The sequence below is a fragment of the Aggregatibacter sp. 2125159857 genome (assembly GCF_017798005.1).
Taxonomy (GTDB): Bacteria; Pseudomonadota; Gammaproteobacteria; order Enterobacterales; family Pasteurellaceae; genus Aggregatibacter.
Genome location: NZ_CP072548.1, coordinates 747,165 through 862,507, shown reverse-complemented (window position 1 = coordinate 862,507; position 115,343 = coordinate 747,165). Strand labels below are relative to the sequence as shown.

Here is a 115,343-nt window from a genome sequence, read left to right as displayed (position 1 = left end):
TTGAGCAAGGACGTGAAGCGGTGCAAGCAGAGCTTGATGCTAGCCAAGCGGCAGCTGACGCGCGTAAAAACTCTCGTGAAATCCACCGCACTTGTGTGGCGGAACGTTTGGCAAACCTGCCGAAAAATGCCGATCAACGTAAATCGCCATTTGCAGAACGGATTAAATTACAAAATGCGTGGTTAAATCTACCGTTGCTCCCAACCACCAATATTGGTTCCTTCCCGCAAACCACGGAAATTCGTCATGCCCGTGCCGCCTTCAAAAAAGGCGATCTCAGCTTGGCGGATTACGAAGCGGCAATGAAAAAAGAAATTGAATTCGTGGTGCGTGAGCAAGAAAAATTGGATTTAGACGTGTTAGTGCATGGCGAAGCGGAACGTAACGACATGGTGGAATACTTCGGTGAATTGCTGGATGGGTTTGCATTCACCAAATTCGGTTGGGTACAAAGTTACGGTTCCCGCTGCGTCAAACCACCGGTCATTTACGGCGATGTCACCCGTCCGGAACCAATGACCGTGCGTTGGTCACAATATGCCCAAAGCCTCACCAACAAAGTGATGAAAGGTATGTTGACCGGCCCGGTAACGATTTTACAATGGTCTTTCGTGCGTAACGACATTCCACGTTCCACGGTGTGTAAACAAATTGCGGTGGCGCTTTCTGATGAAGTGTTAGATTTAGAAAAAGCCGGCATCAAAGTGATCCAAATTGACGAACCGGCGATCCGTGAAGGTTTACCGCTTAAACGCGCCGATTGGGACGCTTACTTACAATGGGCAGGCGAAGCTTTCCGTTTAAGTTCAATGGGTTGTCAAGATGATACGCAAATTCACACACACATGTGTTATTCCGAATTTAACGACATTTTACCGGCTATTGCCGCCCTAGATGCCGACGTGATCACCATCGAAACCTCGCGCTCCGACATGGAATTGCTCACTGCCTTCGGTGATTTCAAATATCCGAACGACATCGGTCCGGGCGTGTACGACATCCACAGCCCACGTGTACCGACCGCAGAAGAAATCGAACATCTTCTTCGCAAAGCGTTACAAGTGGTACCAAAAGAACGCTTATGGGTCAACCCGGACTGTGGTCTAAAAACCCGCGGCTGGCCGGAAACTATCGCCGCATTAAAAGTGATGGTGGATGTCACGAAGAAATTACGTGCGGAATTCGCGTAATTTAACGAAAAAAGAAAAGCTGAATCTCGGAAGAGGTTCAGCTTTTTATCTTTCTATTGCTTCTCCTGTTTTAATCGCCACAGTTGATACAGATTTACAGCGACTAAAAAGATATTCAATAACGCAACCGGATAAGTCTGTTTAACGAGCCCATAAATGACGAATAAAATTGCGCCAATACAATTAACGGTTCTGAGGGAAACTATCGATTTGAACAAAAATGAGGCCGCGACAAAAAAGGTCGCGGTGTAACCTAACAGTTCAATAAAATCTATGCCAAACATAATCGTCTCAATTCTAGAAATAAAAGGGCGGCTATCATATTGTAAATTTGACAAAAAGCAAGCCTGACTTCGGCACTCGACTGAAAAGTGCGGTGATTTTTCAACACGTTTTAAGCATCTTGCCATTTCACGAAAATTCATTACGTCATTCCATGGTGTTCGCCTGCAACATAAAATGACGTGTATCTGTTCGCTTTCTCATCACCTTTTTCTGTATAAACCCTCACCTTGTGCTAGAATGGCGACCTAATTTTAATCATGATTTTATTTAGGAAACGTTATGTCCCAACATAAATCCGGACTCTCTTTTCTCTGGCTAAGTGCGGTCGCTTTTTTGCTTGATTTGCTGACAAAGTACATTGTGGTACAAAAATTTGATTTGTATGAAAGCGTGAATATTCTGCCGGTGTTTAATCTCACTTATGTGCGCAATTATGGCGCGGCATTCAGCTTTTTGGCAGATCACGATGGTTGGCAAAAATATTTCTTTATTCTGTTGGCTATAGGTATTTCCCTTATGCTGGCGTATTTCATGAAAAAAAATCGCGCCGATCAAACATTACAAAATGCCGCCTACGCGCTCATTATTGGTGGTGCACTTGCCAATATGGTCGATCGTGCCTACAACGGTTTTGTGGTGGATTTCTTTGATTTTTATTGGGATATTTATCATTATCCGGTGTTTAATGTGGCGGACATTGCCATTTGTATCGGCGCCGGTTTGCTGGCATTAGATGCCTTTAAAGGTGATAAGAACAAACAAAAGAGCGGTCAAAAATGAAGATAATTTTAGCCAATCCACGCGGTTTTTGTGCCGGCGTCGATCGTGCCATCAGTATTGTTGAACTGGCGTTGGAAATTCACGGTGCGCCGATTTATGTCCGTCATGAAGTGGTGCATAATCGCTTCGTGGTGAATGGGTTACGTGAACGCGGCGCCATTTTTGTCGAAGAACTGAGTGAAGTGCCGGACGGAGCGATAGTCATTTTCTCCGCCCACGGCGTATCTCAAGCAGTACGTCAAGAAGCCAAAGATCGTCGCTTGAAAGTCTTTGATGCCACTTGTCCGTTGGTGACCAAAGTACATATGCAGGTGGCGCGCGCCAGTAAAAAAGGCACGAAAGCGATTCTCATCGGGCATAAAGGTCACCCGGAAGTGGAAGGCACCATGGGGCAATATAGCAATCACGAAGGTGGCATTTATCTCATTGAAAGTATTGAGGATATTGCTAATCTCCCGGTGAGCCACAACGATGATTTAACCTTTATGACGCAAACCACGCTGTCTTTAGATGACACGGCGGAAACCATCAGTGCATTGAAAGAAAAATACCCTGCGATTCAAGGCCCCCATAAAAACGACATTTGTTATGCTACAACCAATCGTCAACAAGCGGTGCGCGAACTGGCAAAACAATCGGATTTAGTGGTCGTGGTCGGCTCCAAAAACTCCTCTAATTCTAACCGTTTGGCGGAGTTGGCTTCTCGAATGGGGGTGGTGTCTAAGTTAATTGATGATCCCAATGATATTCAGCTGGATTGGTTTAACGGCGTGCAAACCATTGGTGTTACCGCAGGGGCTTCTGCGCCGGAAGAATTAGTGCAATCGGTGATTGCGCGCATGAAAGCATTTGGCGTCACGGAAGTGGAGGAATTACAGGGGCTTGAAGAAAATATGTTCTTTGAAGTGCCAAAAGAATTGCGTGTCAAAGAAGTGAATTAATCCCTTTGTTCATTTAACCCATTAAGGCAACAAAAGATAGGCGATAACACCACGATTTCTTGGAAACCCACGATGCGATATTTGAAACACACTTCCATTTCTCTGCTCATGTTGACCGCACTTTCGTTTTCTGCGTTAGCGCATCAACATCCGCCTAAATCTACGCATAAATCGAATTTAGCTCAAACGCAAGCCCAATGGACAAAAGCACGAAATGCGGATGAACTTAAACGCATAACGCAACGCGCAACATTTTTACAGTTAGAAAATCTGTTAAAAAGTGCGGTGAAAAATAACACTGTTTCTGATAATGCCGAGTTATATCTCAAACTGATTGAATCGTTAAAAGACTATCCTTTGAAAATGGATGCGATGACTGCCTACTTTGACGCACGAATTAAAAGCGTCAATCAAACCACGCCGCCAGAAGAGGTCAACGCCTTAAAACAAGAAATCGAGCAAGCTATTGCACAAAACCCGACACATTTTTTGCGCACGCGATGGGAACAAAGCCTTTTTACCCTTTTCCAGAATGCTAACGATTTGGAGGGATTCGTTCATTATGCGCAACGCGTTAAGCCAAGTTCCTTGGAGATGCAAATAGCTGTATTAAACGCCGAACTTCAGCTTGAAGGCACAGAAAACACAACAGATAAAAAGCAAGATTCCAACGCAAATACCCATATTATTTCTCGTTATGAACAGCTTTGGTTAGCTAACAGCAAGCTACCTAACGATACTCAACTTTGGGCAGCGTGGTATGCTCACGGCGGCAGAACGGCAGCGAAAGTTTATCAAAAAGCGGAAACGCTCTTCGCCAAAAATGACGAAAACGGCTTAGCACAATTAGCCACAGAATTACATCGCATGACCGGCGAGAACGAAGACGAAAAGATGGCCGCCCAATTACAACTGTTGCAAACACTCACCAAAACACCGGCAAGTTTAGCTGAATTCTCCGCAAGATTATCGATGACGGAAAATAACACTGCCCTACTGAAATTCGCCGTGCTACAAAGCTTTCCCCGCTATTTGCGTACATTGCCCGAGAACATGAAAGATCCCAGCTTTGCGCCTTATGCACAATGGGCAAAAAACTGGCAACTGACTGATACAGAAATACGTGAATGGGAAATTGCGTTTTTAAATCGTTTTTTTGATAACGAAAGTCCATTGTTTCAACAATGGCGAGATACAGAACTTCTTAATTTAAACGCGGACAACCTCACCGAACGCCGTTTGCGCATGGCGATTTGGCAAAAAACCGATTTAACCCCGTGGCTCAATGCCCTCTCTGATGAAGGTCGGCAAAAACAAGAGTGGCGTTATTGGCTCGCCAAAACCATCGAGAAAAGCGATAGCCCAAAAACAACAGAAATATGGACCGCACTTTCTCATGAGCAAGGATTTTATCCAATGTTGGCGGCAGCCAAATTAGATCCCCAAACCCGTGGTAAGCGTTATCATTTCGGGCAACCTCAATTACTCGTTGCACCAAGTATTACGGATGAATCTTGGGCGGATGAATTTCAAAAAGTGAAGCCGGCATTGGAGGAAATCGCTGAGTTGCGCCAATTAGATCGCCTCGGTGCCGCGAAACAACGTTGGCGTTTCCTGTTAGAGAATCTTCCTGACGATCAGAAAAAAGAAAAACAAATTGCACTCAGCCAATATGCCAACCAACAAAACTGGTTTGATTTAGGCGTGGATGGCAGCATCATTGCCAAAGCCTTTGATCACATTCAATTACGCCTGCCTATTGCTTATAGTCATTATTACGATATTGCCCTTAAACCTCGCCGCCTCACCTTAAGCAAGCGCAAGCCGCAAGCGTCGCAAAATGCCACATCAATCAGCAAAACCTTTGCAATGGCGATTTCTCGTCAAGAAAGCGCATGGAATCCACAAGCACAATCTTCCGCCAATGCACGCGGATTAATGCAGCTTTTGCCAAGTACCGCCAAAGCAACTGCCAGTCATGCTAAATTGCCTTATACGGATGAAGCGGATTTATTTAAGCCGCTCAATAATATTTTGCTCGGCACGGCATATTTGGCAGAGTTAAATGCCAAATATCCGAATAACCGGATTCTCATTGCTTCAGCTTATAATGCCGGCGCACATCGTGTGGAAAAATGGTTGGCACGCGCCAATGGTAAGTTAGAAATGGACGAATTCGTCGCCTCCATTCCTTTTTATGAAACGCGCGGCTATGTGCAAAATGTCCTGACTTACGATTTTTACTATCAGCGATTGCAAAATAAAGAAGATCCACAAACTTTTAGCAATGAAGAATATGATCGGCTATACTAGGCGCACTAGTTTAATAGTATAGGATGTAGGATCGTTGATATGTACATTAGTCGCAATTTAGAACAATGGAACGCCTTTCTTGATATGCTAAAAACCGCATTCGAACAGGGCAAAGCACAAGATGTCTTAACCTTATTGCTCACCGCTGACGAACGGGATGCCGTAGGGTTACGCTTACAAATCATCGCGCAATTATTGGATAAAAACCTACCCCAGCGGGAAATTCAACAAAATCTCAATACCAGCGCAGCAACCATTACACGGGGTTCCAATATGCTAAAAACCATGGATCCCGAATTTATCGACTGGATAAGAAACCAACTGAATGCGTCACAAGAAGCTGACTAAGGTTATTTTGAACCGGTTAACGCCGTTTAACGTCAGATTGCGCCAATTTCACTTTTCCTACAAAAGTGCGGTGCGTTTTTTCATTCGTTTTTTTCTCGCCATCGTTGCCATCACATTTCTTTTTCGATTTATTCCCATCCCCTGCTCGGCGTATATGTTGCAACAAAAAATCGCCCATTTATTTGCCGGTGATATGAAATATACGACACGCTACCAATGGGTCAGTATTGACGATATTGCTTGGCCAATGCAATTAGCCGTGATTGCCGCCGAAGATCAAAATTTTCCGACACATTACGGGTTTGATTTCAATGCCATTGAAAAAGCCTTCAAGTATAATCAAAAAAGCCAACGCACGCGTGGCGCCTCAACGATTTCCCAACAAACGGCTAAAAATCTCTATTTATGGCATGGGCAAAGTTGGCTTCGGAAGGGAATTGAGGTGCCTACCACCCTGCTGTTAGAAACCCTCTGGTCTAAAAAACGCATTCTGGAAGTGTATTTAAACATTGCGGAATTTGGCGAAGGCATTTATGGCGTAGAAGCCGCCAGCCAATTTTATTTCAAAAAGTCAGCGAAAAATTTATCGCCAAATGAAGCCGCACTTTTAGCCGCCGTTTTGCCTAATCCGATCGTTTATCACGTTAATGCACCGGGCGCTTACACCAAACGCAGACAGTTGTGGATTCAACATCAAATGAATCAACTCGGCAAAGCCTATTTACAAAAATTAATGTAATGGCATGCGGCTTGCCAAAATAAATGAAATCACTTTAAAAATAAAAAATAATGCGAATAACATTAATCAATCCCGACTTTTCTTGAAAATATCATTCATTTCCTGTAACTTTCTTAACTTTCATATTTATTGCTTTGCCTTTCAGGCGTTATCTCAGGGAGTATTATTGTTTATGCAACGTATCCAAAAATTTTTCCAATCTGAAGCTAGCGGTGGCGTATTGCTGCTGATTTTTGCCTTGATGGCCATTGTGCTCGCCAACACGGCACTGAGCGAAAACTATTTTCACTTTTTAGACACCCCCGTCAGCGTACAATTTGGCGCATTTAGTATTGCCAAGCCTCTACTCATGTGGGTAAACGATGGTTTTATGGCCGTTTTCTTCGTATTAGTGGGCATGGAAGTCAAACGTGAAATGTTAGAAGGATCCCTTTCCAGCTATCAACAAGCTATTTTCCCTGCCATTGCGGCCATTGGTGGGATGATTGTTCCTGCTTTAATCTATTCCTTTATTGCACAAGACAGCCCGGAAATTCAATCAGGTTGGGCAATTCCGATGGCAACCGACATCGCTTTTGCTGTCGGCATTGTGGCACTTTTAGGCAAGCGCGTCCCTTTACCGCTCAAAGTCTTTTTATTGGCGCTTGCCATTATTGATGACCTTGGTGCCATTGTTGTTATTGCAATCTTCTACTCTCACGAACTCAGTACACAGGCTCTCATTTTAGCCGCTATCGCCATTGCCATGCTTGTTGTGATGAATCGCCTGAAAGTCAGTGCATTATGTGCTTACATGGTGGTCGGCTTAATTTTATGGGCTTCCGTACTCAAATCGGGCGTTCATGCCACCTTAGCAGGCGTAATCATCGGTTTTTGTATCCCAATGCAGGGACGTCAAGGTGAAAAACCCTTGCATCAATTCGAACACATTTTAGCGCCATGGTGTAGCTATTTAATTCTGCCGTTATTTGCGTTTTCTAACGCCGGTGTCTCCTTGGAAAACGTGGGATTCTCCAGCTTAAGCTCACCACTCACCTTGGGCATTATGCTCGGTTTAATCATCGGCAAACCGCTTGGCGTTTTCCTGTTCAGTTACTTATCGGTGAAATTACGCCTTGCAAAATTACCTGAAGGCATCCATTTCACGCAGATTTTTGCGATTGCCGTGCTCTGCGGTATCGGCTTTACCATGTCGATGTTCCTTGCCGGCCTTGCCTTCGGAGGAACCGGGCATGATAACTTTGACACCCTCTCTCGTCTCGGTATTTTATTAGGTTCCTGTGTGTCTGCCTTGTTAGGTTATGCGTTGTTAAGAAAAACAACGTCAGCGCACTAAAAGAAAATAAAAATAAGCAAACATTTTAAGTAACGATGAAAGAATCGTAGCGTGCAACTTGTTGCATGAAATCGTGAATGTCCGAAAAGGGTAAATAATGTTCCGTGCGTGGTTTGGTCGTGCATCAAGATGCACGCTACGCACGAAATCGTGAATGACGCATCAAGGTTAATCATTCATGCAACAAGTTGCACGCTACGCACGAAATCGTAAATTACGCATCAAGGTTAATCATTCGTGCAACAAGTTGCACGCTACGCACGAAATCGTGAATTACACATCGAGATTAATTATTCGTGCAACAAGATGCACGCGACGCATGAAATCGTGAATTACGCATTAAGGTTAATCATTCGTGCAACAAGTTGCACACTACGAAGGTACAGTTTTTTTTAGCTCTCCACTTTTATTTGGCGATTTTCAGATGTTGATATAAATAATGACGATAATCGTTCACCAAACTTTGTACTTCCGCATCTTCTAATTTTCCTTCGCTTAAGATCCGCATGGCAATATTCGCGCGCATAAAGTCATCTTCAACAGGCAATCCGGCAATCTCAAGCAATAATCCGCCAACAAAAGCCAAATCCAAAAACGTTTGCTGTTGCGTAAAACTTGACGGCATATTACTTCGAACCACCACTTGCGTCACATAATCCGGATTTGCATATTGTCCCAACTTTGGTGGTAAACAATTATCAAACGCCACTTGATGATCCCCAAAATACGCGAACACATAAGGCGTATTGCGTTGTTTTAAATAGTGGTGAAAGGTTTCTGTCGCTTGATTTAGCGCCACAATACGCTGCGTATAATCATTCAAACAGGCAATCGTTTTCTGGCTTAAGCCATCTTTAACCAAATTAAAATGATTCGGCGTATCCGTATGATATGGCCCGTGTTCCTTCATGGTTAAGACATAAACAAACATCGGTTGTTGAACATGCTGTAATAACGGATGTTGTTTTTGCAAAATCATCTCGACATATTTCAACATCTCATCGCTGCCAATGTGCCACAGGTTTTTCCCCAACGGCGCAGGATAGCCTAAATCCTGTGGCTGTAACATTAAATCAAAACCAAAATGATCATAGGCGGATTTTGCATTGTAATTCCCTTTTGTGAAAGGCGATAAGGCAACACAAAAATAGCCTTGCTCACGCAAATTTTTCACCAATCCGGAGGTTAAATGCGGAACAACAGAATAGAACACACCGTTTGCCAATGCGCCAAAATCGGTGGATGGCACCCCGGCCAAGAAAGCAAACTCCGATTTCCATGTCGCCCCGCCTAAGGTATGCACACGCAACGGGCTCATAAAAACGGTCTCTTCTTGTTTTTCAAACATAGAAAGTGGTGGAATCGTCTGCTGATCAAAATCAAATTGATGTGGATCCAGTGTGGACTCTTGTAAACACACCACAATATCCGGCTTTGTTTCCCCTTGAAAATTCGCCTTCTGGGCAAAAAGTGCGGTCATTTTTTCATGAAATTTTTGACCATCACCGGAAAAGTTCGGCACACTAAAAAAGACACCTCGGCATGACATTGGCAAATTTAAAAATACATCCCTGCCATCATCCGGCAAAGAGTCCAGCCAAACTTTCGTCGCGTGAGGGTGGCGAGAATAATGCCACATCAGTCCTAAAGCTACAGCACTCACGCCCCCTGCCAAAATCCGCCAAGACACCGGTAAGGCATCGGCATCCGCCCAACCAAAAATGGCATAAACCAACAAACCGATCAAACCGAAAATCGCCAAAATTGCGCCTTTATAATGCAAGAGCGTTTCCCAGTTACGCCAATCGGCGACCAGTAAAAAATCTGAAATCAATAAAGGCTGTTTGTAATAATGAATTTTTAATCGATGGAATAACATCAAGACGACAAACAGTATTGATGCAAAATTCACGCCTCTTTGCCACTGTCCGGAAAAGAAGGTCATCCCCCCGAAGAAAAAGAGAAATAACGCAATAGCAAAAAAATACGTCCAGCGATAGTGAGAATTAAAAATGAAAATAACGGCAGCCAAAAAAAACAAGGCTAAAAGAAGATAGGACATGGTGTAACTACCTAAAATATCAAACGTTAAATGCCATTAACGATGTTTGAAAAGTAATTGAAAATTAACGATTACCTGTAAAAAAGCCCTACCATAGGCAGGGCTTGCAAAACTCAGATTATTTTGTACCTGGGATTTTGAAACGGCTGTTAAAACGTTCAACACGACCACCGGTATCAACAACACGTTGTTTACCTGTGTAGAATGGGTGGCATTTACCGCACACATCAAGGTTGATGTCTTTGCCTAAAGTAGAACGTGTTTTGATCACGTTACCGCAAGAACAGGTTGCCGTAACTTCTTTATATTCAGGATGAATACCTTGTTTCATAGAAAACCTCAAAGTTGAAGCCATGCCGCTATCAAGCCAATCGCAAAAGCAATCCCTGACACCGCATGAGATTAATATTACGCCATTATAAATGGCACGCTTGTGTGTAAGGATGCGAATTTTACAGAAAAAGAAAATGACATTCAACCCATCCGCCCCTAAATAGACAACAATCCCCCAAAATGCTATATTCCGAGCCCATTTTATTTCACTTAATTTCCATTCATGCCATTTGCCCGAATCGCACTTCCGGTGCCGTTACATCGCTATTTTGACTATGTCCTCCCTGCGTCAATGAAGATTGTCGTTGGGGCGCGGGTGCTTGTGCCCTTTGGGACGCAGAAGCGGGTTGGCGTTGTCGTTGACGTGGTGGAACAGACCGACGTGCCTGAAGAACAGTTGAAGCCTGTGCTAGCCTGTCTTGATGATACTTCACTGTTTTCACCGGAAAGTTGGCAGTTCTTAAATTGGGCGACAAATTATTATCATGCCCCATTGGGAGAAGTGTTGTCGCAAGCCTTGCCGGTGAAGCTGCGCCAAGGGGAAAGTGCGGTGGAAAAACAAAAAGTTTTTTGGACACCGACCGCACTTGGCGAGCAAGCGTTGGCGCAAAGTTTGCTAAAACGTTCGAAAAAACAGCTTGAAGCATTGCAGGCGGCAAAGGATGGGCTGGAAAAAGGCAACAATCCCTTTGGCAGTGGCATTTGGTCGGCGTTGAAAGCCAAAGAATACATTACCGAAATCGCTCAAGAACCGGAAATTCAAACCTGGCAACAGCAATTAGTTGATAAACCTATCGTCAATAAAGCTGATCGATTAACGCTCAACAAGCAACAAGCATTGGTATTCAGTCAATTGAAATTTACTCAAGGATTTACGGCATGGTTGTTGGACGGCGTGACGGGTTCAGGCAAAACAGAAATCTATCTGCAATTTATTGAAGAGATTTTAAATCAAGGCAAACAAGTGTTGGTCTTGGTACCGGAAATTGGGCTGACACCACAAACGGTAAGTCGTTTCCAAGCCCGTTTTAACGTGGTGATTGATGTGTTGCATTCTAATTTAAATGACACGCAACGATTACACGTGTGGCAACGTGCACGCAGCGGGCAAAGTGCGGTCATTATTGGCACGCGATCAGCATTGTTTACGCAATTTGCCGATTTAGGCGCGATTATTATCGATGAAGAACATGACGCGTCTTTTAAGCAGCAAGACGGTTGGCGTTATCATGCCCGCGATTTGGCGGTGATGTATGCAAAACAACTGAATATTCCCGTTTTAATGGGGTCGGCAACTCCTTGTTTAGAAAGTTTGAATAACGTGCAGCAGGGAAAATATCAGCGGTTATGCCTATCAGAAAAAGCCAATCAGTCCACCGCACTTCAACAGCGGGTTATTGATTTAAAACATCAGTCAATGCGCAACGGTTTATCAGAAATCCTGTTAAAACGCATGCAGGCGCATTTAGAAAAAGGCAATCAGGTGTTGTTATTTCTGAATCGACGCGGTTTTGCACCGGTGTTGTTGTGCCATGAATGCGGCTGGATGGCGGAATGTCGCCATTGTGATAAACCTTATACCTATCACCAACAACACAATGTCTTGCGTTGTCATCATTGCAGTGCACAAAAACCGATTCCGCGCCAATGCGGTAATTGCGGTTCTACTCAATTAATCACCACGGGATTAGGCACGGAACAGCTAGAAGATGCCTTAAAAACGGTTTTCCCCAATTACGGCATTGCCCGTATTGACCGAGATACGACGGCGCGCAAAGGCAAATTGGAAGGTTATTTAGCGGATATTCAACAGGGCAAAAGCCAAATTCTTATCGGCACCCAAATGTTGGCGAAAGGGCACCACTTTCCTAATGTTACTTTGGTGGCGTTAGTCAATGTGGATAGTGCGTTGTTTTCATTGGATTTCCGTGCGGAAGAGCGGCTAGCCCAACTTTATATGCAGGTGGCAGGCCGTGCTGGGCGCGGTGCGCAACAAGGCGAAGTGCTTTTACAAACCCATTATCCGGAACACCCTTTGTTACAAAGCCTGTTGCAACAAGGCTACAACCAATTTGCCCACAATGCCCTCGCCTTGCGTAAAGCCATGGGATTGCCACCTTTTAGTTCACAAGCGTTGTTCAAAGCGCAAAGTCGCCATAGTGAAGACGCAGAGCATTTGTTGGCGCAGTTTGCGGCATATTTGCAGCAGGTGAAACGAAATATTGCACCGGAATTACAAATCCTCGGACCGATGCCGGCGCCATTCAGCAAAAAAGCAGGGCAATATCGTTGGCAGTTATTGTTGCAACATCCTTCGCGTGCCACCTTGCATCAGGTCTTGACGGCGTTTGAACGAGATCAGGCCGATCAAGCAACAAAAGTGCGGTGGATTTTAGATGTGGATCCATTGGATTTAAGCTAGTTTCGGCTTTGTGGTAGTCAATAAGGCAATTTTTCAGTAGAATTATGCGAATTTTTATTTCATCCCTTTAATGATTATCTTTTTAAATTGAACAGGTTTTATTGTGGCTCAACGTGATTACGCTGCGCGCAGCAGCATGAAGAAAAAGAAGAAACAAAATAAAAATAACAAATCCTTGCTATTAATGATTGCCGCCATGGTGGTTGTTGCTTTTGGACTTGGGCTTTATTTATTAAAAGAAAAAGCGCCGGAGCCTGTGGCTGAGTCTGCCACTACAGTGGAAAAAACACAGCCGAAAAGTGTCTTGCCGAATCGTCCAGAAGAAGTGTGGAGCTATATTCAAGCGCTAGAAACCCGCACCGTGCCAATTGATAATAATCCGAAATCGTTGGATAAAAATATGCGTTTAACGGAAGAACAACGTAAGATTTTAGCAGCGATGGAAGAAGAACAAAAACAAGCGGAACTGGCGCGCAGCAAAGCAGCTGAGGCTCAAGCTGCAACCGCACCACAAACAGCGCAAGCACCGGTTCAAGCCCCGGCACAAACGACACAACCTCCGGTGCAACCGCAAGCCAAACAGCAAGTGGTAGAAGCGAAAGAGGCGAAAAAAGTAACGCCGCCAAAAGAAGAGAAAAAAGCGGAACCAGTCGTGAAAACCGAGCCACCGAAAAAAACTGAGCCGGTGCCACAACCGCAATCGCCGTCACAACCTCAGCCACAACAACAAACGGCAAAACCGGCATCACCACAAACAGCTAGCACGGGTGAGCGCCGCTACGGGTTACAATGTGGCGCATTTAAAAATAAAGCGCAGGCTGATGCATTACAGGTTAAATTAAACGCACTCGGATTAAATGCAAGAGTCAATGAAAGTGCGGATTGGAATCGTGTTGTTGTCGGCCCTGCTGGTGATCGAAATGCGGCCGTTAAAATGCAGGAAAAAGCACAAAGCGTGATTAGCTGCGTGGTGATTGGAATGTAATCAACGATAAAAATGCAATAAAAAAGTGCGGTTATTTTTTAACCGCACTTTTTTCATAACACGGATGAGAAATTAAATTATCCGTTCATCAACACAACCGATGCCATTCTTCCCGTAACATGATCTCGGCGATAAGAAAAGAATTTGTCTGCTTCAAGATAAGTACAGTGTTCGCCGCCGCTGATTTGGGTAATACCAAGGGCGTTGAGGCGTTGCGTAGCAATTTGGTAAAGGTTGCCGAGGAATTTGTCTCTCGCTTTCGGATCAGCGATGAAGGCAGATCTAGCTTGGGGATCTTGGGCAACAAATTGATCGATAACTTCTTGACCTACTTGGAAAGCCGTTGGGCCAATAGCCGGTCCGAACCACGCTAAGATGTCTTCATGCGGACAGTGAAATTTGGCGACAGTTTGTTCTAATACACCATCGCATAATCCACGCCAACCGGCATGGGCAGCGGCCACTTCCGAGCCCTGTTTATTGGTAAATAACACGGGCAAACAATCGGCAGTCATCACCAAACACACTTGATTCGGTTGGTTGGTATAAACCGCATCGGCATTAATATCGTCTCCGTCATAAGGCAGGGTTAATACGCGCGTGCTATGAGTTTGGTTTAAGAACAACGGCATTTGTGGCAAATGGAATTTTTCTACCAATAAAGTGCGGTTGATTTTCACGGCGTTTTTATCGTCCCCTACATGATCACCCAAATTAAAACTTTCATAAGGCGCAAGGCTCACACCGCCATGGCGAAGCGTGGTGAACGCCTTCACGTTTTGAGGGGCTTTCCAGTTCGGTTTAATGGATTGCATATTAATAATCCAATTCGTCTTTGTGGAGAACATAATCCGCTTTTAAAGCAGTCACTAATTCCACAAAATCGTCCGGCAACGGTGCGTACCATTCCATCATTTCGCCGCTAATCGGGTGTTGTAAACGTAACATCACAGCATGTAGTGCCTGACGCTTAAAATTGCGTAGTACCTCCATGAGTTCTTCGCTGGCATTTTTTGGGGGACGCGGACGACCACCATAGGTTTGATCGCCTAATAACGGGTGGGCGATATGTGCCATGTGCACACGGATTTGGTGGGTGCGGCCAGTTTCTAAACGCAAACGCAAGCGCGTGTAATCGCGGAAACGTTCCATTATGCGATAGTGGGTAACGGCGGGTTTCCCCATCGGATGCACGGACATGTGGGTGCGTTTGGTAGGATGACGTGCCATGGGCTCATCCACGGTGCCGCCTTTGGTCATGATGCCACAGGCAACAGCTTCATATTCGCGGGTGATTTTGCGTTTTTGCAAATCACGCACCAACTGGGTTTGCGCAGGAATGGTTTTGGCAACGACCATCAAGCCTGTGGTGTCTTTATCTAAACGGTGTACAATGCCTGCACGTGGCACTTCGGCAATTTGTGGGTAATGGTAAAGTAGCGCATTGAGAACGGTGCCTTTCGGATTGCCTGCACCGGGGTGAACCACCAGATCTTTGGGTTTGTTGATAACGAGAATGTCCTCGTCTTCATAAACGATATTTAACGGAATAGCTTCCGGCTCAAAACGGGTTTCATCTTCAATTTCTACGGTAATTTCAATGTGTTCATCGCCGTAAACTTTGGTACGCGGCACATTTTGCACGACACCATTGACCAGCACCAAATCCTCTTCAATCCATGTTTTTAAGCGGGAACGGGAATAGTCGGGGAACAATTCCGCCAAGGTTTGGTCTAAGCGCTGTCCCATTTGTTGCGGTTGCACGGTGGCCGAGAGAGTAATTTGTGCCATAAATAAAAAATCCGTTAATCAAGTTTGCTTATTTAGCAATGTTCTATACAATATCGGGCAATTGTAACTCATTTCTCATTTTTCGTAAAAATAAGGATTCTATTTAATGCGTAAACTTAAATCCCTTGCACTTTTGGCTTTTGTTGCATTGGCGGTTACGGCGTGTTCCGGTTCTAAGCAAGATGTCGAGCAAGCACCGGAGCAAGAATTATACAGTACCGGGCAAACCTATTTGCAAAAAGGGGATTATAGTCAGGCAATCCGTTATTTAACGGCAGTGGACAATCGTTTTCCGGGTGGATCTTATAGTGAACAGGTGCAACTGAATTTGATTTATGCCTACTATAAATCACAGGATTACACCGAAATGTTAGTCACCGTTGATCGCTTTATTCAACGTTTTCCGCATAGCGATCATTTAGATTACGCCTTATATATGGCAGGATTAGCCAATTCCGCTTTGGGAGATAACTTCTTCCAAGATTTCTTTGGCGTCGATCGCGCAACGCGTGAGAATACCTCGATTAAAACGGCGTTTTCTAACTTCCAAAATTTAGTGCAACATTTCCCGAATAGCCCTTATGCACCAGATGCCTTAGCGCGTATGGCCTATATTAAAGCGAGCCTTGCACGCCACGAGTTAGCGATCGCGAAGTTTTATTTTAAACGCGATGCCTATGTGGCAACGGCCAACCGTGTCGTGTCTATGTTAAAGTTGTATCCGGACACTCAAGCCACGTTAGAGGCGCTGCCATTAATGAAAGAATCTTATGAAAGAATGAATTTAAAACAATTAGCGGATCAAACAGCGAAAATTATTGCTGCCAACGAAGGCAAAAAATTTGCCGAACCGGAAAAGCCAAAAGCGCCGGAATTGAAAGCGCCACAAAAATAAACAAAAACCTCCGAATTACCGGAGGTTTTGTTTTTTACCCGACCAAAATACGTTCCAACGGCATATCCCAGCTTTCAACAGGCAAGGTATCCACTTGCTGACATTGGTGTGCTAAACCAATCGGAATAAAATGTTTCTGTTGCCAATGTTGCAACGTGCGATCGTAAAATCCCCCCCCCATGCCAAGGCGATTGCCCTGCTTATCAAACGCGACCAAGGGCGTAAAAATCACGTCTAACTGCTCAAGCGGAATCACATTTTGCACGTTTAAGTGCGGTTCAAAAATTCCAAATTTATTGGCTTTCATAGGCGTATCAGGCAAATAACGCAAAAATAGCAGATGTCCTTGACAAAAGGGATGGAGCACCGGCAAATACACGTTTTTGCCCTGTTGCCATAACTGTTCAATAAGCGGTTGTGTCGCAATTTCGCCATCTACGGCAAGATATAAGGCAATGTGCTGTGCTTGATGTTGTTCAATGAACGAAAGCGCTTGTTGAGTAATACGTTGAGCGGCTTGTTGTTGCTGAAGTGCGGTCAAATTCCGGCGCGCTTTTCGAATATGTTGGCGTAGTTGCTGACGAAATTGTTGATGTTGTTGCTGAATGGTTAAAAGGCGTGTTTGCATAAATGTCGTATCAGAAAGGAACCCGAGGTGCCGTTGTAGGTGATCAGTCCTTGAACCCTACGGTTCAAGGGAATTAGTTGAAATCATTTTTAGGCTTCTTAGTCAAGCTAAGCCTGCACACCAATGACAGGAAACCAATTCATAAGATTAAAAGTATCGGCTCAGGGACATAACCCACTGGCGAACACCTCAGGAAATTCTTTGATATAATACTACTCGAAATTGCATTTTATGACTAGCAATAATTCATATCCTTACACTATTTTACATTGTGACCAGAGCAAAAAATTAGTTCATATTGAATTTTTGCGTAGAAAGATTATCCAGTGAATGATCGAGCGGTCGTAAGATTTTATTTTTCAAGACATCTTCAATTAAGTGCGTTTTCTGCTGCTCTTGCATCAGCTCGAAACTTAAATTTAATGCAACGATGGAAAGGACTTTTTCCACTTGCAAAATGCCGGTGCGTTCTTTCATTTCTGACACGCGTTGATCTAATTCACGGGCGGCATGGCGCAATGCGTCATGTTGTTCTTCCGGACAATTTAAGCGTAACAACTGCCCCAATACGGATAATTCAATACTTTTAGATGACATTTTTTGCCCCAAATTCGCTAATTAAAACTGTGCGCATTATGCCACAGGCGAAAAAACTTGCCAATTTCTAAACTGGTTACCTAAGGTGAAGAATGATAGACTAAGCGCAATTTCAACAAGGATAATTTCAATGACCACAATTTCTTATCAACACCTAAATCAACAGCTCCAACACGCCTCTATTCCCCTTTCTGCCGCCGAATTACACGGTTTTTTGAGTGGCTTAATTTGCGGCGGCGTTCAAGATCAGAGCTGGCAGCCATTACTTTATCAATTTACCAATGATAATCACGCCTACCCTACCGCACTTTTAACGCAAATTACCAACATTTATCAACAAATTCGTCACCAATTAGCCGATAATGAAGCCTTTAACTTTGCGCTTTGTTTGCCCGATACGGAAAATATTTTTGAATATGCCGACGGTTTGGCAGAATGGTCGAACCACTTTTTGCTCGGTTTAGGTTTGGCTCAACCGCATTTAGACAAAGAAAAAGGCGACATTGGCGAAGCGGTGGACGATTTACACGATATTTGCCAGTTAGGTTACGAAGAAGACGATGATCCGGAGGAACTGGCACAAGCGGTGGAAGAGATCGTGGAATATGTGCGCACTATTGCCACCTTGTTTTTTACCCATTTCACCAAACAAGAAGACAAACAACCGACGTTACATTAATAAGGATACAATATGGATCTCGCATACATGGCGGCGTTACCGATGGAAGAATTTGCTCAACGTCGTGCCAAGATTTTTGAACAAATGCAGGAAGATTCCCTGTTTTTAGTCTTTTCCGATATTGAACGCCGCCGCAATGACGGCTGTAATTATCCTTTCCGTCAGGACAGCTATTTCTGGTATTTAACCGGTTTTAATGAGCCTAATTCGGCATTGTTATTGCGTAAACAGCAAGGTGAACAGCAGGCGATCATGTTTGTACGCCCGTCCGATAAATTACTGGAAATTTGGAACGGACGCCGTCTTGGCGTGGACAATGCGCCACAAACCTTGTTGATGGATACGGCTTATGCCATCGATGAGTTTGTACCGCAATTTAAAAATTTAGCGCAAAAACAGACCGCACTTTATTATGCACCGAAGCAACAGCCTTGGGGCGATGCCTTGCTGGAACAAAGTGCGGTGGAATTTTTAAGTGTTTTTAATTGGAAGCCGATGCTTGGTGAGATGCGCCTGTTCAAATCGGAAAATGAAATTGCGCTCATGCAACAAGCGGGGCAAATCAGCGCGCTTGCCCACATTAAAGCCATGCAACAAACCCGCCCGAACCGTTTAGAATATGAAGTGGAAAGTGAGATTTTGCATGAATTTAACCGTTTCGGCGCGCGCTATCCTTCCTATAACAGCATTGTTGCCGGTGGTGAAAACGCCTGTATTTTGCATTATTCGGAAAATGATATGCCGTTGCGGGACGGCGATTTAGTGCTGATTGATGCAGGCTGCGAATTTGCCCTATATGCCGGCGATATTACACGTACTTTCCCGGTGAATGGTCAATTTACCGAAGCGCAAAAAGCGATCTATGAGATTGTCCTACAAGCGCAAAAACGCGCCATTGAATTGTTGGTGCCGGGCAGTTCCATTGCGAAAGCGAACGAAGAAGTCATTCGTATTAAAACCGAAGGTTTAGTGCGTTTAGGCATTCTGAAAGGCGATGTAGATGCATTAATCGAACAAAAAGCCTATCGTGAATTTTATATGCACGGTCTAGGGCATTGGCTTGGTTTGGATGTTCATGATGTGGGCGAATATGGTGAAAATCGCGGCCGCACTTTAGAACCCGGTATGGTGCTGACCGTAGAACCGGGGTTGTATTTATCTAAAGACGCGGATATTCCGGAGCAATACAAAGGCATTGGCATTCGGATTGAAGATAATTTGTTGATTACCGAATACGGCAACAAAAATCTGACGTCCGCGGCACCGAAAGAAATTGCTGATATTGAAAAAGTAATGGCAGAAGCCAACGCCTGTTTTAAACAAAATTAAGGAAAAATAATGAAAAAAATTGAAGCAATTATTAAACCCTTTAAATTAGATGATGTGCGAGAAGCCTTGTCCGATCTTGGTATTACCGGAATGACGGTAACCGAAGTGCGTGGCTTTGGCCGTCAAAAAGGGCATACGGAACTTTATCGTGGCGCAGAATATATGGTGGACTTCCTGCCAAAAGTCAAAATGGAAATTGTGGTGCCCGATGACTTATTGGAGCCTTGTTTAGATGCCATTATAGAGACGGCACAAACAGGCAAAATCGGAGACGGCAAAATCTTTGTTTATGAAGTCGAGCGGGTTGTCCGCATTCGTACAGGCGAAGAAAATGAGGATGCAATTTAAACATGGCGCAGCATTCTTCTCTCGTCAAAGCGCTGGTTGCCAGTGCATCAATTGTCATTGTTTTAGCCGGTATTAAAGCCGCCTCAGAAATTGTGGTGCCGTTTTTATTGGCATTGTTTATTGCGATTATCTGCTCGCCTTTGCTAGCATTTTTGACCAAAAGAAAAGTGCCTTATTGGCTGGCGATTACCACGTTATTATTGTTGATTTTCGTGATCTTTTTCTTTCTTTTCGGGCTTATTAACAGCACGATCCAAGAATTTAGCCAATCTATTCCGCAATATCGACAATTATTAGCAGAACGCGTTAATGATGTTTTAACACTCGCACAAAAATGGAAAATCCCGTTAGATATTTCGGAAAATAGCATTATGGAGAATTTCGATCCGAGTGCCATCATGAAATTTGTCCAACGTGTCTTTTTAAGCTTTTCCGGTGTTGTGACCAATATTTTTGTCTTATTACTTGTAGTGATTTTCATGTTGTTGGAAGCCCCTCAGGCGAAGCATAAATTTGCTGTCGCATTTAGCGATAATCCCAATGATATCGGGCAGCAAGAGCATTATTTAGATCGCATTTTAAACGGCATCATGAGCTATCTCGCCGTCAAAACCATGATGAGCGTGCTGACCGCCATTTGTGTTTGGGCGTTATTAGAAGTCGCCGGCGTGCAGTATGCGATCTTATGGGCAACGCTCAGTTTTCTGCTCAACTATATTCCCAATATCGGCTCTATCATCGCGGCAATCCCGATCATTGTACAAGCCTTGCTGTTGAATGGGTTCATTATCGGCTTGGGCGTATTGGTCGCGATTGTCATCATCAACGTCGTTATCGGCAGTGTGCTGGAGCCGCGCTTAATGGGGAAAAAACTGGGGCTTTCCACCTTGGTGGTGTTTTTATCTTTGCTGTTTTGGGGATGGTTGTTAGGCACCGTAGGGATGTTGCTTTCCGTGCCGTTAACCATGGCGTTGAAAATCGCTTTAGAAGCCGGTTCCTCAACGGCGAAATATGCCCTCTTGCTTGGTGACGGTCATTCTCAACAAGCAAAACGCTAAAAATAAAGTCGCAGACGCGACTTTATTTTTTTATCTTGTAACAATTTCCTTAACCAAATTCTCCACAAATTCTAACCGCACTTTGTAGTCCGTTAAATCTTTGGTAAAGCGAAATTTATGTGGGCCGTCAAAACGATAAACCGCCGGATTGCGTTGTATTAACTGTAAAAAAATCATTGGGTCTAACTCGGCGTTCGGCGCAAATTCGATGAATCCGCCTTGCGCATTGGCATCTAAGCGGATGACATTGAGCGGTTTTAAATCCAGTCGTAATTGGGCAATTTGTAACAGATTCCGTGTGGCTTCTGGCAAGGTTCCGAAACGGTCGATAAGCTCCACTTTTAATTCATCCAACGCGTCGGTATTTTCCGCGCCGGCAATGCGTTTATAGAAAGACAAACGCATATTTACATCGCCCAAATAATCTTCCGGTAATAGCGACGGCATCCGTAAATCAATTTCTGTTTGTTGTTGCGTCAGTTCGTCCAATGACGGCTCACGGCCTTCTTTTAAGGCTTTTACCGCACGCTCCAACAATTCCATGTAAAGCGAAAAGCCGATACTTTCAATTTGTCCGCTTTGCTCGTTGCCTAGCAATTCCCCGGCACCGCGAATTTCCAAATCGTGGGTGGCTAAAATAAAGCCGGCACCAAGGTTATCTAGGCTTTCCAGGGCTTCCAAGCGTTTTTGCGCATCCTTCGTCATTAGTTTCGGTGGTGGTGTGAGCAAATAAGCATAGGCTTGATGGTGAGAACGCCCAACCCGTCCGCGCAACTGATGCAACTGTGCCAAACCGAAATTGTCAGCACGCTCGATAATAATGGTATTGGCCGTCGGCACATCAATCCCGGTTTCAATAATCGTAGAACACACCAGCACGTTATAACGTTGATGATAAAAATCCGACATCACGCGTTCCAGCTCACGTTCGCGCATTTGCCCGTGCCCCACAATCACGCGCGCTTCAGGCACAAGTGCGGTCAGTTTTTCTGCCGTATTTTCAATGCTCGCCACGTCGTTATGTAAATAATACACCTGCCCGCCACGCAAAATTTCACGCAAAATGGCTTCTCGAATCACCAATTCATCCGTTTGACGCACAAAGGTTTTAATCGTTAAACGGCGTGCCGGTGGCGTAGAAATAATGGAAAGATCGCGAATACCATTCATCGCCATGTTTAAGGTACGTGGAATCGGCGTTGCTGTCAGAGTAAGAATATCAATGTTCGCGCGCAGCTGTTTCATTTTTTCTTTTTGACGCACGCCAAAACGGTGTTCTTCGTCAATAATCAACAAACCCAGATCATGGAATTGTACGTCGCCTTGAATGATTTTATGGGTGCCAATCAGAATATCCACTTTGCCTTCGGCTAAATCTTGAATCACCTGTTTCTGCTCTTTCGCCGTTTTAAAGCGGGACAACATTTCCACGTTCACCGGCAAGTTAGCAAAGCGGTCTTTGAAATTATCGAAATGTTGTTGCGCCAACAACGTGGTCGGCACCAACACGGCAACCTGTTTGTGGTTCATCACCGCTAAAAAGGCAGCACGCATCGCCACTTCCGTTTTACCAAAACCCACATCGCCACACACAAGGCGATCCATGGCTTTCGGTTGAGTCATGTCGGAAATCACGGCATTAATTGCCATGAGTTGATCATGAGTTTCTTCAAACGGAAACGTGGCGGTGAATTGTTGGAATTCCTCTCGATCATATCGGAACGCAAAGCCTTTTTGCGCTTCACGTTGCGCATACACATCCAATAACTCCGCGGCCACATCACGAATTTTCTCCGCCGCTTTGCTGCGCGCTTTGCCCCAGGCTTCAGAGCCTAACTTGTGCAACGGCGCGGTTTCATCGGAACCGCCTACATAACGGCTGATTAAATGTAACGATGCCACCGGCACATACAATTTCGAGTCGTTGGCATAATTGAGCAATAAATATTCCGCTTTAATGCCGCCGTTTTCTAAACTCACTAAACCGCCGTAACGCCCCACGCCATGATCCAAATGCACGACCGGCTGACCGATTTGCAATTCGGCAAGGTTGCGAATCAAGGTATCAGGGTTCACCGTGCGGGATTTATCCCGCTGCCGTTGTTGCACGCGTTCGCCAAGCAATTCCGATTCACAAATAATGGCAAGGGGCACATCCTGTTCAATAATAAAACCATGCTCCAACGGACTAACCATTAAAGCCAATTTTTCTTCTGTCGCTTGCGCCAAAGTATGAATTTGTTTTGGTTTCAGTTTTAGCGGAGCAAGCAGGCTTAACAAGGTTTCACGGCGCCCTTCCGTTTCCACGATAAATAAAATATTGCCTCTAAAATGCTCAACAAATTGGCGTAACTGATGTAACGGTTCTTTTTGTTGCGATTGAATGGTCACTGGCGGTAAGGGCGTAATCGCCAAATTTTTCTGCCGCGCGGACGACCGCACTTTTTCCGTTTTAAATGCAATGGCAGGGTAATTTTTTAACTGACGATTGACCTCATCAATACGCTGCCAAAGTTTATCGGGCGACAATAACGGACGCATCGGATCGACACGGCGGCTCTCAAAACGTTGTTCCGCATCCGCATAAAAACGCTCACCCTGTGTTTGATTTTGCTCGCCGATAATAAACAGCGTATTCGCCGGGAAATAATCAAATAAGGTCGCCATTTCTTCAAAGAATAAAGGCTGCCAATATTCAATCCCTGCCGCCAACGTGCCTTTGCTGATTTGTTGATAAATATGTTCCGGATCCCGTCGAATTTCACCAAACGCCGCGCGGAATTGGCTACGGAAAAATTCAATACCTTGGTTATCTGTTGGAAATTCGTGCGCCGGCAATAAATTGATTTGATCGATTTCCTGCAACGTGCGTTGAGTGTCCACATCAAAAGTGCGAATGGAATCAATTTCATCATCAAAAAAATCTAAGCGAAAAGGCACCGCACTTCCCATCGGGAAAAGATCCAACAAGGCACCACGCACGGCATACTCCCCATGTTCCAACACTTGCTCCACCGCGCGATAACCTGATTTTTCCAATTGCAAACGAAGCGTTTCAATGACAAAACGGTCGCCTTTATTAATCAGTAACACCCGATGTTGTAAATAAGAGGGCGGGCAAACCCGTTGCATTAACGTGGCAATCGGCAAAATAAAAATGCCTTGCTTGCGTTGCTGTAAATGAAATAAAGCACTCAAGCGGGCAGAAATAATATCTTGATGAGGCGAAAAACTGTCGTAAGGCAAGGTTTCCCAATCGGGGAAAAAGGTGACATTAAGTGGGCTCAGTTGTGCTAATTCTTTTTCTAAACGCACCGCACTTCGGGTGTCATTCGTCACCACGACGGTTAGCCCGTTAAACTGCGCCGCAATTTCACTCACGGCAAGGCTATCCGCGCCGGGCAGAATATTAGCTAAAATTTTATGATCTTGTGCTTGGGTTGGAATTTCGATGTGAAAAAATGGAGTTTGCATAAAACGACAATATATTAAAAAAAAATTGTCGCTAGTTTAGCTCAAACAGGGGGGATTTCCAATAAAAGTCTGTATAAAAAAACAGTAATAATAAGATTGATGTTGGCGTAATTTGTTCATACCGCATTGAAAAGAGGTCATTCATCCCTCTTGTGTTTTTTACCATTATCGTTACATTACAAAAAACAGATGTATTAAAGGTGAATTATGTTACAACGATGCCCCGAATGTCGTAAAAAAATCAGTGAAAGAGCAACACATTGCCCGAATTGTGGCTTTTCTTTTCAAGCAGAAGATTTGGAACGCTATAAAGCCATGTTGGAAAAACGCCGTTTGCACAATCAAGAAGTAAACCGTAAAAGTGCGCGATTGCAGTTGATTTGGTTGCTCATTTTTGCGTTGGTGATTGGTGTGGCGGCTTATTGGGTGAATTAACATGGCAACCTGCTTTATGCTTAAAGTGCGGTGGGGTTGAAAAACATTTCCCAAACCCACCTAACTTTTATTCTTCCACAAACCCTAATGCGGTTTCTACCACGTCAATGCCGGCGCCGGCTTTGTAGGCATTTTCGCTTAAATAACGACGCCATTGGCGTGCGCCTTTGCAGTTTTGGAAAGCGCCAAGCATGTGGCGCACAATATGATTCAGATAGACGCCTTGGCTGAGTTGCTGTTCGATGTATGGAAACATGTTTTCCACCGCTTGGCGTGGGGTGATAATCGGGGCATTTGCGTCAAACAATGTGTGATCGATATGACCGAGCAATGCGGGATTTTGATAGGCTTCGCGCCCCACCATGACACCATCCACATACTTCAAGTGCTGTTGCATTTCTTCAGTGGTTTTAATGCCACCGTTGATGCTGATGAGCAAATGGGGAAAATCCTGTTTTAGTTGATACACACGTTCGTAATTTAGCGGCGGAATTTCACGATTTTGTTTCGGGCTTAAACCGGATAACCACGCTTTACGGGCATGCACAATAAATTCCTGACAGCCCGCGTGGTGCACTTTTTGGACAAAATCACAGAGAAAATCATAGCTGTCAAAATCATCAATGCCGATGCGGGTTTTTACGGTGACGGGAATGTGCACCGCACTTTGCATTTGTTGCACGCACTCTGCAACCAGTTCCGCGTTTGCCATTAAACACGCACCGAACATACCGTTTTGTACACGATCAGATGGACACCCCACATTCAGATTGATTTCTTGGTAGCCGCGTTGTTGCGCTAATTGAGCGCAATGTTGAAGTTGTTTCGGATCGCTACCGCCCAGTTGTAACGCCACCGGGTTTTCTGCCACATCAAAATCAAGATGATCATATTTGGCATGAATAATGGCTTGTGTGGTCACCATTTCCGTATAAAGCAAGGCGTGACGAGAAAATTGGCGGTGGAAATAACGGCAATGGCGCGTTGTCCAATCCAGCATCGGGGCAACGGCGAAGCGGCCACGGTAAAAGTGCGGTTGATGTTGGGACATTTTTATGGGTTTTCCTTCCTATCTTTTGGCATTTCTTCTTTGATCCGTTGGCGGAAACGCCCTGCCGCCATGTGGTAAAACGGCTTCGGATTAAATTGGCGTGAAATAATGGAGGAAATCAGGCAGCAAATCAATAGCCAAATTAATACAGGTTGGCAGCCGGTCATTTCCATGACAATAATGCTGGCGGTGACCGGCGATTGGGTCGCACCCGCAAGAAATGCCGCCATACATAACAACACCAGCAAGCGCTGGTCGACTGAACCGTCAGTAAAGGCGGCAACTTGTACACCGAGTCCTGCGCCGATGGTAAGCGATGGGGTGAAAATACCGCCGGCAATGCCTGTCCAATATGTGCCTACTGTGGCGAACAATTTCATGATGCCAATGTCGCTTTGTACCGCTTGTCCATCGAGTGCTTGGGTGACAACTTGGTAGCCGGTGCCGTAAGTTTGTCCATTGGTGTAAACCCCAAGTGCGGTCAAAATTAGGCCTAAAATAATGGCGGTGAAAATAGGGTGCTTGCGTATCCAATGACGACAGAAAGGTAAGGTTCCGGCTGCGCCTTTGATTAACAAACGGCCGAAAATTCCCCCACTGATACCACTCACAGCACCACAAACTAAAACCCATAAACATAAATAAGGCATATCGGTTACGCCACGATATGTGGGGAAATAGGGGTTGTTACCTTCAATCGCCACTAAAATAAAACCAGCGGCGAGTACGCCTAACAATACGCGTCGTTCCCAACGCAATAACACGCCACGTCCTAATTCTTCGATAGCAAAAATAACGCCGGCTAAAGGCGCATTAAATGCGGCGGCGAGACCACCGGCTGCCCCGGTTGCCATCAGTTCATTCGCACTCAATCCGGTAAATGCCACGCCATATTTTCGGCACAAGTTGCCCCACCATAACATCACGGCTGCACCGACTTGTACGGACGGCCCTTCCCGTCCAACGGAGGCGCCGATAAGCATCGCTAAAAACGTGAGTGGAATTTTCCATAGAGTCTGTCCAAAGGCGACTAAACGGTTTTTATTGGCTTGATGAGGCAGGCTAAGGGAGGCAATGACTTGCGGAATGCCACTGCCACCGACATAAGGTGTGTATTTGGCGACGAACCAGGTTAAGAGCGCCAAACCGCCGGGCAAGATAAACCAAACGGCAATCGGATGTTGCTGTGTCCATTGGGCGTTCCATTCCAAGCCCAAATCCGCAAGTTTGGCAAAGCCAAGGGAAAACAGCGAGACCAAGCTGGCGCCGATCAGTAAACAGGTAAACTCAACGCTTTTATGGGAGATTCGATAGGTTTGACGTAATTTCTTGTGTAAAACATACCGCACTTTAATGGCGTTATGACGTAAAAAAAGAAGCACAGTGTTCATGATGAGGTTAATGTTGGGTGATGAGGTTAAAATTTTTTCACATAGAAAATTTTTTGTTCGAATTTTATACCAATAAAAAGCCCTTTGTTAGAAATTTGTTCAAAATCTTTACATTAGGAGCCGAAATTCGACACGATATTCACTTGCCTTTCTTTTAAAATGAAGACGTTCGCAAGGAGTAGGTTGTATGTCGAATAAATAGTTTGTGAATAGCTTGGCTATTCGGATTAAGTCAATAAACAAAAATCAAGGAGATTATTATGGCTTTCAATCTTAAAAACAGACACTTATTAAGTCTTGTTAATCACTCAGAACGTGAAATCAAATATTTATTAGATTTATCCCGAGACTTAAAAAGAGCAAAATATGCCGGTACCGAACAACAAAAATTAAAAGGCAAAAACATTGCGCTAATTTTTGAAAAAACCTCCACCCGTACCCGTTGCGCTTTTGAAGTCGCTGCTTATGACCAAGGCGCCCAAGTCACTTACATCGATCCAAATTCATCTCAAATTGGCCACAAAGAAAGTATGAAAGACACTGCCCGCGTATTAGGCAGAATGTACGATGCTATTGAATATCGTGGTTTCAAACAAGAAATTGTGGACGAATTAGCAGAATATGCCGGTGTGCCGGTGTTCAACGGTTTAACCGATGAATTCCACCCAACACAAATGTTGGCGGACGTGCTAACCATGATTGAAAACTGCGATAAACCATTAAGTGAAATCAAATATGTTTACATCGGTGATGCGCGCAACAACATGGGTAACTCCTTGTTATTAATAGGTGCTAAATTGGGTATGGATGTACGTATTTGTGGACCGAAAGCCTTATTGCCGGATGCAGAGTTAGTTGACATGTGCGAAAAATTTGCAAAACAAAGTGGTGCACGCATTACGGTAACCGATGATATTGATAAAGCCGTGAAAGGCGTTGATTTCGTGCACACTGACGTATGGGTTTCTATGGGTGAACCATTAGAAACCTGGGGCGAACGCATTAAATTATTATTACCTTATCAAGTTACACCTGAATTGATGAAACGCACCGGCAATCCACGTGTGAAATTCATGCACTGCTTACCGGCATTCCACAACAGTGAAACCAAAGTGGGTCGCCAAATTGCAGAAAAATACCCTGAATTAGCCAATGGTATTGAAGTGACCGAAGATGTCTTTGAATCTCCAATGAATGTGGCTTTCGAACAAGCGGAAAACCGCATGCACACCATTAAAGCCGTACTTTATTCCAGCTTAATTTAAGAGGTGGTATATGAGAATTGTTATTGCATTAGGTGGAAATGCCTTGTTGCGTCGCGGCGAGCCGCTCACCGCTGAGAACCAGCGATTAAACGTGCGTATTGCTTGCGAACAAATTGCGAAGATTTATCCAAACAACGAATTGGTCATCGCACATGGTAATGGTCCACAAGTAGGTTTGTTAGCATTACAAAGTGCAGCCTATAAAGAAGTACCTCCTTATCCGTTAGATGTATTGGGGGCAGAATCTGTGGGTATGATTGGTTACATGATTGAACAAGAATTAGGTAACTTAGTGCCGTTTGAAGTGCCGTTTGCCACATTGTTATCACAAGTGGAAGTGGATATAAACGACCCGGCATTTAAAAACCCAACTAAACCAATCGGTCCGGTGTATTCCAAAGAAGAAGCCGAACGTTTGGCAAAAGAGAAAAACTGGAGCATTGCACAAGACGGTGATAAATATCGTCGAGTGGTGCCAAGTCCGTTACCAAAACGCATTTTTGAAATCAATCCGGTGAAATGGTTGCTAGAAAAAGGCAGTATCGTGATTTGCGCCGGTGGTGGCGGTATTCCGACTTACTACGATGAGCAACATAATTTGCGCGGCGTAGAAGCGGTTATCGATAAAGACTTATGTTCTGCACTACTTGCCGATAATCTGGAAGCAGATTTATTCATTATCGCGACTGATGTGTCAGCAACCTTTGTAGATTGGGGCAAACCAACACAAAAAGCTATTGCGTCAGCACCACCGGATGAAATTGAAAAAATGGGCTTTGCCGCCGGTTCTATGGGACCGAAAGTACAGGCGGCAGTGAATTTTGCACGTAGTACCGGTAAAGATGCGGTGATCGGTTCACTTTCCGATATCGTTGATATTGTGAAAGGTAAAGCCGGCACACGTATCACGAATAAAGTGAAAGAAATTTCTTATTATTCATAATAATAAACTCACTTTGAGTATTTTAGCAGTTCAAAGTAGAATGTGCGGTCGGCATGGTTGATGAATGATTATGCCGATCTGCTAACTTCGATATTGACGAGGAGTCTGCTATGGAAGCGTCTAATAAAAAAAAGGTCTTTAATTTCCCATCAGCGTTCACGATTTTATTCTTCATTTTAATCCTTGCGGTGGGATTAACATGGGTTATTCCTTCCGGTTCCTATTCTAAGTTGACCTATAATACGACCGAAAAAGTCTTTGTAGTAAAAGCTTATGGTGAGCAAGATAAAACTTATCCTGCTACGGAAGAAACCTTAAATAATCTTAATATCAAAATTAAACTCTCCAATTTCACCGAAGGGGTGATCAAAAAACCGATTGCCATTCCGGGCACTTATCAACGTATTGAACAACATTACAAAGGTATCAAAGATATTCCTATCAGCATGGTGGAAGGAACCATCGAAGCGGTGGATGTGATGGTGTTCATCTTCGTGCTGGGCGGTATGATCGGTGTGATTAATAGAACAGGGTCATTTAACGCAGGGCTCATGGCACTAGCACGGCGCACGAAAGGCAATGAATTTATGATTGTATTTAGTGTTGCCGTGTTGATGGTGTTAGGCGGTACAACTTGCGGTATCGAAGAAGAAGCTGTTGCGTTTTATCCGATTTTAGTGCCGGTATTTTTAGCGCTGGGATATGATGCCATCATCTGTGTTGGTGCAATTTTCCTAGCTTCCTCCATGGGTACAGCGTTTTCCACAATTAACCCATTCTCAGTGGTTATCGCGTCTAATGCTGCTGGTATTCAATTTACCGAAGGGATTGGATTCCGTGCCATTGGTCTCTTGTTAGGGGCAACTTGCGTGATTGCTTACTTATATTGGTATGGTAAGAAAGTCAAAGCAGATCCGAGTTTTTCCTATACTTATGAAGATAGAGAAGAGTTTTATCATCGTTATATGAAAAACTTTGATCCGAATACCGTACTAGAATTTACCTTAAGAAGAAAACTGATCTTAATCCTCTTCTGTATTGCTTTCCCAATCATGATTTGGGGGGTAATGGCTGGCGGTTGGTGGTTCCCACAAATGGCTGCTTCTTTCTTGTCCATCACGATTATCATTATGTTTATCAGTGGCTTGAAAGAAAAAGATATTGTGGAATCCTTTACTGAAGGGGCTTCCGAATTGGTTGGTGTGTCCTTGATTATCGGTTTGGCGCGTGGTGTAAACTTAGTGCTTGAACAAGGTATGATTTCCGATACCATTTTGGATTACATGTCTAACCTTGTAAGTGGTATGCCGGGTAGCGTCTTTATCCTCGGTCAATTAGTGGTCTTCATTTTCTTAGGTCTTATCGTGCCATCTTCTTCCGGTTTGGCCGTGCTTTCCATGCCAATTATGGCACCGCTTGCCGACGCCGTGGGAATTCCGCGTGATATCGTGGTTTCTGCCTATAACTGGGGTCAATACGCCATGTTATTCTTGGCACCAACCGGCTTGGTGTTGGTGACATTACAAATGTTACATATTCCATTCAATAAATGGGTGAAATTTGTGATGCCGATGATTGGTTGCTTATTGGTCATCGGGGCAATCTTACTGGTTGTTCAAGTTTCCTTGTATAGCGTTTAAAAGTAAATTTCATAAAGGCCACCTATGTCACAGTTTTTCATAGGTGGCCTTGTTATAATGCGCTCGCTGTTTCTTTTCTAAAAAAGGATTTTTTTATGTTGAAGAAATTATTCGATAACATTGATACGCGCATTTTAAGAGCTTTACAACGCAACGGACGCTTACAAAATAATGAACTTGCCAATGAAATCGGGCTATCAAATTCAGCGTGTTTACGCCGAGTCAATCATCTTGAAGAAAATGGCGTCATTGATAGCTATGTGGCGTTATTAAACCCCAAGAAAGTCAATTGTCATTTAATCGTTTATGTTCAAGGCACTTTTTTTGAAGAAGATTCAGAACTCAAAGAGCGGTTCATTTTTGAGATAAAATTAATTCCGCAAGTTTTGGAATGCCACTTAATGGCAGGGAGCTATGATTTTTTACTCAAAATGTGCGTTGCCGATTTAGATCAATTCAATAGCATCAAAAATACCTATCTCACTAAAAATATTGGCATCAAAACCCTCAAATCTGAAGTTGCCTTAAAAACGGTAAAATCCACCACCGAGTTGCCATTATAAATATCAATTAATGCTCATAAAAAAACGGATTTCGATATCACACCGAAATCCGTTAATTTTTCCGTTTTACTTCATGCCATTATTTTTGACGCATTGCTGGGAATAAAATCACATCGCGGATGGATGGGGCGTTGGCGTAAAGCATGGCGAGACGGTCGATACCCAAGCCTTCGCCGGCTGTTGGTGGCAAGCCGTGTTCAAGGGCGACAACGAAATCTTCGTCTTTAAACATCGCTTCATCATCACCGGCTTCTTTGGCGGCTACTTGGGCATCAAAACGTTCATTTTGATCTTCGGCATCGTTTAATTCGGAGAAACCGTTACCGATTTCACGTCCGCCGATGAAGAGTTCAAAACGATCGGTGACTTCCGGGTTTTCATCGTTACGACGTGCCAACGGTGAAATTTCCGCCGGGTGTGCCATTAAGAAAGTCGGTTGAATTAAATGATGCTCTGCCACTTCTTCAAAAATGGCGTTGACAATGCTGCCTAAACCCCAAGATTTTTGCACTTCGATACCTAAACGTGCGGCAACTGCTTTCGCACGATCAATATCATATAAATCTTCTTTGACAATACCTTTGTCTGCCCCGTATTTAATGGTGGCGTCATGTAAGGTAATACGCTCAAATGGTTTGCCAAAGTCAAATTCGTATTCACCGTATTTTACAATCGTTGTGCCTAAAATATCGATAGCAAGTTTGCGTAACAATTCTTCGGTATTATCCATTAAATCATGATAGTCGGCATAGGCTTGGTAGTATTCAAGCATAGTGAATTCCGGATTGTGACGAACGGAAACGCCTTCGTTACGGAAGTTACGGTTCAATTCAAATACGCGCTCAAAACCACCGACCACTAAGCGTTTTAAGTAAAGCTCAGGGGCAATACGCAAATACATATCTACGTCTAATGCGTTGTGGTGTGTCACGAAAGGACGTGCTGAGGCACCGCCCGGGATGACTTGTAACATCGGAGTTTCTACTTCCATAAATCCTTTGGAAATGAAGTAGTCACGAATACCGGCAACCACTTTTGAACGAATGATAAAAGTGCGGCGGGATTCTTCGTTAGAAATTAAATCCAAGTAACGTTGACGATAACGTACTTCTTGGTCAGTTAAGCCATGGAATTTATCCGGTAACGGGCGCAATGCTTTGGTCAGCAATTGTACTTCGGTGGCTTTAACGGTGAGCTCGTTGGTTTTGGTTTTGAATAATGAGCCTTTTACGCCTACGATATCGCCTAAATCCCAGTGGCCGACATCATTGGCATACACGCCTTCAGGTAGATTGTCGCGTGCAACATAAAGCTGGATTTTACCGCTCATATCTTGGATGGTGATAAACGTAGCTTTACCCATAGCACGACGCGTCATGATACGACCGGCAACCGCCACTTCAATATGTTGTTCTTTTAATGCTTCGCCTTCTTCCGCATCATATTTATCATGCAAATCTTGGGCAAGTGCGTCACGACGGAATTGGTTTGGAAACGCATTACCTTTCGCGCGCAGGGCAGCTAATTTTTCACGACGGACTAACATTTCGCCGTTTAAATCTAACTCTTTTACTTCTTGTTCTGACATTTTTGTTTACCTTTAATTTTAAAAAAACGTGTTTAAAAACGACCGCACTTTTACAGTCCGGCCTTGAGACTGGCTTCGATAAACCGATCTAGATCACCGTCTAATACGGCTTGTGTATTGCGGTTTTCTACACCGGTACGTAAATCTTTAATACGAGAATCATCTAACACATAAGAACGAATTTGGCTGCCCCAGCCGATGTCGGATTTGTTGTCTTCCATGGCTTGTTTGTCGGCATTTTTCTTTTGCAATTCCAATTCGTACAACTTCGCTTTCAGTTGTTTCATTGCCTGATCTTTGTTCTTGTGTTGGGAACGATCGTTCTGACATTGCACCACAATGCCGCTTGGCATGTGGGTGATGCGCACCGCACTTTCGGTTTTGTTCACATGCTGACCGCCGGCGCCGGAGGCGCGATACACATCGATACGCAAATCGGCAGGATTGATTTCGATATCAATATCGTCGTCAATTTCAGGATAGACGAAAGCTGCGCTGAATGAGGTATGGCGACGGTTATTGGAATCAAACGGGCTTTTACGCACCAAACGATGAATACCGGTTTCCGTGCGTAGCCAGCCGAAGGCATATTCGCCACTGACACGAATTGTCGCCGATTTAACGCCGGCTACATCGCCATCGGAGACTTCCATTAATTCGGTTTTGAATCCTTTGCTTTCCGCCCAACGCAAATACATACGAAGTAACATTTCCGTCCAGTCTTGCGCTTCGGTACCGCCGGATCCTGCTTGCAAATCTACATAACAATCACACGCATCGTGTTCGCCACTGAACATACGGCGAAATTCCAGTTTGGCGAGTTGTTGTTCCAGTTCGTCTAATTCGGCAACGGCTTCGTTGAAGGTGCCTTCGTCTTCCGCTTCTACGGCGAGTTCCAACAAGCCGTCCACATCTTCCAAGCCTTGCTCTAAAGTTTTAATGGTGTTGACCACCTGTTCTAAAGAAACGCGCTCTTTGCCGAGTGCTTGCGCTTTCTCTGCGTCGTTCCATACATCAGGCTGTTCCAATTCGGCGTTGACTTCTTCTAAACGCTCGGTTTTGGCGTCGAAGTCAAAGATACCCCCGAAGCACGGAAGTGCGGTCGGTTAAATCGGTGATTTTATTTTTGATAGGATTGATTTCAAACATGATGATTAACTGTGTTTAAAGACTAAATTAAGTGCGAAATTATAAGGGATTTTCCATAGATTTGGTAGGGCGAAAAAAAGGTTCATCATGAAAATTGAATCGGGCTTTTGCATAAGCTGCCAATTGCTTTTATAATTCGCACTTCTTTTCACTATTTCACAATTTAGGAACAAAAAATGAAAAAAATTATGACCGTACTTTCTCTTTTGGCAATGTCTGCCGGTGCTATGGCAGATGATGCTGCGCTAAAAAATAAGCTGGAAAAGTTAGGCGTAAAAGACATTGAAATTCAATCCTCTCCGATTAAAGGATTACGCACTGTAATTAGCGATCAAGGCGTTTTTTATGCTGAAGAAGGCGGAGACTATTTACTGCAAGGGAATATTTATAAGTTGAGCGATAAAGGCATTAGCAATATTTCCAACAATGTATTAATGGACAAATTAAACGCCTTAACCAGCGAAATGATTGTCTATCCGGCGAAAAATGAAAAACACGTTGTCACCGTTTTCATGGATATCACTTGCCATTACTGTCATTTATTGCATCAACAAATCAAAGAATATAACGATTTAGGCATTACCATTCGCTATCTTGCCTTCCCACGCGGTGGCACAGACAGCAAAACGGCCAGCCAAATGGAAGCGATTTTCACCGCGAAAGATCCGGCATTTGCGCTAAATGAAGCGGAAAACGGCAATTTACCAAAAGAATTGAAAACACCGAATATTGTCAAAAAACACTATAATCTTGGCATTCAATTTGGCGTGAATGGCACACCGACCATTGTTACCTCTAAAGGGGAAATTATCGGCGGCTATTTAAAACCACGTGAATTATTAGCCGAGTTAGAAGGCTAATCTAGGTTTCCTTGTGCAAAAACGTATCTTACGCCGTGATGTGCCGGCAGGCGATAAACTCTGTGACGATCCCTTGTTGGATCGTCTTTATCGTTCGCGCCACATTAAAAACGCCAACCAATTAGACCGCACTTTAAATGCTATGCACCATCCGAACCTTATGTCGGGCATGGATACCGCGGTAACCTTTCTTCTTGAAGCTTATCAAAAACAACAGAACATCGTCATTGTGGGCGATTTCGATGCCGACGGCGCAACTAGTACCGCATTGGCGGTGCTCGCACTACGTCAGTTGGGCTTTGCCAATGTTGCCTATTTAGTGCCGAACCGTTTCGAGCAAGGTTACGGATTAAGTGTTGCCGTCGCACAAGAGGCTTTGGCTTTAGGCGTTGAGTTGTTAATGACCGTGGATAATGGCGTTTCTTCCCATGAGGGCGTCGCCTTTTTAAAGGCACAGGGTGTGAAAGTGATCGTGACTGATCACCACTTGCCACCGGAAACGTTGCCGAACGCCGATGCCATTGTGAATCCGAATTTGGCGCATTGCGGTTTTCCCTCCAAACATCTGGCGGGTGTGGGCGTTACTTTTTATCTTATGCTTGCCTTGCGGGCGAAATTCCGTGAACTTGGTCTATTTGATGCAAAAAATCAGCCGAATTTCACGGAATTGTTAGATTTGGTGGCGTTAGGCACGGTATCCGATGTGGTGCCATTGGATCAAAATAACCGCATTTTAGTCTATCAAGGCATTGCCCGTATTTGCGCCGAGCGTTGTCGTTGCGGCATTCGTGCCTTGGCAGAAGTAGCGAAGCGGGATGTGACCCGTTTCGTGGCGGCGGATTTAGGCTTTTCCATTGGGCCACGTTTAAATGCAGCGGGACGGCTGGATAATATGTCCGTGGGCGTGGAGCTTTTGTTAGCCGAAAACATGGAAACGGCTCGCGCGTTGGCATTAGAGCTGGATGGATTAAATCAAGCGCGCAAAGAAATTGAGCAAGGCATGAAGTTAGAAGCTTTAACCATCTGCCAAAATTTGTTTGCAAATGCCACCGCACTTGAAACAGAAATCCCCTACGCTATCGTATTGTATCAAGCCGATTGGCACCAAGGTGTGCTAGGGATTCTCGCCTCACGCATTAAAGATCAATTCCATCGCCCGGTGATTGCATTTGCGCAAGATCAAGCAGGCATTTTGAAAGGGTCTGCGCGCTCCATCCCCGGGTTACATATTCGCGATGTGCTGGAGCGGGTTTATTCACAGCATCCAGATTTGATCCTTAAATTTGGCGGACACGCCATGGCGGCAGGATTGAGTATTCCGGAAAGTCGCTTTGACGATTTTCGTCAGATTTTTAATCAGACGGTCAGCGAATTATTGGCGGAAGATCAATTACAAGGCACGATTTGGACTGACGGCGAATTACATGCGAATTTGTTGAACTTGGCAACGGCAGAAACTTTGCGTCAAGGCGGGCCTTGGGGACAGGCATTTCCTGAACCCATGTTCGACGGTGAATTTAAAATTCTGCAACAACGTTTAGTGGGCGAAAAACATTTGAAAATGATGGTAGAGCCAAAGCTTGGTGGACCGTTGTTGGATGCTATCGCCTTTAACGTAGATACACGCTATTATCCTGATTTATCTGTAAAAACGGCAAGATTCGTCTATAAACTCGACATTAATGAGTTTCGTGGCAATCGCGATGTTCAGCTGTTGGTGGATTATATTGAACCCTTGGAAAGTTAGGCACATGATGTCAAGGCTTAGATTACTCATCGTTTTATTCTTTATCAGCGGATTTGCCGTTGCGCAAGAAAGCGTGTCTCATCTGCCTGCGGTAGATGAAGCCAGCCGCCTGTTTGAAGAAGGCAAAGACTATTTTTCTTACCAAGAACCAATCCTGCTGCCGTCTCGAAAAGATCATCGCATTCCGATTCAATTCTTTTTTGATTACGATTGTCGTGTTTGCTCTTCTGCCCAAGACATCCTTGAACTTTATAGTCAAATTAACCGCGATCGCGTGGTATTAACCGAATATCCGGTAGCAACCGCGAAAACGCGTTTTTCTGCAACGGTTTTTTATAGTTTGCAAGCGTTAAATGCCGATAACTTGTCTTCCGCCTTGCTGTTTGAAACCGCTGAAAAAAGCCAATATACGAAACTCTCTCAAATGGATAATCTGTTGGCATGGCTTGGGCGACAAGGCATTGAGCGCAACCGTTTTTTACAAACCTATTCTTCAGAACAAATTAAACAACAGGTGGATGAGGCAATACGTTTAACCGAAGATTACGGCGTGTTTACCTTTCCTTATGTCATTATTGACGGCAAATATGTGTTGACCGCGAGTACCTTATATAATGACGATTATGCCCTCGCGGTATTAGATTTTTTAATTAACAAAAAACAATAGCAAACCAGTACAAAGGATAGTTATGAAAATCGGGATTGTTGGCGCAATGGCGCAAGAAGTAGAAATTTTAGTCAATTTAATGACAGATAAGATCGTGACAAAATTGGCCTCCGGCACGATTTATGAAGGCAACATTCAAGGAAAACATGTTGCCTTGTTGCAATCCGGTATCGGCAAAGTTGCGGCTGCCATGGGCACGACCGCGTTATTGCAATTAGCCAAACCTGATCTTGTGATTAATACCGGTTCTGCCGGTGGCGTGGCGGAAGGTTTGAACATAGGCGATGTGATCGTTTCTACTGAAACCCAATATCATGATGCGGATGTGACGGCTTTCGGTTATGCCAAAGGGCAATTACCGGCGTGTCCGGTCACGTTTGTGTCTGATACCAAACTTGTTGAGCTGGCAGAGCGCGTTGCTACGCAATTAGGGCAACATGTGAAACGTGGTTTGATTTGTTCCGGCGACAGTTTTATTCAAGGCGGTGAACGGTTGGCGCAAATTAAGCAGGATTTCCCGAAGGTGATTGCCGTGGAAATGGAAGCCACCGCGATTGCGCAAGTGTGCCATGCGTTTAACGTGCCTTTTGTGGTGGTTCGTGCGATTTCTGATGCGGGGGATGGCAAGGCGAATATGTCCTTTGAAGAATTCCTTCCGTTGGCGGCAAAACAATCTTCTGACATGATCGTTGCGATGTTGGCAGAATTGAATTAATCCTTTCTTTCCGCGTGCGGTGTCTATCGTACGCGGACGACATATTCTAACCTATCTCTCTCATTTTTCGTCTGTTTTTCTAAAAAACACTTGATTCTAGAGTTACTCCATATTTTATCATGAGCCAAACTTAACGATAAAAGGAGACATCAAATGAAATTTCTAAAAACAAGTGTAATTTGTACCGCACTTTTCGCTGCATCCCTTGCTAACGCGCATAACGTTTGGTTAGAGCCCGTTAAAGACGCTAATGCTGCTGGGCAATATGTGGTGAAATTTGGTCACGAACAGACAGAAGCTTACCCTGAACAAAAATTGAAAGCGGTTAAATTGCTGGATAGTAAAGGCAATGTCACTAACGCAACCTACCAATTTAAAGAAGGCGAAGCTTATCTTAATGCGGAGAAAGCTTCACAAGTGTTTATTCGTTTTGATAACGGTGTTTGGTCTAAATTGCCAAGCGGTAAATATGTAGAAAAAACCAAACAACAAGAACCAACGGCAGAATTGTCTGTGAATCCGGTGAAATTCGGTAAAGCCGTATTACACTGGGACGACCAAGCGATGAAAGCACACGGCATGGAATATGAATTAGTGCCTCAAGCACAACCAAAAGCCGGAAAACCATTGTCGATTTTAGTGTTACACAAAGGCAAACCGGTGAAAGACATTAAAGTGGGATTAGGTGAAGATGCACCGTTCAATTTAACCAATGAGAAAGGTATCGCTGAGTTTACCCCACAAGCAGGCTACAACAAAGTTTGGGCTGAATTTGAGGAAAATGTTAAAGACAATCCGGATTACGATAGCCGCTCAGTGGAATATATGCTGACCTTTAATGCCGAGTAATCGAATGAAAAAAGCGTTGCGTATTCTGACCGCACTTTTTCCTTTGTTGGTTGCCCCTCATGCTTTGGCGCACGCACTTTATGTGTTCGCCCAGTATGATGGGCAAACTGTCACGGGAAAATCCTATTATTCCGATATGACCCCTGCTGCGGAAACCTATGTGGAAGTTTTACGCCATGGGGAAAATCAGCCATTGATGACGGGGAAAACCGATAACCGTGGTTATTTTCACTTTCCATTAGTGGTCGAACCGAAAGTCGCCTTAAAAGTGGTGGTTGAAGGGGAAGAAGGACATCGGGCGACTGTGGTGGCGGATCGCATCACCGCAACGTCAAATGCGCCAACGCAAGCGAGCGATGAAAGCCTGTTACTGTTGCGGGAGGATATTGCGCAGTTACGCGACAAGATTTACCTGCACGATATTTTAGGTGGCATTGGCTACATCGTCGGTATTGCGGGCATTGCCGCTTGGTTAAGCGCCCGTAAATTAAGAAAAGGGCGTTAATAATGCATTTGTCGGAAGGCGTATTGCATACGCCGGTGTTATTAGCAGGCGTTGCTTTGGCGGGAGTCGGTGTTGCTGTCGGATTACGTCGTTTAGAGAGTGAACGTTTGCCTTTAACGGCGTTGTTTGCGGCGGCATTTTTTGTTGCAGGCACCATTCATGTTCCCGTGGGCATCGGCAGCGTTCACTTGATTTTAAATGGCATGGCAGGTTTATTTCTTGGCTGGGCAGTATTCCCGGCCTTTCTGATTGCCTTGTTGTTACAGGTGCTGTTTTTTTCCTTCGGTGGCTTTGCCGTATTGGGCGTAAACTTGTGTGTGATGGCGTTGCCGGCAGTGGCGGCACATTACTTATTACGGGGCTATTTGCAGCCTGACATGGGGTTCATGGCGAAACTGTTCACCGGCGTGGGTGCCAGCGTAATTGGCGTAGGCGGCGCGGGGGCGTTAGCCTCTCTTGTCTTGGCTCTGGACGGTGGCAAACATTATCAGGATTTAATCGCCTTGTTGTTGCTGTCTCATCTGCCTGTATTTGTGTTGGATAGTATTATCAGCTACGGCGTGATTTCTCTCCTCAGCAAAATGTACCCGAGTGCATTACAATCTATTGGCACTTCACTGAACGTTGACGATACCAAACGGTGCGCACAATGAGCCCCGTTTTTCAGCGTTTTTTTCTACCGCACTTTTTTGCTCCTCACTTGCGCCTGATTTACCTATTCCTTTGGGGCATGGTGATCAGTGCCTTATCTCAACCTTCTTTGTTGCTATGGTTAAACGGAATCACCTTAATCTTATTGGTGGTCTTGATTTATCGTAGTCGATATCCTTATTTTCCTTATCTAAAACGTTGGTTAGTCTTCAATGGCTTTACTTTATTACTTTGGGCAACCTTAAGTTGGCATATTGGCGCTGATGGTGTTGAACTTAATCCCGAGGGTATGGATACGGCGCTGTTAATTAGCTTACGCATGAACTTGTTGCTGTTTTCCGTATGGTTATTGTTGTGGAAAATGAATGACACGGTGTTGGTACAAGCCATTGGTAAATTGCCCTTGCCGCCCAAATTCATTTGGCTTTTTGTTCTCACGGTGCGTTATATTGCGCTGTTAGGTGAACTGCAACAAAAAATGGATTTGGCGATGCGTGCACGAGGTTATCATGCCGGATTAAATCGCCGAACGTTGTATGTCACTGCACAACGGGTTGCGCTTTTACTGGTGCATGCGTTACTCAAAGCTGAGACGGCACAAATCGCGCTAAAATGTCGTGGCTTTCGCTTTGGTGAAAAGACAAATTTAAGTGGTGAAAAATGACGGTTTTACAAGTCAACGGATTGCAAATTAAACGAGGTGAACGGCAGATTATCGACAATCTGTCTTTTCAAATTGAAGAAGGTCAGCGCTTTTTTGTGCAGGGCGAAATCGGCACAGGTAAAACTACTTTATTGCTTGCTTTGTTAGGCTTTGTGCCTGTTGCGCGCGGTGAGATTCGTCTATTCGGACAATTGTGTCGAGAAGAAAAAGATTTTGCGCCTTTTCGTGGTACCGTGGGGCTTTGTTTTCAGCACGCCGATGATCAACTGTTTGGGCCAACTGTGTTGGACGATGTTGCCTTCGGACCGTTAAATCAAGGCTTGTCTCACCAACAGGCGTATGCGGTGGCTTTACAGCAACTGGAACGCTTAGGGATTGCTCATTTGCAGGATCGCACCGTACATACGTTGTCCGGCGGGGAAAAAAATTTCACGGCATTGGCAGGCGTGTTAGCGATGCAACCGAAAATGTTATTGTTAGACGAGCCGACGAATGGATTGGATCGTAAAAATACGGAAAAATTGACCGCACTTTTGCGTGAGCTGTCGCTGCCTATGTTGGTAGCCTCTCATCATCAAGGATTTACGGCTGAATTGGCCGATAATGTTCTGACTTTATGATCTCAATCAACCCGAAAAATCAAAGGTTGTGCTACCCTAACGGGGTTTTTTGTAACCAGATAGTTAAGGGGCAATATTATGTGTACAACTTGTGGTTGTGGACATCCTGAACAAGTCAGAATCGGTGAGGTAGCACACTCTCATCATGACCATGACGGCACACAAAGTGCGGTCAAAAATCCGAACTTTTCTCATTTCAAATTTCACTCGGTAGAATCGGCTTCTGAAGCCAATGAAACACAAAAACGCCTGTTGAAAGTGGAACAGGACGTGTTAGGCAAAAACAATCAAATCGCGGCGCACAACCGCTTTCTTTTCCAGCAACAACATATTCTTGCACTGAATTTGGTGTCCAGCCCGGGTTCCGGTAAAACCACCTTGCTCACCACCACGTTAAACGCGCTGAAAAATGACCGCACTTGTTATGTGATCGAAGGCGATCAACAAACGGAAAATGATGCGGACCGTATTCGTGCCACCGGCGTCGCCGCCATTCAAGTCAACACGGGCAAGGGCTGCCATTTAGATGCACAAATGATCAACGACGCCTTGTTCAAACTTGAGCCGAAACAAGACAGCCTACTGTTTATTGAAAACGTGGGTAATCTGGTTTGTCCGTCTGAATTTGATTTGGGTGAAAAAGCCAAAGTGGTGATTTTGTCCGTCACTGAAGGTGAAGACAAACCGCTGAAATACCCGCACATGTTTGCGGCGTCTAAGTTAATGATTTTAAATAAAGTCGATTTATTGCCATACCTTCATTTTGATGTGGAAAAATGTATTGCTTACGCCAAACAAGTGAACCCGCAAATTGAAGTGATTCAACTTTCTGCGACCACCGGCGAAGGCTTAAAAGCTTGGTTGGATTGGTTACAGGCACAATAAGGATTGTGGAACAAAATGCAGTTTATTGATGAGTTTCGTGATCCGAAATTAGCCAAAAGTTTAGTCAATTGCCTGAATGAATTAATGGCGAAATTGCCGCAATATACGGCGGAAAATCCGCTCTATTTAATGGAAGTTTGCGGTGGGCATACGCATACCATTTTTAAATTCGGTTTAGATCGTTTGTTGCCGAAGAGCATTGAATTTATCCATGGTCCCGGTTGCCCTGTATGTGTCTTGCCGATGGGACGCATTGATGTGTGCATTGAAATTGCGCAGAAACCGGATGTCATTTTCTGCACCTTTGGCGATGCTATGCGCGTGAAAGGGCGTCGTGGTTCCTTGTTGGAAGCCAAAGCGAAAGGCGCCGATGTACGCATCGTGTATTCACCGTTGGATGCGATGAATATCGCAGTGAACAATCCTGACAAAAAAGTGGTGTTCTTTTCTCTTGGTTTTGAAACCACCATGCCAAGTGCCGCGGTGACTTTGCAGCAGGCGAATAAATTAAATATTCAGAATTTCTGGGTGGTCTGCCAAAACATTACCATCATTCCAACGCTACACAGTTTGCTTTCACAAGATTATGTAAAAATTGACGGCTTCCTTGCACCGGGGCATGTGAGCATGGTGATCGGCACGTCGCCTTATCAATCCATTGTGGATAAATACCACAAACCTTTCGTCATCACGGGCTTTGAGCCGTTAGATATTTTACAAGCTATTGTGATGTTGGTGCAGCAATTTGTGGATGGACGTTGCGAAATTGAAAATCAATATAAACGTATCGTGCATTCTGAAGGGAATTTATTAGCGCAACAAGCCATGCGCGAAGTGTTCCAACTGAAAAAATCCAGCGAATGGCGTGGCTTAGGTGAAATTGAAGAGTCGGGTGTAGAACTGACAGACGCTTATAAACGCTTTGATGCAGAAGTGTATTTCCACAGCCAACCGCAACAAGTGGCGGATGACCCGAATTCTCGTTGCGGCGACGTGCTCACCGGCAAATGTAAACCTTCAGATTGCCCGTTATTTGGCACGCAATGTAACCCGGACAATGCCTATGGCGCGTTGATGGTGTCCTCAGAGGGGGCGTGTGCCGCCTATTATCAATATCGGAGAGAATAATGACAGATTTCATCACCATGGCGCACGGCAACGGCGGCGGTGCCATGCAAAAACTCATTCAGGATTACTTCGTCGAAGCCTTTGATAATCCCATTCTTGCGCAAGGGGAAGATCAAGCCCGTTTGCCCTTAGCTGAGCTCATGGCACAAGGGAAACAACTTTCTTTTAGTACCGACAGTTTCGTTATCGACCCGATTTTCTTTCCCGGTGGCAATATCGGCAAACTTGCTGTGTGCGGTACATTAAACGATGTGGCGGTGTGTGGCGCCGTGCCGAAATATCTCTCTTGCGGTTTTATTTTAGAAGAAGGCTTGCCCTTAGCCGAACTCAAAGACATCATTCAAGCTATGGCAGAAGCCTGCCAGGCTGCCGGTGTGCAAGTGGTGACGGGTGACACCAAAGTGGTGCAAAAAGGTGCGGTGGATAAAATCTTCATTAACACCAGCGGCATCGGGGTTATTCCGCAAGGCATCGATTGGGGGATGCATCGTATTGAAGCGGGCGACAAGATTATCGTCAGCGGCACCATTGGTGAACACGGCGCAACCATTCTCAATTTGCGCGAAAACCTGGGGATTCAAACGGATCTCAAAAGCGACTGCGCGGTTCTTGCGCCACTCATCGATTTATTGCGCCCGATTGAGGGCGTAAAAGCCGTACGTGACGCCACTCGTGGTGGTGTGAATGCAGTATTGCACGAATTTGCCGCCGCCCAACAATTAGGCATGCAAATCAACGAAGACGATTTACCCATCCGTTCTGAAGTGCGTGGCATTTGCGAATTACTTGGGTTAGAAGCCTTAAACTTCGCTAACGAGGGTAAACTGGTGATCATCGCCTCTCCTGAAAAAACACCTGAAATTCTGACCGCACTTCATTCCCATGAATTAGGCAAAAATGCCACCGTGATTGGCGAAGTGACGACGGATAAAAAAGTCAGATTATTAGGCGGTTTCGGGCAGTCACGGTTGCTGGATTTACCGATGAATGAGCCGTTGCCGAGGATTTGTTAGGTTGTTCTACTTTCTTGCTTGTGCAAGAAAGTAGCAAAGAACACACCCCGGATAAATTGCTGCTCCTCCCTTTATTGTCATTTTCTTCACGGAAAATTTCGAACTCGCCACGGCGTGGCTCAAACAAAGCGAAATTTTCCTAAAAATGCCAAGTCGTTCGGGCAATTTATACGGGGATTTTATTTGAGCGTTATTAGTTAAAAGCGCGGTGGAATTTTGGATTGTTTTTTGCTATGAAAAACGTTTGGGATTTTAACCGCACTTTCTTTTTCATGATGGTTCAAGCGTCCACGCTTGGACCAAAAGAAGCACCAGCGTGGACGCTGGCGCTATCAAAGGAGCAACAAAATATGAATCCATCCAAAGTCCAACGGGATAAATTGCAGCAACTAACGGATTTGCCGAATGTAGGCAAGGCAGTTGCGGAGGATTTGCAGAAACTGGGGATTAACACACCGCAGGATTTGTTGGGGCATGATGCTTATGCCATGTATTACACACTTTGTGAGTTAACCGGTATGCAGCATGATCCTTGTATGATAGATGTCTTTTTATCTTTAACTGATTTTATGCAAGGAAACGATCCGAAGCCTTGGTGGGCATTTACCGCACAACGTAAGGCGTATTTATCGCAATTAAGCAGATAATCGCCATATCTTCTGACAGAAACGTATCTATAGTAGGTTTACATAACATTTACAATAATTTTCGGAACTAAACGCTCTCTTTTTTGACTAAAGGCCGTTGCATTTGCAACACATCATGTTATCAAAGGACAACAACATTTATATTGAGGTCTATTATGTCAAAAAAACTTTTTGCTGAATTTTTCGGTACATTTTGGTTAGTTTTTGGTGGTTGCGGTAGCGCAATCTTTGCTGCTTCAGTCAACCTTGGTATTGGTTATGTCGGTGTTGCCCTTGCATTCGGCCTAACGGTATTAACCATGGCTTATGCAGTAGGCCATATTTCCGGAGGACATTTTAATCCGGCAGTGACACTTGGGTTAGTGGCAGGCGGTCGTTTTTCTGCTAAAGATGCGCTGCCATACATCGTTTCTCAAGTGATTGGTGGCTTGGCAGCAGGCGCTGCGCTTTACTGCATTGCTTCCGGCAAAGTGGGCTTTGATGTGACAGCCGGTTTTGCATCAAACGGCTATGGTGAACATTCTCCTAAAGGTTATTCTTTAGCTGCCGTATTTTTAGCTGAAGTATTATTAACCGCCTTCTTCTTGCTCATCATCATGGGCGCAACACATAAAAATGCCCCAGCGGGTTTTGCACCAATTGCGATTGGTTTAGCTTTAACCTTAATTCACTTAATTAGCATCCCTGTATCTAACACCTCCGTAAACCCGGCGCGTAGTACCGGAGTAGCATTATTCCAAGGCACTTGGGCAGTGGATCAATTATGGCTTTTCTGGGTAGCACCAATCATCGGTGGTATTTTGGGTGGTGTTATTTACCGCTCTTTATTAGACAAAAATAACTAAGATTTTACGTCATATAAAAAAAGCATCGTTAAGATGCTTTTTTTATAAATTAAAATTCTTATCTTCGATAGCTCAAACTTCCCAATAGCTCGCCCCCTCGGATAGCGCACGCTTCCCAGCATGTGCTGTAACTTCATGATGGTTCAAGCGTCCACGCTTGGACACAAAGAAGCACCAGCGTGGACGCTGGCGTTATCAAAGGGATCATAAAACATGAATTCCTCCAAAATTCAAAGAGATAAATTACAGCAACTGACGGATTTGCCAAATATAGTAGCGTGCATCTTGATGCACGACTAAACCACGCACGGAACGTTATTTAACTCTTTAGAGCATTCACGATGTCGTGCAACAAGTTGCACGCTACGATTCTGTATCTTATTAGATAGGCATAAAATCTATCTTACGAAAGCCCTCCCCATGATAGCGCACGCTTCCCGGCGTATGCTGTAACTTCATGATGGTTCAAGCGTCCACGCTTGGACCAAAGAAGCACTAGCGTGGACGCTGGCGCTATCAACGGCGACGCACGCTATCGATAAAGTCTAAATGATAAAACACGCTCAAAACCCACCGCACTTTAGGCATTTTTTCTCACATAGTCTGCCGCTTCGGCGATGAGTGCCTCGCTTGGTCTTTTGCAAGTGTAGTAGCGTGCATCTTGATGCACGACTAAACCACATACGGAACGTTATTTAACTCTTTTGGGCATTCACGATTTCGTGCAACAAGTTGCACGCTACGATTCTTTATCTCATGATGGTTCACGCGTCCACGCTTGGACCCAAAGAAGCACCAGCGTGGACGCTGGCGCTATCAACGGTGACGCGCGCTATCGATAAAGTCTAAATGATAAAACACGCTCAAAACCCACCGCACTTTAGGCATTTTTTCTCGCATAGTCTGCCGCTTCGGCGATGAGTGCTTCGCTTGGTCTTTTGCAAGTGTAGTAGCGTGCATCTTGATGCACGACTAAACCACATACGGAACGTTATTTAACTCTTTTGGGCATTCACGATTTCGTGCAACAAGTTGCACGCTACGATTCTTTATCTCATGATGGTTCAAGCGTCCACGCTTGGACCAAAGAAGCACTAGCGTGGACGCTGGCGCTATCAACGGCGACGCACGCTATCGATAAAGCCTAAATGATAAAACACGCTCAAAACCTACCGCACTTTAGGCATTTTTTCTCGCATAATCTGCCGCTTCGGCGATGAGTGCTTCGCTTGGTCTTTTGCCGGTATAGAGTTCAAATTGTTCGACGGCTTGTAACACAATCACTTCCGCGCCGGAGATGGTTTGTTTACCTAAGGCATGGGCGGTTTTGATTAATGGTGTGTCGGCAGGTTGAGCAACCACATCAAATGCGGTTTTGGCTTGACGGATCATGGCTTCGGGGAAGGCAAGATCGAAAGCTTCTTTTCCGCCTTTCATGCCGATTGGCGTGACGTTAACGAGAATCTCGGCAGTTTGGTTTTCGAGGGATGCGATATAACCGTAGCCATAAAGTGCGGCTAAATAGCTGCCTGTTTTTTCGTTGCGGGCGAAGACGTTGAGTTTTTCAAAGCCTGAATGTTTAAATGCCGCCACGACTGCTTTTGCCATGCCGCCGCTGCCATGCACGATTACACGGTCATTCTTATTCAATTGGTATTTTTCGATAAGTTTAACAATGGCAATATAGTCGGTGTTGTAGGCGCGTAAAACACCGTTGTCATTGACGATGGTATTGACCGATTCAATGGCTTGTGCGGAAGGGGAGATCTCGTCTAAAAATGGCATGCAACTTTCTTTGAAAGGCATGGACACTGCGCTTCCGCGAATACCTAAGGCTCGAATGCCTTTGACGGCATGTTCGATGTCATCGGTAGTGAAGGCTTTATAAATAAAATTCAAGCCGAGTTTTTGATAAAGATAATTGTGAAAGGTGGTGCCGAAATTACCGGGGCGACCGGAGAGGGACATACAGAGTTGGGTATCTTTGTTAAGCATAAGAAGTATTCCTTTTATAGATAAAGAAATGATTTCGTGAGTATAGCAGATGGCAAGTAAAACATTTGGAAAATCGACCGCACTTTTACGAATCATGCAAAAATAAGACGATTGGGCCCCATCTGAGCCGCCTGAGCGATTTGCAATTTTCGTTAAAAAAATTGCAAGTGAGCGAAGAATTGCGGTGAAGCTGGGGTCGCTTTTCTTTTGGTGACTTTTCTTTGGCGAAGCAAAGAAAAGTTACTCGCCCATCGGGCGAAATCCCGATAGTTGAGCCGCGATGACTGCCTGTCCTAAACTCAATCCCCCATCTCCCATCGGAAACTGATGCGCATTCAATACCTTTAATTCAGCCAAATGTTCTTTTATCAATCGCCGTAATAATTGGTTGTGCCATACGCCACCGGAAAGCACGATTGTTTTGCACTGGTGGCGTTGAGCCTGTTGGCGAGCCAACTGAGCGAAGCCTTCTGCCAACGCATAGTGAAAAATAAAGGCTTTGTCGGCGTTGGAAGAATCGAGCGTAATCCATGTTTGCCAGAAATAGGCAAGATCCAATTTATTTTCAGTGTTAAGTGGCATTAAGGTTGGAAGCTCAATTTTATCGAATGGCAAACTGGCGAGCACGGATTGAGAGGCAAGCACTTCTAATTGGCAGGCAGCTTCGCCTTCCCAGCTCAGTTGTGGTGGTGTGATGCCCAAGCCAAATGCTACTGCGTCAAATAAGCGACCTGCAGAGGAAATTCGTGGGCTATTCAGATTACGTTCAATGGCCTTAGCGATCAGTTGCCAGTCATAGTTGGCGCACGTTTGGGCGGCGATTTCTTGCCAATTTGGCACGAATTGATGCAAATGCGCTAACCAGTTGCGCCAAGGTTGTTTGGCGGCAAGATCGCCCCCCGGCAATGCCACCGCAGGTAGCCCCCCTAAATAATGGCAGTGTTTTTCATCAACCAACAGACATTCTCCGCCCCAAAGTTGTCCGTTTTCCCCCATGCCGATACCGTCTAACGCAAGCCCGATAACCTGTTCATGGCAATGATGTTCTGCCATGACGCTGACAATATGGGCGTGATGGTGGAGCACTTCTACATAAGGGATTTGATGTTGCGCTGCTAAGCATTTTCCTACTTCATGGGTGAAATAACCGGCGTGGGCATCAATGGCGATAAGTTCCGGTTTGAATTGGTAGATTTGGCAAAATAGCGCAATATTCGCTTCTAATTGCGACCGCACTTTTTCATTCGAGGTGTCGCCGATGTGTTGGCTGACGATGGCTTTATTTTGACGCAACAAACAGAACGTATTTTTTAAATCAGACCCTAATGCCAGCACATTGCGCACGCTGTGCTGATCCAATAGGGTTTCGTCAGGCACATAGCCCCTTGCGCGACGTAGGATTTCCATACCATCAAACGCCGCGCGCACTAAGGAATCGTCAGCGCGTTGCAAAATGTCGCGATTGTGGCAGAGGAAATAATCCGCCAAATCACTTAAATATTTATTCATAAGCTCACTCGTTCGCTTATTCACCCCTTCGGGGCCGTTGGCATAGCCAACGTTCAAAAAACGTTGTTTTTTGTCAACCGCACTTGGGTTTTCCAATACCGGCGGTTGTCCGCTTGGGTTGGCAGAGGTCATCACTAATGGGCGATTCACTTCTCTCAATAATAAATGCTGTAACGGGTTGCTTGGTAACATCACGCCGATTTCATTGAGTTGTGGTGCAATCTGTTCCGCTAATGAGGGAACTTTGTGTTTTGCCAATAGCACAATGGGCGCCGCGGTGCTGGTGAGTAATCTGATTTCTGTTTCCGTGAGACCCTTTAAAAAAGACACATCCGGCACCATCACTGCCAAGGGTTTGGTCGGGCGGTGTTTACGATCGCGCAGTAATTGCACGACATGGGTCTGGGTTGCATCACAGGCAAGATGAAAACCGCCAATGCCTTTTACTGCAACGATCTTGCCTTGTTGTAAGAAAAGTGCGGTGGTTTTTATTGGTGTTTTTTCATCGATAAGCGCGCCTTCTTGATTGCTTAACCAAACATGAGGGCCGCACACGGCACAGGCGTTCGGTTGCGCATGAAAACGACGGTCGGCAGGATTTTTATATTCTTCTGCACAATCAGGGCAGAGGGGAAAATCGGCCATTGAGGTGTTTTTACGATCGTAAGGAATGGCTTTAATGATGGTAAAGCGCGGGCCGCAATGGGTACAGTTCGTAAAAGGATAATGATAGCGCCGATTGGTCGGATCAAATAAATCCTTTAAACAGGCAGGGCAAGTGGCGGCATCGGGTACGATTTGGGTATCCATGGCGTTGTTTTCGCTTTCACGGATTTCAAAGCCTTCAAAGTGTGGTGGATTTTCCCACGGTTTTTCATGCTGCTGAATATCGGTAATCAGCGCAAGCGGGGGCAGTTGAGTTTGCAGATCATGCAAGAATTGTTGCAGTTGTTGCGCTGTTGGTTCAAGCAGGCGGATGAGTACGCCTTGTCCGTCGTTGTTGACATCGCCGCGTAATCCGTATTGATTCGCCAATAACCAGACGAAGGGACGAAATCCCACTCCTTGTACTTTGCCTTTTATGCGTAATTCAATGCCCTGCATATGTTTCCTGTTGCTATTACATTATCGCCACATGATGAAATGTGGCTATTTTAAGTGGCGCTATTTTAGCGTGCTTATTGCTTTGTGATGAGGAGCATTTCTAAAAAATGCCAAAACGATGATCTTCATCAAGAATCTCATGTCGTGATGCAATGGTAGTGAGAGGCTTGGCAGGTTTGCGCCAGTTTCCCCTTGAGATTCTCCCCAATTCGCACTAGACTACCGCCCTCTTTTTCAAACCAAATGTTCAATTATGCGTGTTGCCGATTTTTATTTTGATTTACCTGATGAGTTGATTGCCCGTTACCCTAAAACAGAGCGAACTGCCAGCCGTTTATTACAGTTGAATGGCGAAAACGGGGACATTTTCCACCGCACTTTTGCCGATGTGTTGGAGTTGATTCATCCGGGCGATTTGATGATCTTCAATAATACCCGTGTTATTCCTGCGCGGATGTTCGGGCGTAAAATCAGTGGCGGAAAAATAGAAGTGTTGGTGGAGCGCGTGTTAAGCGAATCCCGTTTTCTTGCCCATGTTCGCGCCTCTAAAGCGCCGAAAGAAGGCGCAGAACTGATTTTAGGTGAGGATAAATTAGGGGAAGGCAACGGTGTAAAAGCCACCATGATCGGTCGCCAAGGCAGTTTATTTGAAATTGAAATCGCTGAAAAACAGACCGCACTTTTTGACGTTTTACAACAAATCGGGCATATGCCTTTACCGCCTTATATTGATCGTCCTGACGAAGAAGCGGATCAAGAGCGTTATCAAACCGTTTATAACAAAGTGCCGGGGGCGGTTGCCGCACCGACAGCCGGTTTGCATTTTGATGATGAACTTCTAGCCAAACTCAAAGAGAAAGGCGTCAATTTAGCCTTTGTCACCTTGCATGTGGGCGCAGGAACGTTCCAACCGGTACGTGTTGAAAACATTGAAGATCATGTCATGCACGCAGAATACGTGGAAGTGCCGCAAGAGGTTTGCGATGCCATTCTAGCCACCAAGAAAGCCGGCAAGCGCGTGATTGCCGTGGGAACAACTTCTGTGCGTTCCATTGAAAGTGCTGCATTAGCGGCAGAAGAAAAACAAAGTGCAGCGTTAATTGAACCTTATTTTTCCGATACCTCTATTTTTATTTATCCGGGCAAAAAATTCCGCGTGATAGATTGTTTAATAACTAACTTCCATTTGCCGGAAAGCACGTTGATTATGTTGGTTTCTGCTTTCGCAGGATTTAGCCATACGATGAATGCGTATAAAAGTGCGGTGGAAAATCGCTATCGTTTTTTCAGTTATGGCGATGCGATGTTTATCAGCAAAAATCCCAATGTGAAGGGAATGGAATAGAAATTGACTTATTTTAAGTCAACACCTACAATAAAAAACAAGGAATGGCGGGAACCATTCCTTGCGGCATCAACTACTATGAGCCAGTGCTACTTTTCAATAACAGGCAAAGTAGAATAATGATGACCAACTTAATGATAAATGTAGTCATATTTTTATCCTTATGATTACAAACAAGGATCTACTAATCTAGCCCGACAGCGGCAACTGGCGGACTATCATTAGTAGAGTCCGCCTCTGTTCCTAAGAACATTGCAAAAATTATAGCATGAAGCCTGTATATTTAAACAGGCTTTTTTATTGACTAAAAACCTTCGAACTGTTTATTCGTTGAGGAAATAAAATGAAGTATGAATTAGATAAAACCAGTGGCAACGCCCGTCGTGGTCGCTTGGTATTTGAACGCCCACAAGGCACCTTTACGGTTGAAACCCCAGCGTTTATGCCGGTAGGCACTTATGGCACGGTAAAAGGTATGACACCGGAAGAAGTTCGTGCGACCGGTGCAGAAATCCTCCTTGGTAACACCTTCCATTTATGGCTTCGCCCAGGGCAAGAAGTCATGCGTAAACATGGTGATTTGCACGATTTTATGCAATGGCATCGTCCTATCCTCACCGATTCCGGTGGTTTCCAAGTCTTCAGTTTGGGCAAGTTGCGCAAAATTACTGAAGAAGGCGTGAAATTCCAAAACCCAATCAACGGTGAACGCATTTTCTTATCACCGGAAAAATCCATGGAAATCCAATATGATTTGGGCTCTGACATTGTGATGATTTTCGATGAATGCACACCCTACCCTGCAACGTTTGACTACGCCAAAAAATCCATGGAAATGTCTTTACGTTGGGCACAACGCAGCCGCAACCGTTTTGATGAATTAGGTAACAAAAACGCACTATTTGGTATTATCCAAGGTGGTACATTTGAAGAATTACGCAAAGTGTCCTTGGAAGGCTTGGTGAACATTGGCTTTGATGGTTATGCCGTGGGCGGTTTGGCCGTGGGTGAACCGAAAGAAGATATGCACCGCATTTTGGAATACATTTGCCCGCAAATTCCTGCCGACAAACCACGCTATTTAATGGGCGTGGGTAAACCGGAAGATTTAGTGGAAGGCGTACGCCGCGGCATCGATATGTTCGACTGTGTCATGCCAACCCGTAATGCACGTAACGGTCATTTATTCGTCACCGACGGCATCGTGAAGATCCGCAACGCCAAATACAAAGACGACACCAGTCCGTTAGATCCGCACTGTGATTGCTACACCTGTAAGCATTACACCAAAGCCTATTTGTATCATTTGGATAAATGCGGCGAAATCCTCGGGGCGCGCCTAAACACCATCCACAACTTGCGTTATTACCAACGTTTAATGGCGGAAATTCGCCAAGCCATTGAAGAAGATCGCTTTGATGATTTCGTGGTGGAGTTTTATGCGAGAATCAGCAAGCCTGTTCCGCCGTTACAACTTGCAGAAACAGAAAAATAATCAGTTAAAAATTATCTATAAAAGTGCGGTGAAAAATTGACGTGTTTTTTCCACCGCACTTTCATCTCTCACAGGAGTTCCTATGCAAATCCTTGAACCTCAAAAATTCGCCAGTTGGAATGAACCCATTGAAATGTTGTATGCCTGCCATAGCAAAGTGAAACGTTTTTGTCGGCAGTTGACGATTTTGCCTGATTATTTGGCAAAAAACGGTTGTAATCAGGCGGTGAAAAATGACGTTCAGCAAATTCTCAACTATTTCAATCAGTCAGCCCCGTTGCACCATGATGATGAGGAAAAAGATTTTTTCCCACTGTTGGTAAAATATGTGCCGGAGGCGCAAAAAGACATTGATGAATTAGAAAGACAGCACGTGACCTTGCATGATAACTGGGCAAAATTATCTGAACAGTTGCAAGCCTTGTTGACTGGCGATCGAGAGAATGTCGATATAGCATTGATCAACAATGTGGTGTCAGGTTACGACAAACATATCGCCTTGGAAGAGCCATTATTTGAGCTTGGTAAACAACATTTGTCGGAATCGGAATTACGCGAAATCGGTGACATCATGAGCGCCCGTCGTCGCGTACAACCCTAAACCATCGTTGATTTAAACCATGGAATATCAACTTGATACGCGTGAGTATCGTTGTCCTCTGCCGTTATTGATGACAAAAAATGCCGTCAACACATTAGCTCCAAATGATGTATTGACGGTGTGGCTTGCTGCGGAAAGTGACATCGAAGATTTTCGTTTATTTTGCGAAGCACAGCAGTTATTTATTGATTTTGAGGATCAGGCGCAACGCATATTGAAAATTAAGAAGAAATGTGAATAACTGATTAAAAGGCCGCGAAAGTGCGGCCATTTTTTCACTTAATTTTAAACAAGGGAAAGAAAAAAGCCCTTTCAAAGGGGGGAAGTAAGGGCTTAATAAGTTTGGAGTCATTTTGTTAGGACACGTTTATACTACAACATGCAATTAACAATATAAACAAATAATTAACAAAATATTAACTTTTCTTTTCGTGCGGGTTGCGCGTGTTGGTATCAACCAAATTTCGCATGAGCAACGCATAGTCTAAATGAATGTCTTGCGGCACATCTAAAAAGACAAAATGCCCGTCGCCCAAAGCGGCATCGACTTCCGCATTTTTACGGTTGAGCATTTTGTTGATTTTAAACACGATATTGCCTTGTGGTGTCATCATTTCCACTTCATCGCCAAGCAAGAATTTGTTCTTCACCGCCACTTCCGCCATGCCCTGCTCATTACGTTTGCCGGTAAATTCGCCGACAAATTGTTGACGGTCAGAAATGGAATAGCCGTAGTCGTAATTTTGGTATTCATCGTGGGTGTGGCGGCGTAGAAAACCTTCGGTATAACCACGGTGGGCGAGAGATTCTAAAGTCTCCATCAAGCTTTCATCAAAGGGTTTGCCGGCAGCCGCATCATCAATGGCTTTGCGATACACTTGGGCGGTACGGGCGCAGTAATAGAAGGATTTGGTACGGCCTTCGATTTTTAAGGAATGTACCCCAAGTGCGGTGAGTTTTTCCACATGTTGCACGGCGCGTAAATCTTTCGAGTTCATGAAGTAAGTGCCGTGTTCATCTTCAAAGGCGGTCATTTGCTCATCAGGATTTTGCGCTTCAGTGTAAAGGAACACTTTATCGGTCACTGCGCCTTCTCCTAGGGTTGGGGCAACATTTTTCACTTCAATCTGTTGGCTCGGGTCGAATTTCGGCACGATATTGCCTACATCATCCACTTTGCCTTCTTCCATTTTGTATTCCCAACGACAGGCATTCGTGCAGGTGCCTTGGTTTGGATCGCGTTTGTTGATATAGCCGGAAAGGAGGCAGCGGCCGGAATACGCCATGCAAAGTGCGCCGTGTACGAAAATTTCCAGTTCAATATCCGGCACTTGTTGGCGGATTTCGGCGATTTCATCAAGAGACAGTTCGCGAGATAAAATCACGCGGGTCAACCCCATTTGTTTCCAGAATTTCACGGTCGCCCAGTTCACCGCATTGGCTTGCACGGAAAGGTGAATATCGATGTCAGGGAAGTGTTCACGTACCAGCATAATCAAACCGGGATCGGACATGATCAGCGCATCCGGTTCCATGTCGATAACCGGTTGTAAATCCTTAATAAAAGTTTTGAGTTTGGAATTGTGCGGCGCAATGTTCACCACGACATAGAACTTTTTGCCGAGCGCATGGGCTTCATCGATGCCGATTTTTAAATTAGCGTGATTAAATTCATTATTGCGTACACGTAAACTGTAACGCGGTTGACCGGCATACACAGCGTCTGCGCCATAAGCAAAGGCATAGCGCATATTTTTTAAGGAGCCGGCAGGAGAAAGTAATTCAGGTTTAAATGGGGTTGTCATAAACGTCTCTTCTTATCTGATTTCAAGTCAGGAATTTGCACAAGGCAAATCGTAAAAACGGGTATTGTAGGCAGATTTTGAGGTTTGTAAAGCATAAGTGCGGTGGAAAAATTTACCGTTTATACGCAACAAACCCATGTTTTTTAAATGACGCGATTTTCTTACTGAAATTTCCTGACGGCTACGCTAAAATCATCCTCTTTCTCATTAATCGCAATCAGTCAGCCATGGAAAAAAAACTCACAAAAGCATTTGATGCCATCGATATCAAAATCCTAAATGAATTACAGCGCAATGGAAAAATCTCTAATATTGATTTGTCCAAAAAGGTTGGATTATCACCAACACCTTGCTTAGAGCGTGTAAAACGTTTAGAAAAACAAGGTGTTATTATGGGTTACCGTGCGCTGCTGAATCCGGAACTATTGGATTCGCCTTTACTGGTGATCGTTGAAATTACCTTAGTTCGCGGCAAGCCGGATGTGTTTGAAGAGTTTAATTTAGCCGTTCAACAACTGGAAGAAATTCAAGAATGCCACTTAGTTTCCGGAGATTTTGATTATTTGTTAAAAACGCGCGTGGCAGATATGGCGGCTTACCGCAAATTGCTAGGAACAACGTTGCTGCGCTTGCCGGGCGTGAACGATACTCGTACTTATGTGGTCATGGAAGAAGTCAAACAGACGAATTTTTTACAATTAAAACAAAAGTAAAACCCTCACTTATGATAAAAAAACACACATTAGCGCATTTTTCTTTGAAAACCTACTTAGGCAATTTACTGCTCGGATTGACCGCACTTTTCGGGCTTTATTTAATTATTGCTTGGTCGGGCTATACCCCATTAGACAACTCATGGGCGACCTCCAGTTTTTCATCAGAAACCATCAACAAAGCCGGCGCACTGGGTGCATGGTTTGTGGATTTATTTTTCGTTTTTTTCGGCTATATCGGCAATCTTATTCCGTTTAGCTTATGTTTTATTCCCCTGTATTTACTTCGCACCCAACGCCTCAATCACCTAACCGGAACGAAAGTGGCATTGCGCTCTTTCGGTTTTATTTTACTCTTATGTGGCTTAACAGTAATTTGCACGTTATCGCTCAACAATACCGCCAGTTACCTTGCTGGTGGCGTGTTGGGCGGAAGCTTAACGTTAAACTTATATCCGAGTTTGGGTAAATTCGGCTTGCTTTGCCTTGCGGTGGTATTTGCCGTGATAGGGTTTATCTTCTGTTCAGGCGCCTCTTTTATTCGCCTGATCGTGCGTTTTTATCAGTGGCTTACCATGCAAAATTCACCGGAAACGCCCCCGACTATACACGAACACGTGATGCCACAAACCGAGGTTACAGCGGAAATGCCGGCTGCAGCGTCTTCTTCAGAAATCCCGCAGGCGCCGCTCGCCAAAGAAAATCAAACAACGTCTCAACCGTCGTCTTCCTTAACAAGGGCACCGATTACTATTCATGGATTACAAACGGTTGCCCAATCTGCGGATAACAACACGACGCCACTAACAACAGCGCCGCCACAAACAGAAGCAAAAACCTTTACTGTCACGGATTTTGAGCCAACCGAACCGTTGCCTCATGTAAGTATTGCGCAACAACAAAACAACGTGCCACCTCAGGCAACACCGGTTTCTACGCGCTCAATGACCGAGACAAATCGTCAACTAGAGACACAAAGTGCGGTCGATTTTGCATCAGATTTTTACACGCCCAATTTTAGCGAAGATAATGTGATTCCGTCAGTTTCGTTAGTTTATCCTAAAGCAGACTCACCTTCACATGGAGAACAGGCGCCTGACAATCCATTAGATCGCCAACTTATTGCGCAAGAACAACAACGCTCACAAGAAATGGAACAGCGTACACAAACCATGAGTACGCAAGAGGTCTCTCCGCAAATGGTGCAAGAACCTGAATTACCGACCACGACGCCGGAAAGCGTAGCCTATAAACCTTATGGCAATTCATTGGTGCATCCAGCCTTCCAACAACACAGTAGTCGTTTGGAAAAACCCACTACCCCATTACCTAGCTTGGATTTATTAGAACATCATCATTCACAAGCACAAAATATTACCCAAGAAGAAATTGTGGAAACCTCACAACGCATTGAGCAGCAATTACGTAATTTTAACGTCAAGGCCAAAGTGAAGGATGTCTTAATCGGCCCGGTGGTGACGCGCTATGAACTGGAGTTAGATCCCGGTGTGAAAGCCTCCAAAGTCACCGGTTTGGATACGGATTTGGCGCGCGCATTGATGTTTCGTTCCATTCGTGTGGCAGAAGTGATCCCCGGCAAACCGTATATCGGCATTGAAACACCAAATGATCACCGCCAAATGGTGCCTCTGCGAGATGTTTTAGACAGCGATGAATTCCGCCATTCCAAAGCCTTGCTTTCGATGGCGTTAGGGAAAGACATTAGCGGCAAACCGGTCGTTGTGGATTTAGCCAAAATGCCACATTTACTCGTGGCAGGGACAACCGGTTCCGGGAAGTCTGTCGGGGTTAACACTATGATTTTAAGCTTGCTGTACCGTGTAAAACCGGAAGAGGTGAAATTCATCATGATCGACCCAAAAGTGGTGGAGCTTTCTATTTACAACGACATTCCACACCTATTGACCCCGGTAGTCACGGACATGAAAAAAGCCGCGAATGCTTTACGCTGGTGCGTAGATGAAATGGAACGCCGTTATCAATTATTGTCGGCTTTGCGCGTGCGCAATATTGAAGGATTCAATGAAAAAATCGATGAATATAATGCCTTAAATATGCCGATCCCGAATCCGTTATGGCGTCCGGGGGATTCCATGGATTCACTCGCACCGCCGTTAGAAAAACTCAGTTATATCGTCGTGATTGTGGATGAATTTGCTGATTTAATGATGGTTGCCGGCAAACAGGTGGAAGAACTCATCGCCCGTTTAGCCCAAAAGGCGCGTGCCATCGGTATTCACCTGATTCTAGCCACTCAACGTCCATCTGTTGATGTGATTACCGGCTTAATCAAAGCTAACGTGCCAAGCCGTATTGCGTTTACCGTGGCAACGAAAATCGACTCTCGCACGATTTTAGATGCGGTTGGTGCTGAATCCTTGTTAGGCAAAGGCGATATGCTCTATTCTCCGCAAGGTTCTACTGAATTAATCCGAATTCATGGTGCCTTCATGAGTGATGATGAGGTCGTACGTGTCGTGGACGATTGGAAAGCGCGCGGCAAACCCAATTACATTGATGGCATCTTAGACGGCGCAGATGAAGAGGTTGGTGATGGCGAGTACAATGCGGATCGTTCCGGTGACATTGATGAATTATTTGACGATGTCGTGGAATTTGTCGTCAGCACCGGCACGACTTCAATTTCCGCCATTCAGCGTCGCTTCCGGGTAGGCTTTAACCGTGCCGCCAATATTATGGATCAGCTGGAAGAACAAGGCATCGTTTCCGCCGCTCAAAATGGAAAACGTGAAGTTTTAGCGCGTAGTTCGGAATATTAATGACACTTAACATATTAAACCGCACTTTATTTTATCTCCCTCGTAGCGTGCAACTTGTTGCACGAAATCAGGAATCGTTGATGTGAAGAATGACGTTCAAAGTTACATTGGGTCAATCCGCGAACGGCACAGTATTCGATAAATCCGTGGGCGACATCGTGTGCGGTGTGGAATCTGTCGTGCATCAAGATGCACGCTATTATGTCTTACTATATTAAATCCCAAAAAGTGCGGTGGATTTCAACAACGTTTAAAACGTCAGAAAAATCCACCGCACTTTATTTTATGCAGCCCCGTAGAGTGCAACTTGTTGCACGAAATCAAGAATCGTTGATGTGAAGAATGACGTTCGAAGTTACATTGGGTCAATCCGCGAACGGCAGGATATTCGATAAATCTGTGGGCGACATTGTGTGCGGCGTAGAATCCGTCGTGCATCAAGATGCACGCTACAAAAAATGCCGATCGGTGTTCACTGATCGGCATTGTATTTGAAAGGTATTATCGCATTATTTGCGTTTTATTTTTTGTGAAGAGGTTGTTCCTAACTCTTCTTGAATACCTAAAATTTCACCAAATGCATCAAGTAATTGTTGTTTATTTCTGACAACGTAGTAGTAATCATCTACACACCGTTTCCATGCATGGTAAGTTGACTCATTTCCATTTGCTGCCGGATCATAAGAAATCGCAATAAACGCCAATCTTGTATCCTGTTTTTGGTAGTTAGGATCTTGCAATTTATTCAATCTATCCTTGATCTTGGTACACATCCCTTTCTTCTCAAAATCAATAAAAGCACCACCGTATGGGAAGTTATCATATCCATCAGATAAAACAATCATTACTTTTTTTGAATTTTTTCCAATTTGATTTAATTTAGCTCGATAAGCAGGATCTTCAGCTACCATAGCGTTGGTTGCCATTAACATACCCGAAGAAGCATTTGTCCAGTTATTAGGAAGCATTGCATTTAATTCATCTACGAGTGCTTTCTGTCCATTTTCTCCTTCAAACCAAGCTTGAGTTGTAACAGTTGATGTCTCATTTGCTTTTCCTGGGCAAGTATAAGTAATAGTGTCTCCATGAGGTATATCAAGGACAATACCGTATTTTCTTAGTTTTCCATCAAACCCATCGATCTGATTAATCGTCTTTTGTATATCAATGTAGTCGTTTTTTATCATCTCGGTAGCTGTATCAAACTTCCATTCTTCAATAAGAATTTTTATGGCCTCTTCCCTTGTATCCTCAGCTTTGCACGTATGCACGACTATCTCTCTGTCACCCTTCTTTTGATGCTCTTCTTTACAATCATGGAAGTAATCATCCTTACGGCCATGCTTTTTAGCCATAGCTTTTACAAATTCTTTGTTAGGATTCTCACTCCATTCTAAAAGTGGAACTTCATAGGAAATTATCTTCTCAGCTTCCCCTGTTTTAGGCAAAATAGGAATTTGACAATGCTTATCATTCCACTGCCGAGATCCAGCATTAAAAAGTGTAAACCCCATACGATTATAACCTGCCTTGGCTCCGGCTAATATCACAGTACTAACCTCATCAACAACTTGCTTTAATACCTCTGCCTTAGATGGTTTGCTATTTCCGTTGTTTAAATCCTCATTCATTGACCCCGAAAAATCGGAGACTAACATTACCTCCATCGGAACACCGCTACTCTGTTTAACCGCATAAGACACTCCAGAATTCACAGGCAGACGACTATCTGGGCTTTTTACCCATTCATTAATTATATTAAAACCATTTTTACGACGCACATCTCCCTGCACAGAGCAAATAACCCCCCCCTCACTTTTTACGGATTTACTGAGCGGTTCACAAAGGGCAGTAAAATCTTTTGTAATGGTAATTGGTGCGCTTGCGCCTTCACCGTAAGAACGCAAATACAGTTTCACTGTGTCTTGCACTAATTCTTGATTACGTTTTGCCACTCTCGTGCTAAATTGCTTGTCTGCCGGCAGTGCTTTTTCTTGCGCTGTTAAATTTTGGCGCATGAGATCACTGTGATCCTTTTTGGCACGAAATTCGTTATTCTCCGCTGTCAACAATAAGGCGGCTTGGTCGGTGGCTTGTGATAAACGGGTTTTATCAAGCAAAATACCGGTGGTTTCTACGGTAAATGCCACAAGCATGATCAACGGCAATAACAATAGTGCCGTCATCACACCATATACCCCTTGTTGATCGAGGTAAAATGCTTTTAATTTTTGTGATAAACGTGAAAGAAAGCTTTCTGTTACGCTCATAACATGAACTCCAAAGTTAATTTAAATACTGAATTAGCACACTTATTCATTGAAACTTTTCTCATTAAAGATCAGAATCCATACAGACTTGTGCAGATTCTACACTATTTGGAAGTCAGAGGGGAAGATTTACACAAATTTTACATTGTTTTTTGCTTTGTTTTATCGGCAGCCATTAGCTCCGTTTACGTGCCAGTAGCCACCATGTAATCGCTAAGAATAACATACTCGGCATCAGCGCACCGATTAATGGGGTCGTATTGTAAACCAAGCTGAATTTGCCGAACAGTTCGTTCACCACATAAAACAAGAAGCCAAAACAAATCCCAATGAGAATCCGTGCGCCGGCAGTGACGCTACGCAACGGACCAAAAATAAAGGAGAGTGCTAACATCATCATCACGCCCACAGAAATGGGTTGAAACAACTTGCGCCAATAGGTGAGCTCAAAGTTTTTTGAATCCTGCCCCGTTTCTTTTAAGAAGGTGATGTAATTAGATAATCCCGAAATGGACAATGATGTTGGTCTTAAAGATGCCACGCCCAGTTTGTCTGGGGTTAAATTGGTTTGCCATTCTTCATTTAAGCGGTTGACCGTGTTGACTCCCTCTGGTTGAATGATAGATTCATTGACTTGTTGTAACATCCACTTGCCGTCATTAAATGTGGCCTGATTAGCGTGCTTGAGTTTTTCCAAGCGGCGTTGTTCGTTAAAGGTGTAAATATAAATATCATGCAATTCTATGTCATCGGAAATGCTGCGAACATACACGAAATTGTTGCCATCTTTCGCCCAAATGCCGTTTTTTACCGATAACATCGATCCGCCGGAAATGGCTTTGGAACGCATATCACGGGCAAATTGTTCGGTTTGCGGAATGCCCCATTCGCCAATCATCATGGTCAATAAAACTAACGGAATGGTGGTTTTCATCACGGCAAGACCAATTCGCATACGGGAAAAACCGGAAGACTGCATGACGACCAATTCACTCCGGCTGGCAAGGTTGCCTAAGGCGATTAATGCGCCCAATAAGGCTGCCATGGGAAAAAACGTTTCCACATCTTTTGGCATGGTCAATACGGTGTAGGCAATCGCTTGCCAAATATCATAAGTGCCTTTACCGACGCTACGAAATTGCTCCACAAATTTAATGATCGCAGACAAGCCTACCAACATGAATAACGTGGCAAAAATCGTGCCTAAAATGCTTTTACCGATATAGCGTTCTAATGTATTCATCATGTTTATCCTTGTTTTGCCGTCTTGCCGAAGGAATAACGAATGCGATACATAAACGCACTATGCCAACTATTCAAGAAAATCGCAAAAGCGAAAAAGGCAATATTCACTAACGGCATGAACAACGAGGCATCTAATTTGCCTGCGCTGCCGGCAGACTTCAGCGAGCTTTGTAATAGGAAGTAAATCAAATATAACAACAACGCCGGCAATACTTTGGCAAAGCGGCCTTGACGTGGATTCACACGGCTTAACGGCACTGCCAGCAATGCCATAATCGGCACCGCGAGAATCAAGGTTAGACGCCAATGAAACTCGGTTTTCATCGCCGGCGTATTGGCATTCCACAATTGCATAATGTCCATTTCACCGGCTTCATCGACATCCTCTGCCACAGTTTTATGGCCTAAATAAGCTTGATATTCGTCAAAATGCGTAATGCGAAAATCGGGCAAAATTGCCGTACCTTCAAAACGATCACTATTTTGCAAATTTAAGATCTGATCACCGTTTGGCAAGGCTTTTAATTCGCCTTTTTCCGCCACAATCACGGAAGGCTTGCTCTGCCCTTTTGGCTGGGTTTGGAAGACATAAACGTTATTGATTTGATTATCTTGAATATTATCAATGAACAACACGAAATCGCTGCTATTTGCCGTCATAAATTGACCGGCAGACAATGCCCCCATATTCGGATTGGCTTTCGCTTCTTCTACAATTTCCGTTTGCTTATGAATCGCCCACGGCGTCAACCATAAGGCATTGTAAGCCGCCACCGCAGCAGTAAACAAAGACAGGATCAAGACGACTTTAATCAAAATGCCTTGACCAATACCGCAAGCGCGCATGACGGTAATTTCACTTTCGGCATAGAGCCGCCCAAGGGTCAACAAAATCGCGATGAATAAACAAAGCGGCAACATTAATTGCGCCATGGTTGGCATCCCTAACCCGAGCAAGGAAAACACCAAATCGGCAGGCACTTGTCCATTCGCTGCAGAACCCAACACGCGCACCAACTGTTGGCAGAAAAAAATCAGCAGCAAAATGAACAAAATCGCTATTTGGCTTTTAAAAACTTCTTTCGTTAAATATCTGGTTAAAATCACGTTATTGCCTATTTTTTCTCTTGCTATTTCAGCAAAAGAGATTAAATTCGTTGCATTTGACACGGGCAAATTAAGTGCAAGCCCGAAATAATAAGTGGCGTATAATACCTTAAATTTGACATTGAAAACAGAAAAATAAGCGAGGAAAACATGAACTACAGCGCGCAACAAGTCGCCATAAACACATCTGCCGATTGCCTGATTGTCGGCGTTTTTGAAGAGAAAACCCTATCACCAAGTGCGGTTAAAATTAATGACATTTCACAAAATTACCTCAGCCGACTTGTCGAAAGTGGCGAAGTTAGCGGCAAATTAGGCGAAACGACATTATTACGCCATCTTCCCAACATTGCCGCCGAACGTGTGTTACTAGTGGGTTGTGGCAAAGCAGGTGAACTAAATGAACGCCAATATAAACAACTCATCCAAAAAACCGTCCAAGCCCTAAAAACTACCCAAGCTAAAAGTGCGGTCAGTTTTTTAACTGAAATTCCACTTAATCAACGGGCGCTTTACTGGAACATCCGCTTTGCTATTGAAACCATCGAACAGGATTTATATCAATTCACTCAATTCAAGAGTCAAAAAATAGCAGAAAAATCCACCGCACTTTGCGAACTGATTTTTAACGTTGATACCGATGAACTGGCACTCGCCGAACAAGCGATCCAACACGGTTGCGCGATTAGCTTGGGCGTGCGCCTTGCTAAAGATGTGGCAAATTGCCCGCCGAATGTGTGCAACCCGGCTTATTTGGCAGACAAAGCGCTAAACTTAGCCGAAACCTCACCACTGATTAAAACCACTATTGTGGGTGAAGCCGAGATGGAAAAACTGGGTATGGGTGCCTATCTTGCCGTATCACGCGGCGCGCACAACGAGGCGAAATTAACCATTATGGAATACCGTAATGCGCCAACCCCGAATACGAAACCGATTGTGTTAGTGGGCAAAGGCTTAACCTTCGATGCCGGCGGAATTTCCCTCAAACCAGCAGCGGATATGGATGAAATGAAATACGACATGTGTGGCGCGGCTTCCGTTTTTGGCGTGATGAATGCCTTAGCACAACTACAGTTACCATTAAACGTGATCGGTGTCATGGCAGGCTGTGAAAATCTCCCTGACGGCAACGCTTATCGCCCAGGCGATATTCTCACCACCATGAACGGCTTAACCGTGGAAGTCTTAAACACCGATGCGGAAGGTCGCTTGGTGCTATGTGATACACTCACTTACGTAGAACGTTTTGATCCTGAACTGGTCATTGACATTGCTACTTTAACAGGGGCTTGTGTCGTGGCGTTAGGGCAACACAACAGCGGTTTGGTTTCCACCCATGACGACATCGCCGCTGCGCTTGAACAAGCGGCACAACAAAGCGCCGACAAAGCATGGCGTTTGCCGTTAAGCGAAGAATATCAAGAACAGCTGAAATCCAACTTTGCCGATTTAGCCAATATCGGCGGACGATGGGGCGGTGCTATCACAGCAGGGGCGTTCCTCGCCAATTTCACCAAGAAATACCCATGGGCGCACCTCGACATTGCCGGTACAGCATGGCTACAAGGTGCAAACAAAGGCGCTACCGGCAGACCGGTGTCGTTGTTGATGCAGTTCTTATTAAATCAAGTAAAATAAAAATACGACCCAAAACGACCGCACTTAGAATGCCTGAGAATGACTTATGACAATCGACGACATAGATTTTAACGCGCTTTATAAGCAACATCTTATCGCCTGCAATCATTATCATTTGCCGCCGGACAAATGGGATAAAAAAGCGCCCAAAATGGCTGAAAATTTGGTGGGTAAGCCAAGTTGCTATAATGCGCAGTTAATGGCGGCAATGCAAATGCAGCCGGATGAAACCCTCTTGGATATCGGCTGCGGTCCGGGTACATTTGCCGTACCTTTGGCGCAACATTGTCGTCAGGTTCACGCATTGGATTACAGCACGGGCATGTTGGCGGCACTGGCTGAGTTCAAACACGCCCTACAACTGGATAATTTACACTTACTCCATAAATCTTGGGCGGATAACTGGGATGATGTGCCGGCGGCAGATGTGGTACTTGCCTCCCGCTCTACCTTGGTCGATGACTTAGATGATATGATCGCGAAGATCTGCGCCAAAGCCAAAAAACGGGTGTATCTCACTTCGGTGACGCAACGCCATTTTTTAGATGAAGGCGTGTTTTCTGCGATTGGGCGTAATGATGTGGGTTTCCCCACCTATATTTACCTGCTCAATCGGCTTTATCAAAAAGGCATTCAAGCAAATCTGAATTTCATTGAAACTGAATCCGGTCGCTTTATGGGCGAAACCTACGAAGACTTACTGGCTTCCGTAGAGTTTTCCCTTGGTGCGTTAAATGACCAAGAAAAACAACGCCTCGCGGAGTTTTATCATCAAAAACAACAGCACAATGAACCGATTAAACACGGACAGCCCAAATGGGCGTTAATTTGGTGGGATGTCGCTTAAATGCAGCGAAAATCCCCCGCTTTCATCACGCATTTTATTCATCATAGACGGAGTAACAGACAATGGATTTCGGTTTAACAGACACAATGATTAAAAAAATCGGTTGGCATTTGCGCCATTTCCCTCAGGTTGAAACGGCAATTTTGTTTGGCTCGCGCGGAAAAGGCAATTTTCGTGAAGACTCAGACATTGATTTAGCCTTAAAAGGCGATGGCATTACCGATGACATGTTACACGACATTCAACAAACCCTGTCGCAAACCACCGTGCCGTATAAATTTGATTTAGTTATTCATGACAAGATTACCGATCCGGCTTTACTGGAACATATTCAACAAGTGGGCAAAATTTTCTATGAAAAGAAAAATTGCGCCATTCAACATCGTCGTTACCAACTTTTCCGTTATTCCATTCCGGTAGATTCGCAGCTGATTTTGCGCAATCGCTTTTTGAAAAAACGCGAAGGTCTTTTGGTGAAGGTGTGCTGTGGGCAAAATGAAGGTTGGGGCGAAATTGCGCCGTTGCCGGAGTTTAGTCATGAAACCTTAGACCAAGCCCAAGCCCAAGCCATCGAATGGCTGGAAAAATGGGATCAATCCCGCAGTTGCAATGTGAAATTGGATTTAACGGCGGATTTATATCCTTCTGTGGCGTTCGGGCTCAGTTGCGCATTGATGGAAATGAAAGGTCGCTTGGACGATGAAGGCAATTATCAAACGGCACCTTTATGTTATGGTGATCCGGATGAGCTTTATGAACCGCTGGATCAAATGCAGGGTGAAAAAGTGGCGAAAGTGAAAGTGGGCATGTATGAAGCCAATCGTGATGGCCTTATTGCCGATATGTTGTTAGAGGCTATTCCGGATTTGCAATTACGGCTAGATGCTAACCGTAGCTGGACACCGGCTAAAGCGCAAATGTTTGCGAAATATGTGAAACCTGAGCATCGTGCACGCATTCAATTTATTGAAGAACCTTGCAAAACCCGTGAAGAAAGTCGCCAATTTGCGGCAGAAACCGGCATTAACATTGCTTGGGATGAAAGCGTACGCGAACCGGATTTTCGCGTGGAAAAAGAACCGCACTTGGCAGCGATTGTGATTAAACCGACTTTGGTGGGATCTATTGAACGTTGTGCCGAGCTGATTGCACAGGCACACGCATTAGGTATTAAAGCGGTTATCAGTTCCAGCATTGAAAGTAGCTTTGGTTTAACCCAACTGGCTCGCATGGCAAAACAATATACGCCACATGTTACGCCGGGATTAGACACACTGGATTTAATGGATTATCAAGTCGTCAGAACCTGGCCGGGGTCGGAATTACCTGTCGTTGGCTTGGATTCGGAATTCATTACCGAAGTGATTTTAGATTAAAAGTGCGGTCGTTTTTTCGGTTATTTTTTATAGTGCGGTTTTTACAGATTAGACCAGCCGAAAGCAAAAAATCATTATAATGCGCGCAATAAAAAGGAATGTGATATGTCATCAAAATACAACATTTTGCTGTTAAATGGCCCAAACTTGAATATGTTAGGCGTGCGTGAGCCTGGCCATTACGGGCATTTGTCCTTAGCGGCAATTGAGCAGCATTTGCAACAACAAGCGGCAAAACAGCAAGTTGCATTGGATTGTTTCCAAGCAAATAGTGAAGAAAAATTGATTGAGAAAATTCACCAAAGCTTTCAAAAAGTGGATTTTATTATTATCAATCCTGCGGCCTATACTCACACCAGCGTGGCGTTGCGTGATGCGTTACTTGCCGTTGGCATTCCTTTCGTTGAAGTGCATTTATCCAATATTCACAAACGCGAACCGTTTCGTCATCATTCCTATTTTAGTGATGTGGCGGAAAGTGTGATTTGTGGCTGCGGTGCGCAAGGGTATGATTTTGCGTTGCAGTTTGCGGTAAATTATCTTTCAAAAAAGTAAAATTTGACGAAATTTAACGAAAATCACAGAATTTTATCGCCAAAATGATGATTTTGCGGTAATCTCTCGACCGAAAATTTATCTTAATCCACACCGCGCTTTTTTTCTAAAAAGTGCGGTTTAAATTTAATATGTTTTAGGGAAAACTATGGACATTCGTAAAATTAAAAAACTGATTGAATTAGTAGAAGAATCCGGCATTACGGAACTTGAAGTTTCAGAAGAAGAGGGCTCTGTACGCATTAGTCGTGCTACAGTTGCTACACCGGCAAATGTTCAATATTCCATTCCGGCAGCGGCACCAACACCGGTTGCGGCACCTGCTGCACCTGTCGCAGCACCAGCAGCACCTGCTGCCGCACCTGAGGAAATTGCCGGTCATAAGATCCGCTCTCCGATGGTCGGCACATTCTATCGTAGCCCAAGCCCAGAAGCGAAAGCCTTTGTTGAAGTGGGTCAAACCGTAAAAGTGGGTGATGCACTTTGCATCGTTGAAGCGATGAAAATGATGAACCGTATTGAAGCGGATAAAGCAGGTGTAGTAAAAGCTATTCTGGTAAATGATGGTGAGCCTGTCGAATTTGATGAGCCGTTGATTATTATTGAATAATTAACATAGCAGACCATAATTTAAACAAGAATGGATTTATTATGTTAGAAAAAGTTGTTATCGCAAATCGCGGCGAAATTGCTCTGCGAATTTTGCGCGCCTGTAAAGAATTGGGCATTAAAACCGTTGCGGTGCACTCCACTGCCGACCGTGAGTTAAAACACGTTCTGCTTGCGGATGAGACCGTATGTATCGGCCCTGCCCAATCTGCAAAAAGCTATTTAAATATTCCGGCGATTATTGCCGCTGCTGAAGTGACCGGTGCTGACGCTATACACCCGGGGTATGGTTTTCTTTCTGAAAATGCGGATTTTGCCGAGCAAGTAGAAAGTTCCGGTTTTATCTTCATCGGTCCAACCGCTGACGTGATTCGTTTAATGGGCGATAAAGTGTCCGCCATTAACGCGATGAAAAAAGCAGGCGTACCTTGCGTACCAGGGTCTGATGGCCCATTAACTTCTGACATCGCAAAAAATAAAGAAATTGCGAAACGTATCGGCTATCCGATCATTATCAAAGCCTCCGGCGGCGGCGGCGGTCGTGGTATGCGTGTCGTTCGTAGCGAAGAGGCGTTGGAAGAGTCTATTGCCATGACGAAAGCGGAAGCGAAAGCGGCTTTCAACAACGACATGGTTTACATGGAAAAATATTTGGAAAACCCACGTCACGTGGAAATTCAAGTATTGGCCGACACTCATGGCAATGCCGTTTACTTGGCAGAGCGTGACTGTTCTATGCAACGTCGCCACCAAAAAGTGGTGGAAGAAGCACCGGCGCCGGGCATTAGCGAAGAAGTACGTCGTGATATCGGTTCCCGTTGTGCGAAGGCTTGTGTAGAAATCGGTTATCGCGGTGCAGGTACATTCGAATTCTTATATGAAAACGGTGAGTTCTATTTCATTGAAATGAATACCCGTATTCAAGTAGAACATCCTGTCACAGAAATGATTACCGGTGTGGACTTGGTGAAAGAGCAATTGCGCATTGCTTCCGGCTTGCCGATTTCTTTCAAACAAGAAGACATTAAAGTCAAAGGCCATGCGATAGAATGTCGTATTAATGCAGAAGATCCAAAAACCTTCTTGCCATCACCGGGCAAAGTTGATCATTTGCATTCTCCGGGCGGTTTAGGTGTGCGTTGGGATTCTCACATTTACGCAGGTTATACGGTTCCTCCGCATTATGATTCTATGATTGCGAAATTGATTACTTACGGCGATACCCGTGAAGTGGCTATCCGTCGTATGCAAAATGCGTTATCAGAAACCATCATTGACGGCATTAAAACCAATATTCCGTTACATGAACTGATCCTTGAAGATAAAAACTTCCAAAAAGGTGGCACCAATATCCACTATTTGGAGAAAAAATTAGGCATGCACGAATAATAAAACTGCCAATAATAGATTCGGCTCGGTAAGTGCGGTAAAAATTTAACACGTTTTTACCGCCTTTTTATTATATCAATCCACAATCACTCGGGATGTGCCAAATCATCTAAAAAAAAAGCTTAAGTTCTCACACTTAAGCTTTTTTCTTTTTTACATGCGAAATTAGCGCGTAGAAAGTTGGAAAATCATAGATTCCGCTTGGCAGCAAAATTCAAAGGTAGCTTTCAATTTAACGCCATTTTCCACCGCACTTATTTCGCTGCGAATGGCACAAGGCTCACTTTCTGCCGCGCGTGCTTTTTCAGTTAAATAGGCTAATGCTTCTTTTGCCTGTGCTTCCGTAGCATACACCTGTTCAAAATCAATGGTGCAATCAGAACCATCAATGACGGTGCCGACATCAACACAGCAACATACTTTCGCTTCTTCAGCTTGGCATTTTAACGAGCTCATCTTCTCTCCTTTATAAAATCAGTTGATACTTTCAACTAGTTTAGCAATTATTAAAATACAACACAAAATTTAACCGCACTTTTCCTGCCTGACTGGTCTGAACACTTTATAAAAATCGAAAAGAACATTGCTCCCTCTCCCTGCCTTTCTTAGAATGACCAACTTTTAAAATAACAACCAATAAACTTTGACCAAACGCCACCTTCGGGCAGGCACAAAAGGGAATAAAATGACAACAAGCAAATTGACAAAAACACTCCTCTCTACACTTCTTTTCAGTGCCGCAACCGGCGCATCCGCTGCCGCATTCCAATTAGCAGAAGTTTCTACCTCCGGTTTAGGTCGTGCTTATGCAGGTGAAGCGGCGATGGCAGATAACGCCTCTGTAGTCGCCACCAACCCAGCGTTAATGAACCTCTTCAAACAAAATGCCTTTTCTGCCGGCGGTGTTTACGTGGATTCTCGTATTCACATGAGAGGCCCGGTGCGTGCCAACGTACTCGGTGTTGAGGTCGCACAAGGTTCAGCCAATCACAAAAGCGTTGTTCCCGGTTCATTTATTCCAAATATGTATTTTGTTTCACCGGTTAACGATAAATTCGCTATCGGCGCCGGCATGAACGTGAACTTCGGCTTAAAAAGTGAATATGAAGATGGCTATGATGCCGGGCTTTTTGGTGGGAAAACCGATTTAACAGCCATTAATTTAAATCTCAGTGGTGCTTATCGCATGACTGAAAACTGGAGCGCCGGTTTAGGTTTAAACGCGATTTACGCTAAAGCCAAAGTGGAACGTACCGCCGGTATTTTAGACACCGCCATCGATAATGTACGCACCAGCCCGGCATTACAACGACAACTTGCCGCAAGAGCCGCGGCTGCAGGTTTGCCACCAACAGGTTTAATGGCTCGTCTTGGCGGATTAGGCGCACAAATTAATAAAGACACCTTGCTCACGCATTTACAAGACAAAGCCGCTTGGGCATTCGGTTGGAACGCCGGTTTACTTTATCAATTCGATGAAAAAAATCGCATTGGTCTCGCTTATCACGCCAAAGTAGATATTGATTTTAAAGATAACAATGCCATCAGTTACGCACCACGTGGCACTTCTGCTTATGTCGGCGAAGGCGAACTGACGTTACACTTGCCAAGCTATTGGGAACTGTCCGGTTTCCACCAACTGACCAATAAATTAGCGTTGCATTATAGTTACAAATACACGCAATGGCATCGACTAAAAGATCTCCATGCGACCTATAACAACGGTCAAGTGGCGTTCCACAAAGAAGAAGGCTATCGTAATAACTCACGCTTCGCGTTGGGAACAACCTATGATTTAACCGAGCAGTTAACGCTACGCGCAGGGGTAGCTTATGATAAGAGTGCCGCCGGAGAACATCATTCAGCCTCCATTCCGGATACCGACCGCACTTGGTATAGCGTAGGCGCGACCTATAAATTCACGCCGAATTTTGACGTAGATTTCGGTTATGCTTATTTACACGGGAAAAAACTTAACTTTAAAGAAAAACAAAGCTTAGCCAATGGCTTAGTTGTGGTGGAAGCGGATTATCACTCAAAAGCGTCCGCCAACCTTTACGGTTTAAACCTCAATTACCGTTTCTAATCGGCATCAAAATTCCGCATAATATCAGCGTACTTCGGTACGCTTTTATTTTTGTAAAACAGAGAAAAATATGACCGCACTTTTTTACCGTTATTATCCCTCGCCTATCGGCAAATTGCTGATGCTGTCTGATGGCAAGTTTTTGACGCATTTAGATTGTGAACTGGAACAATTTGCACCGAATCCCAAATGGCAGGAAAACAACGAGTTGCCTTTGTTTGCACAAGTGTGTGAGGCGCTGGATCGCTATTTTAACGGGGAACCGGAACGTTTTGATGACATTCCGCTAGCTCCACAAGGCACGGCGTTTCAGCAACGCATTTGGCAAGCGCTCCGCCAGATTGGCTATGGTGAAACCAGCAGTTACGGCGAGTTAGCCAAACGTATTGACAACCCCAATGCCGTGCGTGCGGTGGGTGGCGCAGTCGGAAGCAACCCGATCAGTATTATCATTCCTTGCCATCGTATTCTAGGCAAAAACGGAACGCTGACCGGATTTGGTGGCGGCTTAGTTGCTAAACGTTTCCTGCTCCAGCTGGAAAATATCCCTTATATTGATAAAGGCAAAGAAACCGTTAAACCTCGTTTTTTCAAGAAGTATCACCAATGATCCCTAAAACGACTGAAGAACTTCTTTCCCGTGCGCAAGCCATTGCCGGTCTCAGTTTTGGCGAGTTAGCGACACAACTCGGCATTCCCGTACCACCGGATTTAAAACGTGATAAAGGCTGGGTGGGTATGCTGCTTGAAACAGCGCTGGGTGCAACGGCAGGCAGCAAAGCAGAACAGGACTTCCGCCATTTAGGGATTGAGTTAAAAACAATCCCCATTAACGCGCAAGGCTATCCTTTGGAAACCACGTTCGTGAGCCTTGCCCCTCTCATCCAAAATAGTGGTGTGAATTGGCAAAATTCCCATGTGCGCCATAAGTTGTCCCGCGTGCTTTGGATTCCCATAGAAGGAAGTCGCTCTATTCCCTTGGCAGAACGCCGCATCGGTACGCCGATTCTCTGGCAACCTAGCGAACAGCAAGAACACCAACTACAACGAGACTGGGAAGAACTTATGGATTACATCGTGTTAGGTCAACTGGATAAAATTAATGCGCGTTTAGGGGAAGTCTTGCAACTCCGCCCAAAAGGCGCGAATAGTAAGTCCTTAACCAAAGGTATCGGCAAACATGGCGAAATTATTGATACGCTTCCTCTTGGTTTTTACTTGCGTAAAGCATTTACTCACGAAATTCTGCAACAATTTGTGCAACAGCGCATATAGCCTCTTTTCATTTCATCGTCAAAGCTATATGATCGCGCACCCATTTATATTTTAAGGAAACATTATGTTTGAATGGCTATTAAGCCCTGAGGCGTTAGTCGCCTTATTTACCCTTGCAGCATTAGAAATCGTATTGGGTATCGACAACATTATTTTAATCAGCATTCTTGTTGCCAAATTACCGGAAAAACAACGTCAACCGGGGCGTATTATCGGGTTAAGTCTGGCAATGGGAACACGTATCCTACTTTTATTAACACTTTCTTGGATGATGCGACTTACCGATCCGCTCTTTGAGATTCTGGGCAAAGGCGTTTCCGGCCGTGATTTGATTCTCTTCTTTGGTGGTTTATTCTTGATCGTCAAAAGTATGAATGAAATTCGCGAAGCGATGGTGCCACATAAGGAAGAGGCACATCACGAAAACCATAAGAAAGTGAGTTTTATCGGCGTATTGATTCAAATTGCCTTGCTGGACATTGTCTTCTCACTCGACTCCGTGATTACGGCGGTGGGGATGGTCAATCAAATTGGCATTATGGTCAGCGCCATTATTATCGCCGTGGGCATGATGATGTTTGCCGCGAAACCCATCGGTGATTTTGTGGAAAGCCACCCAACCTTCAAAATTTTAGCGTTGGCCTTTTTGATCCTCATTGGGGTAACCTTAATCATTGAAAGTGCCGGCATACATGTTCCTAAAGCGTATATTTATTTTGCTATGGGCTTTTCTGTGCTGGTGGAATCACTGAACACAAAAATGCGAAAAAATTTCACGAAACAACAATAATCTCCCTCTATCAAAAAAAGTGCGGTGAAAAATCACCGCACTTTCTCGTTAACCCCAAATACACAGCCCCTCAAAATCGCGCTCACTCAAGCCATATCTGCTTATTGTTGAGCAACAGCGCCCTTTTATAGCACAATCATATCATCACGATGTACTGCAACGGCGCCATACTCATAGCCTAAAATGTTTTCGATATCTTGCGAATGTTTACCTTTTATAAGCTCTAACGCATCGCTATTATAACGTGGCATACCCAGCGCAATATCCTTGCCTGATCGCGTGCGAATACGCACCACTTCACCACGGGAGAAACGTCCGCTGACTTCGACGATACCTGCCGGCAATAAGGATTTATGCTGAATTAACACCGCACTTTCAGCGCCGTCATCCACCACCAACACCCCGGCCGAGGGTGCCGCAAATAACCACTGTTTACGACTTTCCAGACGATCCGCCTGCACGGTGAATTTCGTACCAATCGCCTGCTCATACGCTAAATCCACAATCACATTGGCTTGGTTGCCCGGTGCAATAATGGTTTCAATGCCGGAACGAGTGGCAACATCTGCCGCCACGATTTTCGTGGACATTCCGCCGGTGCCTAAATTCGTCCCGCTACTACCGGCAATAGAACGAATATGATCGGTGATTTTATCCACCACGGGAATTAATTTCGCTTGCGGATTTTTACGCGGATCGCTGTCAAACAAGCCTTGTTGATCCGTGAGCAAATAAAGCTGTTCTGCTTGCACTAAAATCGCCACCAATGCCGATAAATTATCGTTATCCCCGACTTTAATTTCCGCCGTTGCCACCGCGTCATTTTCATTGATGACCGGAATAATCTGATTGTCTAACAGCGCCTGCAATGTATCGCGAGCATTCAAAAAACGTTCGCGATCTTCGATATCGGCGCGGGTTAGCAACATCTGCCCGATGTGAATGTCATAAATCGCAAATAATTTTTCCCAGGTTTGAATGAGCTGACTCTGCCCTACTGCTGCCAATAATTGTTTAGAGGCCACAGTGGGTGGCAGTGATGGGTGATTTAAATAATGACGCCCCGCTGCGATGGCGCCCGAGGTAACGATCACTAAGCGAAAACCGGCTTGATGTAATTGCGCAAGCTGGCGCACAATTTCCATCATATAGGCTAAATTCAGTTTGGACGAGCCTTGGGTTAAGGTGCTGGTGCCAAATTTCACGACAATCGTTTTATTATGATGTTGCATACTGACTCCTCATCGAAAATACGCCTACGTTAGCATAAATCCTGAAATTTATCTAAATTTCACACCGCACTTTTGCGTCGATTCCAATGCATTTCATTAAACATTTTTTGTTCTAGGCGAAAGGTCTATAATGACATCCAATCATTTTAGGTAGATTCATCATGAAAAAGGAAAATATTACGCCCGATGAACAACGGGAAGTCACGCGGTTATGCGTGCAAACGGCGCTGTTATTGTTGCAACATGGTGCAGAAAGCACGGTGGTGGCGCAAATGGCACAACGCCTTGGCTTGGCATTAGGGGTTGAAAGTGTCGAATGCGCCCTCACGGCTAATGCCGTCATTATTACCACCTTGGCAAACAACCACTGCATCACGACCACCCGTAAAAATAGCGACAAAGGCATTAATATGCAAATGGTGACGGATGTTCAGCGTATTGTGATATCTGCCGAACATCACATATACAACCTGCATATGGTTAAAAAGAAACTGGAACAACTCAAACCGTTAAAATATCACCGTTATTTCGTGATCTTGATGATTGGTTTATCTTGCGCCTCTTTTGCTCATTTATCGGGTGGTGATGCACTCATTTCGCTTATTACCTTCATCGCTGCCTCGGTTGCCATGTTTGTGCGACAAGAATTATCCAAACGGCATTACAATCCGATCATCGTCTTTGCTGTCACTGCTTTTGTTGCCTCACTTCTTGCCGGCCTTAGCCTAAAATATCAACTTGGTAATGATCCACAAATCGCTTTGGCTTCCAGTGTGTTGTTACTGGTGCCGGGCTTTCCACTCATCAATTCTTTAGCGGATATTTTAAAAGGATATGTGAATATGGGCATCGGCCGTTGGGCAATCGCCACCATTCTCACGTTCGGTGCCTGTCTTGGCATTGTGTTTGCCTTGAGCCTACTCAACATCACCACTTGGGGGAACTAACATGGACGGGTTACTGCTATTATTGGATGATATGTTTTTTGCCGCAATTCCGGCGGTAGGGTTTGCCTTGGTGTTTAATGTGCCACCAAAAGCCTTAAAATATTGTGCACTCCTCGGTGCGCTTGGGCACGTTACACGCACGATTCTCATGCATAGCGATGTGCCTATCGTCTTTGCCACCTTAGTGGGCGCAGCATTAATCGGTTTTATTGGCGTGCATTTGTCTCATCGTTATCTGGCACATCCGAAAGTGTTTACTGTCGCTGCCATTATTCCCATGATTCCCGGCGTACAAGCATACAAAGCAATGATTGCCATCGTACAAATTCACCACTACGGCTTTTCCAACGCTTTATTTGAACAAATGATCGCTTCTTTTATTAACACGACCTTTATTCTCGGCGCATTAGTTTTCGGCTTAGCCTTACCGGGTTTACTGTTCTATCGGGAAAAACCCGTAGTATAAAAAAATCGTGGTATAAAAACTGTAGTATAAAAAACCGTGGTATAAAAACTCGAGAAATAACAACCGCACTTTCATTGTTACATCACGCAGGAAAAACGCTTTAAAAGTGCGGTTGGTTTAATGGCTGTTTACATCCAATCAATGCCGAGGTAACACCGTGGCATTATTGAATTTTTCGAATTTGATACACATCGATCGTGGTGGGCATGATAAAACCTTTATCAACAGCCCCTTCAATGCGGACACGATCGTTTGGCGTAATATTGATACCGTTCCAAGCATAATCACCCACACCTACCTTAATTTCCCCCGTGGCATCGCGAAAAATAAATTCGTCATCATCAATTTGGCGAACTAATCGTCCCTCTAGCGCTACAACAGAATGCGCCTCCATGGACTTGACGGCCTGCACCGTCACCAAACAACTATCCAACTCATTCACATTCCGAAAACCGGCAAACAGGTCTGAGGAGACCATCAGCAAGGTTGTGAGTGTGATTGCATGTTTCATAAGTACTCCAGAAATAAAAATAAAGAAAAATAAAATAAAAAAAGAAAACCTCTTAGCTAATTCCTAGCTAAGAGGTCGGACATTATAAAAAGAAAATTGGGAAAAATCTTCCGATTTTCTTACCTTTTACTTAATTTACACAACCTAACAAAAAGCTGATATTTCTACACATTATTGAGCCGGTAAGGCACCTTGATTCCACTTTTGTGCATCCGTCGGACGTTTTACTTGCAACAAGAAATGCTGATTCGCCTTCGCTTGTGCCTGCACAACAGTGCCTGATGGCGTAGAGAAAGAGATTCCGCCTTTCAGCAGTTGTTGTACGCTGCCAGTATTGAATTGTGCGCCGCCGGTAAGACTCAGGCTAAAGTCATAGCCGGAGGCGATCCAAAACTCAGAATTTTGACGAACTAAATGCTGATATTTCGGTGCAATAAGCACATGGATCAAGACTCGATCACCCAACGTATTCAATTCGAGGTTTTTAATCGTCCCCACTTCTACCCCACGATACATAATAGGCGATCCTGCTGTGATATTCAGTGCATCATTGGTTTCTAGCACAAGCGGTAAACCGTTGGTATATTTGATGTTATTGTTAACCGCTTGACTGAGAGCAAATTGGGTTTTGGTTTTACCGGATCCCACTTCCACATCAATATAAGGTTGCAACAGGCTATCGATATTCTCAATGCCGCCGGCAGAAATCTTCGGTGAAATTACATTAAAACGTGATCCTTCCTTAGCAATCAACGTCATGTAATTTGGATGAATCAACGCTTTAGCAATAATTTTGTGACTCTTTTGATCAAGTTGAACACTCTCAATTTCCCCAATATTCAGCCCAAGATAGCGCAATGCCATGCCTTTGCTGAGGTTGGTGGCATCCTCTGCCGTTAATATGATTTGTTGACCGGCTGATTTCGCGCGCAATTCATTTGGATAAAGGGTGTGATTATTTTTACCACCACTATTATCAAAACTGATTGCGCCTTTGAGTGAGCGCGCCACCGGCGCGGCCTGAATACTAATGCCTTTTGGCGTGATATCAATTTGCGCCGCACTTTCCACCCAGAATACGCTTTTCTCTGTTAACAAATGCTGATATTTCGGATAAATAAACACATCCACCGCAAAGTTTTGTGTTTGTGGACGGATGTCTAAAATTTTTCCGACTTCATACTGACGATAAAGCACTAAAGAGCCTTTATTAATACTCGGCAAATTCGTGGTGTTTAAAGTGATTGTCGGTTTCGGTTGCGAATCGGTAATCCCGGCTTCCGCATTGGTTAAATCACTGTAAAGCGCATAAGTGTCTTTCGGATGGCTTTGCGTTTTACCGGCAATTACGCGAATACCGCCTTGCAGCCATTTTTCCGGCGTTGCCGCTTCAAAGCGTAAACCATCAATGCCGATAGTCACATCAAAATTCGATGCCGCGACAAAGAGGGTATCACCATGAATTAAATGACGATATTCGCCGGCAATCGCCACTTTAAATTTCACGCCATCGGTCTCAATATATTGCGCCACAATTTCACCGATTTGGATATTGTTATACATCAACGGCTGCCCTTCGCTCACGCCATAAGTTTCCGGTGCGGTGAGCGTGAGAACCAAGGTGTTAGGCTGTTTTAGCAACAGTTCGCTTTCTTTAGTAACATCAAACGCCATTTTGCTGTCACCGTTCCCCGGCAAGACTTCAAAATATTTTCCACGCAGTAGCTTTTGGATATTCGTTAAATCAGCCAGCCCCGGCTTTTTCTCGCGTAGCACAATATTAGAACCGGTCTTAAATAAATCCGCCAAGTTCGGCTCAATGAGCAATGAACCACTGAGCATTTCATCGTTATCTTCCACCGCACTTAATTTCGACAAGACACCGATTTCCATGTTTTGGTAATACACGCGGGTTTTACCTTCTTCCAATCCGGCGGTATTGGGAATATTGACATCAATATTGATGCCACGTTTCGCCGCTTGTAAATTAGAATAAAGCGTATATTTTTCATTCATATCCGCCTTAGCGCTTTCATTTGGCGAATCAAAAGCAACCGCGCCTTGAACCACGGAATTTAAACTGTCCATGTTTACATTTAAACCTGAAACACCGAGGCTCGCACTAATGCCGCTAATATTCCAAAAACGGCTGTCTTTTTTCACAAATTTGGCATAAGGCTTATCAATGACCACATCAATTTCCACTTTTTTTCCGTCTTCCGTGAAATGATAGTCATAGATTTTACCGACCGGCATTTTTTTATAATAAATAGATGCGCCAATAGAAATGGAACCCAAATCTTCCGAAACCAAATGAATCAACAAATCACCGGGATTGAGTTGGGCAATCGGCCCTTCCGTTTCCGCAACAAATTTATGTTCCGAATCCCCATCACCAGGTTGCAACGTAATGTAGTTACCGGAGACTAACGCATCCAAACCAGAAATACCGGCCAAAGAAGCACTTGGCTTCACCAACCAAAATTTGGTGTTTTTACGGAGAACGCTTTTGGCTTCGGGATAAATATTGGCGACCACATCCACTTTCTGCAAGTCATTGGTGAAATTCACTTTCTTCACCACGCCGATCTGCAATCCTTGATAACGAATCTGCGTTTTCCCCGCAACAATGCCATCACCACTGGAAAAGGTGATTCGAATGCTAATCCCCTGTTCTTGAACAATTTGGAAGAACAAAACGGCGCCGATACATAAAGCGATAAAAGGAAGTAACCAGAAAGGTGAAATTCGTTTACTTTGACGAACTTTTGCCACAACTTCAGTTTCCGGCATGGAGGTGTTTTGCTTGTTGTTTGTCATAAATTTCCCAAATTAAGCGGCTGTCAAATTGTTCCGCTGCAACCATTGTTAAAAATACGGCAGCACCGAAATAAAAGGCGGCCGTACCTACAGAAAAATCAATAATTTGTCCGCGAGTAACCAAGGACATCATTAATGCTAATACGAATAAATCCAACATAGACCAACGGCCGACAAAATGCACAAGATGTAATAAACGCATTTGCCAACGAATGGAATGTTTGAGCTTAAAATGCACGCAAATCAGCAAATATAGCATAATCAAGACTTTGCTAATCGGCACAAAAATACTGGCGGTAAATACGATAAAGGCGATGAAATAGCTTCCCATTTCCATAAAGCTCATCACACCTGACATCAGCGTATCTGCACTAGGCGCACCGTTTAAATAAACCACCGACATTGGCAATAAATTAGCGGGGAATAGCATGATAATACCGGCAAGTAATAATGCCCACGTGCGTTGCAATCGAATAGAAGGGGGAATGTCGATTTGTGACAAACAGCGAGGACAGATATCTCGCCCCTTACGATCAGATAACGGATCAATAAAGCTATACTGACAAGCATGACAATAGCGCAAATCCTCTGCCTTCGTGAGTTCATTCACGCCTTTGCTTTGAGGATAGAAATCGTTCCACACTTCGGTCGGGTTAATTTTAATAAACAGTAATGTGGTTAAAAGTGCGGTGAAAACAAAAGCAATTAAATAGACATCCAATTGTAACGTGGCATATTCGCGCACTTTAAAAATACTCACACCTAAAGCCACCAAATACACGTCAAACATTACCCAAGGTTTGATATAGCCAAGAGAAATTAACAAATTGCGTGGCTGAATTTTCATCATTTTGGATAACTGCAATAAAATGACCAACAATGCAAAAGCAATGGGCATAAAAACGGCACAAATAAAAATTAAAAACGCCGTATATGAAAATCCTTGGGTCGCCATTTTCCACACGCCCAACCAAACCGAGGCATCGATTTTTTCTCCAAGCAAATCAATGCTAAGTAATGGATACGTTAATGCAAAAGGCATGAGAATTAATATTGAAATGGCAATGATCGCGCAGCGCTTTAAACTCCAACCCCCACTGGTGTACAAAACATGGTGACAGCGTGGGCACACCGCACTTTGCCCCTGTTGCAAGGTGGAAATTTTAACCACAGCATTACAACCACCACAACGGACGATGCGGTAGAAATTCGCGTTGGCAAAATTCACAGAAGAAGTTGCTGTCATGAGTAAGATGATCCAAGGGCTAAAAGAGAACGTATTCTACACTGTATTTCCATGCTTTTGTATGTATTCGCTGCATTTTCTAAATAAGTGCGGTCATTTTTAACCATGTTTTTTTATTTATCAAGCCGGAAATCGATTATTAATTGTCATTTTTTCTGAAAGTGAGCTAAACTATGGCGAGTTTCTCTACTTAAAAATCGATGCAGGATTTCATTATGACCGAAGTACAAAAGTTAACGAATAACAAAGAAATTATTGCTTATTTAGCGGAAAAATTTCCGCGTTGTTTTTCAATCGAAGGCGAAGCAAAACCATTAAAAATCGGCTTGTTTCAAGATCTCAGCGAAGCATTAAAAGACGATGAGCGCGTCAGCAAAACCCAACTACGCCAAGCCTTACGCCAATACACGTCAAATTGGCGTTATTTACACGGCTGTCGCGCCGGCGCTGTACGCGTAGATTTAAACGGAAATCCTGCCGGCGAATTGGAGCAAGAACACGCTGAACACGCCGCAAAACAATTGGCCGAAGCCAAAGCAGCTGTTGCACAAAAACGTGCGGCAGAAAGAGCTGCGAAAGGCGAAGTTGAGAAAAAAGACGCACCACGTCGCCATAAACGTACCACCAAACCAAGCGAAAAACCTGCCCGTAAACCTAAAGCAACACTAAACAATGTAGATATGGCCTCACTCCAAAAAGGTCAACACGTGAAAGTAAAAGTCAGTGAACGTGCGCAAAGTGCTGTGGTGTTAGCATTTTCTAATGAAACCGCCCGTGTAGAATTAGATAATGGTGTCGTCATCAACATCACCGCTGATCGTTTATTTGCCTAGTTTAGATTTCAATAGAGTTATCTTGCCGGATAACTTTTTTTATTGCGTATTTATTAGGAAAGCCTGAATGGAATTAACTAAAACGAAAAATTATTTGACCGCACTTGTGTTAGGGGTGCTTTTTCTTAATATCAGTGTTGCAGATGCCGTGCAACCAAAACTCAAAGCCAGCGATCTCGTGACCTTGCAGCCTTCAGAGGCGAATATGTTCGCCACTAAGCGTGCCACTACTCGCCTAACACAATCTCATTATCGTAAATTTCAACTTGATGACGAATTTTCGGAAAAGATTTTTGATCGTTATCTTAAGGCGCTCGATTTTAATCGTACGACTTTTTTGCAATCCGATATCGATGAAATGCGTGAAAAATACGGCAAGAAAATTGATGACGAATTAAATGCCGGTACATTAACCATTGCTTTTGATATGTATGATTTAATGATGAAACGCCGTTATGAGCGTTATCGTTATGCCTTGTCATTATTAGATAAAGAACCGGATTTAACCGGTGATGATCAAATTGAAATTGATCGTGAAAAAGCGCCTTGGCCAAAAACCGAAGCAGACGCTGAAAAATTGTGGGAAGCCCGTGTTAAAAACGACATTATCAATTTGAAATTAAAAGATAAAAAATGGCCGGAAATTAAAGAAAAACTAGTTAAGCGTTACAATTTAGCCATTCGTCGTCTCACACAAACTAAAGCAGATGATGTGGTGCAAACCTATCTGAATGCCTTTGCGCGTGAAATTGATCCGCACACCAGCTATTTAGCACCACGCACGGCAAAAAGCTTTAATGAAAGCATGAACCTGTCTCTAGAGGGGATTGGTGCAACATTGCAATCAGAAGATGATGAAACCAGTATTAAATCTTTAGTGCCGGGCGCGCCGGCGGCTCGCAGCAAAAAACTCAAAGCCGGGGATAAAATCGTTGGTGTTGGCCAAGAAAAAGGCGAAATCGAAGATGTTGTCGGCTGGCGTTTAGAAGACATTGTTGACAAAATTAAAGGCAAAAAAGGCTCTAAAGTTCGCTTAGAAGTCGAACCGGCGAAAGGCGGAAAATCGCGCATCGTCACACTGGTTCGAGACAAAATCCGCATTGAAGATCAAGCCGCCAAATTAACTATTGAAAAAGTTGATGGTACCAATGTCGCTGTGATTAAAATCCCAAGTTTTTATCTTGGCTTAACGGAAGATGTGAAGAAACTGCTGACTGAAATGCAAAGCAAAAATGCCGCTGCATTAATTGTTGATTTGCGTGAAAACGGCGGTGGTGCCTTAACAGAAGCCGTTGGATTAAGCGGTTTGTTTATTAGCGATGGTCCTGTCGTACAAGTGCGTGATGCATATCAACGTATTCGTGTGCATGAAGATCCGGATAATGCGCAACAATATTCCGGACCGCTATTGGTGATGATTAACCGCTTTAGTGCCTCCGCATCCGAGATTTTTGCCGCGGCAATGCAAGACTACAACCGCGGTATCATTATCGGTCAAAACACTTATGGTAAAGGCACCGTACAACAAAGCCGCTCATTGAATTTTGTGTATGATTTAGATCAAACGCCATTGGGTTTATTGCAATACACTATCCAAAAATTCTACCGAATTAATGGTGGAAGCACGCAGCTAAAAGGTGTCGCACCGGATATTACCTTCCCTGATGTCATTGATATGAAAGAATATGGTGAAGAGAAAGAAGACAATGCGTTACCTTGGGATAAAATGCCGTCGGTAAATTATGCCGAAGTGGCAAACGCACGACATTCCATCTCTGAATTAGCACAAAGACATCGTGATAGAATGGCAAAAGATCCGGAATTTATCGCCTTAAACGAGGATTTAAACGTGCGTGATGAACGCCGTGATCGTAAATTCTTATCCCTGAATTATGAAAAACGTAAAGCAGAAAATGATAAAGACGATGACAAACGTTTGAAAGACTTAAATGCTCGCTTTAAGCGTGAAGGCAAGAAACCATTGAAAGACATTAACGATTTACCGAAAGATTATGAAGCGCCGGATTTCTTCTTGAAAGAAGCGGAAGCCATTGCGGTAGATGTGGTTAAATTCAATGGTGAAAAGGCTGCAATTAAGGCCGCTGACAACAAGCCGGCAAATCCCTAAACGTTTTCGTTTTTGACCGCACTTTCACGCTTTCCGCTAATAATTAGCAGGAAAGCGTGCCAAAACAAAATAGGACAGGCAATACCTGTCCTATCACATACTCAAACCCACCTAGAATTGTAGCGTGCAACTTGTTGCACGAAATCGCGAATGCCCAAAAGGGTTAAATAACGTTCCGTGCGTAATTTGGTCATGCATCAAGATGCACGCTACGAACTGAAAATTTGTAGGAAAGCGTGGCCCAAACAAAATAGGACAGGCGAAAACCTGTCCTATTATACATCAAAAAAACGCTCCTAAAAATTATCTAGCACTGCAATTGCATCGCCTAGCTTCTTCACCGTAAAAACAGCCATATTTTCCACCGCACTTTTCGGTTTATTGGCAAAGGGTACAATGGCACGTTTGAAACCGTGTTTCGCCGCTTCGCTGATACGTTCTTGTCCGCTTGGCACCGGGCGAATTTCACCGGCTAACCCCACTTCGCCGAAAACGACCAAATCCGGTGGCAATGGGCGATTGCGGAAGCTAGAAATCAGCGCTAAGAGCAGGGCTAAATCCGCACCGGTTTCCGTGACTTTGACTCCACCGACGACATTGACGAAAACATCCTGATCCCCCATTTGTACGCCACCATGGCGGTGGAGCACGGCAAGCAATAAGGCAAGGCGGTTTTGTTCTAGTCCCACCGCAACACGGCGCGGATTAGCAAGCATGGAATGATCCACCAAGGCTTGAATTTCCACCAACAACGGTCGAGTACCTTCCCATAGCACCATGACCGAACTGCCTGAGGTCTGCTCATCACCACGACTTAAAAAAATCGCTGATGGATTTTTTACCTCTCTCAGCCCTTGCTCCGTCATGGCAAACACACCTAATTCATTCACGGCGCCGAAGCGATTTTTGTGGCTACGCAACGTGCGATAGCGTGAATCGGCTTCGCCTTCCAATAATAAAGAACAGTCGATAACGTGCTCCAACACTTTCGGCCCTGCCAAGGTACCGTCTTTCGTCACATGGCCGACCATTACGATCGCGACCTGACGGGTTTTCGCATAACGGGTTAAAAAAGAAGCACATTCGCGCACTTGCGCCACGCTGCCGGGTGAGGATTGAATATCGGCTAAGTGCATGACTTGAATGGAGTCGATAACAATGATCTGGGGCTTTAACTGATCCGCCAAATGACAAATTTGTTCCACAGAGGTTTCTGACAGCATGTGGAGTTTTTCCGGCGGCAGCCCGAGGCGTTTAGCACGCATCGCCACTTGTTGCAAAGACTCCTCACCAGTCACATAAAGTGCGGTCATTTTTTGCGACAAATCACACATCACCTGTAATAGCAACGTACTCTTCCCCGCGCCCGGATGCCCACCGATCAAAATCGCACTGCCCGGCACAACACCGCCGCCTAGAACGCGATCCAATTCTTTAAAACCGCTACTAAAACGCGGCGTTTCTTGCAAGCTAATTTGATCTAAGGTTTGGATTTTGGCACGGGTTTCACCGGCATAACCGGAAAAACGATCCGCTTTATTAGTTGGCGTAGAAACCAACCGCACTTCGGAAATGGTGTTCCATGCTTTACAGGCGGAACACTGCCCTTGCCAACGAGAATACTCTGCACCGCAGTCGTTGCACACATACGCCGTTTTTGCTTTTGCCATGATCGCCCCTTATTCTTCGCCAAGCGTTAATGTCATCAGATGAAGCATACGCTGTGCATACTGTGGCGTTTGGATGAGATCGACCAATTTACGCATTGCTAACCCATTGTCTTTCGTTTCGCTATGTAAGCGAATAATTTCACGAATTTGCGCCAAGAATTGGGCGTTGGCCTCGACTAATTCCGTCAACACATTTTCCAACGCGTAGTGATGATTTGCTGAGACCTGTTCGTTGAGTGCCGTTTCTAAGAGATTTTTGTTATCGTCATAATAATGTGCCAAATTAAAAAAGGCACCGACACGCTCAACAGTTTTAATAAAATCGGTAGCAAAATAATCCACACCCAATGCCAACGTTTCTTCGATTAAATCTTGTTCGTAACGCAAAAGTGCGGTCAGTTTTTCCGATGTTTTTTTGGCGTATTTTTCCGTATGCAAAAAGCCACGCCAGCGTTCGATCCAATCTGAGGCTTTAGGAATTAAGCCTTGCGCCAGTTGATAACCGCGTTTGGCTTTGCTCATGGAATAAAAATGCACGTTGCCTTGATAATGGTTTAGAAAATCCGCCACAAAGGCAAAAAAAGGTGCTAATCCGCCTTCTTTAATTTCAAATTCAATTTCGCTAATGGCCTGCTGTTTTTCACCGGCAATCACCTTGCCTACATCCACCGCCACTTCAATTTGGCTCGTCGGCGTGGTTTGAATTAACCACATATGACGTTCAAAATCCGTGCTAAAAATCGGGTTTAGTGGCGCTGTTATTTCTAGCGATAATTCATAGTGTTCCGTTAATGCCGCCAAATTGGGTTCCGCATTTGGCAAGGCCACATTATATTCAGGGCGAACGTGCAAACCGCCTGACACCTTGCCATCGGTTTTTAGCGTTAACGTATAATCATCGCCTTTTTGTCGAACACGCAGCCCCATCTTATGTCGGGTAAAATATCCGTCAGCCGTATCATAATAGGTGTTCGCCAAGAAGGCTTTTTGATGCGCAATCACGTTAAATTGTGCCAAAATCGAGGCGAATTGTTCGATCTGAATATTTTCTACCGCCAGTTTTAATTCAATTTCATCCTGCATACGCTTTCCTTTAAATTCCTTCATTTTTCTGTTTTATTCGTATTTTCTCTCTGCATTATCCGATAAAAGCCTGATTTTTTCGATTAAAATCGTGAATTTTTCATTGACATCATGTAATATGCGCGCTGAATTATTAACCTTATCTCCTAAGGAGTTCCTTTTATGGCGATGAATAATATCCTTGGATTATTTGCTCACTCCCCTTTAAAACCTCTCCAAAAACATTCCAGCAAAGTTACCGAATGCTGTGAATTATTAATTCCTTTCTTTGAAGCTATCTTTAAAGAAAACTGGAGCGGTGCAGAGCAACTTCGTCTTGATATCTCCGCACATGAGCGCCAAGCCGATGCGTTAAAACGTGAAATTCGATTAAAATTGCCACGCGGTTTATTCATGCCGATTGAACGCACCGATTTGCTGGAGTTGGTAACTCAACAAGATAAATTAGCCAATTATGCCAAGGATATTGCAGGTCGCATGGTAGGACGTCAATTCGGTATTCCGCAAGAAATGCAGGAAGAATTTATGAGCTATGTCAAACGCAGCTTAGATGCCACAGAACAAGCGCATAAAGTGATTGAAGAAATGGATCAATTATTGGAAACCGGCTTTAAAGGACGTGAATTAAATTTTGTTAATCAAATGATTAACGAACTTGATACCATTGAAGACGATACGGATCAAATGCAAATTAAATTAAGAAAAATGTTGTTTGAAATCGAAGGGCGTTATAACCCTATTGATGTCATGTTCTTATATAAAATTATTGAATGGGTCGGTGTATTGGCCGATCAAGCACAACGTGTCGGTTCACGTATTGAACTTATGCTGGCGCGCTCCTAATTTTCATTAATTTAGGTATTCTTCATGGAATTACTCTCTCAATACGGTTCACTATTAATTATTATTACAGCCGTTTTCGGCTTTTTCATGGCCTTTGGTGTCGGTGCCAACGATGTTTCAAACGCAATGGGAACATCCGTTGGCTCAGGTACCATCACCCCTAAACAAGCGATTATTATTGCCATGATTTTTGAAGCGGCCGGTGCCTATTTAGCCGGCGGCGAAGTTACCGAAACCATTAAAAGCGGTATCATTGACACCACTCAATTCATCAACCAACCTGAAGTCTTAGTTTTCGGCATGATGGCCGCCCTCTTTGCCTCCGGTGCTTGGTTATTAATTGCCTCGAAAATGGGCTGGCCGGTATCTACCACACATTCTATTGTGGGCGCTATTGTGGGTTTTTCTTGCGTGACAGTAGGGTTTCAGTCGGTGGATTGGAGCAATATTAAAAATATTGTCGGCAGTTGGTTCATTACACCGGTCATTGCCGGTATTCTTGCGTATGCCATTTTTTATAGCACGCAAAAACTGATTTTTGATACAGAAAGTCCGCTTCGAAACGCGCAAAAATACGGCCCTTATTACATGGGCATCACCATTTTCATTTTGTGTATCGTCACCTTAACCAAAGGGTTAAAACACGTTGGCTTAAACTTAAGCAATACAGAAAATATTCTGCTTTCATTCGGCATCAGTCTGATCAGTATTGTTTACAGCCATTTCTATTTCCGTAGCAGTAAATTCAAATTCAAAATGCTAGAAGGCGGCGCTTTCGGCGGTGTAGAAAAAGTTTTCAGCATGTTAATGCTGATGACCGCTTGTGCGATGGCCTTTGCACATGGTTCAAATGATGTTGCGAATGCGATCGGCCCACTTTCCGCCGTGGTGGCAATTATCGAGAGTGACGGTCAAATTATCAATAATGCTCCGCTGGCATGGTGGATTCTCCCTCTTGGCGCCTCCGGCATTATGGTCGGTCTGATTGTTATGGGATACAAAGTGATGGCGACTATCGGTACCGGCATTACGGACTTGACTCCAAGCCGCGGTTTTGCCGCGCAATTTGCCACTGCGATGACTGTGGTTCTCGCCTCTGGTACCGGTTTGCCGATTTCTACCACGCAAACGCTTGTTGGTGCGGTATTAGGGATTGGATTTGCACGAGGGATTGCCGCCATTAATTTAACGGTTATTCGTAATATTTTTGTTTCTTGGATTGTTACGCTGCCGGCAGGTGCATTATTTGCCATTATTATTTACTATCTGCTACAAGCCATTTTCCATTAATATCGGCTTAAGTGCGGTCTAATTTGGCAGCGGATTGTTGACGGCATAGTTAACCGGTTGTGTCATCTCAGCATTAGTGGGACAATCGGTTTGATCCGGAATCAGGCTTTTCATTATTTTATACAATAGAAGGGGTTCAATATGAAAAAAGTCATGCATTATTTGCTTGCGCCTTTTTTTTTAAGTGTTGGAATTTCTGCCGCTTATGCAGAAACACAATATGTTACAGAAAATCTTTCTACTTTTTTACGTAAAGGTGCCGGAGAACAATTTAAAATTGCAGGCTCAATTCAAGCCGGTGAAGCCGTCACTGTGCTTGATAAAAAAGATCGCTATACACTGATTCGTGACAGCAAAAATCGTGAAGCGTGGATTCTTAGTAGTGAACTCAGCCCGAATACCAGCAGCAAGCTGGAAAACCCAAAACTCAAAAGCCAGATTCAAGAATTAAGCTTAAAACTCAATCGATTAGATGACGCTTGGCAACAACGTACGGCAGAAATGCAACGTCGAACCAAACAAGCGGAACAACAAAGCAGCGAATTACTAGAACAAAATTCGCAACTCAAACGCGAATTAGAAATCACAAAAAATAAAAACCGTGATTTAGAAGCCATGTTGGATGCCGGTAAACGCGAAATTGCTATTCAATGGTTTATTTACGGCGGTTCCGTATTGGGTGTCGGCTTATTAATCGGTTTAATCCTGCCATTAATCATGCCAAAACGCCGTCGTCGTGATGGTTGGGCATAATGATTAAGACGCCATTTCACGTTTATTTGGTTGGTGGCGCAGTGCGTGACCAACTTCTCAACCTGCCGGTAAAAGATCGCGATTGGGTCATTGTGGGCGCAACACCACAAAGCTTGATCGATCTCGGTTATCAACAAGTCGGCAAAGACTTTCCTGTCTTTCTCCATCCGCAAAGCAAAGAAGAATATGCACTCGCGCGCACTGAGCGTAAATCCGGTCAAGGTTATACGGGCTTTATTTGTGACTTTTCCGCCGATATTACCCTTGAGCAAGATTTAATTCGTCGCGATCTCACCATTAACGCCATGGCACAGGATTTACAAGGCAATTTATACGATCCTTATCATGGTGCCGATGATTTACAACAGCGTATTTTACGCCACGTTTCCCCGGCGTTTGTGGAAGATCCCTTGCGCGTATTACGCGTTGCTCGCTTTGCCGCACGCTATCATCATTTGGGATTTACCATTGCACCGGAAACCTTGCAATTAATGCAAACACTCACGCAGCAAGGCGAATTGCAACATCTCACCGCTGAACGAGTTTGGGCAGAAACAGAAAAAGCGCTCAATGAGAAAAATCCTGAAATCTATTTCGAAACCTTGCGTCAGGTGGGCGCCCTTGCCGTCTTATTCCCGGAATTAGATGCCTTATATGGTGTGCCAAACCCTGCCAAATATCATCCTGAAATTGACAGTTTTGTGCACACCATGATGGTACTACAACAAGCCACCTTGCTTTCCGAACAGGTAGATTGCCATAAAAGTGCGGTGCGTTTTGCCGCCATTTGTCATGATTTAGGCAAAGCAAAAACGCCAAAATCCAATTGGCCACATCATCATGGTCATGAAAAACTGGGTATTGTCCCCACCCGCAATCTGTGCAAACGTCTTAAAGTCCCGTCCTATTATCAACAACTGGCGGAGCTAACTTGTGAATACCATACGCATATTCACAAAATCGTTGAACTTCGCCCGGAAACGGTGGTGAAACTGTTTAATACCTTTGATGTGTGGCGTAAACCATTACGTTTTATGGAATTTCTCTTAGTATGTTTTGCCGATACCCGAGGTAGAAAGGGCTTTGAACATAGCCAATACCCACAACAAGAATTTGCCTTGGCGTTATACCAAGCCGCATTAAAAGTGGATATTCAGTCCATTATCGCCGCAGGTTTTGAACATAAAGCCATTCGCGATCATCTGAATCGCGGTCGTATTTTCGCCGTAAAACAAAAACGTGCGGAAATCTTACCGCACTTTTCTCCCCCAACGATCACTCAGGAAAAATAACGACTTATGAAAACTCTAACCTCTTATTTGTGGATGCTATTTATCGGTTTACTCTTAACCGGTTGTGTCGTCACCGATGAACAACGCCCAACGGATGTCAAACATATCGACAGCACCGATCCGACTTGGCAACAACATTTGCAACAAATTAAACGAATTGAAGGCTATCAAGCCTTAGGGCAGCTTGGCTATATCAGCAAAAAAGAACGGTTTTCTACTCGTTTTGACTGGCAATACCATAATCCACAAAATTATACGTTGAAATTGTATTCAACCCTCAGTAGTGAAACGCTGCAAATTCAAATGCATGCCCAAGGCATGACCATTTCCGATAATAAAGGGCGTCAACGTTCTGCCGCAGATGCCAAACTGTTATTGCGGGAAATTATTGGCATGGACTTCCCATTGGATCAATTTGCTTTTTGGTTAAAAGGACAACCAAAAGATAACGATGATTATCATGTGGGGGAAAATCATCTGCTTGCCTCGTTCACGCATTTCTTTGACGGTAAAACGTGGACGGCGGATTATTTGTCTTATCAATCCAGCTCTCAACCACCAATGCCGGAAAATATCTTGCTGAAAACTGACGGACAAACGCTGAAAATCCGTGTTGATGAATGGAAATTCTAAGGCATGAAAACATATCAATTTTCCACCGCACTTTTATCTCATCCGTCATTGGAAAGCGCACAACCGTTACGCTTTCCTTGCCCGGCTAAATTAAATCTTTTCTTATACATCAATGGCAAACGCCCCGATGGCTACCATGAATTACAAACATTATTTCAATTTTTAGACTTTGGTGATTGGCTATCAATTAAAGTGAGAAATGATGGCAAAATTAATTTAGTCTCATCCATTCCTGATTTAAACGTAGAAGATAACTTAATTTATCGTGCCGCAACCTTGCTTCAACGCCATACTAATACGTCACTTGGTGCCGATCTGGAATTGGATAAAATTTTGCCGATTGGTGGTGGTGTCGGCGGTGGTTCATCCAATGCAGCAACCACTTTAGTGGCATTAAATGATTTATGGAAAACAGGTTTAACGACTGAAGAATTAGCCCAATTGGGCTTAAGCTTAGGGGCGGATGTGCCGATCTTTGTGCATGGCAAGGCCGCATTTGCCGAGGGCGTCGGTGAACAAATCACTTATTGTGAAGTACCGGAAAAATGGTATGTCGTGCTCAAACCGAATGTTTCCATTTCCACGGCTGTTGTATTTTCGGATCCTGCTTTACCACGGCAAACACCAAAGAAACCGTTGTCACAATTACTCCAAGAAGAATACGCAAACGATTGCGAAAAAGTTGTTCGTGATCATTATTCTGAGGTTGAAGAATTGCTTAACTGGTTGGTAAAATATGCACCGGCCAGACTCACCGGAACCGGCGCTTGTGTTTTTGCAGAATTTGATGATGAAAAATCTGCACAATGGGTTCTTGAGACAAAGCCCCAAAATTGCTTTGGCTTTGTTGCAAAAGGATTAAACCTTTCTCCATTACATGCCATGTTACAACGCACAAATGTTGAAAATTTGCCCGGCTCAAGCCACTAATACTTACTTAATAAATCTATAACTCCCGAGGTTAAACGAATATGCCTGATATTAAACTCTTCGCCGGTAATGCAACACCGGAACTCGCCAAACGTATTTCAATATGCTTAAAAACCAAATTAAGCGATGCAACCGTTGGCCGTTTTAGTGACGGTGAAGTGCAAGTGCAAATTAATGAAAATGTTCGTGGTAGCGATGTATTCATTATCCAATCCACCTGTGCACCCACCAATGACAACTTAATGGAATTGTTAGTAATGGTTGATGCACTGCGTCGCGCTTCTGCAGGCCGTATTACCGCTGTGGTGCCTTATTTCGGCTATGCCCGCCAAGATCGCCGTGTTCGTTCTGCGCGTGTGCCAATTACCGCAAAAGTGGTGGCAGATTTCTTATCCGGTGTCGGCGTTGACCGTGTATTAACCTGTGATTTACACGCAGAACAAATCCAAGGATTCTTTGATGTGCCGGTGGATAACGTATTCGGCTCTCCGGTGTTAATTGAAGATATTTTAAAGAAAACTGACTTAGTGAATCCAATCGTGGTCTCTCCGGACATTGGCGGTGTTGTGCGTGCCCGTGCTGTGGCGAAACTATTAAATGATACGGATATGGCAATCATCGATAAACGTCGCCCACGTGCTAACGTTTCTCAAGTCATGCATATTATCGGGGATGTGGCTGATCGCGACTGTATCTTGGTAGATGACATGATCGATACCGGTGGTACTTTATGCAAAGCCGCGGAAGCATTAAAAGAACGTGGCGCAAAACGTGTATTTGCTTATGCGACTCATGCGGTTTTCTCCGGTTCCGCAGCAAAAAATCTTGCCAGTGATGCCCTTGATGAAATCGTTGTGACCGATACCATTCCTCTTACCGATGAAATTATCGCATTAGGAAAAGTGCGTGCCTTAACGCTTTCAAAAATGCTCGCCGAAGCGATTCGCCGTATCAGTAATGAAGAATCTATTTCAGCGATGTTTGATGAATAAGGCATAAATAAACGCTAATACATTCAAATCTTCTTTATTGCGCCTAAGTTAATGTAATGCATTAAGTTGGGCGTTTTTCTTAGATAAACCCAATGATCTTTGATGAGTAAAACGGCAGGACAAGTTTCTGGAAGTGATATCAATCGGAGAATTGAGGGTTTCTACATTCAATTAAAGGGCTGATACCCTCCTTTAGAAAACATTTTAAGATAAATTAATCTGACAGCAACAAATCTTAGAAGTCGCTGCCAGATTCAGTATTATCTTCGCTTCAAAATGCGTTAGATATTTTGATTGATGAATGCGGCTAATTGATTTTTAGGCAATGCACCTACTTGGCTTGCTACCGGTTTGCCGTCTTTGAACAACAATAATGTCGGGATGCTACGAACACCGAATTGTGCCGGTGTGGCTTGATTGTCGTCGATATTGATTTTCACAATCTTTACTTTACCGGCAAATTCAACTGCCAACTCGTCTAAAACTGGGGCAATCATTTTGCACGGACCACACCATGGTGCCCAAAAATCTAACAATACCGGCACGTCGGAATTGACCACATCGGCTACGAAAGTCGCATCGCTGGAATGTAATACTTCACTCATTTTTCTGTCCTTATTTCTTTTGATGAATCATGCCATTTGATCTGGCATTGCTTGTTTAAGTGTCTGCGCATAATAGCATAGCGTAGAGCCATTCGCACAAATTAGTTTAATTGCTGAAAACTAAGATGGTAGCACCTTGTTATCACAAGGCTTACCGCGCCCCACCGCATAAATATTTGATAAGGTCACATCGGCAATACTGGTTAACGCTTCTTCTGTTAAAAAGGCTTGATGCCCAGTGAGTAAGACATTGTGACAAGATGATAAGCGGCGGAAAACATCATCTAAAATGACTTCATTAGATTTGTCTTCAAAGAATAAATCTCTTTCGTTTTCATACACATCCATTCCTAAAGAACCGATTTTACGTTGTTTTAACGCATCAATCGCAGCTTGCGTATCAATTAAAGTGCCACGACTGGTGTTAATAATCATGACGCCATCTTTCATTTTGGCAAACGCATCACGATTTAATAAATGGTAGTTTTCCGGTGTAGCAGGGCAGTGCAACGTAATGATATGTGAACGATGATAAATTTCATCTAACGTCACATATTCCGCTCCGAGCTCTTCTGCTGCCTTATTTTTAAATGGATCATACGCCAAAATATGCATACCGAACCCTTTTAGAATGCGCATAACCGCCACACCAATCTTACCGGTACCAATCACCCCAACAGTTCGGCCATGCATATTAAAACCTATCAACCCTTCCAAAGAAAAGTTCGCTTCACGAGTGCGTTGATAAGCGCGGTGAATACGGCGATTTAACGTCAGCATTAACCCAACCGTATGTTCCGCGACAGCTTCCGGTGAGTAGGCCGGTACACGAACCACGGTTAAGCCTAGCTCTTGTGCCGCTTTTAAATCCACATTATTAAAGCCGGCACAACGTAATGCGATAATTTTTACGCCAAGTGTGGCCAGTTTTTCCAATACTTTTCTGCTCCCGTCATCATTGACAAAAATGCATACAGCATCACAATGTTCCGCCATTTTTGCTGTTCGCTCGCTAAGCATAAAATCAAAAAACTCTAGCACCAGCCCATACTTAGCATTAATTAATTCTAAATACTTTCGGTCATAACTTTTTGTACTGTACACCGCAACTTTCATTTTGCCCTCCCTGAATGACTTATTTAAGTTGTGCAAACGCCTGCATTAAATCCGCTTTAATATCCTCAATGTTTTCTAATCCTACTGAAAAACGCAATAGATTATTTGTAATACCGCGAGCAATACGCTCCGCTTCAGGAATATCCATGTGCGTTTGCGTTGCCGGATAGGTAATAAAACTTTCCGTGCCGCCAAGGCTTTCAGCAAAGGTAATCAATTTAATGGCTTTTAAGAAAGTATTTACCCAATTTTCATCCTGTAAACGGAAAGAGAGCATTCCCCCCTTATTTGGGTATAACACATCTTTAACTTGTGGCTGTTGGCGTAAAAATTCGGCAACCGCTTTCGCATTTTCTTCATGACGTTGCATGCGTAAAGCTAAAGTCTTCATGCCTCGAATGGTTAACCAAGAATCAAATGGTGATAGCACCGGACCGGAACCATTTTGAATGTAAAATAGACGATCACATAATTCCTGCCCTTTCGCCACAATTAAACCAACCAATACATCATTATGACCGGCAATATACTTCGTACCACTCTGGATAACAATGTCTGCACCATGCTCCATTGGACGGAACAACACCGGTGTTAAGAACGTATTATCCACAATAAGTAATAAATTGTGTTTTTTCGCCACCTTCGCAATCGCATCCACATCACATTCTTCCATTAACGGATTAGAAGGGGTTTCAATAAAAATAGCTTTGGTATTTGGCGTAATCGCCGCCTCAATCTCACTGACAGACGCTGTATTCACATAGACCGGTTTCACACCGTGCGTATTTTTATAGCAAAAATCCAATAATCGATAGGTGCCACCATATACATCGCTGGATACAATCCACTCATCCGGTGAGGTAAAGAGAGACATTAGTAATTGAATTGCCGCCATACCGGAAGAACAAGCAAATCCGCGATCACCTTTTTCTAATTTAGCAATGGTTTCCTCTAGTACACTGCGGGTCGGGTTTTTCGTTCTTGTGTAATCAAATCCGGTACTTTCACCGATGCCATGATGCCCATAAGCCGTAGAAAGGAAAATTGGTGTGGAAACTGCACCGGTCCGCGCATCTGTACGATTACCGGCTTGAGCCAATAAGGTATCAATCTCATATTCTTGCGTCATAAATCCTCCGATAAAATAACAAAATTTTATACCGCACTTTTGATAAAAATCGTGCATGCATTTTGGCACAAAGCACAATGTGATTAAAGGAGATTTTTATAACGGTTTCATCAAATAAATGAAAAATTTACCATTGAAATTTTAAAATTTGCATTTTTTTTCAACAAACACATTTATTTTTCTAAATTGTTTATTGACAGTGAGACATAAGTCAGTAAAATGCACGCCACTAACAGCGAATGCGGGAATAGCTCAGTTGGTAGAGCACGACCTTGCCAAGGTCGGGGTCGCGAGTTCGAGCCTCGTTTCCCGCTCCAAACTAACGGCGTGTTAGCAAAGCGGTTATGCACTGGATTGCAAATCCATGTAGCTCGGTTCGACTCCGGGACACGCCTCCATAACCTTTTAGCGCAGTTAGTTATTTTGCCCGAGTGGTGGAATCGGTAGACACAAGGGATTTAAAATCCCTCGCCTTTCGAGGCGTGCCAGTTCAAGTCTGGCCTCGGGCACCATTTTAAAGATAAGTTATTCTTTAAAATCCTCCAAATAAATCATATCGTTGGGTCGTTAGCTCAGTCGGTAGAGCAGCGGACTTTTAATCCGTTGGTCGAAGGTTCGAATCCTTCACGACCCACCAAACCAATAAATATTTTCAGATTAATTTCCTAGCGTATCATTTTTTTGTGTAAATGTTCTTCATTCAAGTAAATGAATTGTGAATACTAGCTACTTTTTAAAAGTAACATCATCCTACTCTTACCTGCTCTAATATCCCTAGCAAAAGCAAAAATGTTTCAATGGAATTCTTAATCTCTTTATTAGCTTGCCTTTAAAATCGTACACAATGTTAAATCCGATAATAAACCATAAACGAATAATTTAAGACTATGTTATAATCAACCCGTTTTTTATTAACAAATTAGGTACCTCATGAAAAAACTACTCTTTATACTTGCTGGCATATTAGCAATCACGGCTTGCTCTCAACCCAAAGATATCTATTTTAACGGATCCGAGGGATCTCACTCTGGACTAAAATACGATAAAACAACGAAAACCATTGGGATAAACCCATAGTTCTCTAAAAAGTGCAGTAAAACTGCATTTTATACTGTTATACACAGATTATAGGGAACACTCTCCTATAGCTTTTCACAGGTTCAGAGGCATCATGTGAATCTTAGAGAAAGATAATTTTCATTCTTTCTTCCATAATAAAAAACCGAGCATAAGCTCGGCTTTTTTATTCGTCTTGCAAGAATTAGTATGCTAACACAGCACGACGGTTTTTAGAGTAAGCAGCTTCATCATGACCTAACACTGCTGGTTTTTCTTCACCGTAAGAAACGGTAGAGATTTGGCTGCCTTGAACACCTTTAGAGGTTAAGAAGCTTTGCACTGCGTGCGCACGACGCTCACCTAATGCCATGTTGTATTCTGGTGTACCACGTTCATCGGTGTTACCTTCAACACGAACACTTGTTGCTGGAGTAGCTGTCAAGTATGCAGCATGCGCATCTAAGATTTGAGCATATTCGCCTTCAATATTGTATTTATCAAAACCGAAATATACAGTGTTATAACGTTGTTGCAAATCTTGAACAGAATAGCCGCCAAAAGTTTGGCCATTACCATTACCGTTTTCAGTTTTATTTGAAGATCCGCAAGCTGCTAATACAGCTACAGAACCAGCAACTAACAATGCTTTGGTTAATTTATTCATTGAATTCTCCTTGTTTATTTAGTTAAGTATGGTGACCAAGCTGGAAATTTCACTTGTCCATCATTTCCTGGTAAACGTGCTTTAAAGCGACCGTCTGTGGACACTAATTGTAGCACCTTTCCCAAGCCTTGGGTAGAGCTGTAAATAATCATAATACCATTAGGTGAAATACTCGGACTTTCATCTAAAAAAGTTGAACTTAGCACTTCGGAGCTACCTGATGCCAAATCTTGTTTCACGATGCTATTACTTCCATCTACCATCACTAACGTATTGCCATCTGCGCTGATTTGGCCACTACCACGTCCACCAACTAAAGATACACCGCCACCGGTTGCACTCATACGGTAAACTTGCGGAGAGCCGCCTCTGTCGGAGGTGAACACGATTGATTGGCCATCAGGCGACCAAGATGGTTCGGTATTATTGCCGGCGCCACTGGTTAACTGAGAAACCTGTCCACTACCCAAATTTATTACATAAATATTTAATACGCCATCTTTTGAAGACGCAAAAGCTAATCTTGAGCCATCCGGAGAAAATGCCGGCGCCCCATTATGTCCAGGGAATGAAGCGACGACCTTACGCGCCATGGATCCCAAATCTTGTAAAATAATTTGCGCTTTTTTATTTTCAAAAGAAACATAAGCAAGTTTTTTGCCGTCAGGAGACCATGCCGGAGACATAAATGGCTGGGAACTCTTATTAATAATGAATTGATTAAACCCATCATAATCTGCTACACGAACTTCGTAAGGCTGAGAGCCCCCATTTTTTTGTACAACATACGCAATACGGGTTCTAAATGCACCGCGAATACCGGTTAATTTTTCAAAGGACTCATCACTCACCGTATGAGCACCATAACGCAGCCATTTTTGTGTAACCGTATATTGATTTTGTGAAAGAATCGAACCGGCACTTCCCATGGTATCCACTAATTGATATGCAATATCAAAGCCTCCATTGGATGGGGTAACTTGCCCAACAATAACCGCTTCAATACCTTGTGCAGACCAAAGTTGAGGATTAACCTCTGCAGCAGAAGTCGGTTGCTGAGGCATTTTACTTACTTCCATCGGATTAAATTTTCCGCTATTGCGCAAATCATCGGCGATAATCTTTGCAATATCTGCTGGTGCACTGCCTGGACCATTCCATTTAAACGGCACCACAGCAATTGGTCGAGCAGAATCCATTACCTCATCAATTACGATACGTACTTCTGCCTGCGCTACGGACGATAGCCCTAATAGCATGATCAATAAACTAAAAATTCGAATAACAATTTTCATTTGTTCTCCTATCATTTTAAAAACGCAATAAAAAATTACCGCACTTTTCTTGGGTCAAATCCAAGTGTAAAACTCTTAAACATTTGATACTCTTCCGGTGTTGGCGCTCTACGCATTTTTTTCGCTTGTGAAATCGCATTTAATGCTGCAGCACATAAATCATTTGGTCCGGATTTTTTCTCATATGACAAAATAGTTCCATCACTCGAAATTTCCATTTTAATATCGCAAACCTTGCCGATAAATCGATTATCGCCACGAAAATACGGTTTTATCGAAGAGTAAACAATGCCGGCATAGGCCGAGCCGGTTTTACCACCGTCACCCGCCCCCATGGATGCACCTGCACCAAGGCTTCCTTGTTTATTTGCATTACCACCTCGTGTTGCGCTACCTCCACCGACATCACCGCCATTAAAGAAATCATCTAGCGCATTTTGATCTGCTTTCCGTTGAGCATCGGCTTTCGCCTTAGCTTCAGCCTCTGCCTTCGCTTTTGCATCTGCTTTTGCTTTGGCTTCCGCTTTTGCTTTCGCTTCGGCATCCGCCTTTGCTTTAGCCTCTGCTTTTGCCTTAGCTTCTGCGTCCGCTTTTGCTTTAGCCTCAGCTTGTGCCTTAGCTTCTGCATCGGCTTTTGCTTTAGCCTCGGCTTTTGCCTTAGCTTCTGCATCGGCTTTTGCTTTCGCCTCAGCTTTTGCCTTAGCTTCCGCATCCGCTTTTGCTTTAGCCTCTGCGTCAGCTTTCACCTTGGCTTCCGCTTCAGCCTTTGCTTTAGCTTCTTGTTTTGCTTTTTCAATAGCTGCAGCCTTCGCTTTTGCCTCTTCTTCCGCTTGTTTTGCCGCAGCAGCTAACCGTTTTGCTTCAGCATCTGCTTTTAATTTAGCCGCCTCAGCAGCTTGTTTAGCCTTAGCTTCCTCAGCTTGCTTTTGTTTTTCAAGAGCTTCCAGACGGGCTTTTTCTTCCTGCTGTTTTTTCTGCTCAGCTAATAATTTTTGTTTTTCCTGCTCTTTTTGTTGTTCCAGTGCTTTTTGTCGAGCAATTTCTTCTTGGCGTTGTTGCTCTTCTTTTAACGCCTCTTGTTGTTTTTGTTCTTGTTCTTGTTGTTTTTGTTCTTCCTGTTTTTGCGCTTGTTCTTCCTGTTTTTTATCTTCTAAAGATTGTTTTTTTTGCTTTTCAGCTTGACCTTTTTTCTGCTGTTGAATTCGACCCCATTCTTGTGCAGCAGAACCGGTATCAACCATGACTGCGCCAATCACTTCGCCATCATCACCTTCTCCGCCGCCCATAATATCAACGTTATGATAGAGCGAGCTCAAAATTAATAACACAAATAAAGCCAAGTGCATTATGATCGAAATCACAACGGCATTAACATCGCCTTTTTGTCGCTTATTCTGCACACTCGTTACCTATATTTATTAAATGGGATTTGTCATTAATCCAACTGATTTAATGCCGGCAAGGTGAAGTAAATTCAGTGCTTTAATCACCTCTTCATAAGGCACATCCTTTGCACCACCAACTAAGAACATCGTATTGTTATCTTTATCAAACTCTTGTTTTGATAATTGGGTAACCATATCTTCAGTTAAATTTTCTGTACGGTTACCACCAATTGAAATGGCATACTGCCCCACACCCGATACCTCTAAAATAACCGGTGTTTTGTCTTCAGTAGACACATTTTGGCTTTGCACGGCATCCGGCAATTCAACTTCTACACTTTGACTAATAATAGGCGCCGTAGCCATAAAAATTAAAACCAATACTAAAAGCACGTCCAAAAATGGCACAATATTGATTTCAGATTTGATATCGCGACGCTGACGACGATAAGACATATCAACCCTCTAAACTGAGAATTCTAAAAACAGCTAAAATAATGACCGCACTTTATCAAAATGCGGTGAGAACTCGTTACAATTAATTATGATGCGTTTTACCAAACACTTGACGATGTAAGATCGTTGTAAACTCATCAATAAAATTGCCGTAGTTTTGCTCTAATTTATTTACACGTAAACTTAAACGGTTATAAGCCATAACAGCCGGAATTGCCGCAAACAAACCAATCGCTGTTGCAATTAACGCTTCGGCAATTCCTGGTGCAACCATTTGCAATGTCGCTTGTTTTGCTCCGCTTAACGACATGAATGCGTGCATAATCCCCCAAACCGTACCAAAAAGACCGATATATGGGCTAATGGATGCGACGGTTGCCAAGAATGGAACGCGTGTTTCAATATCTTCAATTTCGCGATTCATAGATAAATTCATTGCACGGGTACTTCCTTTAATGATAGCTTCCGGTGCATCTGGGTTTGCCTGTTTTAAACGCGTAAACTCTTTAAAACCAACATAAAAAATCTGTTCGCTACCGGTTAATCCATCACGACGATTAGACAACCCTTCATATAATTTATTTAAATCCTCGCCCGACCAAAAGCGTTCTTCAAATACCATAGATTCTCTTAAGGCTTTTGTTAACACACGGCTACGCTGAATAATAATTGCCCAAGAGGTGATTGAGAAAGCGATAAGAATCAGAATCACTAACTGAACAACGATACTCGCTTTTAGAAACAAATCTAAAAAGTTTAACTCTGCGGTCATTATATGCTCCGAAAATAATTTATTTATATTTGATGAGTTAGCATTGTCTTGATTACCTGTGGGATCGCAACAGGTTTCATTTTTCCAAGATCAACATAGGCTACCTTTACAGTAGCCTGACACAACGTTAATTCATCTCGTTTAATTGCTTGAGAGAAAATGAGAGAAGCCCCTTTTATTTCCGTAATACTGGTTTCAATATGTAATAAATCATCCAATTTTGCCGGAATTCGGTAATCCACATTCATGGATTTAACGACAAAGGCACTTTTATTTTCCGCTAACAATGCTTGTTGAGAAAAATTAAATGTTCTTAAATATTCTGTTCTAGCACGCTCTAAAAAATGCAAATAACGAGCATGATAAACGACTCCACCTGCATCCGTATCTTCATAATAAACACGAGCAGAATAATGAAAAACACTTTGTTCCAATTTTTCTTATCCCTAACCAAACTTCAAAAGGCAAGAAGTTGGCTATTTTAAAATGCTACAAAATGATTAGCAAGTAGCACTCATAAAAATATGCGTTGGATTATCTCTAAGTGAGTAGATTGTTAAACAGTGCGATAATTGCTGCAACATAGCCGAACCATGGCATAAAAATTGCGCGCCAAAAAGCAGCTCGAATATCAAAACCAATACCATGAATCCATAAAATGACAACACCCCAAATCACTGCCAAAACATAATAAAATTCAACCGCTCTTAGCTGTGTTGAGAATTGATTGACATTTAAAAAGAAAAAAATCGTCAGTGCCAGTGCTAAAACAAATGAAAGGGTTCGTAACGAACCCTTATTTGCTAATTGATACAATGCGTTAATCATGCATTACTCGTCAAATTGACCTGAACGCTCTTTGTTCATTGTAATTTTTGCACTTACGCCTATCGCGAATAAAACACCGATGACCCAAATTGCATATAACATATTATTCTCCTTAGTATAAGGTGTTTTTATTGTCTTCAACAAAGCTTTCATCTAAACGACCAAACATTTTGTAGTATGACCAAATAGTGTAAAGCAATGAGATACTCACGAAGACTAATGCGAGATAGAACATTAACGTTAAGGTTAATTCACTTGATGTTGCATCCCACATTAATAAGCTTTGTGCCGGGTGAGTACTTGAAGGCATCACAAATGGGAACATGGATACTGCCGCCGTAATAATCACACCCGCCATGGTTAATACAGAGAAGAAGAACGCAAAACCACAACGATTTGCTTTAGAGGCAACCACATTTAATAAGGCACCAATAACAACCAATGCTGGGAAGATCCACAAAGCCGGAGTCTCGTTGAAGTTCTTGAACCATGCACCAACTTCAACCGCCACTTCTTTGCCGGAGGCTGGAGAAGATGGGGCAAAGTGATCCAATACGCTGGTTACAACATAACCTTCTTTAAAGGAAAGCCATACGCCCGCAAGAACAAAGGTAATTAATGTCACTAATGCGCCAATTTGGGTAATGGCTCTTGCACGATTGCGCAACTCTGCCGTTGTTTTCATTTGTAACCAGTTTGCGCCGTGTGTCACTAACATGGCAAGACTTAGCACGCCACAAAGTAGTGCAAATGGGTTTAATAATGCAAAGAACGAACCTGTATAGGTCACTTGTGAAAGCTCATTTAATTCAAATGGCACACCTTGCAATAAATTACCAAATGCCACACCGAAAACTAATGCTGGTACAAAACCGCCGGCAAACAAGCCCCAATCCCATACTGCACGCCATGTTGGGTTATCAATTTTCGCACGATATTCAAAGCCAATTGGACGGAAAAATAATGCCGCCAACACTAAGAATAAGGCAATATAGAAACCGGAGAAGGCTACGGAATACACAATCGGCCATGCCGCAAAGATTGCTCCACCGGCAGTTAATAACCATACTTGGTTACCATCCCAGTGAGGAGCAATGGAGTTGATCATAATACGCTTTTCAACTTCTTTTTTACCGGCAACCGGTAAAAGTGCGGTCACGCCCATATCAAAACCATCGGTAACGGAAAAACCGATGAGTAATACAATGACTAGCACCCACCAAATAATACGTAGAAATTCATAATCAATCATAATTCGTCTCCTGCTTATTTAGATGATTGCTCAAAGTAGTATTTACCGGTTTTTAATGCGCTCGGACCTAAACGGGCGTATTTAAACATTAAGTACATTTCAACAATAATAAAGAAGAAATAAAGCACACAAATTAACCCGATAGAGAACCAGAGATCACTCACACTTAAATTGGATGCCGACACACCAACAGGCAATACTTCATAAATCGCCCAAGGTTGACGACCGTACTCAGCAAGGAACCAACCAAATTCAATAGCTAAGAATGGCAATGGTAATCCCCATAACAATGCTTTAAGGAGTAAGGGTGATGCAGTGACTCGACTACGTAAATTTTGCACAAATGCACCAAACGTTAATAAGATAATTAAACCACCAGCGGCTAACATTCCACGGAACGCCCAGAAGTTCGGACCGACATTAGGAATAGTATCACGTGCTGCTTGTTTAATTTGATCTTCCGTTGCATCCACAACTTTATCGGTATAACGTTTTAACAACAATCCAAAACCAAGATCGCCTTTCACTTCATTAAATTGCGCTTTAGTTTCTGGGTTAACCTGACCTGTTGCTTTTTTCTGTGCTTTTAACTGAGTAAACAAATCATAGGCCATAATACCATTGCGAACGCGCGTTTCATTTTTTGCTTGAAGCTCTTTTAAACCGGTAATTTCTTTATCTAAAGAACGTGTAGCAATTAAACCACCAAGGTATGGAATTTCAATCGCAAAATCATTACGCATTTCTGCGGTATTCGGAAGAGCAACAGGATGGAATGGCGCTGGCGCAGCATGCGTTTCAAATTCAGCTTCCATCGCCGCTAATTTCACAGGTTGCGCTTTACCAATATCGTAACCGGATTCATCGCCCATCACTAACACGGCAATTGAGGCAATAAATCCCCAGGTTGCAGCAATAGAGAAAGAACGCTTAGCAAAGCCAAGATCACGACCTTTCAACAAATAGTAAGAACTGATTGCCAACACAAAGAACGCACCGGCAACATAACCGCCAGATAAGGTATGCAAGAATTTACTTTGCGCAACCGGATTCAACCATAAATCTAAGAAGCTGGTCATTTCCATACGAACGGTTTCAAAATTAAATTCTGAACCTGTCGGTGATTGCATCCAACCGTTTGCCACCAAAATCCACATCGCAGAAAGGTTTGAACCGAAAGCGACACAATAAGTTGCCAATAGGTGTTTCCCTTTTGTTAGGCGATCCCAACCAAAGAAAAATAAACCCACAAATGTTGATTCTAAGAAGAATGCAAGCAATGCTTCGATCGCCAACGGCGCACCAAAAATATCACCTACATAGTGAGAATAGTAAGACCAGTTCGTACCAAATTGGAATTCCATAATGATACCGGTCGTTACCCCTAGGGCAAAGTTAATCCCAAATAACTTACCCCAAAATTTTGTCATATCTTTATACACTTCTTTACCTGTTACGACATAGGTCGTTTCCATGATGACAAGCACGAAAGACAATCCTAGTGTCAGCGGTACAAAAATGAAGTGATACAGCGCCGTTAAAGCAAACTGTAATCTTGAGAGTTCAACAACGTCTAACATCTCGACTCCTTGTAAAAGCTACAAGTCCTTAAATTCATGATTACTAAGTAATCACCCCATCAACATCAAAAATGTTTTGAATTTGCATAAGAAAATTATCTTTATAATGACTGCGGCTTAATTTGGATAAACATCAGTGATTACATAGACAACCCAAATGATTGGCACATTCTACTACTAAATATAGGGATAAAGAATAGAGAAATATGTCGCAAAGATCACATTTTTGAAATTAAATCAAAAACAACTCAAAATAAGTAATTTAGGCTAAATTGATCAGGATCAAATTATATATTCTATTAACATAATTTCAACATCTATTCACTTTAACTGCATAAAAATGAGGGTGATTCGAAAAAAGAGACTAGACATCATAAGGGGATTCTGATAACTTCATGCAAGATTTACACTTTGAAGATAACTTGAACAACAAAAAGGCTTCAATATGACACAAAAAATAACGCACATTTTTACCGCACTTTTCACGACAATGATGGTTGCAAGTGTTTCAAATGTAGCCAATGCCGCAGATGTGGATAAAGACAAAAACGCAAAATCCATTGCTAACGTTCCACAACAGTGCAAGGATTTATTCAGTGAAACCGAAAATTTGATTGCAGAAGCGGAGAAACAACCGGGTACACACCCTCAAGTCAATAAAATCCGTAGTAAGCTCAATCAAAGTAAAAAACAAATTCTTGAAATGGAGTTAGCTACGCAAATTAAAAGTTGCGATGTTGCCATGGCGAAACTCAACAGCATGAAACAACAGCAACAAACACAGTAATTTCTCACGAAACAAAAGGCTTATTAGATTGAATAAGCCTTTTGTTTTTTAGTCTCCATATGATATTTTTTCAATGCCAAAATGACGATAAGTTGTTGAGGTCGCCATTCTTCCGCGCGGTGTTCGTTGTAAGAATCCCTGCTGAATTAAATAAGGCTCCAGCACATCTTCAATGGTATCCCGCTCTTCCCCAATCGCCGCAGCTAAATTGTCTAACCCCACAGGCCCACCATCAAAACGCTCTAAAACGGCTGTCAGTAACTTTCTGTCTAAATAATCAAACCCGGCATCGTCAATATCCAACATAGACAACGCCGCTTTCGCAATGACTTCGGTAATCACACCGTTATTACGCACATCGGCATAATCTCGCACTCGACGCAATAAGCGATTTGCGATCCGCGGTGTACCACGAGAACGGCGGGCAATTTCATAGGCGGCCGAATCATCAATTTTAAGCTGCAAACAGACCGCACTTCTTGACACAATGGACGTTAAATCCGGCACGGAATAAAATTCCAAGCGTTGCACAATCCCAAAACGATCGCGCAATGGCGAAGTTAAAGAACCGGCTCGAGTTGTAGCACCGATAAGCGTAAAAGGCGGTAAATCCAATTTAATGGAACGGGCAGCCGGGCCTTCACCAATCATGATGTCCAACTGATAATCTTCCATTGCCGGATACAATACTTCTTCAATGGCAGGGGAAAGGCGATGAATTTCATCAATAAACAACACATCATGAGGCTCAAGATTTGTCAGCATCGCCGCTAAATCACCCGCCTTTTCCAAAACCGGACCGGATGTGGTGCGAATATTCACGCCCATCTCGTTGGCGACAATATTAGCCAGCGTGGTTTTTCCCAATCCCGGTGGGCCAAAAATCAACAAATGATCCAAGGCATCCTGACGTAATTGTGCCGCTTTAATGAAAATTTCCATTTGTTCACAAACTTGTGGTTGTCCCACATAATCCGCCAACAATTTGGGACGAATGGCACGATCAATGACATCTTCGTCTAATTTTGCCGTAGCACTGATAATTCTGTCTGCTTCAATCATCTTGTCTATCTCAAATTACAAAGCGGCTTTTAAAGCTTCACGAATTAACTGTTCACTGGAAAGTTCCGGTTTAGAGACTTTTTTCACCATTTTCTCCGCATCAACCGGCTTATAACCCAAGGCGATCAATGCTGCTACAGCCTCATTAGAAGGTTCAGTGGTTGCAACGGCTTCCATGTTAAAGCTTGGCAAATGATCCGCTTGCATAAAGAAATCGTTATTTTTCACGCCGTTAAACTTGCCTTTGAGTTCAACCAAAAGTCTTTCTGCGGTTTTCTTGCCGACACCGGGAATCTTCACTAATTTTGACAATTCTTCGCGTTCAATGGCATACGCAAACTCATCTACCGACATGGCAGATAAAATTGCCAACGCCAATTTAGGGCCTACACCATTGGTTTTAATCAATTCACGAAATAAAGTGCGGTCGGTTTTTTGGGCAAATCCAAAGAGCAAATGAGCATCTTCACGCACGACCAAATGGGTAAATAAGCGGGTTTGTTTACCTATATCCGGAAGATGATAAAAACTTGTCATCGGCAACAACAGTTCATAGCCGACACCTTGCACATCCAACAAAATTTCCGGCGGTTGTTTCTCCATTAAAATACCAGTGAGATGACCAATCATAGCAATCCTAATTATCAGTAAAAAAATCGCAGGTAGGATAAAATAAAACTGGATAAATATCCAGTTAAATTTTTAAACGGAAACGGCCTCGACTATATCGAGTCCGCAAAAGTGCGGTCATTTTTTCTTGTGTTTTATGCTGATCTGCCGCATTAGCAACGTGGAAAGAATGCTGTATAGAATGCGCATGCGTAATGGCAATGGCTAGTGCGTCTGCGGCGTCCGCTTGTGGTTTATCAGAAAGTTTAAGAATACGAGTCACCATATCCTGCACTTGAATTTTATCTGCCGAGCCAATCCCCACCACCGTTTGTTTGATTAAACGCGCTGCATATTCAAACACAGGCAAATCATGATTCACTGCCGCCACAATCGCCGTGCCACGCGCCTGCCCGAGTTTTAGGGCGGAATCCGCATTTTTTGCCATAAAGACTTGCTCAATCGCAAACATATCCGGTTGAAATTGCGTGATGATTTCCGTCACGCCGGCATAAATACGTTTTAAACGGGTCGGTAAATCCTCGACTTGAGTACGAATCGCCCCACTGCCAAGGTATTCCAACTGTCGCCCGGTTTGTCGAATAACGCCATAACCGGTCACGCGCGAACCGGGGTCAATGCCTAAAATAATTGCCATAATCGGGTATAAAATAAACGGCTAGAAGACCTAGCCGTTTTTATTTGACGTGAAAGTTTATTGATTTGCTTTTGCGGTCGCTTTCGCGTTCACATCACAGTTTTTCACAATGATTTTGTCGGCTTTTTTACCTTTTTGTAAAAGATTTACCGGCACCACAGAATCAAATTTATCCAAGGTTAAACCGCTGTCCACATTCCACACATAGTTGCCGGAAGTAAATGCAGTAAAATCCTTTTGAGATGCATCGCGAGCAAAATCTTTTGCAATCACTTTATTGCCTACCATTACCATTGCCCCTGTCGGTTCTTGACCTTCGAATTGATACACGGCAGTCACGGTTTTCTTGTTGCAAGAATACACGACAGTTTTATCCGTAATCGTTGGCATAGCGCCGGCAGCTTTGGATTCAACATTGGCTGTTGCATTAGAACACGCCGCCAAAATGGCAACTGTAGCCATTGCAGAGAATACTTTAACAAATTTCATAAATGCTCCTTATAGCATTGCAGCGACTTCATCGCTAATTTCACCGTTGTGATAAACGTTTTGTACGTCATCACAGTCTTCCAACATATCAATTAAACGCAATAGTTTCGGTGCAGTTTCTGCATCCAAATCCACTGTCGTTGATGGAATCATTGTCACTTCCGCTTCTTGCACTTTAAAGCCTGCTGCTTCAATGCCATCGCGTACGGAACCTAATTCTTCCCACGCGGTATAAATTTCAAAAGAGCCGTCATCTTGCGGTTGAACATCATCGGCACCGGCCTCAATCGCCGCTTCCATTAATGCATCTTCATCCGCTTGATTAACAATAATCAAGCCCTTTTTACTAAATAAATAACCCACGGAACCTTCTGTACCTAAGTTACCGCCACATTTGGTAAAACTTGGGCGAACTTGGGAAATGGTGCGGTTAGCATTATCGCTCAAACATTCCACCATGACAGCCGTGCCACCCGGACCGTAACCTTCATAGATTTTGGTTTCCATATTGGTGTCATCGCCACCACCAACACCACGCTCAATAGCACGATTAATGGTATCACGGGTCATGTTGTTGCTGAGTGCTTTATCCACTGCCGCACGTAAACGTGGGTTCGATCCCACATCGCCGCCACCGATTTTTGCAGCGGTTACCAATTCACGAATTAATTTAGTAAAGATTTTGCCACGTTGCGCATCTTGTGCCGCTTTACGGTGTTTAATATTTGCCCACTTACTATGGCCTGCCATGTTGTTTTCCTTCTATTTTGTCAAATCAAATAAATATTTTCTTATCGCTTCTGCATTATTAGGCGATTTCGTCATCTGCACCGCCTGTGCTGGCGAAACCCATTGAAAAGCGAGATGTTCGGTTAATTCAGGGGTAAATTCCTGATCCACTGCCAACAAAAACCAGTGCTCTCGGCAGTGGGTAACATTCGGTGCGTATTTATAGCGGAAATGCGGAAAAATTTCAAACGTTACGCTTTCATGACAATCCCAAAGTGCGGTGCTTTTTGACGGCGTTTTTAACCGCACTTCTTCCCAAACTTCACGCACTGCCGCGTCATACGGCATTTCATGTTCTTCCAAAGAACCGGTGACCGATTGCCAAAAAGCCGGATCATCTCGACGCTGTAGCATAAGCACTCTGCCACTCTCTTTGGCATAAATGACAACAAGGACAGATTGGTTGTTTTTGTATTTCAATTGGATATCCGCACAAAGAAAAAGTTCGCTATGTATTTTCACGCAAAACAACGTAAAAAAGAACCGCACTTTAAAGAAGTCCTTAAAGTGCGGTCGTTTTTAAAAAAATTTTTAGCCTAACCAGCCGGCTTGCTGTGCAATAAAGAGTGCAGCAAACGCAGTTAAGTAGAATAAGCCGATGAAGGACAACCACAATAATCCACCTTTCACGCTGTGTTTCGCTTTCATGGTTAAGGATAAGTTCAACCATGCAAACACCGGCGCAGAAACAAAGGATGCGATCATTGCGAATTTCAACATCGGACCAACGGCGTTATTAAAATAGAAAATAATGGCTAAACCGGAGGCCGCGGCAAGCACCATGGCAATGTTTAAGGTTTTTACGGTGCTTTCGTGTTTACCAAGTAATAAACGCAAGGATTCAACGTTAGTACGAGAATAGCCGTCGATAACGGTGATGGTTGTGCCGAACATACACATGAAGGCAATCACTGCGATCAATAAGCGCGCCCATTCACCAATGGTGCTGGCATACATATTAATTAATTGCGCGATATATTTACCGCCCACCATTTCTACGGTTTCAGGCGAACCGAATTGTACTAATGCGCCAAGGGCTAAGAACACAACGGCTAAAATCGCTGTGCCGATGTAACCCACGTTAAAGTCAAACAAACCGTCTTGATAAGACACTTTGGTCAAGCGACGTTTTGCCACCACCCACATGGAGTTAATCGCAGAAATTTCAATCGGCGCCGGCATCCAGCCCATTAATGCCACCAAAAATGCCAATTTGCTTAATTCCCACGGGGAAGGCGCAACGAAATCTGCCGGTGCGACACCTTGCATACCGTTACGCATGAATGCAATCACCACGGCACTGACTGTTGTCACAGTTAAGGCGATCATGATGATTTTGGATAAGCTGTCTAATAAGCGATATTTCCCTAACAGTAAAATGCCGGTTGTCACACCGATCACCAATAAACTGAGGACCGGCATTGGCAATGGAATAGGGATCACAAAAGTTAAAATGGCTGCGGTTAGCAAACCTACCGCGGCTGTGTTAATCACGGTGGCAAAAATATTTAATGCAAGGAATAGCCACAAATAAAATTTACCTTTTTGGCGGTAACCTTCCAACAAGGTATTGCCGGTATCTAAGGTATATTGCACGCCGAAACGGAAGAAAGGATATTTGAATAAATTCGCAAGAATTACGATGCTCACTAATTCCCAACCATAAATCGCTCCGGCTTGGGTGGAGGCGATAATGTGCGAACCGCCAACGGCAGCAGATGCCATGACGATTCCGGGACCTAAGGCAGAGAATTTACTCGCCCATGTAGATTTTTCAACTTGATTGATTGGTTCACTCATAAAATGTCTCTTTAAATGATAGAAAGGTGCGTATTTATAATAGAATTTTCATCTAGAGTAAAGTGAACCCAGCAATAAGAAAAAACAAAGCAAAAGATAAAAAACTATGTTTTTCTAAAAATCAGCATTTTATTTCAAAAAATGAGAGATTAAAAACGGATAAATCTTGCTAACTTGGCGAATGACAGTGAATAAAATTTTTAACCGAATCGTATGAAATTTATATTCACGCTACGCCTGATTGAGAGATTCAAGAGACGATGGTGCTATTCAGTATTTTTTTCGTGAAAAAATACATTTGCAGAAGGGTGAAATAGACAAATAAGATTAACAATTAACAACAAGACATGACACATTGTGATAGGAACATTCTCAAACAACACATAAACCAGCACATCAACGGCAAGCAGCCACGCAATAAAAATATCTCTCGCCCAATGTCGGCCGCGTAAGATGTTTTTATTGAGGAAGAAAATGACGACAAAATTTAAATAAGGCATAAAAAGCAGAGCGCTGGACTGAATAAAGGAATCACCAATGGCAAGCACAATTAAGGTGAGTCCTAACACAATAAGATAATTAATAATGATATTAGTCCAACAAATAATCGGGATAGAACGCGGCTTTTTCATATTTTTTAATCTTATTCTAGTTATTTTGGCTTTTGTATTGAAACGATTTTGCAAATCGATTGTAGCAAGAAACCTAAAGCAAGTCATTTACTTAACATTTTTATTACATAAATTTTACATTGCGTAACATATCTTACATGAAAGTGTGACTTAATTCGCACAATTTTAACGAGAAATTTATTATTCCACAACCATTTTAGGCTTATTATCCGTATTATTTATTATAATTCTTATTCGTAGTAGTAGTAGTAGTAGTAGTAGTAGTAGTAGTAGTATCTATGCTATTGAAAAATAACGATATTTCAAGTGATAAAAAAGCTATATTTCAGTCATGAATAACATCACTAAAATATAGCTCATTGGTCTTCTTTGTTTCATAATTCAATCAAAAAAGACACCGCACTTTTTATTCAAAATTAGCCGTTAAGCATTTTTAACCACTTGAATACTCAACTCACCCAACGCTTGCGGATTCGCAAAACTTGGCGCTTCGGTCATTAAGCACGCCGCTGCCGTGGTTTTCGGGAACGCAATCACATCACGGATATTTTCAGTGCCGGTTAAAAGCATGGTTAAACGGTCTAAACCGAACGCCAAACCTGCGTGTGGCGGTGTGCCGAATTTCAATGCATCCAATAAGAAACCAAATTTCTCGCGTTGTTCTTGTTCATTGATGCCAAGAATGCGGAATACAGTTTGTTGCATTTTCGGATCGAAAATACGTACGGAACCGCCCCCCACTTCGTAGCCGTTGATGACCATATCGTAAGCATTCGCCACCGCAGTTGTTGGATCCGCTTCCAATTGTTCCGGTGTGAAATCACGTGGCGATGTGAATGGGTGGTGCATTGCCGCCAAATTGCCTTCATCATCACGTTCAAACATTGGGAAATCAATGACCCAAAGCGGTTGCCATTCGTCTAAACGGGTTAAGCCGAGATCGCGACCCAGTTTCAAACGCAATGCGCCCATGGCATCGGTGGTGGTTTGCCATTTGTCTGCGCCGAAGAACAAGATATCTCCGTTTTGTACTTTTACACGTTCTACTAACGCTTTCCATACGTCTTCATTTAAGAATTTAGCAATCGGGCTTTGAACGCCTTCAAGGCCGGCATTGATATCATTCACTTTCGCCCAAGCCAAACCTTTCGCACCGTATATCCCAACAAATTGGGTGTATTCATCAATTTGTTTACGTGTAATTTCGCTGCCATTTGGTACGCGAATGACCGCCACACGACCATTTGGATCATTGGCAGGGCCTTGGAACACTTTGAAATCTACCTCTTTAACGAGGTCTGCAACATCCACTAGCTCCAGTGGGTTACGCAAATCCGGTTTGTCGGAACCAAAACGATTCATCGCTTCGTGCCAAGTCATCACTGGGAATTTGCCTAAATCCACACCAATGATATTTTGCCATAAACCATGCACCATACGTTCCATAATCTCACGCACTTCAGGCGCTGTCAGGAAAGAGGTTTCCACATCGATTTGGGTAAATTCCGGTTGACGATCCGCACGCAAATCTTCATCACGGAAACATTTCACGATTTGATAATAACGGTCAAAACCGGACATCATTAAAAGCTGTTTAAAAAGCTGTGGTGATTGTGGCAAGGCATAGAATTTGCCTTTATGTACACGGCTCGGCACTAAATAATCGCGCGCGCCTTCCGGTGTGGCTTTGGTTAGCATTGGGGTTTCAATATCAAGGAAACCATTGTCATCCATAAAACGACGCACAAAACTGGTGATTTTCGCACGGGTTTTCAAACGTTGTGCCATTTCCGGA

Annotated in this window: 108 protein-coding genes, 4 tRNA genes, 1 other RNA gene and 1 pseudogene (2 of these 114 cut by a window edge); 67 read left to right on the top strand and 47 right to left on the bottom strand. The window is 43.7% G+C overall.

The features are described from left to right. On the top strand, positions 1 to 1,190 hold the 3' portion of the coding sequence (gene metE / locus J5X96_RS04395; protein ID WP_209364522.1) for a 5-methyltetrahydropteroyltriglutamate--homocysteine S-methyltransferase. It extends 1,084 nt beyond the left edge of the window; only the last 1,190 of its 2,274 coding nucleotides appear in the window; the start codon falls outside the window, past its left edge; it ends in the stop codon at positions 1,188 to 1,190. 53 nt (positions 1,191 to 1,243) lie between these two features. Here the strand turns inward: metE and J5X96_RS04390 are convergent, their stop codons facing one another. Next, complete coding sequence (locus J5X96_RS04390) at positions 1,244 to 1,474, bottom strand: YgjV family protein (RefSeq protein WP_209364521.1); 231 nt, start codon at positions 1,472 to 1,474, stop codon at positions 1,244 to 1,246. Positions 1,475 to 1,754: 280 nt separating this feature from the next. Between J5X96_RS04390 and lspA the strand changes: the two genes are divergently transcribed. The 6 genes from lspA (at position 1,755) to nhaA (ending at position 7,932) form a co-directional block, all read left to right on the top strand. Next, positions 1,755 to 2,255, top strand: a complete 501-nt coding sequence (lspA, locus tag J5X96_RS04385) for a signal peptidase II (RefSeq protein WP_209364520.1) — start codon at positions 1,755 to 1,757, stop codon at positions 2,253 to 2,255. Further along, positions 2,252 to 3,196, top strand: coding sequence for a 4-hydroxy-3-methylbut-2-enyl diphosphate reductase (ispH, locus tag J5X96_RS04380; protein ID WP_209364519.1), 945 nt, complete (start codon positions 2,252 to 2,254; stop codon positions 3,194 to 3,196). The genes lspA and ispH overlap by 4 nt, the downstream gene beginning before the upstream one ends. Before the next feature lie 72 nt (positions 3,197 to 3,268). Next, complete coding sequence (locus tag J5X96_RS04375; RefSeq protein ID WP_209364518.1) at positions 3,269 to 5,509, top strand: transglycosylase SLT domain-containing protein; 2,241 nt, start codon at positions 3,269 to 3,271, stop codon at positions 5,507 to 5,509. Between the two features lie 39 nt (positions 5,510 to 5,548). Beyond that, entirely contained in the window at positions 5,549 to 5,857 is a 309-nt protein-coding gene (trpR, locus tag J5X96_RS04370) for a trp operon repressor (protein WP_209364517.1), read from the top strand. Next, entirely contained in the window at positions 5,835 to 6,596 is a 762-nt protein-coding gene (gene mtgA, locus J5X96_RS04365; protein WP_209364516.1) for a monofunctional biosynthetic peptidoglycan transglycosylase, read from the top strand. The genes trpR and mtgA overlap by 23 nt, the downstream gene beginning before the upstream one ends. Before the next feature lie 172 nt (positions 6,597 to 6,768). Next, on the top strand, positions 6,769 to 7,932 hold the full coding sequence (gene nhaA / locus J5X96_RS04360) for a Na+/H+ antiporter NhaA (protein WP_209364515.1): 1,164 nt from the start codon (positions 6,769 to 6,771) through the stop codon (positions 7,930 to 7,932). 406 nt (positions 7,933 to 8,338) lie between these two features. On the opposite strand, the gene J5X96_RS04355 is transcribed toward nhaA, so the two are convergent. Next, entirely contained in the window at positions 8,339 to 9,994 is a 1,656-nt protein-coding gene (locus J5X96_RS04355) for an LTA synthase family protein (RefSeq protein ID WP_209364514.1), read from the bottom strand. Positions 9,995 to 10,112: 118 nt separating this feature from the next. After that, the gene (gene rpmE, locus J5X96_RS04350) at positions 10,113 to 10,325 is read right to left on the bottom strand and encodes a 50S ribosomal protein L31 (RefSeq protein WP_005542845.1); all 213 of its coding nucleotides are present in this window, start codon (positions 10,323 to 10,325) and stop codon (positions 10,113 to 10,115) included. Between the two features lie 225 nt (positions 10,326 to 10,550). Between rpmE and priA the strand changes: the two genes are divergently transcribed. Next, complete coding sequence (gene priA, locus J5X96_RS04345) at positions 10,551 to 12,749, top strand: primosomal protein N' (RefSeq protein ID WP_209364513.1); 2,199 nt, start codon at positions 10,551 to 10,553, stop codon at positions 12,747 to 12,749. A 103-nt stretch (positions 12,750 to 12,852) separates the two neighbouring features. Further along, on the top strand, positions 12,853 to 13,734 hold the full coding sequence (ftsN, locus tag J5X96_RS04340) for a cell division protein FtsN (RefSeq protein WP_209364512.1): 882 nt from the start codon (positions 12,853 to 12,855) through the stop codon (positions 13,732 to 13,734). 77 nt (positions 13,735 to 13,811) lie between these two features. Here ftsN and pgeF read toward each other — a convergent pair whose 3' ends face one another. Together pgeF and rluD are read right to left on the bottom strand one after the other, a co-directional pair. Then, on the bottom strand, positions 13,812 to 14,549 hold the full coding sequence (pgeF, locus tag J5X96_RS04335; protein WP_209364511.1) for a peptidoglycan editing factor PgeF: 738 nt from the start codon (positions 14,547 to 14,549) through the stop codon (positions 13,812 to 13,814). A 1-nt stretch (position 14,550) separates the two neighbouring features. Beyond that, complete coding sequence (gene rluD / locus J5X96_RS04330) at positions 14,551 to 15,525, bottom strand: 23S rRNA pseudouridine(1911/1915/1917) synthase RluD (protein WP_209364510.1); 975 nt, start codon at positions 15,523 to 15,525, stop codon at positions 14,551 to 14,553. 106 nt (positions 15,526 to 15,631) lie between these two features. Between rluD and J5X96_RS04325 the strand changes: the two genes are divergently transcribed. After that, positions 15,632 to 16,420 (top strand): outer membrane protein assembly factor BamD, encoded by a 789-nt coding sequence (locus J5X96_RS04325; protein ID WP_209364509.1) that lies wholly within the window; start codon positions 15,632 to 15,634, stop codon positions 16,418 to 16,420. Positions 16,421 to 16,454: 34 nt separating this feature from the next. On the opposite strand, the gene J5X96_RS04320 is transcribed toward J5X96_RS04325, so the two are convergent. The 3 genes from J5X96_RS04320 to J5X96_RS04310 form a co-directional block, all read right to left on the bottom strand. Next, complete coding sequence (locus J5X96_RS04320; RefSeq protein WP_209364508.1) at positions 16,455 to 17,048, bottom strand: 5-formyltetrahydrofolate cyclo-ligase; 594 nt, start codon at positions 17,046 to 17,048, stop codon at positions 16,455 to 16,457. A gap of 15 nt (positions 17,049 to 17,063) precedes the next feature. Beyond that, positions 17,064 to 17,247: non-coding RNA, 6S RNA (gene ssrS, locus J5X96_RS04315), on the bottom strand. Between the two features lie 89 nt (positions 17,248 to 17,336). Beyond that, on the bottom strand, positions 17,337 to 17,645 hold the full coding sequence (locus J5X96_RS04310) for a cell division protein ZapA (RefSeq protein WP_021616569.1): 309 nt from the start codon (positions 17,643 to 17,645) through the stop codon (positions 17,337 to 17,339). 130 nt (positions 17,646 to 17,775) lie between these two features. On the opposite strand from J5X96_RS04310, the gene J5X96_RS04305 reads away from it, so the two are divergent. Genes J5X96_RS04305 through J5X96_RS04290 form a run of 4 tightly spaced genes read left to right on the top strand, consistent with a single transcriptional unit; the run spans position 17,776 to position 21,059 of the window. After that, on the top strand, positions 17,776 to 18,324 hold the full coding sequence (locus J5X96_RS04305) for a YecA family protein (RefSeq protein WP_209364507.1): 549 nt from the start codon (positions 17,776 to 17,778) through the stop codon (positions 18,322 to 18,324). A 12-nt stretch (positions 18,325 to 18,336) separates the two neighbouring features. Next, positions 18,337 to 19,653 carry a Xaa-Pro aminopeptidase gene (gene pepP, locus J5X96_RS04300; protein ID WP_209364506.1) on the top strand — a complete coding sequence of 439 codons (1,317 nt, stop codon included), beginning with the start codon at positions 18,337 to 18,339 and terminating at the stop codon, positions 19,651 to 19,653. A 9-nt stretch (positions 19,654 to 19,662) separates the two neighbouring features. Beyond that, on the top strand, positions 19,663 to 20,001 hold the full coding sequence (gene glnB / locus J5X96_RS04295; protein ID WP_021616566.1) for a nitrogen regulatory protein P-II: 339 nt from the start codon (positions 19,663 to 19,665) through the stop codon (positions 19,999 to 20,001). A 2-nt stretch (positions 20,002 to 20,003) separates the two neighbouring features. Continuing rightward, positions 20,004 to 21,059: an AI-2E family transporter gene (locus J5X96_RS04290; RefSeq protein WP_209364505.1), complete on the top strand. Its 1,056-nt coding sequence runs from the start codon at positions 20,004 to 20,006 to the stop codon at positions 21,057 to 21,059. Between the two features lie 30 nt (positions 21,060 to 21,089). On the opposite strand, the gene mfd is transcribed toward J5X96_RS04290, so the two are convergent. Beyond that, the gene (mfd, locus tag J5X96_RS04285) at positions 21,090 to 24,533 is read right to left on the bottom strand and encodes a transcription-repair coupling factor (protein ID WP_209364504.1); all 3,444 of its coding nucleotides are present in this window, start codon (positions 24,531 to 24,533) and stop codon (positions 21,090 to 21,092) included. Positions 24,534 to 24,737: 204 nt separating this feature from the next. Here mfd and J5X96_RS04280 point away from each other — a divergent pair, with 204 nt between their 5' ends. Beyond that, on the top strand, positions 24,738 to 24,968 hold the full coding sequence (locus tag J5X96_RS04280) for a zinc ribbon domain-containing protein (RefSeq protein WP_209364764.1): 231 nt from the start codon (positions 24,738 to 24,740) through the stop codon (positions 24,966 to 24,968). A gap of 67 nt (positions 24,969 to 25,035) precedes the next feature. On the opposite strand, the gene dusA is transcribed toward J5X96_RS04280, so the two are convergent. Beyond that, positions 25,036 to 26,019 (bottom strand): tRNA dihydrouridine(20/20a) synthase DusA, encoded by a 984-nt coding sequence (gene dusA, locus J5X96_RS04275; RefSeq protein WP_209364503.1) that lies wholly within the window; start codon positions 26,017 to 26,019, stop codon positions 25,036 to 25,038. Between the two features lie 2 nt (positions 26,020 to 26,021). Beyond that, entirely contained in the window at positions 26,022 to 27,410 is a 1,389-nt protein-coding gene (locus tag J5X96_RS04270; protein ID WP_209364502.1) for a chloride channel protein, read from the bottom strand. 260 nt (positions 27,411 to 27,670) lie between these two features. Between J5X96_RS04270 and J5X96_RS04265 the strand changes: the two genes are divergently transcribed. The 4 genes from J5X96_RS04265 (at position 27,671) to J5X96_RS04250 (ending at position 31,821) form a co-directional block, all read left to right on the top strand. Then, the gene (locus tag J5X96_RS04265; RefSeq protein WP_005715736.1) at positions 27,671 to 28,675 is read left to right on the top strand and encodes an ornithine carbamoyltransferase; all 1,005 of its coding nucleotides are present in this window, start codon (positions 27,671 to 27,673) and stop codon (positions 28,673 to 28,675) included. Between the two features lie 10 nt (positions 28,676 to 28,685). Beyond that, positions 28,686 to 29,618, top strand: coding sequence for a carbamate kinase (gene arcC / locus J5X96_RS04260; RefSeq protein ID WP_048750166.1), 933 nt, complete (start codon positions 28,686 to 28,688; stop codon positions 29,616 to 29,618). Between the two features lie 110 nt (positions 29,619 to 29,728). Further along, positions 29,729 to 31,258 (top strand): YfcC family protein, encoded by a 1,530-nt coding sequence (locus J5X96_RS04255; RefSeq protein ID WP_209364501.1) that lies wholly within the window; start codon positions 29,729 to 29,731, stop codon positions 31,256 to 31,258. A 95-nt stretch (positions 31,259 to 31,353) separates the two neighbouring features. Next, positions 31,354 to 31,821, top strand: coding sequence for an Lrp/AsnC family transcriptional regulator (locus J5X96_RS04250; RefSeq protein WP_209364500.1), 468 nt, complete (start codon positions 31,354 to 31,356; stop codon positions 31,819 to 31,821). Positions 31,822 to 31,900: 79 nt separating this feature from the next. On the opposite strand, the gene lysS is transcribed toward J5X96_RS04250, so the two are convergent. Beyond that, positions 31,901 to 33,409, bottom strand: a complete 1,509-nt coding sequence (gene lysS, locus J5X96_RS04245) for a lysine--tRNA ligase (protein ID WP_209364499.1) — start codon at positions 33,407 to 33,409, stop codon at positions 31,901 to 31,903. Between the two features lie 50 nt (positions 33,410 to 33,459). After that, a protein-coding gene (gene prfB, locus J5X96_RS04240; RefSeq protein WP_209364498.1) for a peptide chain release factor 2 occupies positions 33,460 to 34,558 on the bottom strand; the annotation gives its coding sequence in 2 pieces (ribosomal slippage) (positions 33,460 to 34,482 and positions 34,484 to 34,558; 1,098 coding nt in all). A gap of 176 nt (positions 34,559 to 34,734) precedes the next feature. Here prfB and dsbC point away from each other — a divergent pair. The 14 genes from dsbC (at position 34,735) to aqpZ (ending at position 46,354) form a co-directional block, all read left to right on the top strand. Then, positions 34,735 to 35,418: a bifunctional protein-disulfide isomerase/oxidoreductase DsbC gene (dsbC, locus tag J5X96_RS04235; protein WP_209364497.1), complete on the top strand. Its 684-nt coding sequence runs from the start codon at positions 34,735 to 34,737 to the stop codon at positions 35,416 to 35,418. 13 nt (positions 35,419 to 35,431) lie between these two features. Then, on the top strand, positions 35,432 to 37,165 hold the full coding sequence (gene recJ, locus J5X96_RS04230) for a single-stranded-DNA-specific exonuclease RecJ (protein ID WP_209364496.1): 1,734 nt from the start codon (positions 35,432 to 35,434) through the stop codon (positions 37,163 to 37,165). Between the two features lie 7 nt (positions 37,166 to 37,172). Next, positions 37,173 to 37,832 carry a thiol:disulfide interchange protein DsbA/DsbL gene (locus J5X96_RS04225; protein WP_209364763.1) on the top strand — a complete coding sequence of 220 codons (660 nt, stop codon included), beginning with the start codon at positions 37,173 to 37,175 and terminating at the stop codon, positions 37,830 to 37,832. 22 nt (positions 37,833 to 37,854) lie between these two features. Further along, complete coding sequence (locus J5X96_RS04220; RefSeq protein WP_209364495.1) at positions 37,855 to 38,547, top strand: 5'-methylthioadenosine/adenosylhomocysteine nucleosidase; 693 nt, start codon at positions 37,855 to 37,857, stop codon at positions 38,545 to 38,547. Between the two features lie 153 nt (positions 38,548 to 38,700). After that, positions 38,701 to 39,396 carry a DUF4198 domain-containing protein gene (locus tag J5X96_RS04215; protein WP_209364494.1) on the top strand — a complete coding sequence of 232 codons (696 nt, stop codon included), beginning with the start codon at positions 38,701 to 38,703 and terminating at the stop codon, positions 39,394 to 39,396. A 4-nt stretch (positions 39,397 to 39,400) separates the two neighbouring features. Then, a complete protein-coding gene (locus J5X96_RS04210; protein ID WP_209364493.1) occupies positions 39,401 to 39,901 on the top strand; it encodes a carboxypeptidase regulatory-like domain-containing protein in 501 nt (166 codons plus the stop codon). 2 nt (positions 39,902 to 39,903) lie between these two features. Then, on the top strand, positions 39,904 to 40,554 hold the full coding sequence (cbiM, locus tag J5X96_RS04205) for a cobalt transporter CbiM (protein ID WP_209364492.1): 651 nt from the start codon (positions 39,904 to 39,906) through the stop codon (positions 40,552 to 40,554). Beyond that, a complete protein-coding gene (locus tag J5X96_RS04200) occupies positions 40,551 to 41,216 on the top strand; it encodes an energy-coupling factor transporter transmembrane protein EcfT (RefSeq protein WP_209364491.1) in 666 nt (221 codons plus the stop codon). The genes cbiM and J5X96_RS04200 overlap by 4 nt, the downstream gene beginning before the upstream one ends. Further along, positions 41,213 to 41,836 (top strand): energy-coupling factor ABC transporter ATP-binding protein, encoded by a 624-nt coding sequence (locus tag J5X96_RS04195; protein WP_209364490.1) that lies wholly within the window; start codon positions 41,213 to 41,215, stop codon positions 41,834 to 41,836. Before J5X96_RS04200 ends, J5X96_RS04195 begins: the two co-directional genes overlap by 4 nt. A 78-nt stretch (positions 41,837 to 41,914) precedes the next feature. Next, complete coding sequence (hypB, locus tag J5X96_RS04190) at positions 41,915 to 42,721, top strand: hydrogenase nickel incorporation protein HypB (protein ID WP_209364489.1); 807 nt, start codon at positions 41,915 to 41,917, stop codon at positions 42,719 to 42,721. 15 nt (positions 42,722 to 42,736) lie between these two features. Beyond that, the gene (gene hypD, locus J5X96_RS04185) at positions 42,737 to 43,849 is read left to right on the top strand and encodes a hydrogenase formation protein HypD (RefSeq protein WP_021616544.1); all 1,113 of its coding nucleotides are present in this window, start codon (positions 42,737 to 42,739) and stop codon (positions 43,847 to 43,849) included. Then, positions 43,849 to 44,862, top strand: coding sequence for a hydrogenase expression/formation protein HypE (gene hypE / locus J5X96_RS04180; protein ID WP_209364488.1), 1,014 nt, complete (start codon positions 43,849 to 43,851; stop codon positions 44,860 to 44,862). Before hypD ends, hypE begins: the two co-directional genes overlap by 1 nt. Before the next feature lie 233 nt (positions 44,863 to 45,095). After that, positions 45,096 to 45,509 (top strand): helix-hairpin-helix domain-containing protein, encoded by a 414-nt coding sequence (locus J5X96_RS04175; RefSeq protein WP_245193479.1) that lies wholly within the window; start codon positions 45,096 to 45,098, stop codon positions 45,507 to 45,509. 155 nt (positions 45,510 to 45,664) lie between these two features. After that, positions 45,665 to 46,354 carry an aquaporin Z gene (gene aqpZ / locus J5X96_RS04170; RefSeq protein WP_209364487.1) on the top strand — a complete coding sequence of 230 codons (690 nt, stop codon included), beginning with the start codon at positions 45,665 to 45,667 and terminating at the stop codon, positions 46,352 to 46,354. Between the two features lie 1,179 nt (positions 46,355 to 47,533). On the opposite strand, the gene J5X96_RS04165 is transcribed toward aqpZ, so the two are convergent. Together J5X96_RS04165 and J5X96_RS04160 are read right to left on the bottom strand one after the other, a co-directional pair. Beyond that, the gene (locus J5X96_RS04165) at positions 47,534 to 48,349 is read right to left on the bottom strand and encodes a shikimate 5-dehydrogenase (RefSeq protein ID WP_209364486.1); all 816 of its coding nucleotides are present in this window, start codon (positions 48,347 to 48,349) and stop codon (positions 47,534 to 47,536) included. 240 nt (positions 48,350 to 48,589) lie between these two features. After that, a complete protein-coding gene (locus J5X96_RS04160) occupies positions 48,590 to 50,962 on the bottom strand; it encodes a carbamoyltransferase HypF (protein ID WP_209364485.1) in 2,373 nt (790 codons plus the stop codon). Between the two features lie 253 nt (positions 50,963 to 51,215). On the opposite strand from J5X96_RS04160, the gene queA reads away from it, so the two are divergent. From queA to J5X96_RS04140, 4 genes are all read left to right on the top strand, one after another. Then, complete coding sequence (queA, locus tag J5X96_RS04155) at positions 51,216 to 52,307, top strand: tRNA preQ1(34) S-adenosylmethionine ribosyltransferase-isomerase QueA (protein ID WP_209364484.1); 1,092 nt, start codon at positions 51,216 to 51,218, stop codon at positions 52,305 to 52,307. 343 nt (positions 52,308 to 52,650) lie between these two features. After that, positions 52,651 to 53,802 (top strand): tRNA guanosine(34) transglycosylase Tgt, encoded by a 1,152-nt coding sequence (gene tgt / locus J5X96_RS04150; RefSeq protein ID WP_209364483.1) that lies wholly within the window; start codon positions 52,651 to 52,653, stop codon positions 53,800 to 53,802. A gap of 82 nt (positions 53,803 to 53,884) precedes the next feature. Further along, positions 53,885 to 54,403: a hemerythrin domain-containing protein gene (locus J5X96_RS04145; protein ID WP_209364482.1), complete on the top strand. Its 519-nt coding sequence runs from the start codon at positions 53,885 to 53,887 to the stop codon at positions 54,401 to 54,403. A gap of 19 nt (positions 54,404 to 54,422) precedes the next feature. After that, positions 54,423 to 54,644 carry a sulfurtransferase TusA family protein gene (locus J5X96_RS04140; protein ID WP_209364481.1) on the top strand — a complete coding sequence of 74 codons (222 nt, stop codon included), beginning with the start codon at positions 54,423 to 54,425 and terminating at the stop codon, positions 54,642 to 54,644. A 175-nt stretch (positions 54,645 to 54,819) separates the two neighbouring features. Here the strand turns inward: J5X96_RS04140 and yegQ are convergent, their stop codons facing one another. Continuing rightward, entirely contained in the window at positions 54,820 to 56,208 is a 1,389-nt protein-coding gene (gene yegQ / locus J5X96_RS04135; protein ID WP_209364480.1) for a tRNA 5-hydroxyuridine modification protein YegQ, read from the bottom strand. A gap of 227 nt (positions 56,209 to 56,435) precedes the next feature. Between yegQ and lrp the strand changes: the two genes are divergently transcribed. From lrp to J5X96_RS09810, 3 genes are all read left to right on the top strand, one after another. Beyond that, on the top strand, positions 56,436 to 56,921 hold the full coding sequence (lrp, locus tag J5X96_RS04130) for a leucine-responsive transcriptional regulator Lrp (RefSeq protein ID WP_033002642.1): 486 nt from the start codon (positions 56,436 to 56,438) through the stop codon (positions 56,919 to 56,921). Between the two features lie 11 nt (positions 56,922 to 56,932). Next, a complete protein-coding gene (locus J5X96_RS04125) occupies positions 56,933 to 59,722 on the top strand; it encodes a DNA translocase FtsK (protein WP_209364479.1) in 2,790 nt (929 codons plus the stop codon). An 89-nt stretch (positions 59,723 to 59,811) separates the two neighbouring features. Further along, a complete protein-coding gene (locus J5X96_RS09810; protein ID WP_256436925.1) occupies positions 59,812 to 59,940 on the top strand; it encodes a hypothetical protein in 129 nt (42 codons plus the stop codon). A gap of 291 nt (positions 59,941 to 60,231) precedes the next feature. Here the strand turns inward: J5X96_RS09810 and J5X96_RS04120 are convergent, their stop codons facing one another. The 3 genes from J5X96_RS04120 to lptF form a co-directional block, all read right to left on the bottom strand. After that, the gene (locus J5X96_RS04120; protein ID WP_209364478.1) at positions 60,232 to 61,992 is read right to left on the bottom strand and encodes a vWA domain-containing protein; all 1,761 of its coding nucleotides are present in this window, start codon (positions 61,990 to 61,992) and stop codon (positions 60,232 to 60,234) included. Between the two features lie 175 nt (positions 61,993 to 62,167). Further along, on the bottom strand, positions 62,168 to 63,235 hold the full coding sequence (lptG, locus tag J5X96_RS04115) for an LPS export ABC transporter permease LptG (protein WP_198009770.1): 1,068 nt from the start codon (positions 63,233 to 63,235) through the stop codon (positions 62,168 to 62,170). Positions 63,236 to 63,240: 5 nt separating this feature from the next. After that, a complete protein-coding gene (gene lptF, locus J5X96_RS04110; protein ID WP_209364761.1) occupies positions 63,241 to 64,344 on the bottom strand; it encodes an LPS export ABC transporter permease LptF in 1,104 nt (367 codons plus the stop codon). Between the two features lie 150 nt (positions 64,345 to 64,494). On the opposite strand from lptF, the gene J5X96_RS04105 reads away from it, so the two are divergent. From J5X96_RS04105 to accC, 7 genes and pseudogenes are all read left to right on the top strand, one after another. Continuing rightward, the gene (locus J5X96_RS04105; RefSeq protein ID WP_209364477.1) at positions 64,495 to 65,985 is read left to right on the top strand and encodes a leucyl aminopeptidase; all 1,491 of its coding nucleotides are present in this window, start codon (positions 64,495 to 64,497) and stop codon (positions 65,983 to 65,985) included. A gap of 46 nt (positions 65,986 to 66,031) precedes the next feature. Further along, complete coding sequence (locus J5X96_RS04100) at positions 66,032 to 66,832, top strand: class I SAM-dependent methyltransferase (RefSeq protein ID WP_209364476.1); 801 nt, start codon at positions 66,032 to 66,034, stop codon at positions 66,830 to 66,832. A gap of 62 nt (positions 66,833 to 66,894) precedes the next feature. Further along, positions 66,895 to 67,185 (top strand): annotated as a pseudogene (locus J5X96_RS09730) (nucleotidyltransferase domain-containing protein); the annotation flags it as partial. 21 nt (positions 67,186 to 67,206) lie between these two features. After that, positions 67,207 to 68,208 (top strand): o-succinylbenzoate synthase, encoded by a 1,002-nt coding sequence (gene menC, locus J5X96_RS04095; RefSeq protein WP_245193487.1) that lies wholly within the window; start codon positions 67,207 to 67,209, stop codon positions 68,206 to 68,208. A gap of 105 nt (positions 68,209 to 68,313) precedes the next feature. Next, entirely contained in the window at positions 68,314 to 68,763 is a 450-nt protein-coding gene (gene aroQ / locus J5X96_RS04090) for a type II 3-dehydroquinate dehydratase (protein WP_209364474.1), read from the top strand. A 148-nt stretch (positions 68,764 to 68,911) separates the two neighbouring features. Next, the gene (gene accB, locus J5X96_RS04085) at positions 68,912 to 69,373 is read left to right on the top strand and encodes an acetyl-CoA carboxylase biotin carboxyl carrier protein (RefSeq protein WP_209364473.1); all 462 of its coding nucleotides are present in this window, start codon (positions 68,912 to 68,914) and stop codon (positions 69,371 to 69,373) included. A 41-nt stretch (positions 69,374 to 69,414) separates the two neighbouring features. Then, positions 69,415 to 70,761 carry an acetyl-CoA carboxylase biotin carboxylase subunit gene (gene accC, locus J5X96_RS04080; RefSeq protein WP_209364472.1) on the top strand — a complete coding sequence of 449 codons (1,347 nt, stop codon included), beginning with the start codon at positions 69,415 to 69,417 and terminating at the stop codon, positions 70,759 to 70,761. 165 nt (positions 70,762 to 70,926) lie between these two features. Here the strand turns inward: accC and J5X96_RS04075 are convergent, their stop codons facing one another. Beyond that, a complete protein-coding gene (locus J5X96_RS04075; protein ID WP_209364471.1) occupies positions 70,927 to 71,217 on the bottom strand; it encodes a YfcZ/YiiS family protein in 291 nt (96 codons plus the stop codon). A gap of 229 nt (positions 71,218 to 71,446) precedes the next feature. On the opposite strand from J5X96_RS04075, the gene J5X96_RS04070 reads away from it, so the two are divergent. The 4 genes from J5X96_RS04070 (at position 71,447) to J5X96_RS04055 (ending at position 74,912) form a co-directional block, all read left to right on the top strand. Beyond that, positions 71,447 to 72,847, top strand: coding sequence for an outer membrane protein transport protein (locus J5X96_RS04070; protein ID WP_209364470.1), 1,401 nt, complete (start codon positions 71,447 to 71,449; stop codon positions 72,845 to 72,847). A 70-nt stretch (positions 72,848 to 72,917) separates the two neighbouring features. After that, positions 72,918 to 73,457, top strand: coding sequence for a methylated-DNA--[protein]-cysteine S-methyltransferase (locus J5X96_RS04065; protein WP_209364469.1), 540 nt, complete (start codon positions 72,918 to 72,920; stop codon positions 73,455 to 73,457). Next, positions 73,454 to 74,122 (top strand): DNA mismatch repair endonuclease MutH, encoded by a 669-nt coding sequence (gene mutH, locus J5X96_RS04060; RefSeq protein ID WP_209364468.1) that lies wholly within the window; start codon positions 73,454 to 73,456, stop codon positions 74,120 to 74,122. Before J5X96_RS04065 ends, mutH begins: the two co-directional genes overlap by 4 nt. A gap of 64 nt (positions 74,123 to 74,186) precedes the next feature. Then, the gene (locus tag J5X96_RS04055) at positions 74,187 to 74,912 is read left to right on the top strand and encodes a TerC family protein (RefSeq protein ID WP_209364467.1); all 726 of its coding nucleotides are present in this window, start codon (positions 74,187 to 74,189) and stop codon (positions 74,910 to 74,912) included. Positions 74,913 to 75,037: 125 nt separating this feature from the next. On the opposite strand, the gene proB is transcribed toward J5X96_RS04055, so the two are convergent. Then, a complete protein-coding gene (proB, locus tag J5X96_RS04050; RefSeq protein WP_209364466.1) occupies positions 75,038 to 76,144 on the bottom strand; it encodes a glutamate 5-kinase in 1,107 nt (368 codons plus the stop codon). 161 nt (positions 76,145 to 76,305) lie between these two features. Here proB and J5X96_RS04045 point away from each other — a divergent pair, with 161 nt between their 5' ends. Together J5X96_RS04045 and J5X96_RS04040 are read left to right on the top strand one after the other, a co-directional pair. Next, positions 76,306 to 77,091: a threonine/serine exporter ThrE family protein gene (locus J5X96_RS04045; protein WP_209364465.1), complete on the top strand. Its 786-nt coding sequence runs from the start codon at positions 76,306 to 76,308 to the stop codon at positions 77,089 to 77,091. A gap of 1 nt (position 77,092) precedes the next feature. After that, positions 77,093 to 77,557 (top strand): threonine/serine exporter family protein, encoded by a 465-nt coding sequence (locus J5X96_RS04040; protein WP_209364464.1) that lies wholly within the window; start codon positions 77,093 to 77,095, stop codon positions 77,555 to 77,557. Positions 77,558 to 77,720: 163 nt separating this feature from the next. Here J5X96_RS04040 and J5X96_RS04035 read toward each other — a convergent pair whose 3' ends face one another. The 3 genes from J5X96_RS04035 to J5X96_RS04025 all read right to left on the bottom strand — a co-directional run bounded on the left by J5X96_RS04035 (position 77,721) and on the right by J5X96_RS04025 (position 82,134). Beyond that, the gene (locus J5X96_RS04035; RefSeq protein WP_209364463.1) at positions 77,721 to 78,068 is read right to left on the bottom strand and encodes a YgiW/YdeI family stress tolerance OB fold protein; all 348 of its coding nucleotides are present in this window, start codon (positions 78,066 to 78,068) and stop codon (positions 77,721 to 77,723) included. A gap of 171 nt (positions 78,069 to 78,239) precedes the next feature. Next, positions 78,240 to 80,888, bottom strand: a complete 2,649-nt coding sequence (locus J5X96_RS04030) for a PqiB family protein (RefSeq protein WP_209364462.1) — start codon at positions 80,886 to 80,888, stop codon at positions 78,240 to 78,242. Continuing rightward, positions 80,848 to 82,134 (bottom strand): paraquat-inducible protein A, encoded by a 1,287-nt coding sequence (locus tag J5X96_RS04025; RefSeq protein WP_209364461.1) that lies wholly within the window; start codon positions 82,132 to 82,134, stop codon positions 80,848 to 80,850. The genes J5X96_RS04030 and J5X96_RS04025 overlap by 41 nt, the downstream gene beginning before the upstream one ends. A gap of 215 nt (positions 82,135 to 82,349) precedes the next feature. On the opposite strand from J5X96_RS04025, the gene proQ reads away from it, so the two are divergent. Then, positions 82,350 to 82,967: an RNA chaperone ProQ gene (proQ, locus tag J5X96_RS04020; protein ID WP_209364460.1), complete on the top strand. Its 618-nt coding sequence runs from the start codon at positions 82,350 to 82,352 to the stop codon at positions 82,965 to 82,967. 67 nt (positions 82,968 to 83,034) lie between these two features. Then, positions 83,035 to 85,095 carry a carboxy terminal-processing peptidase gene (gene prc, locus J5X96_RS04015; protein WP_209364459.1) on the top strand — a complete coding sequence of 687 codons (2,061 nt, stop codon included), beginning with the start codon at positions 83,035 to 83,037 and terminating at the stop codon, positions 85,093 to 85,095. Between the two features lie 296 nt (positions 85,096 to 85,391). On the opposite strand, the gene radA is transcribed toward prc, so the two are convergent. Both radA and J5X96_RS04005 read right to left on the bottom strand, forming a co-directional pair. Continuing rightward, on the bottom strand, positions 85,392 to 86,765 hold the full coding sequence (radA, locus tag J5X96_RS04010) for a DNA repair protein RadA (protein ID WP_209364458.1): 1,374 nt from the start codon (positions 86,763 to 86,765) through the stop codon (positions 85,392 to 85,394). A gap of 9 nt (positions 86,766 to 86,774) precedes the next feature. Further along, a complete protein-coding gene (locus J5X96_RS04005; RefSeq protein WP_209364457.1) occupies positions 86,775 to 87,848 on the bottom strand; it encodes an inorganic triphosphatase in 1,074 nt (357 codons plus the stop codon). Positions 87,849 to 88,010: 162 nt separating this feature from the next. Between J5X96_RS04005 and J5X96_RS04000 the strand changes: the two genes are divergently transcribed. From J5X96_RS04000 to J5X96_RS03970, 7 genes are all read left to right on the top strand, one after another. Then, the gene (locus J5X96_RS04000; protein WP_021615149.1) at positions 88,011 to 88,691 is read left to right on the top strand and encodes a TIGR00153 family protein; all 681 of its coding nucleotides are present in this window, start codon (positions 88,011 to 88,013) and stop codon (positions 88,689 to 88,691) included. 24 nt (positions 88,692 to 88,715) lie between these two features. After that, positions 88,716 to 89,981 carry an inorganic phosphate transporter gene (locus J5X96_RS03995; protein ID WP_021615150.1) on the top strand — a complete coding sequence of 422 codons (1,266 nt, stop codon included), beginning with the start codon at positions 88,716 to 88,718 and terminating at the stop codon, positions 89,979 to 89,981. 141 nt (positions 89,982 to 90,122) lie between these two features. Continuing rightward, on the top strand, positions 90,123 to 90,734 hold the full coding sequence (locus J5X96_RS03990) for a TIGR04211 family SH3 domain-containing protein (RefSeq protein WP_209364456.1): 612 nt from the start codon (positions 90,123 to 90,125) through the stop codon (positions 90,732 to 90,734). Continuing rightward, positions 90,734 to 92,026 (top strand): multifunctional CCA addition/repair protein, encoded by a 1,293-nt coding sequence (locus J5X96_RS03985; RefSeq protein WP_209364455.1) that lies wholly within the window; start codon positions 90,734 to 90,736, stop codon positions 92,024 to 92,026. Before J5X96_RS03990 ends, J5X96_RS03985 begins: the two co-directional genes overlap by 1 nt. Positions 92,027 to 92,032: 6 nt before the next feature. After that, positions 92,033 to 92,659, top strand: a complete 627-nt coding sequence (lolB, locus tag J5X96_RS03980; RefSeq protein WP_209364454.1) for a lipoprotein insertase outer membrane protein LolB — start codon at positions 92,033 to 92,035, stop codon at positions 92,657 to 92,659. Between the two features lie 3 nt (positions 92,660 to 92,662). Continuing rightward, positions 92,663 to 93,589, top strand: a complete 927-nt coding sequence (gene ispE / locus J5X96_RS03975) for a 4-(cytidine 5'-diphospho)-2-C-methyl-D-erythritol kinase (RefSeq protein ID WP_209364453.1) — start codon at positions 92,663 to 92,665, stop codon at positions 93,587 to 93,589. Between the two features lie 41 nt (positions 93,590 to 93,630). Continuing rightward, positions 93,631 to 94,581 carry a ribose-phosphate pyrophosphokinase gene (locus tag J5X96_RS03970; RefSeq protein WP_021615156.1) on the top strand — a complete coding sequence of 317 codons (951 nt, stop codon included), beginning with the start codon at positions 93,631 to 93,633 and terminating at the stop codon, positions 94,579 to 94,581. Between the two features lie 281 nt (positions 94,582 to 94,862). Here J5X96_RS03970 and trxA read toward each other — a convergent pair whose 3' ends face one another. From trxA to J5X96_RS03955, 3 genes are all read right to left on the bottom strand, one after another. Beyond that, complete coding sequence (gene trxA, locus J5X96_RS03965; RefSeq protein WP_021615158.1) at positions 94,863 to 95,186, bottom strand: thioredoxin; 324 nt, start codon at positions 95,184 to 95,186, stop codon at positions 94,863 to 94,865. A 120-nt stretch (positions 95,187 to 95,306) separates the two neighbouring features. Beyond that, a complete protein-coding gene (locus J5X96_RS03960) occupies positions 95,307 to 96,302 on the bottom strand; it encodes a 2-hydroxyacid dehydrogenase (protein WP_209364452.1) in 996 nt (331 codons plus the stop codon). Positions 96,303 to 96,321: 19 nt separating this feature from the next. Continuing rightward, positions 96,322 to 97,431: a methionine biosynthesis PLP-dependent protein gene (locus J5X96_RS03955; protein ID WP_209364451.1), complete on the bottom strand. Its 1,110-nt coding sequence runs from the start codon at positions 97,429 to 97,431 to the stop codon at positions 96,322 to 96,324. A gap of 241 nt (positions 97,432 to 97,672) precedes the next feature. Here J5X96_RS03955 and J5X96_RS03950 point away from each other — a divergent pair. From J5X96_RS03950 to J5X96_RS03935, 4 genes are all read left to right on the top strand, one after another. Beyond that, positions 97,673 to 97,748, top strand: a tRNA-Gly gene (locus tag J5X96_RS03950). 7 nt (positions 97,749 to 97,755) lie between these two features. Next, a tRNA-Cys gene (locus J5X96_RS03945) sits at positions 97,756 to 97,829 on the top strand. Between the two features lie 27 nt (positions 97,830 to 97,856). Continuing rightward, positions 97,857 to 97,943 (top strand) — tRNA-Leu (locus J5X96_RS03940). A 49-nt stretch (positions 97,944 to 97,992) separates the two neighbouring features. After that, positions 97,993 to 98,068, top strand: a tRNA-Lys gene (locus J5X96_RS03935). A gap of 624 nt (positions 98,069 to 98,692) precedes the next feature. Here J5X96_RS03935 and pal read toward each other — a convergent pair. From pal to J5X96_RS03890, 9 genes are all read right to left on the bottom strand, one after another. Further along, the gene (pal, locus tag J5X96_RS03930; RefSeq protein WP_021615161.1) at positions 98,693 to 99,154 is read right to left on the bottom strand and encodes a peptidoglycan-associated lipoprotein Pal; all 462 of its coding nucleotides are present in this window, start codon (positions 99,152 to 99,154) and stop codon (positions 98,693 to 98,695) included. 14 nt (positions 99,155 to 99,168) lie between these two features. Continuing rightward, the gene (gene tolB, locus J5X96_RS03925) at positions 99,169 to 100,449 is read right to left on the bottom strand and encodes a Tol-Pal system beta propeller repeat protein TolB (protein ID WP_021615162.1); all 1,281 of its coding nucleotides are present in this window, start codon (positions 100,447 to 100,449) and stop codon (positions 99,169 to 99,171) included. A gap of 35 nt (positions 100,450 to 100,484) precedes the next feature. After that, positions 100,485 to 101,849 (bottom strand): cell envelope integrity protein TolA, encoded by a 1,365-nt coding sequence (tolA, locus tag J5X96_RS03920; protein WP_209364450.1) that lies wholly within the window; start codon positions 101,847 to 101,849, stop codon positions 100,485 to 100,487. 18 nt (positions 101,850 to 101,867) lie between these two features. Next, on the bottom strand, positions 101,868 to 102,290 hold the full coding sequence (tolR, locus tag J5X96_RS03915; RefSeq protein ID WP_021615164.1) for a colicin uptake protein TolR: 423 nt from the start codon (positions 102,288 to 102,290) through the stop codon (positions 101,868 to 101,870). Between the two features lie 82 nt (positions 102,291 to 102,372). After that, on the bottom strand, positions 102,373 to 103,062 hold the full coding sequence (gene tolQ / locus J5X96_RS03910; RefSeq protein ID WP_021615165.1) for a protein TolQ: 690 nt from the start codon (positions 103,060 to 103,062) through the stop codon (positions 102,373 to 102,375). A 23-nt stretch (positions 103,063 to 103,085) separates the two neighbouring features. Continuing rightward, entirely contained in the window at positions 103,086 to 103,496 is a 411-nt protein-coding gene (ybgC, locus tag J5X96_RS03905; RefSeq protein ID WP_209364449.1) for a tol-pal system-associated acyl-CoA thioesterase, read from the bottom strand. A gap of 106 nt (positions 103,497 to 103,602) precedes the next feature. Next, complete coding sequence (gene ybgE, locus J5X96_RS03900) at positions 103,603 to 103,890, bottom strand: cyd operon protein YbgE (RefSeq protein ID WP_021615167.1); 288 nt, start codon at positions 103,888 to 103,890, stop codon at positions 103,603 to 103,605. Positions 103,891 to 104,002: 112 nt separating this feature from the next. Next, a complete protein-coding gene (gene cydB / locus J5X96_RS03895; protein WP_209364448.1) occupies positions 104,003 to 105,142 on the bottom strand; it encodes a cytochrome d ubiquinol oxidase subunit II in 1,140 nt (379 codons plus the stop codon). Between the two features lie 14 nt (positions 105,143 to 105,156). Then, on the bottom strand, positions 105,157 to 106,722 hold the full coding sequence (locus J5X96_RS03890) for a cytochrome ubiquinol oxidase subunit I (RefSeq protein WP_021615169.1): 1,566 nt from the start codon (positions 106,720 to 106,722) through the stop codon (positions 105,157 to 105,159). A 445-nt stretch (positions 106,723 to 107,167) separates the two neighbouring features. Between J5X96_RS03890 and J5X96_RS03885 the strand changes: the two genes are divergently transcribed. Continuing rightward, the gene (locus J5X96_RS03885) at positions 107,168 to 107,509 is read left to right on the top strand and encodes a DUF5339 domain-containing protein (RefSeq protein ID WP_021615170.1); all 342 of its coding nucleotides are present in this window, start codon (positions 107,168 to 107,170) and stop codon (positions 107,507 to 107,509) included. Positions 107,510 to 107,557: 48 nt separating this feature from the next. On the opposite strand, the gene ruvB is transcribed toward J5X96_RS03885, so the two are convergent. The 9 genes from ruvB to aspS all read right to left on the bottom strand — a co-directional run. Further along, the gene (gene ruvB, locus J5X96_RS03880; RefSeq protein WP_209364447.1) at positions 107,558 to 108,571 is read right to left on the bottom strand and encodes a Holliday junction branch migration DNA helicase RuvB; all 1,014 of its coding nucleotides are present in this window, start codon (positions 108,569 to 108,571) and stop codon (positions 107,558 to 107,560) included. 15 nt (positions 108,572 to 108,586) lie between these two features. Beyond that, the gene (gene ruvA, locus J5X96_RS03875) at positions 108,587 to 109,201 is read right to left on the bottom strand and encodes a Holliday junction branch migration protein RuvA (protein WP_209364446.1); all 615 of its coding nucleotides are present in this window, start codon (positions 109,199 to 109,201) and stop codon (positions 108,587 to 108,589) included. Positions 109,202 to 109,265: 64 nt separating this feature from the next. Then, positions 109,266 to 109,838: a crossover junction endodeoxyribonuclease RuvC gene (gene ruvC / locus J5X96_RS03870; protein WP_209364445.1), complete on the bottom strand. Its 573-nt coding sequence runs from the start codon at positions 109,836 to 109,838 to the stop codon at positions 109,266 to 109,268. 57 nt (positions 109,839 to 109,895) lie between these two features. Beyond that, complete coding sequence (locus tag J5X96_RS03865; protein ID WP_209364444.1) at positions 109,896 to 110,327, bottom strand: hypothetical protein; 432 nt, start codon at positions 110,325 to 110,327, stop codon at positions 109,896 to 109,898. A 9-nt stretch (positions 110,328 to 110,336) separates the two neighbouring features. Next, positions 110,337 to 111,077, bottom strand: a complete 741-nt coding sequence (locus tag J5X96_RS03860; RefSeq protein ID WP_021615175.1) for a YebC/PmpR family DNA-binding transcriptional regulator — start codon at positions 111,075 to 111,077, stop codon at positions 110,337 to 110,339. 12 nt (positions 111,078 to 111,089) lie between these two features. Next, positions 111,090 to 111,536, bottom strand: coding sequence for a dihydroneopterin triphosphate diphosphatase (gene nudB / locus J5X96_RS03855; protein WP_084422188.1), 447 nt, complete (start codon positions 111,534 to 111,536; stop codon positions 111,090 to 111,092). Positions 111,537 to 111,647: 111 nt separating this feature from the next. After that, positions 111,648 to 112,916 (bottom strand): NRAMP family divalent metal transporter, encoded by a 1,269-nt coding sequence (locus J5X96_RS03850; RefSeq protein WP_209364443.1) that lies wholly within the window; start codon positions 112,914 to 112,916, stop codon positions 111,648 to 111,650. A 266-nt stretch (positions 112,917 to 113,182) separates the two neighbouring features. After that, entirely contained in the window at positions 113,183 to 113,548 is a 366-nt protein-coding gene (locus J5X96_RS09725) for a hypothetical protein (RefSeq protein WP_245193478.1), read from the bottom strand. A 423-nt stretch (positions 113,549 to 113,971) separates the two neighbouring features. Beyond that, positions 113,972 to 115,343, bottom strand: partial view of an aspartate--tRNA ligase gene (gene aspS, locus J5X96_RS03840; protein WP_209364442.1) — the 3' portion only. The gene runs 395 nt beyond the window's last position; the window shows 1,372 of its 1,767 coding nt (coding positions 396-1,767); the start codon falls outside the window, past its right edge — the gene reads right to left on this strand; the stop codon is at positions 113,972 to 113,974.

What these genes read in the sequence shown, in the direction of transcription:
- J5X96_RS04390 (WP_209364521.1), bottom strand. Translation starts at nt 1,474, where the DNA reads ATGTTTGGCATAGATTTTATTGAACTGTTAGGTTACACCGCGACCTTT.
- lspA (WP_209364520.1), top strand. Translation starts at nt 1,755, where the DNA reads ATGTCCCAACATAAATCCGGACTCTCTTTTCTCTGGCTAAGTGCGGTC.
- ispH (WP_209364519.1), top strand. Translation starts at nt 2,252, where the DNA reads ATGAAGATAATTTTAGCCAATCCACGCGGTTTTTGTGCCGGCGTCGAT.
- J5X96_RS04375 (WP_209364518.1), top strand. Translation starts at nt 3,269, where the DNA reads ATGCGATATTTGAAACACACTTCCATTTCTCTGCTCATGTTGACCGCA.
- trpR (WP_209364517.1), top strand. Translation starts at nt 5,549, where the DNA reads ATGTACATTAGTCGCAATTTAGAACAATGGAACGCCTTTCTTGATATG.
- mtgA (WP_209364516.1), top strand. Translation starts at nt 5,835, where the DNA reads ATGCGTCACAAGAAGCTGACTAAGGTTATTTTGAACCGGTTAACGCCG.
- nhaA (WP_209364515.1), top strand. Translation starts at nt 6,769, where the DNA reads ATGCAACGTATCCAAAAATTTTTCCAATCTGAAGCTAGCGGTGGCGTA.
- J5X96_RS04355 (WP_209364514.1), bottom strand. Translation starts at nt 9,994, where the DNA reads ATGTCCTATCTTCTTTTAGCCTTGTTTTTTTTGGCTGCCGTTATTTTC.
- rpmE (WP_005542845.1), bottom strand. Translation starts at nt 10,325, where the DNA reads ATGAAACAAGGTATTCATCCTGAATATAAAGAAGTTACGGCAACCTGT.
- priA (WP_209364513.1), top strand. Translation starts at nt 10,551, where the DNA reads ATGCCATTTGCCCGAATCGCACTTCCGGTGCCGTTACATCGCTATTTT.
- pgeF (WP_209364511.1), bottom strand. Translation starts at nt 14,549, where the DNA reads ATGCAATCCATTAAACCGAACTGGAAAGCCCCTCAAAACGTGAAGGCG.
- rluD (WP_209364510.1), bottom strand. Translation starts at nt 15,525, where the DNA reads ATGGCACAAATTACTCTCTCGGCCACCGTGCAACCGCAACAAATGGGA.
- J5X96_RS04325 (WP_209364509.1), top strand. Translation starts at nt 15,632, where the DNA reads ATGCGTAAACTTAAATCCCTTGCACTTTTGGCTTTTGTTGCATTGGCG.
- J5X96_RS04320 (WP_209364508.1), bottom strand. Translation starts at nt 17,048, where the DNA reads ATGCAAACACGCCTTTTAACCATTCAGCAACAACATCAACAATTTCGT.
- J5X96_RS04310 (WP_021616569.1), bottom strand. Translation starts at nt 17,645, where the DNA reads ATGTCATCTAAAAGTATTGAATTATCCGTATTGGGGCAGTTGTTACGC.
- J5X96_RS04305 (WP_209364507.1), top strand. Translation starts at nt 17,776, where the DNA reads ATGACCACAATTTCTTATCAACACCTAAATCAACAGCTCCAACACGCC.
- pepP (WP_209364506.1), top strand. Translation starts at nt 18,337, where the DNA reads ATGGATCTCGCATACATGGCGGCGTTACCGATGGAAGAATTTGCTCAA.
- glnB (WP_021616566.1), top strand. Translation starts at nt 19,663, where the DNA reads ATGAAAAAAATTGAAGCAATTATTAAACCCTTTAAATTAGATGATGTG.
- J5X96_RS04290 (WP_209364505.1), top strand. Translation starts at nt 20,004, where the DNA reads ATGGCGCAGCATTCTTCTCTCGTCAAAGCGCTGGTTGCCAGTGCATCA.
- mfd (WP_209364504.1), bottom strand. Translation starts at nt 24,533, where the DNA reads ATGCAAACTCCATTTTTTCACATCGAAATTCCAACCCAAGCACAAGAT.
- dusA (WP_209364503.1), bottom strand. Translation starts at nt 26,019, where the DNA reads ATGTCCCAACATCAACCGCACTTTTACCGTGGCCGCTTCGCCGTTGCC.
- J5X96_RS04270 (WP_209364502.1), bottom strand. Translation starts at nt 27,410, where the DNA reads ATGAACACTGTGCTTCTTTTTTTACGTCATAACGCCATTAAAGTGCGG.
- J5X96_RS04265 (WP_005715736.1), top strand. Translation starts at nt 27,671, where the DNA reads ATGGCTTTCAATCTTAAAAACAGACACTTATTAAGTCTTGTTAATCAC.
- arcC (WP_048750166.1), top strand. Translation starts at nt 28,686, where the DNA reads ATGAGAATTGTTATTGCATTAGGTGGAAATGCCTTGTTGCGTCGCGGC.
- J5X96_RS04255 (WP_209364501.1), top strand. Translation starts at nt 29,729, where the DNA reads ATGGAAGCGTCTAATAAAAAAAAGGTCTTTAATTTCCCATCAGCGTTC.
- J5X96_RS04250 (WP_209364500.1), top strand. Translation starts at nt 31,354, where the DNA reads ATGTTGAAGAAATTATTCGATAACATTGATACGCGCATTTTAAGAGCT.
- lysS (WP_209364499.1), bottom strand. Translation starts at nt 33,409, where the DNA reads ATGTCAGAACAAGAAGTAAAAGAGTTAGATTTAAACGGCGAAATGTTA.
- dsbC (WP_209364497.1), top strand. Translation starts at nt 34,735, where the DNA reads ATGAAAAAAATTATGACCGTACTTTCTCTTTTGGCAATGTCTGCCGGT.
- J5X96_RS04225 (WP_209364763.1), top strand. Translation starts at nt 37,173, where the DNA reads ATGTCAAGGCTTAGATTACTCATCGTTTTATTCTTTATCAGCGGATTT.
- J5X96_RS04220 (WP_209364495.1), top strand. Translation starts at nt 37,855, where the DNA reads ATGAAAATCGGGATTGTTGGCGCAATGGCGCAAGAAGTAGAAATTTTA.
- J5X96_RS04215 (WP_209364494.1), top strand. Translation starts at nt 38,701, where the DNA reads ATGAAATTTCTAAAAACAAGTGTAATTTGTACCGCACTTTTCGCTGCA.
- J5X96_RS04210 (WP_209364493.1), top strand. Translation starts at nt 39,401, where the DNA reads ATGAAAAAAGCGTTGCGTATTCTGACCGCACTTTTTCCTTTGTTGGTT.
- cbiM (WP_209364492.1), top strand. Translation starts at nt 39,904, where the DNA reads ATGCATTTGTCGGAAGGCGTATTGCATACGCCGGTGTTATTAGCAGGC.
- J5X96_RS04200 (WP_209364491.1), top strand. Translation starts at nt 40,551, where the DNA reads ATGAGCCCCGTTTTTCAGCGTTTTTTTCTACCGCACTTTTTTGCTCCT.
- J5X96_RS04195 (WP_209364490.1), top strand. Translation starts at nt 41,213, where the DNA reads ATGACGGTTTTACAAGTCAACGGATTGCAAATTAAACGAGGTGAACGG.
- hypB (WP_209364489.1), top strand. Translation starts at nt 41,915, where the DNA reads ATGTGTACAACTTGTGGTTGTGGACATCCTGAACAAGTCAGAATCGGT.
- hypD (WP_021616544.1), top strand. Translation starts at nt 42,737, where the DNA reads ATGCAGTTTATTGATGAGTTTCGTGATCCGAAATTAGCCAAAAGTTTA.
- hypE (WP_209364488.1), top strand. Translation starts at nt 43,849, where the DNA reads ATGACAGATTTCATCACCATGGCGCACGGCAACGGCGGCGGTGCCATG.
- J5X96_RS04175 (WP_245193479.1), top strand. Translation starts at nt 45,096, where the DNA reads ATGAAAAACGTTTGGGATTTTAACCGCACTTTCTTTTTCATGATGGTT.
- aqpZ (WP_209364487.1), top strand. Translation starts at nt 45,665, where the DNA reads ATGTCAAAAAAACTTTTTGCTGAATTTTTCGGTACATTTTGGTTAGTT.
- J5X96_RS04165 (WP_209364486.1), bottom strand. Translation starts at nt 48,349, where the DNA reads ATGCTTAACAAAGATACCCAACTCTGTATGTCCCTCTCCGGTCGCCCC.
- J5X96_RS04160 (WP_209364485.1), bottom strand. Translation starts at nt 50,962, where the DNA reads ATGCAGGGCATTGAATTACGCATAAAAGGCAAAGTACAAGGAGTGGGA.
- queA (WP_209364484.1), top strand. Translation starts at nt 51,216, where the DNA reads ATGCGTGTTGCCGATTTTTATTTTGATTTACCTGATGAGTTGATTGCC.
- tgt (WP_209364483.1), top strand. Translation starts at nt 52,651, where the DNA reads ATGAAGTATGAATTAGATAAAACCAGTGGCAACGCCCGTCGTGGTCGC.
- J5X96_RS04145 (WP_209364482.1), top strand. Translation starts at nt 53,885, where the DNA reads ATGCAAATCCTTGAACCTCAAAAATTCGCCAGTTGGAATGAACCCATT.
- J5X96_RS04140 (WP_209364481.1), top strand. Translation starts at nt 54,423, where the DNA reads ATGGAATATCAACTTGATACGCGTGAGTATCGTTGTCCTCTGCCGTTA.
- yegQ (WP_209364480.1), bottom strand. Translation starts at nt 56,208, where the DNA reads ATGACAACCCCATTTAAACCTGAATTACTTTCTCCTGCCGGCTCCTTA.
- lrp (WP_033002642.1), top strand. Translation starts at nt 56,436, where the DNA reads ATGGAAAAAAAACTCACAAAAGCATTTGATGCCATCGATATCAAAATC.
- J5X96_RS04125 (WP_209364479.1), top strand. Translation starts at nt 56,933, where the DNA reads ATGATAAAAAAACACACATTAGCGCATTTTTCTTTGAAAACCTACTTA.
- J5X96_RS09810 (WP_256436925.1), top strand. Translation starts at nt 59,812, where the DNA reads ATGACGTTCAAAGTTACATTGGGTCAATCCGCGAACGGCACAGTATTC.
- J5X96_RS04120 (WP_209364478.1), bottom strand. Translation starts at nt 61,992, where the DNA reads ATGAGCGTAACAGAAAGCTTTCTTTCACGTTTATCACAAAAATTAAAA.
- lptG (WP_198009770.1), bottom strand. Translation starts at nt 63,235, where the DNA reads ATGAATACATTAGAACGCTATATCGGTAAAAGCATTTTAGGCACGATT.
- J5X96_RS04105 (WP_209364477.1), top strand. Translation starts at nt 64,495, where the DNA reads ATGAACTACAGCGCGCAACAAGTCGCCATAAACACATCTGCCGATTGC.
- J5X96_RS04100 (WP_209364476.1), top strand. Translation starts at nt 66,032, where the DNA reads ATGACAATCGACGACATAGATTTTAACGCGCTTTATAAGCAACATCTT.
- aroQ (WP_209364474.1), top strand. Translation starts at nt 68,314, where the DNA reads ATGTCATCAAAATACAACATTTTGCTGTTAAATGGCCCAAACTTGAAT.
- accB (WP_209364473.1), top strand. Translation starts at nt 68,912, where the DNA reads ATGGACATTCGTAAAATTAAAAAACTGATTGAATTAGTAGAAGAATCC.
- accC (WP_209364472.1), top strand. Translation starts at nt 69,415, where the DNA reads ATGTTAGAAAAAGTTGTTATCGCAAATCGCGGCGAAATTGCTCTGCGA.
- J5X96_RS04075 (WP_209364471.1), bottom strand. Translation starts at nt 71,217, where the DNA reads ATGAGCTCGTTAAAATGCCAAGCTGAAGAAGCGAAAGTATGTTGCTGT.
- J5X96_RS04070 (WP_209364470.1), top strand. Translation starts at nt 71,447, where the DNA reads ATGACAACAAGCAAATTGACAAAAACACTCCTCTCTACACTTCTTTTC.
- J5X96_RS04065 (WP_209364469.1), top strand. Translation starts at nt 72,918, where the DNA reads ATGACCGCACTTTTTTACCGTTATTATCCCTCGCCTATCGGCAAATTG.
- mutH (WP_209364468.1), top strand. Translation starts at nt 73,454, where the DNA reads ATGATCCCTAAAACGACTGAAGAACTTCTTTCCCGTGCGCAAGCCATT.
- J5X96_RS04055 (WP_209364467.1), top strand. Translation starts at nt 74,187, where the DNA reads ATGTTTGAATGGCTATTAAGCCCTGAGGCGTTAGTCGCCTTATTTACC.
- proB (WP_209364466.1), bottom strand. Translation starts at nt 76,144, where the DNA reads ATGCAACATCATAATAAAACGATTGTCGTGAAATTTGGCACCAGCACC.
- J5X96_RS04045 (WP_209364465.1), top strand. Translation starts at nt 76,306, where the DNA reads ATGAAAAAGGAAAATATTACGCCCGATGAACAACGGGAAGTCACGCGG.
- J5X96_RS04040 (WP_209364464.1), top strand. Translation starts at nt 77,093, where the DNA reads ATGGACGGGTTACTGCTATTATTGGATGATATGTTTTTTGCCGCAATT.
- J5X96_RS04035 (WP_209364463.1), bottom strand. Translation starts at nt 78,068, where the DNA reads ATGAAACATGCAATCACACTCACAACCTTGCTGATGGTCTCCTCAGAC.
- J5X96_RS04030 (WP_209364462.1), bottom strand. Translation starts at nt 80,888, where the DNA reads ATGACAAACAACAAGCAAAACACCTCCATGCCGGAAACTGAAGTTGTG.
- J5X96_RS04025 (WP_209364461.1), bottom strand. Translation starts at nt 82,134, where the DNA reads ATGACAGCAACTTCTTCTGTGAATTTTGCCAACGCGAATTTCTACCGC.
- proQ (WP_209364460.1), top strand. Translation starts at nt 82,350, where the DNA reads ATGACCGAAGTACAAAAGTTAACGAATAACAAAGAAATTATTGCTTAT.
- prc (WP_209364459.1), top strand. Translation starts at nt 83,035, where the DNA reads ATGGAATTAACTAAAACGAAAAATTATTTGACCGCACTTGTGTTAGGG.
- radA (WP_209364458.1), bottom strand. Translation starts at nt 86,765, where the DNA reads ATGGCAAAAGCAAAAACGGCGTATGTGTGCAACGACTGCGGTGCAGAG.
- J5X96_RS04005 (WP_209364457.1), bottom strand. Translation starts at nt 87,848, where the DNA reads ATGCAGGATGAAATTGAATTAAAACTGGCGGTAGAAAATATTCAGATC.
- J5X96_RS04000 (WP_021615149.1), top strand. Translation starts at nt 88,011, where the DNA reads ATGGCGATGAATAATATCCTTGGATTATTTGCTCACTCCCCTTTAAAA.
- J5X96_RS03995 (WP_021615150.1), top strand. Translation starts at nt 88,716, where the DNA reads ATGGAATTACTCTCTCAATACGGTTCACTATTAATTATTATTACAGCC.
- J5X96_RS03990 (WP_209364456.1), top strand. Translation starts at nt 90,123, where the DNA reads ATGAAAAAAGTCATGCATTATTTGCTTGCGCCTTTTTTTTTAAGTGTT.
- J5X96_RS03985 (WP_209364455.1), top strand. Translation starts at nt 90,734, where the DNA reads ATGATTAAGACGCCATTTCACGTTTATTTGGTTGGTGGCGCAGTGCGT.
- lolB (WP_209364454.1), top strand. Translation starts at nt 92,033, where the DNA reads ATGAAAACTCTAACCTCTTATTTGTGGATGCTATTTATCGGTTTACTC.
- ispE (WP_209364453.1), top strand. Translation starts at nt 92,663, where the DNA reads ATGAAAACATATCAATTTTCCACCGCACTTTTATCTCATCCGTCATTG.
- J5X96_RS03970 (WP_021615156.1), top strand. Translation starts at nt 93,631, where the DNA reads ATGCCTGATATTAAACTCTTCGCCGGTAATGCAACACCGGAACTCGCC.
- trxA (WP_021615158.1), bottom strand. Translation starts at nt 95,186, where the DNA reads ATGAGTGAAGTATTACATTCCAGCGATGCGACTTTCGTAGCCGATGTG.
- J5X96_RS03960 (WP_209364452.1), bottom strand. Translation starts at nt 96,302, where the DNA reads ATGAAAGTTGCGGTGTACAGTACAAAAAGTTATGACCGAAAGTATTTA.
- J5X96_RS03955 (WP_209364451.1), bottom strand. Translation starts at nt 97,431, where the DNA reads ATGACGCAAGAATATGAGATTGATACCTTATTGGCTCAAGCCGGTAAT.
- pal (WP_021615161.1), bottom strand. Translation starts at nt 99,154, where the DNA reads ATGAATAAATTAACCAAAGCATTGTTAGTTGCTGGTTCTGTAGCTGTA.
- tolB (WP_021615162.1), bottom strand. Translation starts at nt 100,449, where the DNA reads ATGAAAATTGTTATTCGAATTTTTAGTTTATTGATCATGCTATTAGGG.
- tolR (WP_021615164.1), bottom strand. Translation starts at nt 102,290, where the DNA reads ATGTCTTATCGTCGTCAGCGTCGCGATATCAAATCTGAAATCAATATT.
- tolQ (WP_021615165.1), bottom strand. Translation starts at nt 103,062, where the DNA reads ATGACCGCAGAGTTAAACTTTTTAGATTTGTTTCTAAAAGCGAGTATC.
- ybgE (WP_021615167.1), bottom strand. Translation starts at nt 103,890, where the DNA reads ATGATTAACGCATTGTATCAATTAGCAAATAAGGGTTCGTTACGAACC.
- cydB (WP_209364448.1), bottom strand. Translation starts at nt 105,142, where the DNA reads ATGATTGATTATGAATTTCTACGTATTATTTGGTGGGTGCTAGTCATT.
- J5X96_RS03890 (WP_021615169.1), bottom strand. Translation starts at nt 106,722, where the DNA reads ATGTTAGACGTTGTTGAACTCTCAAGATTACAGTTTGCTTTAACGGCG.
- J5X96_RS03885 (WP_021615170.1), top strand. Translation starts at nt 107,168, where the DNA reads ATGACACAAAAAATAACGCACATTTTTACCGCACTTTTCACGACAATG.
- ruvB (WP_209364447.1), bottom strand. Translation starts at nt 108,571, where the DNA reads ATGATTGAAGCAGACAGAATTATCAGTGCTACGGCAAAATTAGACGAA.
- ruvA (WP_209364446.1), bottom strand. Translation starts at nt 109,201, where the DNA reads ATGATTGGTCATCTCACTGGTATTTTAATGGAGAAACAACCGCCGGAA.
- ruvC (WP_209364445.1), bottom strand. Translation starts at nt 109,838, where the DNA reads ATGGCAATTATTTTAGGCATTGACCCCGGTTCGCGCGTGACCGGTTAT.
- J5X96_RS03865 (WP_209364444.1), bottom strand. Translation starts at nt 110,327, where the DNA reads ATGAAATTTGTTAAAGTATTCTCTGCAATGGCTACAGTTGCCATTTTG.
- J5X96_RS03860 (WP_021615175.1), bottom strand. Translation starts at nt 111,077, where the DNA reads ATGGCAGGCCATAGTAAGTGGGCAAATATTAAACACCGTAAAGCGGCA.
- J5X96_RS03850 (WP_209364443.1), bottom strand. Translation starts at nt 112,916, where the DNA reads ATGAGTGAACCAATCAATCAAGTTGAAAAATCTACATGGGCGAGTAAA.
- J5X96_RS09725 (WP_245193478.1), bottom strand. Translation starts at nt 113,548, where the DNA reads ATGAAAAAGCCGCGTTCTATCCCGATTATTTGTTGGACTAATATCATT.